Raw genomic sequence first — 114,739 nt, forward strand, 5'->3', positions numbered from 1 at the left:
CCGCCCTGTGCTGGTCGCGTCCTGCCTGCCGCATCACCTCGGCCTGCACGGCGGCGTCCCCGTTGGCGGACACCGTCAGCACCCCGTGCCCGCCGGTCAGCTCCGGCAGCAGGCGTCCGGCCGTACGCGCGGCCCGCGCCTCCTCACCCCGCAGCCGTACCAGGACCAGCGCGCTCCGCCCGTCCGCGGAACGCAGCTCCCGCCGGCGGTCCGGCCAGTACGACACCACCCTCCGCACCGAGGGGTCCCGGGCCGCCGAGCGTGCCAGACGGTTCCCCGCCGCGACGGCCCGGGGGTCGTCGACCGAACCCTCCGCGACCCGGGCGACCAGCACCACGTTCGCCCCGGCGCCGCCGAACTCCTCGTCCAGCGCCTTCTCCGCCCGTACCGCCTCCGCGGCCGCCGGTACCTGGCCGGATGCCGACAGGCGCTCGTGGACGGGATACCCGAACCAGCCGGCGCCGACCGCGGCCACCGCGGCGGCCACCAGGACCGCGACCCGCCACCGCGTCACGGCGGCGGCGAGGCGCGCCGACCACAGGGCGCCGGCCTCGGGCCCCCGCTTCCCGCCGCACCCGGCACCGCCCCCGCCTGCTTCCGAGTTCCGGCGCACCGTGTCTCCTCCTCCTTCGCGACGAGTGATGTGCGGCGACCACGGCCCGCCGGGAGAGTCCGGTCACGGCATCAGACCCGCGCGGCGCCACCAGTGGCGCTGCCCCGGACCGATCAGGCCGACCTCGGTGAGGAAGGCGACGGCCTTGCGCCCCGATCTCTGGAGAAGCGCACGGTGGTGGGGGTTGGCCAGCGCCTGCCGCCGGGCGGTCGCGGGGTCGAGTCCGACGGCGCGGTACACGGCCGCGGGCATGCGGTGGGCCATGAACGCGCAGGCGGTCATCCCGACGAGTTCCCGCTGGATCCGGACGTTCGCCGGGGACGCGGTCCGCACGGCGTGCGCCAGCTCGGTACGGGCGAAACCGACGTGCCGGGCCTCCTCCACGACGTGCACCCGGCAGACCTGGCGCACCAGAGGGTGCACGCGCTCGTCGTTCATGCCTTCCCGCTGGACGAGGTCGTTGACCTCCTCGGACAGCAACGTCACGGCGAAGGTCCCGACCTGCCCGTACACCACGCTCGTCAGCGAGAAGAGGTGGTTGACACGGCGGGGAGGGGGATAGGCCCGGCAGCCCATGGCGGAGATCAGCCGCGCGAACATCAGGGAATGGCGGGCCTCCTCACCCACCTCGGTCAGCGCGTAGCGGGTGCGGGAGTCGGTCAGGTCCCGGCCGGCCATGTACCGGCCGAGCATCTGCATCAGGCACAGCTCGGTCCAGATGCCCCCACTGGCCAGCGCCGCCATCTCATGACGCGACAGTTCGACACGGGACGCTTCGTCCATGCCCCGCCACAGGGGGGTGCCATACAGTGACACCCACTCGGGCGGCATGAACCAGGCCCCCTCCTCGAAGGGGGTCTCCCAGTCGATGTGCGCGTCGGCGTCGGGGTGTTCGGCGGAGGTCTTGAGCAGCCGTTCGGCTACAACCTGGGGATCGTGCACGGGACAGTCCTTCGCGGGGGGCGTCGCCGTCACGCCGTGCCGGCCGGGACGGGTCCGTCCAGCCCCTGGCCGCATGCGTGACGGCGACGCGGCAACGGTGCGGCGCGCCGCGGTGAACGTGCGCGAAGGAGCACGGGAATGCGGACCCGGTGGCTTCCTTCCGACGAGCCGAGGGAGGTGATCATCGAGCAACCTAGCAACAGAGGCGCGTCCCGCGGCTGTGCCGCGCCGTCCGCACCCGGCCGAGCCTCCGACGGGTGACGGGGAGGCCTCGCGGACGCGAACCACGGCGGAGTCGCCGGGGCCGGGCCGTCGGTGGTCGGACCGGCGCTCTTCGGTGAGGATCTCCTCGGTGGAGCGGATGAGGGTCTGGGCGATGCCCGGGAGCGGCCCCGGGCACACGTCGTCGTCGACGCGCCGCGGCGGGCCCCGGCGCGCACCTAACCGCAGTCGTCGGCGACCTTCAGGAGGCGGGCCGCCTCGTCGAGGGCCTCGCGCAGCAGCACCGGGTCGGTGACCGGGTCGGTCTCGGCCGGCGGGAGGAGCCAGCCGCTGCCGGGCACGGGCGGCTCCGGCGCCGCGTCCCGCGGGGCGTCCGGGCCGGCCGGCAGGCGCAGGCCGCACCCGTCCGTCCGCGTGCAGGCGCTGCCCGGTACGTCCCAGGCGGCGGCCGTGCCCGGCGGGACGAGGAAGCCGAGCGTGTCGCTGGCGCCGTCGTGGAGGACCGGGCCGACGGCCGGGGCGCCGCGGCGCAGGATGTCGACCGCCTCCAGGCCCTGCCGGGCGGGGACCGTCACCAGGTCGCACGCCTGCTCCGCGGGCCGTTCCCGGGCCCGGGCGCCGTCGCGGGCCCCGCCCGCCGGGGGGCGGGCGCTCTCGTCCCGCGTGGGCGCGTGCCGCAGGGTGGTCTGCGGTTCGCCGCCGTCGCGCGGGCCGGCCTCCGTATCGACCTCCAACAAGGGATCCCCTCCTCGCTCGAGTCCCGAGTGGAGACACGTTCCGTCTCTCCGCCCGGTTCAACGGCGGGGGGCGTCAACAGCTACGGCGATATCCCGCCGCAAAGGATGGCAGTTCATGGCGGATGGGGTATGAGATATCCCGTTTGTAGCCAAACCATGGGTATGTGCCCTGTCACAGCCGGTACGTTCTTGCTCCGCCGGAGCATCGGCAGCACGTAGGAGAGGGCTCACCATGGCCTCGTCACGGGCAGTTCCGAATCTCGCCTTCCGCCGCCTGCGGGGGCGGCGCTCCCCCGCGGAGTTCGCCGCCGCCGTGCGCCGGGCCGCGCGGGAGATCGGGGAACAGGTGGCGTGCGACGCCCGCTACATCGGCCGTGTGGAGTCGGGTGAGATCCGCTGCCCCAACTACGCGTACGAACGGGTGTTCCTGCACATGTTTCCCGGTCTGTCGCTGACCGACCTGGGTTTCCTCGCGCGGGAACGCGTACGGGGCCGGGCGGCGCGTACGGCGGCCGGTGCGCCGGCGCCCCCCACACCTTTCCGGAACGATGAGGAGAGCGACGTGCTGCGTCGCGCATTCATGACGGGCGGCACCGCCACCGTGGCGGCCGCCTCCCTCGGCCTCGGCCCCGCCGCCAGGGCCGCGGAGCCGGGCGGCGGCCAGGACGCGCTCGGTGCGATCCCGGCGCCCCGCGCCGGCGGCCGGTTCGGCGAGACCGAGGTGGCGGCGGTCGAGGAGGCCGTACGGCGCATCCGGCTGCTCGACGACCGGCACGGCGCCGACGGGCTCTACGCGCGGGCCGCTGGGCCGTTGCGCTCGGCGTACGCGCTGCTCGACACGGGGAGGGCGACCCGGCAGTCGGCGGCGGACCGGCTCCACTCGGGCGCCGGCGAGCTGGCCCTGTCGGTGGGCTGGCTGGCCCACGACTCCGGCCGGCTGGAGGACGCCCGCTCGCACTACGCGGAGGCGCTGGCCACCGCGCGCGTGGGCGGCGATCCGGGGCTGGAGGCGCACGCGTTCTCCAACACGTCGTTCCTGGCCAGGGACGACGGCCGGTTCCGGGAGGCGGTGCGGGCGGCGCAGGCCGGACAGCGCGCGGCCGAACACCTGGCGTCGGCGCGCCTGCTGGCGCTGCTGGCGCTGCGGGAGGCGGGCGGCTGGGCCGGGCTCGGCGACCGGGCGGCGTGCGAGGAGGCGCTGGGGCGGGCGCACGCCCTGTTCGAGCGGGGCCCCTCGGACGCGGACCCGGAGTGGATGTCGTTCTTCGGGGAGCCGGAGCTGGAGTTCCTGGAGGCCCAGTGCTGGTCGCTGCTGGGCGAACCGGACCGCGCGGTGCGCCACGCCCGCCGGGCGGCGGCGCTGGACGACCCGCACTTCGCCAGGAACCTCGCCCTGTACCGCGCCCAGCTCGCCTCCGACCTCGCCCGGGGCGGCGCCCCGGAGGAGGCGGCGGCCGTCGGCGAGCAGGTGCTGGACCTGCTGGGCGACGTCCGGTCGGCGCGCATCGAGTCGATGCTGGCCGAAACCGCCCGCGTCCTGCACCCCCACCGCGCCGCCCCGCGGGTCGCCGCGTTCCTCAGTCGCCGCCGGCCCCTGATCCCCCGTCAGGGCAGGGCGTAGGGCGGGCGCCCGCTCCGGGGATCCGCTCCGGCCACCCGCCCCGGGGTCCGCTCCGGCCGCCCGTACGGGGGTGCGGCGGCCCGGCCGCCGCGGGGCCCCGGTCGGGCGGGCCGGGTCACCGCTCCAGGTGACCCGTGTCGTTCCAGCGTTCGATCGCGGGCATGCCGTACGCCCAGCCGAGGGCCGACAGGCTGGTCGGGTCGAGGCGGACGCGGGCCGCGAACGCGATGTCCTCGCCCAGCCAGCGCGCGGCGATCGACCGCAGGATGTGGCCGTGCGCGAAGACCAGCACGTCGCGGTCGGCGGAACGGGCCCACTCCACGACCTCGTCGGCGCGGGCCGTCAGCCGCTCCAGGGTCTCGCCCTCCGGGACGCCGTCGCGCCAGATCAGCCAACCGGGCCGGGACGCCCGGATCTCGGCGGGGGTCAGGCCCTCGTACGCGCCGTAGTCCCACTCCATGAGCGTGTCCCACTCCTCGGCGCGGGCGCCGAAGCCGGCCAGCTCGCAGGTCTCCCGCGCGCGGACGAGCGGGCTCGTGCGGATCTCGTACCCCTCCAGGCCCGCCCAGCGGGCGCGGTGCAGCCGCTCCCCCAGCAGCTTGGCGCCCTGCCGGCCCTCCTCGGTGAGGGGGATGTCCGTCCGGCCGGTGTGCTTGCCGAGCAGCGACCATGCGGTCTGGCCGTGCCGGGCGAGCAGGATGCGCGGTGCCATGGGGCGTACTCCTGGGGGTTCACGCGAGAAGGTGCACACGACGGCGGGTGCAACGACGTACCCGTCCATCATCGCGTACGCGCGCGGAGCGGTCGAAAGCGGGCGAGCGGCGCCGCCCGGCCCCGTTTGTCGGTGGCGGATGCGAGACTGCCGCGGTGAGCGATTCCCTGGGCAGCGGACCGCGTTCGACTCCGCAGACCCCGCACGTCCCGCAGGCCGCGCAGATCCCGCCGGGGCCGGAGGTCCCGCGGCGGGCGGCCCTGCGGCGGCGCCTGGCCGAACTGCGCGGCCCCGCCGCGGCGCCGCACCCGCTGGACGCCCGCGCGCTGGCCGCCCTCGCCGCCAACCCCGGCTGCCGCCGCCGCGCCCTGCTGGACGGCGCCGGGGTCGACAAGACCGCGCTCGCGTCGGCGCTGGGCGCGCCGTCCGGGTTCGGGCAGTCGCAGTTCGCCTTCATGCGGGGCCACGCCTTCGAGGCGAAGGTCAAGGCGGACGGGGGCGCCGAACTGCTGCGGCTGCTCGGGGCGGACGCGCCGGACGGGGTGTTCGCGCCCGACCTGGCCGCGGCCGGCCCCGAGGGGCGGGCGGCGCGGACGGCGCTGGCGCTGCGGGAGGCCACGGCGGCGGGCGGCTGGGCGCTGCTCGACCACCCGATGCTGGCGCTGGAGGTGGCCGGTTCGCCGGCGTACCTGGAGCCGGACGCGGTGGTGGTGCGGCCGGGCGGCCGGTGGACCGTCGTGGAGATCAAGTCGTTCCCGATGATCGACGGCTCGGCGGACGCGGCGAAGGTCGGGGCGGCGGCGCGGCAGGCGGCGGTGTACGCGCTGGCGCTGGAGCGGGTCGCCGCGGTCACGGACGGGGCGGAGGTGGACCACACGGTGCTGCTGGTCTGCCCGAAGGACTTCTCGAACCAGCCGACCGGCTCGCTCGTCGACGTCCGCAGGCAGCTCGCGGTCACACGGCGTCAGCTGGCGCGGCTGACGCGGCTGGAGGACATCGCGGCGGCGGTGCCGGAGGGCGTGACGTTCGACGTGGCGGCGTGTTCGGCGGAGCAGCTCACGGCGGCCGTGGACGCCGTGCCGCACGCGTACGCGCCGGAGTGCCTGGCGGCGTGCGAGCTGGCGTTCCACTGCCGCGGCCGGGCCCGCGCGGCGGGCGCGGTGGAGGCCCTGGGCCGTTCCGTACGGGGCGAGCTGGGCGGCCTGACGACGGTCGGCGCCGTGCTGTCGGCGGCCCGCGGCGAGGCGGGCGACCCCGCGGACCCGGCGGTCGCGGCCCTGCGGCGCGCGGCGGCCCTGCGCGCGGAGGCGGTCGCCCAGGCCGCCGAGGAGAGGGCGGCGGCCGGGCGGCCGGACCCGCCGGCCGGCGCGGGGGTGCCCGGGCAGGCCCCGGCGGGGGCGGTCGCGCGGACCGGGGCGGGGGCGGCGGCGTGTCGCTGATCTGCACCCTCGCGCGGCTGGAGGCCGTCGAGTCCGGCCGGGCCCGGGAGCTGGCCACCGTGCGGCACCGGCACGTGTCGGACCGGCCGCTCGTGTTCGTCCCGCTGACCACGGCCGGCGAGGCCGGTGCGCCGCTGGGCGCCCTGGTCGGCACGGACCGGGAGCAACCGCGGCTCCTCGCCGTGCCGCAGCCCCGCGACCGGGACCTGCGGTTCGCGTTCCTCGCCGACCTGGCGGAGGCCGTGCTGCCGTACGTCGACGCGTACGCGGACGCCGTCGAGCCGGTCGAGCGGTCCGAGACCGACCCGGAGACCGGCCGGAGGACGAGGGTCGAGGTCGAGCTGTGCCTGGACGCGCCGCAGCTGGTCGTGCCGAGCCGGGCGGGCGTCGAGTACGTACGGCTGCTGGGGCGGTCCACGCGGTTCCGGCGGACGGCCGAGCAGGACCCGGAGACGCCGTTCCCCGCCCCGCCGCGCGTACCGCTGCTGGGCCGGTGGCTGACCCACTACGGGGACCGGGCGCGGGTGCCCGGCTCGTCGCTGCTGGTCGCGGCGACGGACCTGCTGAACCGGCACTGGGCGACCGGCCAGTCCTCCCTGGAGGACCAGCACCTGGGCGCGCTGCTGGCGTGGATCGACCCCCCGGCCGGGGAGTCCGGCGCGGCGGCGGCCCTGCGCGCGGAGCTGGGCCGGGACCGGGACGGGCAGTTGCTGTGCCCGCCGGCGGGCCCGGCGACCGACCCCGCGTTCGACAACCGGCTGCTGGCGCCCGCCGTCGAGCGGTACGACCGGGCCCGGCAGGCGCTGGGCGCGGCGGAGGACGGCGAGGCGGCCGACGAGCTGCTGGGCGCGCTGCACCGGGCGGAGCGGGAGGTCAGGCGGCTGGTGCTGACGCAGTTGCGGCCGACGTGGGACGCGGTGTGGCGGGCGCTGGACCTGGTGCGGGAGCTGCCGCCGGGGCGGCACGTCGCGGACCGCTGGACGCGGGACCGCTGGTCGTTCACCGGGCACCGGGACCGGGTGCGGGCCGGTGAGCCGCCGCAGCCGCGCCGGGACGACGCGGTGACGGCGGCGCGGAAGCTGGCCGCGCGGGAGAGCGCGCAGGCGCAACTGGAGGCGCAGGAGGCGCTGGACGACCCGCTGGTGATGGCGGGGCGGCGGCTCGCGGGCGAGGCGTTCGCCGGGGAGGTGGTAGACGTGACGATGACGTGGACGGAGTCGAAGCGCCCGTCGCCGCGCCCGCTGGTGACCGTGCGGACCGACGACGCGCCGCACCTGGACGCGGGCGTGAAGGCGTACCGGTCGCTGGACGGACGGCCGCAGGCGGCGGAGTTCGTCGGGTACGCGGAGGACGGCGGGGACGCGGACGCGGCGGGCGGCCGGGCGGTGGTGCTGCGCGTGCTGGACCGGATGGGCAGGTCGAAGGAGCCGGCGGCGGGCTCCGTACCGGAGAAGGGCGACCGGATCGTGTGGACGCTGTTCGAGCACGACCAGCGGGTCGGCCCGAAACTGCCCGACCCGGAGGAGACGCCGTGGACGCACGGCGGCCCGCCCCGCCAGGACGCGGCGGAGGCCCCGGACCCCGTGACCCCGGAGGACGTGCTGTGAACCACGAGGTGCTCGACCCGTCGACGGCGGCGGCCGAGGCGACCCGCGGGATCCTGGAGGACACTCTCCACGGGGAGGCGCGGGGCGTCGTCGTGGACTCGCCGCCCGGCGCGGGCAAGTCGACGCTGGTGGTGCGCGCCGCCCTGGAGCTGGCGGCGGCGGGCCGCCCCCTGATGGTGGTCGCGCAGACGAACGCGCAGGTCGACGACTTGGTGCTGCGGCTCGCCGAGAAGGAGCCCGAGCTGCCGGTGGGGCGGCTGCACGCGAGTGACGCGGACGCGTACGACAAGGCGCTGGACGCGCTGGACGGTGTCGTGACGTCGACGAAGGCGACGGACCTGGCCGGGCTGCCGGTGGTCGTCTCCACTGCGGCGAAGTGGGCGCACGTGAAGGGCGTCGAACCGTGGCGGCACGCCATCGTCGACGAGGCGTACCAGATGCGGTCGGACGCGCTGCTGGCCGTGGCGGGGCTGTTCGAGCGGGCGCTGTTCGTGGGGGACCCGGGGCAGCTGGACCCGTTCTCGGTGGTGGGCGCCGAGCAGTGGGCGGGGTTGTCGTACGACCCGTCGGCGAGCGCCGTGTCGACGCTGCTGGCGCACAATCCGGACCTGCCGCAGCACCGGCTGCCGGTGTCGTGGCGGCTGCCCGCGTCCGCGGCGCCGCTGGTGTCGGACGCGTTCTACCCGTACACGCCGTTTCGCGCGGGCACGGGCCCCGGCGACCGCCGGCTGGCGTTCGGCACGGCGTCGGACGGCTCGGCGGCGGACCGGGTGCTGGACGAGGCGGCGGAGTCCGGCTGGGGCCTGCTGGAGCTGCCGGCCCGGCACACGCCGCGTACGGACCCGGAGGCCGTCCGGGCGTGCGCGCTGGTCGTACGGCGCCTCCTGGACCGGGGCGCGGCGGCCGTCAGCGAACGCGCCGGGCACCCCGTGCCCGTCACCGCGGACCGCGTCGCGGTCGGCACCGCCCACCGCGACCAGGCGGCGGCCGTCCGCGCGGCCCTCGCCGACCTGGGCGTCCTCGGTGTGACGGTCGACACGGCGAACCGGCTCCAGGGCCGCGAGTACGACGTGACGGTCGTGCTGCACCCCCTGTCGGGCCGCCCCGACGCGACGGCGTTCCACCTGGAGACGGGCCGCCTGTGCGTCCTGGTGTCCCGCCACCGCCACGCGTGCGTGGTGGTGTGCCGCGAGGGCGTCGCGGACCTCCTGGACGAGCACCCCTCGACGGAGCCGGTCCAGCTGGGCGTGACGGTCAAGTTCCCGGACGGCTGGGAGGCGAACCACGCGGTGCTCTCCCACCTGGCGGAGCACCGCGTCCGCCGGCGCCCCTGACCCGGCACGTCCGCCGGCGCCCCGGGCCGGCGGCCTACCGGGCGCGGGCGGGCCTCCCCGGGCGGGCGGGCCTCCCCGGGCGGGCGGCGGCGCCCGCGGGTGCCCGTCGGCCTTTTCGGGCGAGCGGCACACCGCCGTCGGGCGGGGGCGCCCCAGGGCGAGCGGCGGCAGCCACGGGTGTCCGGCGGCCTCCCCGGCAGGCGACATCCCCGGGCCGGCGGCGGCGCCCATGGACGTCCGGCGCCCGCAGGCGGGCGGCCTCCTCGGGAGGGCGGCACACCGCCGTGCGGAAGGCGGGACAATGGTCGGTGGCCGCCGGACCGGACGGACGGCGGCACGGCGAGCGGAGGGGAGTCCTCGATGGCGGAGACGGAGCGGAACGAGCAACAGCGGCGGCTCAGGCCGGCGCCCCTGCTCTTCGAACCCGCGCAGGCCGCCGCCGACCCGGAGCACTTCTTCGACCTGGAGTCGCTCGACGACCCCCGCGAGCTGCTCGCCCGGTCCACCGAGCTGACGCTCGCCTTCCGCGCGGCCGCCGACCGGGCCGCCGAGTACCAGGCGATCGCCGCCGCACAGCTCGCGGATCCGCGCCGCTTCGACCGGCTGACCACCGCCGACATCGCGCGGCGCGCGGAGTGGACCGAGGACTACGCGAAGAAGATGGTCGAGTTCGGCCGGGACCTGCTGCGCGACGGCGCCCGCAACGACGACGACTGAGCCGCCCGCCCAGACCCGGCGGGCACGCAGGCGGCATATGCCGAGGGCGAAAGATACCCCTCCCGTTCCCTCCCTGTCCCCATTTCTGAAAACTCAACGAAACCAACCCGTCACAGCCGGTAGATGTGTGCCTATGAGTACCTGGCTGCGAGACGAGACCCCTCTGAGCCCCGCCCACGCCGACGCCGACGAGCGCCGCGCCGACCTCTTCCGGCGGTCGCGGGACTGCGGCCCGCACCACACCTCGCAGGTCACCGCGGACGGCGCCGAGTGGCTCGTGTCCGCCTCCGCGTACCCGACCTCCACGCTCGCCCTGTGGGAGACCCGCCCCACCGCCCCCGCCGTCCTGCCCTGCGGCACGGTCTTCGACGTGGTGAACGTCCCGGCGATCTTCGGGCGTCGCCTCCTGGACCGGCTGTGGGAGGAGGGTCCCGGCTCCGGGCCGGTCGCCGCGCACCTCGGGCGGATGCTGCTGTTCGCCGCCCCCGGCACGAGCCAGCGGCTGCCCGCGCTGCTCGGCTGGGAGGAGTGGGGCGCCGCGGTCCCGCCGATGCTGTGCCACGGCCTCGGGGACGCGGTCACCGTCCCGCCGCTGGCGCCCGGCGCCGCGGAGGGCCCGCGCTGGCTCGTGGCGCCCGACACGCGCTCCCCCTGGCTGCCGGGGCCGGAGGTGGTGCTGTGGGCCTGCGTACGGGTGGCGCGCGCCACATCCGCCGGTGACGTGCGGGTATCGATTTCTCCCGACGCCGACCGGGGTGCTAATGTCTACGACGTCAGCAGGCGCCGCTAGCTCAGTTGGTTAGAGCAGCTGACTCTTAATCAGCGGGTCCGGGGTTCGAGTCCCTGGCGGCGCACAGACGGAAGGAGCCCCTCGCGGAAGCGGGGGGCTTCTTCGCGTGTCCGGCGCGGGACGGCACCGCATCGGGCCGCACGGCACGGGGCCACCAGATCACGGGGTCACCAGGCCACCGGGCCACGCGGCCACCAGATCACGGGGTCACCGGGTCACGGGATCACCGGGCCACCGGGCCACCGGGTCACGGGGTGATCCTCACCGTCCAGGCGCCCGCCGCCGTCCGGCGCAGGACCTCCACCCGGGTCCCCTCCTCCCGCACGGTGAGCGCCTCGCCCTCCGCCAGCGGCGCGTCCGCGAGGGGCGGGTACACGGAACGGTCCCGGCACGCCTCCGTCAGCGGGTGCGCGTCCACGACCTCCACGGGCCCCGCGCCCGACTCCGTCTCGCTGCGCACCCGGTAGACCAGCACGCCCTCCGTGCAGGTGCCCCGGTCGTTGCCGGCCGCCCCGCGCGCCTCGAACGCGAGGGCGCTGTCCGGGCCCGTGCGGACCACCGCCAGGCGGGTGCCCGGCGCGGCGGGGCCGCCCGCCTCCGCCGCCAGCGGCTGGAGCGTCACCACCTGCGGGTCCCGTACGCAGCGCACCTGGTGGCCGCCGATCCAGCCCAGCTTCCACTTGTGCCAGCCGAAGGGCTCCGGGGCCAGGGCGAACTGGCTGCCCATGACGTCCCAGTCGCCGACGTGGGTGTCCCAGTCGCCCTTGCCGTCCGAGGGCCGGTTGTACAGGTCGGGCAGGTCGAAGACGTGGCCCGTCTCGTGGGCCAGGACGTTGCGGTCCGGCGGGTGCCGCTCGAACAGCGTCACCAGCCGGTCGATGTCGGTGCCGTCCGCCCGCAGCGGCGTCCGCAGGTTCACGACCTTCGTCGCGTCCGAGTCGACGCCCGGCGCGTCCGGGTCCGCGACCAGGTAGACGATGTCGTACCGCGAGAAGTCGACGAACGGGTCCGCCACGGCCAGCGCGTCCCGCAGGTAGGCGGCCCGCCGGTCCGCCGTCCAGTCCCGCTGCACGGCGTACTCCGTGGAGGGGCGCGGCATCCGGAGCCAGCCGTGCCGGGGCCGGGCGCGCAGCGAGAACCGGCCGTAGGAGGCCCGCTCGAAGAACTCGGCGGTGTCCGGGAAGTAGTCGGCGGCGATCGCGCGCGTCGTGTGCGCGGGCACCGCGTCCGGGAACGACAGGAAGATCATGACCGCGTCGAGCGTCCGCTCGGGTTTCGGGTACGCCGTGTTCCAAGTGTCCAGCCCGAGGGAGTGGTGCGCCCCGGTGCGGGGCAGGGCGCACGGCCCCGCGGGCGGGCCGGCCGCCGCGGGCCCCGTGGCGAGGCCCGTCGCGGCGATCGCGACGAGGGAGAACACCCCCGCGGCCGCGGAGCGCAGACCCGGCCGACGCACTCCCCCGGGTGGCTGCGCGAGCGACTGCTGACCCTCCACGTCGGCCTCCGGGTGCGAGATACGGGACGTTTCTCCACCCTGTGGGGCTTTGCCCCCATACGTCCTGTTCCAGTGCACCACTCGGGTGAGCAGCGACACTCCCGGGCCTCATGCGTCACTTAACTGACAGTCACACCCGATCAGACCTCGACCGAGTGCCGCCACACCCGTGCAGAAACGATCGGCCGTGTCCGATGGGCGGTCCAGCCGTTGTCCACAGGCCGGAGGGGTCGCTGGAACGGCCCCACGGCAGCCTCTATGATCGGCACACTTTCCATGGCTGACCTCGCCCGACCACATCTGTACGTCACAACTGCCCTGCGGGAGCGAGCGGTGAGCGGAACCCCAGAAGGACCGGGACACGCGGCAGTCGCCCAGCCCTGCACCGCACTCCACACGAACACGGAGGGTGATGGCGCGGCGGCGGCCGACCGTGCCCCCGACGGACACGCGGCGTGCTGCGAGCCACCGCACCCCGGCTGCGCGTCCGTCGCCGAGCTGCGCGACGTCCACGCCGCGTTCAACGCCGCGCTGCTCCCCATGGCCGTCGTCGACACCGACGGCCTGGTGGTCAGCGCGAACGACGGGCTGGCCGCCCTCCTGGGCGCGGATCCCTCGTCCCTGCGCCGCCGGGCCGCCGCGGACCTCGTCGACCTGACCGCCGACAGCCGCACCTGGAACGCGTACCACGAGGTGCTGCGCGGCCACCGCTCCCGCCTGCGCTGCACGCGCCGCCTCAAGCACCCCGACGGGCGGTCCCTGTGGACGGAGGTCACCGTCGCGCCCGTCCCCCGCAGCCAACACATGCTGCTGTCCGTCGCCGACGTCAGCGACCGCCGCGAGCTCCAGGCCCGGCTGCGGCACCTCCAGATGCACGACCCGGTGACCCGGCTGCCCAACAGGACCCTGTTCTTCGAACGCCTCACCTCCGTGCTGGAGAACTCGTCGTCGTACGACTCCTACGACGAGTACGGCGACGGCGGCGGTGGCGACGGCGGGACGGGCCGGATCGGCCTGTGCTACCTGGACCTGGACGGCTTCAAGGCCATCAACGACACGCTCGGCCACCGCGTCGGGGACCAGTTGCTCGCCGCCGTCGCCGCCCGGCTCACCGAATGCGCCGAGAGCGACGCGCACGCGCGCGGGGGCGGCCACCTCGTGGCGCGGCTCGGCGGTGACGAGTTCGCGATCCTCGTCGAGGGGTCGACCGGTACGGAACAGCTCGCGGACCTCGCCCGGACCGTGCTCGCCGCCGTGCAGCGGCCGTTCGACCTGGCCGGGCAGCGGCTGTCGCTGTCCGCGTCCATCGGCGTCGTCGAGCGGTTCGCGGCGGGCACCACGGTCAACGGCCTGATGCAGGCCGCCGAGACGACCCAGTACTGGGCGAAGGCGGACGGGAAGGCCCGCTGGACGCTGTTCGACCCGGAGCGCAACGCCCACCGCATGACCCGGCAGGAGCTCAGCTCCACGCTCCGCCCCGCCGTCGACCGGGGCGAGTTCGCGCTGGAGTACCAGCCGCTGGTGGGCATGGCGGACGGGGCGGTGCGCGGCGTCGAGGCGCTGGTCCGCTGGAACCACCCGCGGTTCGGCTCGCTGGCGCCGAATCGGTTCATCGGAATTGCTGAAGAAGACGGCTCCATCGTGCAGTTGGGCCGGTGGGTCCTGCGGACCGCGTGCCGTCAGGCCCGCCGCTGGCAGACCGACCACCCGGGCGCGCGGCCCCTGTTCGTCAGCGTCAACGTCGCCGTGCGCCAGGTGTGGGACTCCGACCTGGTCGCGGACGTCGCGGAGATCCTCGACGAGACGGGGCTCGCGCCGGGGCTGCTCCAACTGGAGCTCACCGAGTCGGCGGTGATGGGCTCGGCCGGGCGCCCCCTCCAGGCGCTCCAGGCGCTCAGCGACATGGGCGTCCAGATCGCCATCGACGACTTCGGCACCGGGTACTCGAACCTCGCGTACCTGAGCCGGCTCCCCGTGTCGGTGTTGAAGCTCGACGGGTCCTTCGTCCGGGGCTTCCAGGACGAGGCGCATCCGAACCCGGCCGACGAGGTGATCGTCGAGGCGATGGTGGACCTGGCGCACCGACTGGGGCTGACCGTGACGGCGGAGTGCGTGGAGACCGCCGGGCAGGCGGACCGCCTGCGGAGGATCGGCTGCGACACCGGCCAGGGCTGGTGGTACTCGCGGGCGGTCGCCCCGGAGCGCGTCGCCGAGATGATCCGCGGCGGCACGCGGGACGCCTGAACCGCAGGGCGACCGCACCACAGGGCGCCTGAACCGCAGGTCGCCCGAGCCGCGGGACGCTTGAGCCGGAGGACGCCTGAGCCGCAGGGCGGGGCGGCCCATGGGGACCGCCCCTGTCCGGGAGGCCGGGGCTCTCCGGACAGGGGCGGCGGTGTGGGGGGTGGTTCAGAAGGTCAGCAGGCGCCGAGGTCCTGCCAGACGCCCCACTCACCGGTGGTACCGGGCTCCTCGCCGCGCGTCCACCACTTCGCCTTCCACGTACGGCCCTTGTGGGAAACCTGCGCGCCGCCCGAGTAGGACGCCGTCGCGCCCCACGCCGGGGCCGCGCACGCCGCCGGGCCCGTGGGCGTCGGGGTCGGGGTCGGGGTGGGCGTCGGGGTCGGGGTCGGGTTGGTCGGAGTGGGGGTGGGGTTCGGGGTCTGCGGGGTGCCGCCGACCGCCGCGGCGATCTCGTTCAGCAGCGTGGCCCTCTCGTCCAGGCCGAGCAGCGAGTACATCATCGCGCCCCCCAGGCCGCGGCTGTGCGCGTACGCGGCGCGCGCCTGGATGGCCCGCTTGTCCAGGCCGGTGAAGAACTCGCCGTCCTTGTAGAAGTACGCTGCCTTCGCCTGGTCGTCCCAGAAGGTGGTCGCCGGGTTGTCGACGATGCCGCCCAGCTCCTTGTAGTGGGCGATGCCGGCCTGCTGGCTGACCGGGCGGGCCGCCGAAGCGCCCGTCGCGGGCTGCGCCAGGCCGTTCTTCGCGCCGGCGGGGACGCCCTTCCAGCCGCGGTAGTAGAACTCGTAGCCGAGGGTCAGCTTGTTCGCGGGGAAGCCGCCGGCGATGCCGTAGGCGGGCTCGCCGTCGATCCAGGCGTCGATGGCGTCGTCGATCGAGTACTTCTCGGTGCCCGGCGCGATCGGGTCGGTCGGGTCGTCCGCGCCGGAGTACAGCGGCGACTGGTGGTACGTCGGCCCGTCGCCGTCCCAGGCGCCGTGCATGTCGTACGTCATGATGTTCGCGTAGTCGAGGTACGCGCCGATCTTGTCCGTCTCGATGTGCCGGATCTTGTCCTGGCCGGCCGGGAGCGCGGCGGTCAGCAGGTACTTCTTGCCGCCGTGCGCGGTGCCGTACGCGTCGAGCTGCTTGCGGAACTCGGCGAGCAGCAGCGTGAAGTTCCGCTTGTCCTCGGGGCCGTAGTGGTTGCCGAGGTGGCCGCCGTCCGAGCCGGGGTACTCCCAGTCGATGTCGATGCCGTCGAAGACGCCCGCGGCGGTGCCGGGGCCGCCGTAGCCGCCCTCGACGGGCAGGTCGCCCTGGATGTACTGCTTGATGCAGGACGAGACGAGCTTCTTGCGGCTCTCGTCGGTCTTCGCCGCGTCGTGGAAGTACTTGGAGTACGTCCAGCCGCCCAGCGAGATGTTGATCTTCAGGTGGGGGTACTTCGCCTTCAGCTCCTTGAACTGGTTGAAGACGCCCACGATCGGCTGGTCCCACTTGTCGGCGACCCCGTCGACGCTGTCGGCGGCCGAGAAGGAGCGCTGGTAGTCCGCGTACGAGTCGCCCGCGCCGTCACCGGCGTTGGGGTTGTTGTCGTCGCCCGCCGCCTTGTTGGCCATGAAGCAGGTGTGCTCGGTGGGGTGGATGTTGCCGAACGAGTAGTTGATGACGTCCAGCTTGGCCGCGATGCCCCTCGTGTCGAGGTGCTTCGGGTAGAAGGCGTTGCCGTAGACGCTCCACTGGTCGTAGTAGGCGATCTTCACACCGCCGGTGGAGGCCGCGGAGGACGTGGTCTCCGCCGCGCGGGCGGTGTCGGGGCCGGCCACGGCGGCCAGGGTGCCGGTGGCGGCGATGGCCAGGCCGGTGAGCGCGGCGAGCAACGGTTTGCGGGCGTGCACGAGCAGCCTCCGAGAGGGTGTAGCACGGAACGTGGTGCGGAAGTTGACGAATTGATAACCGCCGCGAGAACACCGCGTCAATGGTCTGCACCAGACGAGGATTAGACCATTCCGCAGGGAAAACCCCTCATCAGAAGCGTGCGGACACAAAAGAAACCGCTCGCCATCCACGATGACGAGCGGTTTAAGGCTGCCTTAGGAACCTTGTGCGCCGCTTCCCGAGGAGGAACCAGCGCCTCCCATTCCGTACGCGTCCGCGATCAGCTCGTACGAGCGCAGCCGCGCCTCGCCGCCGTGCACGCTGGCCGTGATCATCAGCTCGTCGGCGCCGGTCCGCTTCTGGAGGTCGTCCAGCCCGGCCCGCACCTCGTCGGGCGTGCCGTGGACCACGTCCGCCAGCCAGCCGTCGACGAAGTCCCGCTCGACGGGGCTGTACGGGTACGCCTCCGCCTCCTCCGGCGTCGGCACGAGGCCCGGCCGCCCGGTGCGCAGCCGCACCATCGACAGCGCGCCGCTCAGCGCCTGGCGCCGCGCCTCGCGCGGGTCGTCGGCGGCCAGCGCGGAGACGCCGATCAGCGCGTACGGGGCGTCGAGCACGGCGGACGGGCGGAACGACGCCCGGTACAGGTCCAGCGCCGGGATCGTGTTGCGGGCCGAGAAGTGGTGGGCGAACGCGAACGGCAGGCCGAGCGCCCCGGCGAGCCGCGCGCTGAAGCCGGACGAGCCGAGCAGCCACACCGGCGGCCGCCCCACCGGGCCCTGCACCGGCCCGGGGACGGCGTGGACGCGGGTGTACGGGTGGCCGTCCGGGAAGTCGTCGTCCAGGAACCGGATCAGCTCCCCGAGCTGCTGCGGGAACTCGTCGGCCCCCTCGTCCAGCCGGTCCGTGCGGCGCAGCGCGGCGGCGGTGGCGCCGTCCGTGCCGGGCGCGCGGCCGAGTCCGAGGTCCACCCGGCCCGGGGCCAGCGCCTCCAGGATGCCGAACTGCTCGGCGACCACGAGGGGCGCGTGGTTGGGCAGCATGACGCCGCCCGAGCCGAGCCGGATGCGGCTCGTGTGGGCGGCGAGGTGCGCGAGGATCACGGCCGGGGAGGACGAGGCGACGCCGGGCATCGAGTGGTGCTCGGCGACCCAGTGGCGGTGGTAGCCGCGCCGCTCGGCCAGCCGGGCGATCTCCACGCTGGTGGCGAGGGCGTGCGAGGCGGTGGAACCGCTGCCCACGGTGACCAGGTCCAGGACGGAGAGGGGGACGGGCGCGGTGCCGGGGGCCGTCCCGCGGATCGGGTCGCCGGGCGCCGTCCCGTGGTTCGGGTTGCCGGGCGCCGCGCCACCGGCCGCCGCCGCCCCGCCGTCCGCGGACCCCGGGCCGGACCGCGCGGCCGTCCCGTCCGTCGCGGTCTCTCGCATCGCCTCGTCGTCGCTCACCTGGGGACCTCCCGCACCTGACGTCTCTACGCCACCACGTAACAGGAGGGGTCGTCCGCTTATTCCCCGGTCACTCCCCGGGCTCCCACACCTCCCGCGGCCCCCGCCGGACGAACAGCGCGCCCAGCTCGTCCGCCCACGCCCCGTGCCGCTCCGCGAGCCGCAGCCCCTCCCAGACCGTGACGAGCGTCCCGGTCAGCACCGGCTTCCCGACCGCCGCCTCCGCCTCCGGCACCTCCGCGACGGTCGGCACGGCCGTGTCCGGGACGAGCACCGCCTGCGCGCGCGGGTCGTCGGCGGCCCGCACCAGCTCGGGCAGCGGCACCTCGCCGTCCACGCGCCACTCCCCCACCACCTCCACCCCGGCCGCCGCCAGGAACCGGACCACCGCCCCCGCGACCTCCCCGGGGAGCGCGCCGGCCACCACGACCCGGGTCGCGCCCACCGCCCGTACCGCGTGCGCGAAGCCGATCGCCGTACTGGACGCCGGGATGCCCGTCGCCAGCGCGAGCGACCGGGCCCGTTCGCGCGCCGCCTCCCAGCCCTGGGCGAACGACGCGCTCGACGACGCCCACACGACCGCGTCGGCGGCGGCCAGCCGCAGCCGCTCCGCCCCGGCGGTCAGTTGCTCCGGGTCCGCGCCGGGACCCTCGTACCTGACGGAGTCGACGCGGATGTCGCTGCCCAGCAGCGTCTCGATGCGGCGGTAGTCGTCCTCCGGGTGGCCCTCCGGGCGGAGAAGTCCGACGGTGGTCATGCAGCCTCCTGTCCTGAGCACGCCGACCGGGCACGTCCCGACCGGTTCGGGTGGCCGCGCTCCCGTGGCCCGTCCGGTCCGCAGCCACCGGCTTCGGCTCTCCCGTGCCGGGCCCCGGCGTCCGGCGGTTCGACGCCGTGCCCGTCGGCGCGCCCCGCGGGGGGCGCCGCGGGCAGGTCCTCGCCTCCGGTCCCGAGCGCCACCGGCGGGCCCGCCCCACCACCGGCGCCGGACACGCGCGGGGCCCGTGCGGTGACCGCCGGGTACCCCGCGGAGGGCCCCGTCATGCTCCAGGGCCGGGCGGCCGGTCCGGACACCGCCACGCCGTGCGCCACCCAGGAGAGGAATCCCGCCACGGACATCTCGGACGAGGCGCTCGTGTTCGATTCTGAACGTGTGATCGAATTCGAGCCCCTGGGGAGACCCCCCTCCCGGACCGGATCACGAACACGTGTACGACCCCCTTACCGCGACGCTCTGACCTCGCCTTCCTCGACCCCGCCGTGCCTCCGGCATGTGCCGCGGGGACACGCTCCAGCGCGGGCGGCGGGACGGGCCGCCTCTCTTGTCAACGGATGACCCGGAAACGGGCCTTGGCGGTTATCGTGGTACGGAAGCTTGCGGTCACAACCTGGTAGGGGGAAACCGTGGCGCTGAAGCCCGAGCCGACCGCGCCGTTCCATTCGGTGCAGTACGCCCTGCGCGTCCTCGAAACGGTTGTCCCGGCACGGCGGCGGGGTCACCGACGCGCAGATCGCGCGCGAGACCGGGCTGCCCCCGGCACACCTGACGCCGCTCCTGCGGATGCTGCGCCGGGAGGGGTACGTGGAGCAGGTCGCCGACGGCGCGTACATCGTGGGCGACTCGCTGGTCCTCCTCGGCTCGGGCGCGACCCGGCGCGAGGCCCTGGAGGCGAAGCTCCAGGAGACGCTCACGGAGCTGCGCGACTCGGTCGGCGCGGCCGTGTACATCAGCCGGTACATCGACGGCGAGGTCAAGATCACGCAGATGGCGGACGGGCCGCACACGCCGAAGGTCAACGAGTGGGTGGACTTCCGCTCGGCGGCGCACGCCAGCGCGGTCGGCAAGTGCCTGCTGACCCAGCTCGACCAGAACGGGCGGCGGGACCACCTGGCCCGGCACAAGATCGCCCGGCTGACGTCGCGGACGATCACGAGCGAGCGGGTCCTCTTCTCGAAGCTGGACAGCCAGCCGCCGACCGTTCCCGTCCTGGACCTCCAGGAGTACGCGGTGGGCACGGTGTGCGCGGCGGTGCCGCTGACGGCCGGATCGTCGGTCGGCTGCCTCGCACTGTCCCTGCCGATCGAGCACGCCCACCGGCTGCGCTCGGCGGCGGACACGCTGAACCGCAAGGCGGCCCCGGTGGTGCTGTCGCTGGCGCTGTGAGGCGGCGGGTGCCGACCCGGTGGGGGCGGGTGGCGCCCGTGGGGGCGTGTGATGCCCATGGTGCTCGGTGGCGCCCGTGGGGACGGTGGTGCGGGCGGTGGTCCGGACCACCCCCGGGGACCAGGTAGTATTAACTCTGTCAGCGGGCGCCGCTAGCTCAGTTGGTTAGAGCAGCTGACTCTTAATCAGCGGGTCCGGGGTTCGAGTCCCTGGCGGCGCACAGACAGGGAAAGCCCCTCGCGGAAGCGGGGGGCTTTCCTCATGCCCGGGGTCAGACCGCCCGGGGTCTGGTCGCCCGGGGTCTGGTCGCCCGGGTCAGGCGCCCCTCTCCGCGCCGGCCGGCAGGGCGTGTCCCGTGTAGAACGCCACGGCCAGGTCCTTCACGAGGTCCTTGCGTTCGTAGTCGTCCAGGTCGACCAGGCCCCGCTCGGTGAGCCGGCGCACCATGTCCTCCACGGCGTCCACGACCGAGCCGAGGACCGCGTCGCGGTGCTGGGCGTCGATCGCCGCGATCCGGCGGCGGCGCATCGCGGCCGCGATCTCCGGGGCGTACTCGATGCGGGTCGGCTGCGCCGAGAAGACCTCGATGCCGACCGGGGCGCACTCGGCGGCCACCATCCGCGTCATCGCCTCCCCGACCGCGTCGGTGTCCCGCAGCGTCGGGGAGGCGCCGTGGAACGCGTCGGCGGGCAGCCGGGACAGTACGCGGGCGAGGGCCGCCTCGACCTGTTCGCGCAGGTACCGCTCGTGGTCGGCGACGGCGAGCGCCGCGCGGACCGTGTCGCGGACCCGCCACACCACCAGCACGACGACGCGCAGGGCCGTGCCGTTCGCGTCGACGGCGGGGAGCGGTTCGCTGCGCCAGTGGCGGAGGCGCACGTCGAGGCGGTGGCGCAGCAGCAGGGGGCTCACCCACAGCAGGCCGGTGCGGCGCACCGTGCCCCGGTAGTCGCCGAACAGGGTGAGGACGGAGGCGTACCCGACCTTGCCGCGCACCAGCCCGCCGAACGCGAACAGCGCCAGCAGCCCACCGGCCGCCAGCAGCGCGCCGGTGCCGAGGGCGAGTCCCCGGTGCGGCCGGTACGGGAGACCCAGCAGCCGGCCCGCGTCCTCGGGCAGGGCCCCCGACCACCAGGCGACGACCCCGCACCCGACGAGGGCCAGGGCCCCGGCGGCCAGCCCCACCCACCCGGGCAGGGCGACCCCGTCCCGTTCGACGAGCCCCCCGTCGGCCTGGGCCGACCCCCGCCGCACCCCGGCGTGCCGCCCCCGCCGGGGCCCCTTCGTCCGCGTACCGGCCTCCGGGACCCGCGCATCGGCGGCACCGCCGACCGGCGTGCTCCCCGGCCGGGCGGCGAGAACCCCGCCACGGGCGCGGCGGGAACCGGCGGAGGCACCGCCGACCGCCGCCCCGGCCGCGGACCGCGCGGCGGGGCGGGCCGGCGCCCCGACCCCACCCGTACGGCCCCCGCCGGCACCCGCCGGACGGACGGCCCCGACGTGAGCGGTCCGCGGCACCACTCCCACGGAGGGCGCCGACCCTGCGGAGGACACCGCTTCTGCGGGGGGTGCCGTCCCTGCGGAGGACGCCATCCCTACGGAGGACGCCGACCCTGCGAGGGGTGCCGATCCGGCCGCGCCCGCCTCGCCGGGGCCGCCCGTCCGGACGGCGGCGGGTCCGTCGGCACGCGGGGCGGGGGGGCCGAAGGTGCCACCCGACCCGGCGGGGACGGTCGGGTCGCCCGTGCCGGGGACGGCCCCGCCCGGGCGCACCTCCTCGGCGAGGACCGGTCCGTCCCCTGCGGCAGGCGTGCCACCGGGGGCGGCCCCGGCCGTCCCGGTGGCCGACGTACGGAAGGACGCGGAACCGGCGGGGTCCGGCCCGTCGTGGCCATCGGCGGCGGTGCCGTCCGGGGGCACCGGCCGGTCGACGCCCGGCCCGGCCGGGCCCGTCACCCGTCCACCGGAAGCCGGGCCCCCGGAGGCGACAACCCCGTCCAGGCCCACGGACCCCGCGGGAACCGACCCGACGGGGCGCGCCGCCTCGGTGGCGGCCACCCCGTCCGAACCCACCGGCCCGGCTGCCCGGGGTGCTCCGGCCGGGCCCGGCCCGGCGGGGCGCGCAGCCTCGGCGGGGCCGCCCGGAGCCGCCGCGCCGCCGCCCACCGGTTCGCCCGTGCGCACCGCCCCGGAGGCCCCGGGGCCTCCGGGGCACCCGGCCTCCGCGACAGCGGCGGTGGCGGTGGCGCGGTGCTCGGCGCCCGCGGGAGCCGCACCGGTCACCGAAGCCGTACCGGAGCCGTCCGCATGCGCGGGACTCGCCGGAACCGTACCGGTCGCCGGAGCCGCACCGGAACCGCCCGTACGCGCGGGGCCCGCCGGGGCGGTGGTGGCGGTGGCGCGGTGCTCGGCGCCCGCCGGACCCGTACCGGTCACCGGAGCCGCACCGGTCGCCGGAACCGTGCCGGTCGCCGGAGCCGTGCCGGAACCGCCCGTACGCGCAGAGCCCACCGGAGCCGCACCGGTCACCAGAGCCGCTCCGGAACCGCCCGTACGCGCGGGGTCCGCCGGGGTGGCGGGGGCACGGCCGTCTCCGCCCGCCCCCTCGCCCGCCGTCGAGCCGGGCCGGGCCACGGGAGCGGGGTGGTCGGTGGTGGGCGGTCGCCGGTCGGGGGGCGCGGCAGTGCCGTTCATCGGTGACTGCGGCGCGGACCCACCCGGCGCGGATGCCGAAGCCGGGCCGTGCGGGGCGGGGGCCGGGCCGGGTCGGGCGGGGGCCGGTGTTCCGGACTCCGGTTCCGTCCTCGGGGGTGCCGCCGCGGCCGGTCCGGCGGCCTGCCCGGAGCGCGGCGCCTCCGGGTGCGGGGCGGGGGCCGGATGCCCCGGTGCGGGGGCCGTTCCCTGCCGGCGCCGTTCCACCGGCGGCCGGGGCGGAGATTCCGCGCGGGGGCCCTCGATGACGACGGACGGGGTCGGCTGGAGCAGGTTGGGGACCTCCACCGGAGGTGGGGACGTCCTGCGGGTGTGGTGCTCGGTCATCGGAAGAGCCGCCTCCATGTCTCCGGGCCCGGGTAACCGTTGGCCGCGCCGCCGCGCCAGCCCTGGGCGCGCTGGAAGTCCTGGACGTTGCGCCGGTCCGCCTCGCTCCACAGGGGGTCCGGCCCGGTGCGGTAGTGCTTGCCGTAGCCGCGCCTCACCAGCTGCCGGCCCAGCGTCTCGACGTGCTTGTTCGACTGGCCGGGCCGGAAGTGGGCCCGCCCCGGGTACGGGGGCGGCTCCTGGCCCGCGGCCGGCGGGATGTCCCGGCCCCTGCCGGTGGTGAGCAGGCGCCACGTGTGCGGCCCCGGCAGTCCGTCCGCCTCGGTGTGGCGCCAGCCCTGCGCCCGCTGGAACGCCGCCGTCGCCCTGCGGTCCGCCTCCGACCACCGGGGGCCCGGCCCCCGCTCGTAGAACCGGGCGCCGCCGCGCTCGGCGAGCATCCGGCCCAGGCGGGTGACGTACGCGTTGACCGCGCCCGGACCGAAGTACCGGGCGCCCGGGAAGGCCGTCGACGGCGGGGCGCCGTCCGTGGTCGTGCCGTTCGCGGTGACGCCGAGGTAGCGGTACGCCACGTACTTGTCGGAGTTCGTCCAGTACGCCAGCGGTGTCGCCTGCCGGCGGGTGTGCGGCTTCGTCTGCTCGTAGGCGACGTAGTGGGTGCGCCGGGGGTCCGTCCAGCCGCCGAAGATCGTGACGTGGGAGCCCTTGGTGGGGTCGGCGGGGTTGTGGAACAGCAGGATGTCGCCCGGCTGGAGGTCCGCCCGGGCGATCTTCACGCCGTAGCGGTGCAGGCTGCCGGTCCATTCGTTGGCGGGCAGCTTCCACGCCATGGAGACGTAGCCGGAACAGTCCTGGCGGTAGCCGTCCGTCCAGTACTTCTCCATCGAGTACGGGACCTTCGCGGTGACCCAGCGCTTGGCCCGGTTGATGATCTCGGTGCGGGTGATCGCGGGCAGCGGCACCGCGAGGGAGCCGGCCGCCGGGCCGGCCAGGGGACGGCCGTGCAGTCCGGTCGTCCCGCCCTGGGGGGTGTCCGTGCCGGGCCCGCCCGTGGCGCGCCCGGCCGGGCCGGGGGGGTGGAGCGGTCCCGCCGGGTGGGCGGCACCGCCCGCGGCGGGTGCGCCGCCCAGCACGACGCCCGCCGCGGTGAACAGGACGAGGGCGCGCCGGGCGCCGTGTGCGGCGGGGTGCCCGCCCTCCCGCACGGCCCGGCGGAGCGCGAGCTCCCGCCGTCGCCGGGCACAGCCGGGGCAGGGACAGTCGGCGGCCGGCTCGTACTCCTCGAAGACCGGAACGGGCATGCGGTTCCCCTCGACGTTCGACGAGATCTCTCCGTGCATACCGCATTTTGACCGTCAAAAGCGGAAAAATGACCATCCGACAGGCGCAGCGGGGCGGGAAATTCTCGGCCGGGGCGGTCGACCGGGTGGTCGGGTGGTCGGGAGCACCCTCCGGCGTCGGGTAGAGTTATCCAGGTCAGCAGGCGCCGCTAGCTCAGTTGGTTAGAGCAGCTGACTCTTAATCAGCGGGTCCGGGGTTCGAGTCCCTGGCGGCGCACGCGCAATCGAGGCCCCCTCACTCAGGTGAGGGGGCCTCGGTCGTTCCCGGGGTCCGGCGGCAGGGGCGCCCCGGCTCGGCGGACGGCCGTCAGGTCGGGCCTGGGCATCCGGCCGGCGCCGGACAGGGCGAGGCAGGGCGGGACAAGGCGAGGTAGGGCGGGGCGGGGTCCGGTCAGTCCGCGTCCGGTCCGCGGCGGCGGCGACGCGCGGAGCGCACCGCGACGGCGACGGCGGCGGCCGTGGCGAGGACCAGGCCGATCACGGTGTGCCGGGTGCCCGGCCCCTGCTCGGCGACGCTCGGCGCGTCCGCGATCGGCGCGGCGGTGCTCCCCCCGCCGGCCCCGGTGGGGGCGTGCGGGCCGGGCTGCGGCGCCGGATCGACGCGGACACGGCCGGCGTCGCGGTGGTCGCGGCCGTCGCAGACGACGCTCAGCGGGTACGTGCCGGCCGCCGTGCCCGAGCGGACGGTCGTGCCGCCGCGCAGGGCGCCGCCCGCGCCGCCGGTGCGCCCGGACAGCTCCGCGTCGGCGACGAACACCTCGGACCGGACCGTCCCGTCCGGCCCCGCGCAGCCCTCGACGCGGACCTCCACGTCACCGCCGGGCGCCGCGACCGTCGGGACGACCACGGCGGTGACCCGCGCCCCCGGCGGGTCGCCCACCGGGGCGGGGCCGGCCGCCGGGACGAGCACGAGGACGACCGCCACCGCCGCGGCACGTACGGCAACCACACCTGGACGCATCGTGAACCTCCTCGTAGAGGAAGATTCACCCGGGCCGACGCTCCCCGCATCCGCAGCGGCCGCCCCCACCGGCCCCTACCGGGCGGTAGACGGCCCGCGACCTCGGCTCTCGGCCGGTCAGATCCGATCGACCAGATCAGCGATGGAGTCGACCACCGACGACGGGCGGAACGGGTAGCGGTCCACGTCCGCCGGCGTGGTGAGCCCGGTGAGGACGAGGAACGTCTCCATCCCGGCCTCCAGGCCGGCCAGCACGTCCGTGTCCATCCGGTCACCGATCATGGCGCTGGTCTCGGAGTGGGCGCCGATCGCGTTGAGCCCGGTCCGCATCATCAGCGGGTTCGGCTTGCCCGCGAAGTACGGGTCGCGGCCGGTCGCCTTGGTGATCAGCGCGGCGACCGAGCCGGTCGCCGGGAGCGGGCCCTCGGTGGACGGGCCGGTCTCGTCCGGGTTGGTGCAGATGAAGCGGGCACCGGCGTTGATCAGACGGATCGCCTTGGTGAGGGCCTCGAAGCTGTACGTGCGGGTCTCGCCGAGGACCACGTAGTCCGGGTCGTGGTCGGTGAGGACGTACCCGATGTCGTGCAGCGCCGTCGTCAGCCCCGCCTCGCCGATGACGTACGCGGTGCCGCCGGGCCGCTGGTCGTCGAGGAACCGGGCCGTGGCGAGCGCCGACGTCCAGATGTTCTCCACCGGCACGTCCAGGCCCATGCGGTACAGCCGGGCGTGCAGGTCGCGGGCCGTGTAGATGGAGTTGTTGGTGAGGACGAGGAAGGGCCTCTCGTTGTCCCGCAGCTTCCTGATGAAAGCGTCGGCGCCGGGGATCGGTACGCCCTCGTGGATGAGGACGCCGTCCATGTCGGTCAGCCAGGATTCGATCGGCTTGCGCTCTGCCATGGGGCGGGACTCCTGCCGTACAGATACCGCGTGGTGCGTGCTGGGGGCGCCGCGACAGCGCTGTGGCGGCGCCCCCAGGGTAATCACGATGTGCGGATCTTGACCCCGTCGACCACCCAGTACCAGTTGTTCGAGCCGGTGTAGTGGAAGCGGAAGTGGACCGTGGAGGCCCCGGCGGGCACGTCCACGGTCAGCGACTGCGGCTGGGCGACCACGTCGGAGGCGTAGGCGCGGACGACGGCCGGGGTGCCGCCGTTGAACGAGGCGAGGACCTGCGCGGTCTGGCCGGTCTCCTGCCGGTAGTGCGTGGTGAAGTCCAGCGTCACCCTCGTCTTCCCGGCGACGCCGTACGCGGGGGTGACCAGCGTCGACTCGAAGCGGCCCGAGCCGGCCGCGTCGGCCCACTCGTCGGAGTCGGCGACGGCGAAGACGCCGCGGGCGCGGACGTTCAGCTCGCGCCACTGGTCGCGCTGGGTGCGGGACCAGAAGTCGTCCGTGGAGAACGACCAGCCGCGCCACTCGGTGATCCCGCCCGTTCCCATGGCGTTGTTGACGACGGACCAGCCGGTGGGCGGGGTGTGGGTGAAGCCGAGTACGCCCTGGGGGACGCCGGTCTCGTCGACGCGGCCGGAGAGCGTGCCGTACAGGGAGTCGAACGGGTCGGTGGACCGCTCCTGGATCGGCCGGCCGTCCAGGCCCCACGCCGGGTCGGGGACGATGCCGAGCTGGTGGAAGACGGTCGCGGCGACGTCGACGAGGCGCGTGTCGTGCGGGCGGGCCCCGGCGGCGATGCCCGGGCCGGTGGCGAGGACGAACGTGGACCGCTCGGCGATCGAACTGCCGCCGTGGCCGCCGGCGTCGACGTGGCCGTGGTCGGTGCAGACGAGGACCGTCCACCGCTCGGCGGCGCGGGTGGGGCGGGCCTCGATCGCGGCGAGCATCCGCCCCAACTGGGCGTCCTGCACGGCGATGGCGTCGAGGTAGCGCCGGCCCGTGCCGGACGCGTGGGCGACGACGTCGGTGTTGCCCAGGTAGACGAAGAGCACGTCCGGGTCCTGGTCGCGCAGGACGGAGACGGTGGTGGCGGTGATGGTCTCGTCGTGGGCGACGTAGCCGTCGCGGTCGCCGTCCAGGACCAGTTTGGCGTCGGCGCCCGCGGTGACCGTGCCGTACGTGTCGAGCGGCTTCCAGTCGACGGCGGCGAACAGGGACAGCTCGGGCCGCACCTGGTGGAGGCGGGCGAGGAAGCCGGGGTAGCGGGCGTAGTCGCGGCCCGTGAACGTGTTGTCCCTGACTCCGTGCTTGTCGGGCCAGACGCCCGTGGAGACCGTCGACCAGCCGGGGCCGGAGGACGTGGCGGCCATGGGGGCGGCGTACAGCAGGGACGTGCCGAAAGTGCCGGCCGCGCGCATCGCCTTCAGGTGGGGGGCGTTCGCCGCGTCGATGAGGTCGTGGCGCAGACCGTCCATGCCGACGACGAGCACCTTGTCCCGGCTGGCGCCGGGCGGGAGCACGGGTGCGGCGGCGGTGGCGGCGTGGGCGGCGGCGGTTCCGGTGGCGGCGAGGGCCGCGGTGGTCGCGGTGGCGGCGAGCACGGTGCGGCGGGGTATGCCGGCGGTCGGCATGTGCGGGTCCTCCGTGGGTCCGGGCGGTGGTGCGGGCGAGTGCGGGGTGGTGGTGCGGGGCGGTGCGCGGGCGTGGGTCGGTGGTGGTGGCGGCGCGGGGCGCGGGTGGGCGGTGATGCGACGAGCGGGCGCGGGTGGCGGCGGTGCGTGCGCGGGTCGGCGGCGGTGCGGCGCGCGGGTGGGCGCGGGTCTTGGTGGGACGGTGCGGGCGGGGCGGCGCGGGTGGCGCGGTGGTGCGGGTCGTGGTGGCGGTGGACGGCGTGGCCTGGGCGTTGTGCGGCGTACGGGCGTGCGCGGGTCGTGCGGCGTACGGGCGGGCGCGGGGCGTCGTACGGGCGGGGTGGTGGTGTGGCGCGGGGCCGGGTCCGTACGGTGGACCGCCGGTGGGCCTCAGCTTCCGGTGGCCGTCTTCCGCGCCCCGATGTGCGACGCGGGGCTCTTCCCGGTGTCCGCCCGCTCCGGCTCGAAGACCTCCGTGCCCTTCGTGGGCCGGTCGAGCGCGACGGCATGGGCGTCGTGGGCGTCATAGGCGGCGGCGAGGAATTCGGCCTCGTCCGCCCGGGGCTTGTTCAGGCGCTCCCTGGTCGGACCCTGCCCGCCGCCGAAGTCGCGCACCGCCCCGATGGCGGCCCTCTCGGTTCCCGTGGCTCTCACGCCGGAAACGGTCGTGCCGACGGATGTCCCGACCGGGTCGGCGGGGCGACGGGCCGGTGAACGAGCGACCAAAACTGGTCTGGACCAGTTGTCTCCTCCCGATATGACCGGGCGTCAGCCGGGGTGGGGCCGCCCGAGGCGGGGGGGGGCGAGGCCGGAGCGGTCCCCGCGGCAGAGGCTCCGGACGCGTTCGGGGACCGGGCCGCGGCGCCACGGGACGACCGGGGCGGCAGGGGCGGCGCGGGCGGGGGCCGACGAGCGGCGTCCCGGCCTCCCCCGGTCCCCGGCCCCTCGGCGAGCAGCGCGACCCGCGCCCCGGCCGCGTAGCACTTCGGCACCCGCCCGTGCTCGGTCCCTCGGAGCGGACGGGGGCACCGGGTGCTGGGGGGGCACCGGACGACTCGGACGGTCCGTACGGCGGCGCCCCGGGCTCGGGCGGGCTTCCCTGGCCCGGGGCGGGCACCCCCGCCCGGGTGGGCGCCGGACCGCGGCGGTGCCACGGCCGTTCCGGGTGCGTCAGCGGCGGCGGGACCGGGGGCGGATGCGGGTGCGGGACAGGTGGACGGCCGCCGCACCGAGGACGAGGCACGCGGCGGCCGTCGCGGCCAGCGGGAGGAGGTGGGAGGTGGCGCGGCGGCCCGTACCGGCCAGCTCCCCCGGAGGGGCGGTCCGGGACGGTTCGGGTCCGGTGAGGGCGAAGCGGTACGGCGGGGACGTGCCGACCCAGTCGCCGTCGTCGCCCCGGCGCTGCACCACCGCCGCGGTGGCCGTCACCTCGTCCGGATGGGCGCCGGCCGCGAAGGCGAGGTGCACCGGGACGCGGACCGTGCCGGACGGCGGGACCGTGAACCCGGCGAAGGCGCGGTCGGTGTCGTCGTCGAGGACGCCGACGATCTCGCGGTGGTCGGTGTGCTCGACGCGCACCGGGCGCGGGCCGCCACCGGCCGCGGTGGAGAACGCCATGCGGACCCCCGCCGGGGTGAGCCGGCCCGACGCGTCGGTGAGGACGATCACCGGATGGATGTTGTGGCACGGCCGCCGGGTGGTGTTCGTCAGCTCGACGTACCAGGTGCGGGGCGCCGCGCCCGGCTCGTACGCCGCGGGGCCGCCGGTGATGCGGGTGCGGAGCGGGAAGACCGCGGCCTTGGGGTCACCGCAGTTCGGCTCGCGGCCGGCGACCGCCACGTCGGCCCGCGGACCGGCGTGGGCGGCCGGGGCCGGGAACGGGGCGGGCGCCGGGATCGCGAGGACGGCCAGCGCCGCCGAGGCGGCCAGGGCGGTACGCACGCGCATGGGGACTGCCTTCGCTGCTCACCGGACGGTCGTCCCCGGAGGTCTTCCACCGACGGGGCGCCCTCCCCCGCCGGTACGGCGGAATGCGCCCGATCGGCCCAGACCCCACCGGCCCGGCACCCGGCCGGGTCAGCGCCCCGCCGGGTCGCACCCTCCGCCGGCCGGCACCTGATCGGCCCGGCGCCAGGCCGGCTCAACACCCCACCGCCCCGAGTCCCCACCGACCCGGCGTCCGACCGGCCCAGGACCCCACCGCCCCACCGCCCCGGCGCCCCGGCGGGTCAGACGCCCCGCCGGGTCAGACGCCGAAGACCGGGGCCAGGACCAGTTGGGCCGCGCCCTCGGCGATCAGGTGCGGGGTGCCGGGGGCCAGGGCGGCGGGGACCGCGGGCCCGCCCGTGCGGCGGGCGCGTTCCGCGAGCGCGGCGGCCACGCCCCGTACGAACGGCTCCGGCGCCGCCGCCACGACCCGGCCGCCCAGCAGGACCCGGTCGATGTCCAGCAGCCCCGCCAGGTTCGCGGCGCCGACGCCCAGGACGCGGGCCGCCTCGTCCAGGTCGCCGCGGGCGGCGGCGGCCAGGCACAGGGCCTCCAGGCAGCCCCGGCCGCCGCACCCGCACACGGCGCCGTCCAGCCGCACCGTCTGGTGCCCGAACTCGCCCGCGCCCGTCCGCGCACCCCGGTGCAGCGCGCCGCCCAGGACGAGGCCGGCGCCCAGCCCCGTACCGACGTGGACGTACGCGAACGACCCCGCACCCGGCTCCCGCAGCGCCAAGGCCAGCGCCGCCGCGTTGGTGTCCTTGTCGAGCGCCACGGGCAGCGCCGCTCCCAGCCGCCGGGCCAGGACGTCGCGCAGGGCGTCGCGCAGCGGGAAGCCGTCCCACGCGGGGAAGCCCGTCACCCGGTGCGGCACCCCGGCGGTGTGGTCGAGCGGCCCCGGCATGGCCACGCCGACACCCATGAGCGTGCCCTCGCCGCGCAGCGCGGCCACCTCGCCGGCCGCCGCCGCCAGGACGTCCCCGGGCCCGGCGCCCAGGTCGAGGGCGCCGGTGCGCGCCGCGACGGTCACGCCCGCCAGGTCGACCAGGACGGCGGTCAGCCGGTCCCGGTCCAGGTGTAGGCCCACCGCGTGGGCGGCGTCCGGGACGAGGCGCAGCAGCGTGCGGGGCTTGCCGCCCGTCGACGGGCCGCGCCCGGCCTCGGCGGCGAGGCCCTCCTCCCGCAGCCGGGCGGTGATCTTGCTGACGGCCTGCGGGGTGAGTCCGGTCCGCTCGGCGACCTCCAGCCGGCTCACCCCCTCCCCGCCGGCCGCGCGGAGCAGGCCGAGGACGCGGGCGGTGTTGTGGCTGCGCAGGCCGGAGAGGTTCACGCCCGCATTGTGGGGGCCCGGCTTGCGGTAACGCAACAGCGTTGCTTAAGTAGCGGTATGAGCACTCCTCCTCCCCTGCGCGTCGGCCTCGTCGGTTACGGCCTGGCCGGTTCCGTCTTCCACGCCCCTCTGATCGCCGCGACCGGGGGCATGGTGCTCGACACGGTCGTCACCGCGAACGAGGAGCGCCGCCGACAGGCCCGCGCCGAGTTCCCGGACGTGCGCCTGGCCGCGTCGCCGGACGAGCTGTGGGCGCGGGCGGACGAGCTGGACCTGGTCGTCGTCGCGTCCCCGAACAAGACCCACGTGCCGTTCGCGACGGCCGCGCTGGAGGCCGGCCTGCCGGTCGTCGTCGACAAGCCCGTCGCCGGTACGGCGGCCGAGGCGCGGGCCCTGGGAGCGCTGGCGGCGGAGAAGGGCCTGCTGCTCTCCGTCTTCCAGAACCGCCGCTGGGACAGCGACTTCCTCACCCTGCGCGCCGTCCTGGAGAGCGGCGAGCTGGGCGGCGTGCGGCGCTTCGAGTCCCGGTTCGAGAGGTGGCGACCGCTGCCGAAGGGCGGCTGGCGGGAGTCGGGCGCCCCGGAGGAGATCGGAGGGCTGCTGTACGACCTGGGCAGCCACGTCGTGGACCAGGCGCTGGTGCTGTTCGGCCCGGCGGTGCGGGTGTACGCCGAGGTGGACGTGCGGCGGCCCGGCGCCGAGGCGGACGACGACACGTTCCTCGCGGTCACCCACGCGGGCGGGGTGCGTTCGCACCTGTACGTCAGCGCGACGGCGGCCCAGCTCGGCCCGCGCTTCCGGGTGCTGGGCGAGCGGGGCGGTTTCGTGAAGTACGGGCTCGACCCGCAGGAGGCGGCGCTGCGCGAGGGCGCCCGGCCGGCCGCCGGGGAGCCGTGGGGCGTGGAGCCGGAGGCCCTGTGGGGGCGGATCGGCGCGGGCGAGTCGCCGGTGACGGGCGGCGGACGGCCGGTGCCGTCGCTGCCGGGCGACTACCCGGCGTACTACGCGGCGGTCGCGTCCGCCCTGCGCGAGGGCACGGCCCCGCCGGTCACCGCCGAGCAGGCCGCGGCGGCGCTCGACGTGCTGGAGGCGGCGCGGCGCTCGGCGCGCGAGGGCGTGACGGTCGAGCTGGCGTGACGGTCGCGCCGAGGTGACGGCGGGCGGCCCTGGGCGGCGGGCCCGATGCGCCCGCCGTCCACGCCCAGCCGGGAAGGACCGGCGGGCCGGGCGGACCGGACCGGCGAACCGAGCGGACCCGACATGCGTGCCCGACGGACCGACCAGGTCGCCCGGACCGGTCGGACCGGACGGACCCGCCAGGTCGGCCGGACCGCCCGGACCGATCGGTGGACCGGGCGGGCGCCCCGCAAGGGCCGCCCGGTCCCGCCCGTCAGGCGTCCTTCAGCTCCTGCCGCTGACGGCCCAGGCCGTCGATCTCCAGCTCCACCACGTCCCCCGCCCGCAGGTACGGCTTCGGTTCCGGCCGGCCCATGGCGACGCCGGCGGGCGTACCGGTGTTGATGACGTCGCCCGGGTGGAGCGTCATGAACTGGCTGACGTACCGGACGACCTCCCCGACCGGGAAGATCTGGTCGGCCGTGCTGCCGTCCTGCTTCAGCTCGCCGTTGACCCACAGGCGCAGCCGCAGGTCCTGCGGGTCGGGCACCTCGTCGGCGGTGACGAGCCAGGGGCCGAGGGGGTTGAACGTCTCGCAGTTCTTGCCCTTGTCCCAGGTGCCGCCGCGCTCGATCTGGAACTCCCGCTCCGACACGTCGTGCGCGACCGCGTACCCGGCGACGTGGGCCAGGGCCTCCTCCGCGGAGTCCAGGTAGCGGGCCGTACGTCCGATGACCACGGCCAGCTCGACCTCCCAGTCCGTCTTGCGGCTGCCGCGCGGGACGAGCACCGTGTCGTACGGCCCGACGACCGTGTCGGCCGCCTTCAGGAAGACGACCGGCTCGGCGGGCGGTTCGGCGCCCGTCTCGCGCGCGTGGTCGTGGTAGTTCAGCCCGATGCACACGACCTTGCCGACCCGGGCGACCGGCGGGCCGATCCGCAGCCCCGTCGCGTCCAGCGGGGGCAGGACGCCGGCCCCGGCCGCCGCCCGGAGGCGGTCCAGCGCGGCCCCGTCGGAGAGCAGGGCCGCGTCGACGTCCTCGACGAGGGCCGACAGGTCGCGCAGGATGCCGTCCTGGTCGAGCAGGGCGGGGCGCTCGGCGCCCGCCGGTCCGACGCGCAACAGCTTCATGGTCTCTCTCTCCCTGGTGGTCGAGGTGGCCCCGGCCGATGGGGTGCGGCCATCGTCAGGATTGGTCGATCCTCCAAGACATCGGATCACCCCGCAAGCCCGTGTTCACGTACTGGACCGCCGCCCGGCCCCGCGACCGGCCCCGCCCGGGGCCCCGCCACCGGCGTCCCCGCGGTCCGGCCTGTGCAGTACGGCCCGCTCGCCCGCGCTCCAGGTGGTGCTGGTCACCACGTACAGCGCTGCCGCCAGCGGGACGACGGCGACGGTCACGAGCGTCGCGAACGACAGCAGCGGCACGAACCGGAGCACCTGCCCCATCCCTGGCATGGCCGGGTCCGCCGGCACCGCGCCCATCTGTGCCCGGGTGGCGCGGTACGTGTACGTGGCGACGGCGGCCACCAGCGCGAACAGCGCCAGGTACACCAGCCCGGGCCGTCCCAGGACGCCGCCCTGCGCCAGGGCGTCCGCCCACCGGCCGCCCAGGGGCGCGCCCAGCAGGGAGTGGCCGGACAGCTCGTCGCGGGAGAAGAGGTGGTACAGCAGGAAGAAGACCGGCACCTGGAGGAGGCCCGGCAGGCACCCGGCGAGCGGCGACACCCGCTCGCGCGCGTGGAGGTCGAGCACGGCCCGTTGGAGGCGGTCCGGGTCCTTGGCGTACTTCTTCCGCAACGCCGCGACCTGCGGCGCGAGCCGGGTGCGGGCCCGTTGGCCGCGCGCGGCGGCGACGGCGAGCGGGAGGAGCGCGGTGCGGACGAGGAGGGTGAGCAGGACGATCGCGGCGGGGGCCGGGACGATCCCGGAGAGCCACGTGAAGAAAGCCACGAATGCAGACAGGGCAGACAAGGGGAACCCCTGAGTCGTCGTGCCGTCGTACCGACGGCCAGGCCGGAGTGAGGAACGCACGGCGTGGCGGCGGAGCGGGCGGGACGGGACGCACGGGGGGACCTCGCCCGTGGGCCAGGAGGCCCTGTGGACCAGGAGATCCCCTGGATCAGGAAACCCCGTGGACCGGGAGACCCTGTAGACCAGGAGACCTCGTGGACCGGGAGATCCCGTGGATCAGGAGACCGCGACCGCGACCGCCGCCGGGAGGCGGCGGCCGGGCGCCCTCGGGCGCCGGCGCCCCGAGGCGTCGGGGTCGCGCTGCGGCAGGAACGCGGTGCGCCGGTCCCGGTCGCGCAGGGCGGTGCGCACCCGCGTGGGCGGCACGGACGGGACGCTGAGGGCGCTGACGACGGCGCAGGCGACGAGCGCGGCGGCGGCGAGGGCCACGGCGGAGAGGGAGGGGCCGTCCGCCAGGAGGACGACGGCGAGGAGGAGCGGCAGCAGCAGGCGCAGGAACGTCCCGTACACGCCGCCTCCCTCCCCGTACACACGGCTGTTCTGCCCGCCACCGTACAGGAGTTCACCCAATGGGCGTCCGGCGCCCCCGCGCATCCGACAGGTCGCCCCCAACCCCGCCGGAGGCGGGGCGCACAGCAGTACGGTGGTGACCATGCGCCTCGACACGCCTGCTGACCACACCAACGAAGCCGAGCGCCTGCTGCGCACCGCGGAGCAGTACCCGGGGGACCGGGAGCCGCTGTTCCTGCGGGCCGCCGCGCACCTGGAGCTGGCCGGCGACCGCGCCCGGGCGACGACGCTGTACGACACGCTGTTGTCCACGCCCCCCGAGCCGGAGAACCCGCACCTGGTGCGGGCGCTGAAGGCGGCGAACCTGTGGGAGTACGGTCACGAGGCGGAGGCCCGCGCCATCATCGACGGCCTGCGGGCGACGACGCCGACGGACGCGGCGGCGTGGGAGATCGCCGGGGAGGCGCTGGAGGCCCACGACGAGCTGGAGGCGGCGGAGGAGACCCTGACGGCGGCGGCGCGGGCGCTGGTGCCGCTGCCGCACGAGCAGGAGGTGCCGTACGCGGCGCAGTCGCTGCTCACCTCGCGCCACCGGGTGCGGCGCCTGTTGGCGCGGGAGCACGACGACTGGGACGTCCTGGCGGACCGGCTGCACACGGGCACGGTCCCGCTGGACGAGCTGCACGACCCGAAGCGGACGTGGGCGCTGGGTTCGTCGGACCCGGCGGAGCTCCAGGCGGAGATCACCCGCCTGCGCAGCGAGCTCGGCTCGTACCGCACGGCCCTGTCCCGCCCGTTCCCGGTCGCCGTCCTGCTGTGGCCGCGCGAGGAGCTGGCCGAGCTGCTGGCGGCCTATCCGGAGCTGGAGGCCGAGTACCCGACGCACGAGGCGCACCTCACCGACCTGGAGGCGTCCCTGCGCGAGTTGGCCGCGGCGGGCACCCCGAACCTGGGCGTCGTGCAGGGCACGGTCCCGTCGTACGAGGCGTTCGCCGCCTCCGAGGGCGCGTCCCCGTCCCAGGCGGCGCTCCTCCCCCAGTACGCCACGACCCTCGCCGCCCGGGGCCGTGCCCTCCCCTGGCCCCCGCCCCGCACCGCCCCCTGCTGGTGCGGCTCGGGCACCCCGTACGCGGACTGCCACGGCGGGGCGCGGTTGTAGGCGGGCGCGGTGCGCGGTGCGCGGGCATTTCACGGACAAGAGGTCGGTCGTTCACCTTTCCCCCACCCTTCCCGTGCAGTAGTTTCACCCTGAACCACCGTCGGCTGGCTCAACCGTCCCCCCACGCATCCCAGTCCGTGTGCGCGAGGAAGACGTGTGCCCATGAGCAACCCGTACCAGCAGCCCCCCATGCCCTTTCCGGCGCCCGCGGCGCAGCGTCCGCTGTACCGCATGAAGCGCGTGTGGGGCGGTGGACTGCTCCTGCTGCTGATCGGCACCGGCTGCGGGGCGATGGGTGACTCGGGCGGCGGCGAGCCGGCGGCGAAGGCGGCACCGGCCGCCACGGTGACCACCACGGCCACCGTCACCGCCTCCCCCTCCTCCTCTCCCCCCGCCGACCCCGCCCCGGCGGTCACCGTCACCACCACCGCGACGGCGACCGTGACGGCCACGGCCACGGTCACCCGGCAGGCCGCCGGCGGCGACACGGCGGACGACGAGGGCGACGGGTCGAGCGGCGGTACGTCCGGTGGCGGCGCGTCCGGCGGGGGCGCGTCCGGCGGCGGGAGCATCTTCTACGACAACTGCTCCGCGGCCCGCGCGGCCGGCGCCGCCCCGGTCCACCGCGGCGACCCGGGCTATGGCCGCCACCTCGACCGCGACGGCGACGGCGTCGGCTGCGAGGGCTGACCCCCGCGCCCGGGTGCCGGCGGGGCGCCGCCGTCCACCGGCCGGGAGGGCGTCCGGGTGGTGGGGGCGGGGCGGGTTAGCCTCGGGGGTGTCGTTGATGTGGCAGGAGGGTTTTCGTATGGCCAGGGTTCCGGCTGCGGTCGTCGCCGCGAGTGGGCTCGTCGGGGGATACGGCGTCGCCCGGTGGACGAAGAAGCGACCGCTCGGAGGGGTGGCGCTGGCCGCCGCCGGGGCGGTGGCCGCGCGGGAGTGGCAGCGGAGCAGCGGCGGTGCCGCGGCGGCAGGGCTGAGCGCCGCGTACGTCGCCGCGTTCGCCGGGTCGCACCCGCTGGCGAAGAAGGTCGGCCCCTGGCCGGCGGTGTTCTCCGTCGCGGGCGGCATGGCCCTGGTCTCCTGGGCGGTCACCCGCCGGAGCCGCTGAGCCCCGCCCCGGGATCACCGAGCCCGGTCCCGGCACCGCCCGGGCCCGGTCTCGAAACCGCCTGGGCCCCGGCCCCAGGGGCCACTGGTCCCGGCCCGTTCCCGGGGCCACTGGGCTTGTCCCCCAGGACCCGTCCGGGGGGCCTCCTTCCCCGGGGCTGCCGGTCCCGGTTCCAGGGCCCGCCCGGGCCCCGCCCCGGGGCTTCCGGCCCCGGATCCGCCCGGGGCGGCTGGGCCGGGCCCTCCGGGGGCCGCGCGCCCGTGTGCGTACGCGCGGGGCGGGCGCCCCCGGCTGCCGGGCGGGGTCGGTCATCCGCCCAGGGAGTGGGAGACCGTGTAGATCAGCAGGCCCGCCAGTGCGCCCACCACCGTGCCGTTGATGCGGATGAACTGCAGGTCGCGGCCGATGTGGGCCTCGATCTTGCGGGACGTCTGGTCCGCGTCCCAGCTCGCCACCGTGTCGGTGATCAGCGAGGTGATCTCCGTCCGGTACGTCGTCACCACGTACGCCGCCGCGTCCTCCAGCCAGCCCTCGACCTTCCGCTGGAGCTGCGCGTCCGACGACAGCCGGGCGCCCAGGGAGAGCAGGGACGCCCGCGCCCGCAGCCGCAGCTCGCTCTGCTCGTCCTCCGCCGCCGACATGATCATCGCGCGTACGGACCCCCACGCCGACGCGATGATGTCCTGCACCTCCGGCCGCGCCACCAGGTCCGACTTCAGGCGCTCCACGCGCGTCCGCGTCTCCGTGTCCGCCTGGAGGTCCGTCGCGAAGTCCCCGAGGAACCGGTCGATCGCGCCGCGCGCCGGGTGCCCCGGCATGTCGCGCATCTCGGTGACGAACCGCAGCAGCTCCTTGTAGACCCGCTCCCCCACCTTCCGGTCCACGAACCGCGGCGTCCACCCCGGGGCGCCGCCCTGCACGGCGTCCATCACCGAGTCGCCGTGCGTGACCAGCCAGTCGTGGGCGCGGACGCAGACCAGGTCGACCGCCCGGTGGTGCGCCCCGTCGGCGACGATCCGGTCGAGGGTCTTGCCGATGCCGGGCGCGATCTCCGCCGCCTCCGCCCGCCGGGTGATCGCCTCGCCGACGACGGCCTGGACGTCGGCGTCCCGCAGGACGGTCAGGGCACCGCGCAGCGCCGTGGACAGTTCCGCCGTGACCCGGTCGGCGTGCGCGGGCTCGGCCAGCCAGGCGCCGAGGCGGCCCGCGACGTCCAGGGCGTGCAGCCGGGTCCGCACGACGTCCGCCGAGAGGAAGTTCTCCCCGACGAACGTGCCCAGCGACTCGCCCAACTGGTCCTTCTTCGTCGGGATGATCGCCGTGTGCGGAATGGGCAGGCCCATGGGGCGGCGGAACAGCGCCGTGACCGCGAACCAGTCGGCCAGCGCGCCCACCATGCCCGCCTCGGCCGCCGCCGCCACGTAGCCGGGCCAGCCGGTCACGCCGGAGGACTCCGCCCAGGTCGCGAGCGCGTAGACCACCGCCACCAGGAGCAGCAGCGCCGTCGCCGCGGCCTTCATCCGGCGCACCCCGCGGCGCTTCTCCTCGTCCTCCGCCGTGTACGAGAAGCCGCCGGCGCCCGCCGTCCGCGTCGCCTCCGTGCCCTTTCCGGTCATGCGCTCCGCCCTCTGTGGCCGGGCCCGCTCCCCTTCCGGGGCGCTGTGGGCCGGCACCGCCGCTTGTCCTATTCCAGGTACTCCCGAAGGGGGCCGCTAGTTCCTGGAACGGTTGTTTTTCCCGGTGCCCGGGGGGTTTCTCACCCTTTCGGAGCTTCCGGACGCGTCGTGTGCCCGGCCCGGTCCGGCCGCCGTTCGGCGTACATCCTCGCGATGACCGCCTCGATGTCCGGTTCCCGCACGGACAGGTCGACCAGCGGGTACGCCCCGGCGACCTGCGCGACCAGCGGCGCCGCCGACGCGGACGCGGGGAACGCCAGCCACTGCCGGGCCCCCTCGACCCGTACCACGCGGGCGCCGGCCACCTCGATCGGCGGCACCTCCCGCTCCAGGTCGACGACGAGCGTCCGCGTCCCCGCGCCCGCCTCGCGCAGCCCGCCCAGCGTGCCGTCGTACACGAGCCGCCCGTGGTCGATGACCATCACGCGCTTGCAGAGCTGCTCGATGTCGGTGAGGTCGTGCGTGGTGAGCAGGACCGTCGTGCCCCGCTCGGCGTTGAGGTCCCGCAGGAACGCGCGGACCTTCGTCTTCGACACGACGTCGAGGCCGATCGTGGGCTCGTCGAGGTACAGCACGTCCGGGTCGTGGAGCAGCGCCGCCGCGATGTCGCCGCGCATCCGCTGGCCGAGGGAGAGCTGGCGGACGGGCACCTCCAGCAGGGCGGCCAGGTCGAGGAGTTCGACGCACCGGTCGAGGTTCTCCCGGAAGCGCGCGTCGGGGACGCGGTACATGCGGTGCACCAGCCGGTACGAGTCGCGCAGCGGCAGGTCCCACCAGAGCGTCGTCCGCTGGCCGAAGACGACGCCGATGCGGCGGGCCAGGCGGGTCCGCTCCCGCGCGGGGTCGATGCCAGCGACGCGCAGCCGGCCGCCGCTCGGGGTGAGGATGCCGGTGAGCATCTTGACGGTGGTGGACTTGCCGGCGCCGTTCGGGCCGATGTAGCCGACCATCTCGCCGCGCGCCACGCGGAAGCTCAGCCCGTCCACGGCCCGCACCTGGCGCCTCTCCCGGCGCAGCAGCCCCACCCTGCGGCGCACGTCGAAGACCTTCTCGACGCCGTCGAGGTCGATGAAGTCCGGCTCTGCGGTCATGCGTCAGCTCCCCGTGCTCCGGTACGAACGGATCCCCGCGCGCCACGCCAGCCCCGCCAGCGCCACGCACCCCGCGGCGACCAGCGGGGAGGCGAAGGCCGCCCACGGCGGCAGCCCGGCCGGCGCCCCGCGGCCCAGCACGTACAGCGCGGGCACCCAGTTGACGAACGCCAGCGGCACGACGTACACGACGCCGCGCACCAGCTCCCCCGCGAAGACGGTCGGCGGGTACTGGAGGAGGGTGTTCCCGCCGTACGTGAAGGAGTTGGTGACCTCCGCGCCGTCCTGCGCCCAGAACTGGAACGCCGCCCCGGCCGTCATCAGCGACCCGAAGATCAGGGCGCCCGTCACGACCATCAGCGGCACCATCGCCGCCTTCGGCACCGTCCACTCGACCCCCTCCAGCACCGCCAGCGACCACACCAGCACCAGCAGCCCCTGCGTCAGCCGGCCGAGTCGCCGCAGCGCGAACCGGTCGGCGGCCACCTGCGCCAGGACGGGCGCCGGGCGCACCAGGAACGTGTCGAGCGTGCCGTCCCGCACCCGCCGCCCCACCTTCCCCACCTGACCCATCGCCAGGTCGGCCAGCCCGAAGGCGGTGCTCGTCGTCCCGTACAGGAACGCCACCTCGCCGAAGGCGAACCCGCCGAGCCCCCGCACGTGGCCGAACATCAGCAGGATCACCACGAAGTCGAAGAAGTTCACCAGCAGGTTGGTCAGCAGCGTCATCGCGAAGGAGAAGCGGTACGCCATCGTGGAGCGGATCCACATGACGGCGATCAGCCCGTACGCGCGCAGCCCCTCCGCGGCCACCGCCGCCCGCCCGCCGGAATCCGCCCTCCAGGCCGTCCCGGCTCCGGGGCGCGGCGGCCGTCCCGCGGCGCCGGGACGGTCCGGGCGACGGGTCTCAGCCACCCTGCACCACCACCCGGCGGGTCGCGACCGCCTGGAGCGCGCGGCCCGCGGCCAGCAGCGCCAGGGCCCAGCCCGCCTGGAAGCCGTACGCCTCCAGCAGCGCCCGGCCGGTCCGCTTCTCCAGGAACACGTCGGCCGGGACCTGGAGCATCGACGCCCAGGGCAGCGCCCGGGCGACCTCCCCGAGCGCGCCGGGGAAGAGGGTCAGCGGCAGCAGCATCCCGGAGAAGAACACCCCGGTCAGCCACGCCACCTGCACCACCCCCGCCCCGTCGAGCAGCCAGAACACGGAGAGCGCGACCAGGTACCAGACCGCGAAGCTCACCACGACGCCCAGCAGCACCGACACGAGGAAGGCGAGCCAGGTCAGCGGGTGTTCGGGCAGGGCCAGGTCGAAGGCGAGCGCGCCGACCGCCATCGGGACGGCCCCCCGGCCGACCAGTTGGAAGGCGGCGCGCCCCAGGTTGGCCGAGAACCACCACAGCTGGAGGTCGGCGGGCCGGTAGAGGTCGACGACGATGTCGCCGGTCCTGATGCGCTGGATCAGCTCGTCCTCGAAGCCGCCGCCCATCAGGGAGGAGGCGGCGAGCAGGGCCTGCCCGAGCCAGACGTACGCCAGGGCCTCGGACATGTCGTAGCCGCCGAGGCGGGGACGTTCGTCCCACAGGGCCACGTAGGTGAACGCCAGGACGAAGCCGAAGACGGTGTTGGTGAACACCCCGGCGGCGGTGGCCACCCGGTAGGTGGCGTAGCGGCGGAAGCTGCCGGTCAGGACGGTCCAGTACAGCCCCACGGCACCGCCTTCCCTCCGGCCGGCTCCGGTGTCGTCCGACACTCCGTCAAAGCGGGTGAGCCTAGCCACCCGCGCGCCGGGCACGCGACTGGTTTTCGCGCCGGGGGGCGGGTGGCCCGGGACGGGACACGCGGGTCGACGCTCGGCGCGGTGCACTATATGAAGAGTGATAAAGCGTCACAATTCGGACAGTGATCACGTACATCACCGCGACCGTGCCGGAGACCCAGTGAGCGACGCCCCGCCGCAGCCCCCAGCAGGGGGCTGGGAGCCCCGTGACCCCACCGTCCAGACCCGGGGCGACACCGACGCCCCACCCTCCCCCCGCACCCCGGCCCCCGGCCGGCCCCCCGCCCGGAACCGGCCCCGGCGCACCGGGTGGCGCCGGGCCGTCCCCACCTGGCGGACGGTCCTCGGCGGCCTGCTCCTCCTCGTCCTCGTCCTCGGCGGCGGCTTCCTCGCCGGGTACCTCCTGATCGAGATCCCGCCCGCCAACGCCGCCGCGACCGCGCAGGCCAACGTCTACCTCTACGCGGACGGCAGCCCGCTCGCCCAGGGCGGCCGGGTCAACCGGGAGAGCGTCCCCCTCGCCCGCGTCCCCCGCCCCCTGCGGCAGGCCGTGCTCGCCGCCGAGGACCGCGACTTCTACACCGAGCCGGGAATCGACCCCGGGGCGATGCTCCGCGCCTCCTGGAACACCGTCACCGGCAAGGGCACCCAGGGCGGTTCGACCATCACCCAGCAGTACGTGAAGAACTACTACCTCGGCCAGGAACGCACCGTGACCCGCAAGGTCAAGGAGTTCTTCATCGCGATCAAACTGGACCGCGCCCGGTCCAAGGACGCGATCCTGGAGGGGTACCTGAACACCAGCTACTACGGCCGCAACGCCTACGGCGCGCAGGCCGCCGCCCAGGCGTACTACGGCAAGGACGTCCAGGACCTCGACACCGCCGAGAGCGCGTACCTGGCGTCGCTCCTCAACGCCCCCAGCGCCTACGACGTGGGCACCCGCCCCTCCAACCGCGCCCGCGCCCTGGCCCGGTGGAACTACGTGCTGGACGCCATGGTCCAGGAGCGGTGGCTGACGGCGGCCCAGCGGTCCGCCCTCCGGTTCCCCGAGGTGCTCCCGGCCCGACCCACCGCCGGGCTGGCCGGCCAGCGCGGCTACGCCGTGCAGGCCGTGAACGCCTTCCTCGCCCGCCACGGCATCCTCTCCGAGAGGGCGCTCGCGGCGGGCGGCTACCGCATCACGACCACGTTGCGGCAGGACCGGATGGACGCCTTCAGCGCGGCGGTGCGGGAGCAGGTCCTCGACCGGCTCGACCCGGAGACGAACCCCGCCGACCGGTACGTCCGGGTGGGCGGCGCGTCCATCGAGCCCGCCACCGGCAAGGTCGTCGCCCTGTACGGCGGCGTCGACTACACACGGCAGTACGTGAACAACGCGACCCGCCGCGACTACCAGGTCGGCTCCACCTTCAAACCGTTCGTGCTGGCCTCCGCCGTCGCCCACGGCGCCACCACCCAGCACGGCGAGCCGATCACCCCGAACACCGTCTACGACGGCACCAACAAGCGCCCCGTGGAGGGCTGGACCGGCAAGGCGTACGCCCCCGCCAACGAGGACGACGTGTCCTACGGCGGCATCCCCCTCCACACCGCCACCGACCGGTCGGTGAACGCGGTGTACGCACAGCTCGCGGTGGACGTCGGCCCGAAGAAGGTCAGGCGGACGGCGATCGCGCTCGGCCTGCCGGCCGACACCCCGGACCTGACCGCGTCCCCGTCGATCGCCCTCGGCCCGGCCACCGCGAGCGTCCTCGACATGGCGGAGGCGTACGCGACGCTCGCCAACCACGGCAGGCGCGGCCTGTACAGCCTCGTCGAGAAGATCGAACGGATCGACCCGGCCGGCGACCGCCCCCTGCCGCTGCCCGCCGCCGGGTCCGACGCCCACCAGGCCGTGAGCCGCGAGGCCGCCGACACGACGACGGCCGTCCTGCGCGGCGTCGTCGAGGGCGGCACGGGCACCGCGGCACGGGCCGTGGGCCGCCCGGCCGCCGGGAAGACCGGCACGGCGGAGGACGACAAGGCCGCCTGGTTCGCGGGGTACACCCCGGACCTGGCGACCGTGGTCGCGCTGATGGGCCAGGACCCGAAGACCGGCGCGCAGAAACCGCTGTACGGCGCGATGGGCCTGGACCGGGTCAACGGCGGCGGCGCCCCCGCGGAGATCTGGGCCCACTACACGGGCACGGCCCTGGAGGGCACCCCCTCCCGGGACTTCGACCTGAAGCTCCCCGAGGGCGCGGAGATCGAGGAGGAACGGGAACCGGAGGACCTCACCGAGGAGGCGGACACCGAGGACGTCACCGACCGGGCGGCGGACGACCGGCCCCGGCAGCCCTCCCCGGACACCGCGCCGCCCCCCGGCCCGGAGGCGGCCCCCACCAGAACGGCGACGGCACCCGCCGACGAACCGGAGGACGCCCCGCCCGGCACCGTCACCACGGCCCGGGACAGGACCCCCGCGACGAGATGACGCCGCCGCCCCCACCCCCGTCCGGACCGGTGCCGGCCAGGACGGGGGCGGGGCCACGCCGGGACGGCGGCGGGCCGGGGGCGGGACGGCGGCGAACCGGGACCGGGACGGAACCGGAGTCGGACCTGGGCTGCGGCCGGAACCGGGGCGGAGGCAGACCACGGCCGGAGCCGGGGCGGAACCGAGCCGGGGCCGGACCCGCTCCGGGCCGGAGGCGGGACCGAGCCGGGACGGCGGGCCGGGACCGGGACCGGGGGCCGGACCAGGGCCGGGGCCGGGGGCTCCCTAGTGGCCCGACGTGGCCTTCAGTCCCACCACGGCGACCAGCAGCAGGCAGACGAAGAAGATCCGGGCGGCGGTGACGGGCTCACCGAGGACGAGCATCCCCACCACCGCCGCCCCGGCCGCACCGATGCCGACCCACACGCCGTACGCCGTACCGATCGGCAGCGTCCTGGTGGCCTGGGCCAGCAGGACCATGCTGGCGACGATGCCGCAGCAGGTCAGGACGCTCGGCCAGAGACGGGTGAACCCGTCGGTGTACTTCATGCCGACCGACCAGCCCACCTCCAGCAGACCGGCGACGACGAGCAGAACCCAGGCCATGACGACACACACCCTTCGGGAAGAGACGTTTCCGGTGTGCGTCGTCTTTGCCTTGTGACCCGGTACGGCGCGTCTCGTCGGGTGTACCGACCACGGTAACAAGCGGTCAGGGATCCGGGGACCTCAGAGGTAGAGCCCCGTGGAGTCCTCGGAACCCTCGAAACGGTCGGCGGCGACCGCGTGGAGGTCGCGTTCGCGCATCAGGACGTACGCCACGCCGCGCACCTCCACCTCGGCACGGTCCTCGGGGTCGTACAGGACCCGGTCGCCGGGCTCCACGGTACGGACGTTCTGGCCGACCGCGACCACCTCGGCCCAGGCCAGCCTGCGGCCTACCGCGGCGGTCGCCGGGATGAGGATGCCGCCTCCCGAGCGCCGCTCGCCCTCGGGAACGTCGGACCGGACCAGCACCCGGTCGTGCAGCATCCGGATGGGCAACTTGTCGTGGGTGTTCTCGCTCACCCCACGAACTTACCCGGCCGGCCCCCGCCCCGGCCCAAGGACCCCCTCAGTGCCCGCGCCTGCGGGACGACGACGCGACGACCAGCCCGATCACGCCGACGGCGAGGAGCGCCACCGGAACCACCCGCTCCAGACGCGGCGCGCCGCTCTCGTCCACGAAACGGGCCTTGACGTCGGTCACCATCCGGTTGACGGCGACGAAGGCCCGCCCGGCCGTCTCGTCGACCGTCGACGCCACCTTCGCCTTCGCGTCACCGATGATCGTCTTCGGGTGCATCCGTACGCCGATCTCGTCGAGCGTGACGGCGAGCTGCTCGCGCCGGCGGACGATGTCCGCCTCGATCTGCGCGGGGGTCCTGGCGTCCGACACCGAGCTGCCTCCGTTGGTGGTCGTGATCTCCGGTCGCTTCGTCATGCACAGTCTGTCAGCTCGACCGGCCCGGAGCTGTCCCAGACCCCCATTAGGCTCGGTCGCGTACCCGCCCGCACCCGTTGAGGAGAGCCACAGCCATGAGCGAGCGACTGCAGCCCGGCGACACCGCCCCCGCCTTCACCCTGCCCGACGCGGACGGCAACGAGGTCTCGCTCGCGGACCACAAGGGCCGCAAGGTCATCGTCTACTTCTACCCCGCGGCGCTCACGCCCGGCTGCACCAAGCAGGCGTGCGACTTCACGGACAACCTGGAGCTGCTCGCGGACGCCGGCTACGACGTGATCGGCGTGTCCCCGGACAAGCCGGAGAAGCTGGCGAAGTTCCGGGAGAAGGAGGATCTGAAGGTCACGCTGGTCGGCGACCCGGAGAAGAAGGTGCTGGAGGCGTACGGCGCGTACGGCGAGAAGAAGCTCTACGGCAAGACGGTGACGGGCGTCATCCGCTCGACGGTCGTCGTCGACGAGGACGGCAAGGTCGAGCGCGCGCTGTACAACGTGAAGGCGACCGGCCACGTAGCGAAGATCATCAAGGACCTGGGCATCTGATCCCCGGCACCCGAACGGCCCGCACCGCCCCACCGGCGGTACGGGCCGTTCCGCTTGTCGGGCGCAACCGTCCGACAGCCGGTTCGTTACTCCGTACGAGGCCACGAACAGACGGCCGTGCGAGGAGGGGTCGATGCCGGTCAGCCCGTACACGAAGGAGCGCCTGGAGGAGGCCGCCGGAGGAGCGCGCTCGCTGTCGGAGGCGCTGGAGCGGCTCGGGGTGGACCCGGCGGGTCCGACCCGGCGCTACGTACGTGAGCGGATGAGGAGGCTGGAGGTGGACACCTCGCACTTCGAACGGGAGACGAAGTGGACCAGGGACGTCCTCCGGTCCGCGGTCGCGGCGTCCACGAACATGTGCGACGTCCTGCGCCACCTCGGCCTCGGGGTCGTCGGCGGACACCACACCCACATCAGCCGCCGCATCAGGGCGTACGGCATCGACACCTCGCACTTCCGGGCGCCGGAGCGCCGCGGAGTGCCCCGGCGCCCCGGGACGCCCGAGCACGTGCTCGTCCGGCAGCCCGCCGACCGGGCCAGACGCGTCCCGAGCGACCGGCTCAAGTCCGCCATGGCGGCGCTGGGAGTTCCGGAGCGGTGCGCCCTGTGCGGCACGGGACCGGTCTGGCGAGGCAGCCCCCTGCCCCTGGAAGTCGACCACGTCGACGGCGACTGGCGTGACAACCGGATCGAGAACCTGCGCTACCTCTGCCCGAACTGCCACGCGACGACGGACGGCTACCGGGGCCGTGCCAAGCGGCGTGCCGCGGAGGGGACCGCGTGAGCGGCGGCGTGAGGTACACCCGCGAGCGGCTGGTGCAGGCGGCCGAGCAGTGCTCGGACCTGGACGAGGTGATCGCCTTCTTCGGCACGCGGCCGTACGGCAAGCTCCGCAGGTACCTCGTCGGACGGTTCGCACGGTTCGGCATCGACATCTCGCACTTCGGTCCCCGCGACGGCTCGGCCCGGCCCGAGCCCGGCGAACTGCGTGAGGCGGTCGCGGAGTCGATCTCCCTCGCCGAGGCGCTGCGCCGGCTGGGCCGGCCGGACAACGGCACCCAGCGGAGGAAGTTCCGTGAGTGGGTGGCCCGGGACGGCCTCTCGACCGCGCACTTCCTGGGTCAGGCGCACCAACGCGGCAAGCCGGGCGCGACGCCGGTCAGGCGCGCCGAGGAGATCCTGGTCAAGCACGGCGGAGAGCGCCGCACCAGAACCCCCCTCCTGCGCCGCGCGCTCCGCGAGGTCGGCGTACCCGAGGCATGCGCCGAGTGCGGGGTGGGGCCCGAGTGGCTGGGGAAACCCATGACGCTGGAGATCGACCACATCAACGGCGACTGGAGCGACGACCGGCGGGAGAACCTGCGGCTGCTGTGCCCCAACTGCCATGCCGTCACCGGCACCTGGTGCCGCGGGGGCCGACCGCGAGGGGTGTCCGGTGTCTCCCTCCCGGCCGGGGAGCGGGGCCAGTAGAGTAGAGCGCGGCCGGGCGCCCGTACGCCAAGGGCTGAGCGGCGATCTTTAGGTGGTCGTGTTTGTCGGTTCGAATCCGACCGGGCGCACAGGGCGAAAGGCCCCGCACCTTCCATTCGTAGGTGCGGGGCCTTTCGGGTGGGGTCAGCCGAGCAGTTCCCGGACGGCCGGGACGAGGGCGCGGAACGCCTTGCCGCGGTGGCTGATGGCGTTCTTCTCGTCGGGGCTCAGCTCCGCGCACGTGCGGGTCTCCCCGTCGGGCTGGAGGATCGGGTCGTAGCCGAAGCCGCCGCTGCCCGCGGGCGTGCGGCGCAGCGTGCCGTCGAGGCGGCCCTCGACGACGCGTTCGGTGCCGTCGGGCAGGGCGAGCGCGGCGGCGCACGTGAAGTGGGCAGCGCGGTGCGGGTCGTCGATGTCGGACAGTTGGGCGAGGAGCAGGTCGAGGTTGGCCTTGTCGTCGCCGTGGCGGCCGGACCAGCGGGCCGAGAAGATGCCGGGTGCGCCGCCGAGGACGTCGACGCAGAGTCCGGAGTCGTCGGCGACGGCCGGGTGGCCGGTGGCCCGTGCGAGGGCGCGGGCCTTGAGGAGCGCGTTCTCCGCGAAGGTGACGCCGGTCTCCTTGACGTCGGGGACGTCGGGGTAGGCGTCCGCGCCGACGAGTTCGTGGGCGAGTCCGGCGCCGGCGAGGATGGCGCGGAGTTCGGTGATCTTCCCGGCGTTGCGGGTGGCGAGGATCAGGCGGGTCATGGCGTCCAGTATCGGGGGCGGTTCGCGGCGGGTTACGGGGTGCAGACCTTGCCGATCTCGGCGGCCGCGTCGGTGACGGGCTTGAGGTCGGGGGTGGTGTCGCCGTTCTTGACGGAGGTGCGGACCTGTTCGACGCCGTTCGACAGGTCGTCGACCGCCTTGGTCAGGTCGGCGTTGTCGGTCTTGTCCTTGAGGGTGGCCAGTTCCTTGTCGATGGCGTTGAGGGATTCCTCGATCTGGGTCGGGTCGCCGGCGTTGGAGACGGCCCGGCCGAGGCGGTCGACGCTGGTGGCGATGGCGTCGGCGGTCTGGACGCAGTCGAGTGCCTTGTCCAGGGCGCCGCAGCCGGTGAGGGTGAGGGCGGCGGCGAGGGCGGCGCCGGAGACGAGGGCGGCGGTGCGGTGACGGCGCATGAGCGGGTGTCCTCCCCTGGCTGGTTACGGGCGTACGGTACCTTCCGCACGCCCGTGTCCGGTGAGACGCCGCCGGGTGGCGGCGCGGTTGCTCAGAGCGTCGTTTCGAGGGCTTCGCGCTGGAGTGCGGCCAGGTCGGCGCAGCCGCCGGTGGCGAGGTCGAGGAGCGCGTTGAGTTCCTTGCGGTCGAAGGGTTCGGCTTCGGCGGTGCCCTGGACCTCGACGAAGCGGCCGTCGCCGGTGCAGACGACGTTCATGTCGGTTTCGGCGCGTACGTCCTCCTCGTAGCAGAGGTCGAGGAGGGGGGTGCCGTCGACGATGCCGACGGAGACGGCGGCGACGGTGCCGGTGAGCGGCTTGCGGCCGGCCTTGACGAGTTTCTGCCGCTGGGCCCAGGCGACGGCGTCGGCGAGGGCGACGTACGCGCCGGTGATCGCGGTGGTGCGGGTGCCGCCGTCGGCCTGGAGGACGTCGCAGTCGAGGACGATGGTGTTCTCGCCGAGCGCCTTGTAGTCGATGACGGCGCGCAGGGAGCGGCCGATGAGGCGGGAGATCTCGTGTGTACGTCCGCCGATCTTGCCCCGGACGGACTCGCGGTCGCCGCGGGTGTTGGTGGAGCGGGGCAGCATGGAGTACTCGGCGGTGACCCAGCCTTCGCCGCTGCCCTTGCGCCAGCGGGGGACGCCCTCGGTGACGGAGGCGGTGCAGAAGACTCTGGTGTCGCCGCAGGAGATGAGGACGGAGCCCTCGGCGTGCTTGCTCCAGCCGCGCTGGATGGTGACCGGGCGGAGCTGTTCGGGCGTGCGGCCGTCGATACGGGTCATGGGGAGAGCCTAGGCCGTCCCGTGCCCGTCTCGTGCCGCCCGTCAGGGGCGGGAGGGGGCGGCCGGCCGGGGGCGGGGCACACCACCCGTAAGGGGGGCGTACGGCCGGTCAGGGGAGGAGGCGCGCCCCCCGTAAGGGGCGGGGGGCGTGGTGCCCGTCAGGGGCAGGGGCGCGTGGCCGGCCAGAAATGGAGGCGCAGTGCCGGCCAGGGGCGGGAGGTACACCGCCCGTAAGGGGCGGGGCGCACGGCCGTTCAGGGGCGGGGCGTGGTGCCCGTCAGGGGCGGGGGCGGGGTGGCCGTCAGGGGCGGGAGCGCGCGGCTCGGGCGAGCCAGGGGGTGAGGGTGGGCAGCGGTATGAGTTCGCGGTGGGTCTCGCCGCCGGGCAGGGGGACGACGAGCCACTGGCCGGGTGGGAAGAACCGTCCGGTGACGCGGGCGCGGCCGTCGAGGACCGCCCGCAGGAAGTCGGGGGCGGAGTCGCGGGGCACGTCGGGGAAGTCCACGCCCTCCACGGTGATGAGCGTGTCGCCCTCGGGGAAGAGCCGCAGGGTCGTCCGGGGAGGTCCGGCGATCTCGACGTACGCCTCGTGCGGGAGGGATCCGTCGGGGTCGGTGGCGGTGAACGCGGGCGCGGCGGTGCGGCGGGAGGTGCGGTCGGCGCCGATGTCGTCGGTGACGGTGGTCTCCAGCCCGTACGCGCCGGCGATCTCGACCAGGGCGGTGACGGCGGCCTGGGTGCTGGGCAGGTGCGGGGGGATCGTGGTCTCCTTCGCGCTCGTTCCCTCGTTCGGTGGAGGGTGTGACGAGGCCCGCCCCCGGTGCCGGTCGGGGGCGGGGGCGGGCCTCGTCGTGCGGCTAGCAGCCGGTCACATCATGTCTTCGATCTCGGCGGCGATGGGGTCCGCGTCGGTGCCGATGACGACCTGGATGGCGGTGCCCATCTTGACGACGCCGTGGGCGCCCGCGGCCTTCAGGGCGGCCTCGTCGACCAGGCCCGGGTCGCTCACCTCGGTGCGCAGCCGGGTGATGCAGCCCTCGATCTCTTCGATGTTGTCGATCCCACCGAGCCCGGCGACGATCTTCTCAGCCTTGCTGGCCATGTGTTTCTCCCTGGTGTTCACGGGGTGCGGTCTCGACGCCCCGTACGTCCGCGTTCGTCACGGTAACTCACGGTTGGCCCATCTACGCAGGCGAGCCACCGCCCCGTCCCCGATCATGATGATCACCGGCACTCTGCCCGTGAGCGGGCTCCAGCCGAGCCTATCGCAACTGGTCTACACCAGTCCTGTTCCCGGGAGGACGCGGATGAGCAACGACCGTACGGCGAGCGCGGCCGCTCCGCGCAGGTCCCGGTGGAACGGCCTGTTCCAGGGCCTGCAGAAGGTCGGCCGGAGCCTCCAGCTTCCGGTGGCGGTGCTGCCGGCCGCCGGTCTGCTGGTGAGTCTGGGCAACCTCTTCTCCGCGTACCTGCACGGGAGCTTCTGGGAGAAGGTGTCGAACGTCCTGCTGAAGGGCGGTACGGCGATCCTCGACGGGGCGTTCGGACTGCCGCTGCTGTTCTGCATCGGCGTGGCGATCGGGTTCGCGAAGAAGGCGGACGGCTCGACGGCGCTCGCGGCCGTGGTGGGCTTCCTCGTGTACTTCAACGTCCTGAAGGCGTTCCCGCGCGAGGGGACGGTCACCGCGGACGTGCCGGAGGGCGTGCCGCAGAACCCGGGCGTCCTCGGCGGCATCCTGATCGGGCTGCTGACGGCCGTGGTGTGGCAGCGGTTCCACCGGACGAAGCTCGTCGACTGGCTCGGGTTCTTCAACGGGCGGCGGCTGGTTCCGATCCAGATGGCGTTCCTGTGCGTGCTGCTGGGCGTGGTGTTCGGGCTGCTGTGGGAGCCGGTCGGGGACGCGCTGGAGTGGTTCGCGCGGCACCTGATCGGGCTGGGCGCGTGGGGCGCGGGCATCTTCGGCCTGGCGAACCGGCTGCTGATCCCGGTGGGCATGCACCAGTTCCTCAACACGTTCTTCTGGTTCCAGGCGGGTGAGTACACCAAGCCGGACGGGACCGTGGTGCGGGGCGACCTGACGCGGTTCTTCGCGGAGGACCCGACGGCGGGGCAGTTCATGTCGGGCTTCTTCCCGATCATGATGTTCGGTCTGCCCGCCGCCGCGCTGGCCATCGCGCACACGGCGCGGCCGGAGCGGCGGCCCGAGGTGGCGGGCCTGATGGTGTCCGTGGCGCTGACCTCGTTCGTGACGGGGGTGACCGAGCCGCTGGAGTTCTCGTTCATGTTCGCCGCGCCGCTGCTGTACGGGCTGCACGCACTGCTCACCGGCGCCTCCATGGCGATCACCTGGGGGCTGGGGGTGCACACGGGCTTCAGCTTCTCGGCGGGCCTGATCGACTACGTCGTCAACTGGCACCTGGGCACCAAACCGTGGCTGATCATCCCGATCGGGCTCGGCTTCGCGGTGGTGTACTACGTCGTCTTCCGCTTCGCGATCACGGTCTTCAAGCTCCCGACCCCGGGGCGGGAGCCCGAGGAGGTGGAGGAGGAGATGGCGCGGCAGACCACCAAGCCGTAGCCGTAGCCGTAGCCGTAGGGGACGCGCCCCTGCGTGGGCCGGTGCGGGTCGGCGCCGGACGGCGTCGAGGAGGACGGCGCCTTTCGGCCGGCCACGCGCCCCCGCGTGCGGGCCGGCACGACCGGCCGGGGCGGCCGGTACGGCGGAGTGGCCGATACGACCGGCCGGGGCGGCCGGTACGACCGGAGTGGCCCGGGTGATCGGTACGACCGGAGTGGACGGTACGGCGGAGTGGTCGGTACGGCGGGTGCGGCCCGGGTGGCCGGTACGGCCGTCCGGGGTCGCGTCCGCTTCCCGGTGCCGGGCGGTCGGGTCGTCCACCTGGTCGTCCGGCGGGCGCTGAGCATTCGTACTCATGTCCCGCCGCCCGCGCGCGGGCAGGCCGGCCGCCATGCACGGGGCGGACACGACGGAGGGCGACGCCGGCCGGTAGACGACCCCGGTCACCAAGCAGCCCCGGCCCCACGGGCGGCCCCGGGCCCACGGGTGTGCAGCAGGGCGATGTGGTCCGGGTGAGCCCGGACCCATGGACGGGCCCGGTCGCGCCAAGCGCCCCGGTCGCACCGAGCGGCCCCGGTGGCACGGGCGGCCTCGGCGGCACGGGCACCCCCGGTCGCGCCAGGCGTTCCCCGCCCCACGGGCGACCCCGGCCGCGCGGGCAGTTCCGGGTCGCACCGGGTCGGGAGGGGCGGGTCGGGAGGGGCGGCCTCTCGGAGTGCGGCTCGGGGGGCGGCTCGGGGCGGCCTCTCCAGCCGGGTCCGTGTTCGGCGCGGCGGTGGCCGGTTTCCTCCCGCAGGGGCCCGACCGTCCGGGTTTCCGCTGGTCGGCACGTGAAGCCCTGTTGTGACGTATTCGCAGGTTCCTTATCTATCCCCGACCGTGCTACAACAGGTCTACACCAGTAATGGTGTAGACCACGCGGCCTTTCCCCGTGCCGCGTCCCCCCGAGACGCCGCCGTCCCCTTCTTCCTGAGCGGCGCCTTGCCCACTGGAGGAAGTTGATGAGTACGGCCACCGCCACGGCGGCGCCCGCAAAGAAGCGGGGCTCCGGCCTGTTCCAGGGCCTGCAGAAGGTCGGTCGCAGCCTGCAGCTGCCGATCGCCGTGCTGCCCGCGGCGGGCATCCTGCTGCGCCTGGGACAGGACGACGCCTTCGGCAAGGACGGCCTGGGCTGGAACAAGGTCGCGTCGGTGTTCGCCACTGCCGGCGACGCCGTCTTCGCCAACCTGCCGCTGCTGTTCTGCGTCGGCATCGCCATCGGTTTCGCCAAGAAGGCCGACGGCTCGACCGCCCTCGCCGCCCTCGTCGGCTTCCTGGTCTACAAGAACGTCCTCACCGCGTTCCCCATCACCGAGGCGAAGGTCCAGGACGGCGCCGACATCGCCGCCACGTACAACGACCCCAAGGTCCTCGGCGGCATCGTGATGGGCCTGATAGCCGCCGTCACCTGGCAGCGCTTCCACCGCACCAAGCTGCCCGACTGGCTCGGCTTCTTCAACGGCCGCCGTCTCGTCCCGATCCTGATGGCCTTCATCGGCACCGCCGTCGGCGTCTTCTTCGGCCTCGTGTGGGAGCCCATCGGTGAGGTCATCACCGCCTTCGGCGAGTGGATGACCGGCCTGGGTGCCGCCGGCGCCGGTGTCTTCGGCGCGATCAACCGCGGTCTGCTGCCGGTCGGCATGCACCAGTTCGTGAACACCGTCGCCTGGCAGGAGATCGGTTCCTTCACGGACCCCTCGGGCGCCGTCTGGCACGGTGACCTGCCGCGCTTCTTCCACGGCGACCCGACCGCCGGCCAGTTCATGACCGGCTTCTTCCCGATCATGATGTTCGCCCTGCCGGCCGCCGCCCTGGCGATCACCCACTGCGCCCGCCCCGAGCGCCGCAAGGTCGTCGGCGGCATGATGATGTCGCTCGCGCTGACCTCGTTCGTCACCGGCATCACCGAGCCGATCGAGTTCGCGTTCATGTTCATCGCCCCGGTGCTGTACGCGATCCACGCGGTGCTGACCGCCATCTCGATGGCCCTGACCTGGGCGCTGGGCGTGCACCACGGCTTCAGCTTCTCCGCGGGCGCCATCGACTACTTCCTGAACTGGGGCCTGGCCACCAAGCCGTGGATGATCATCCCGATCGGCCTGGTGTTCGCCGCGGTCTACTACGTGGTCTTCCGCTTCGCGATCACCAAGTTCGACCTGCCGACCCCGGGCCGCGAGCCCGAGGAGGAGGTCGAGGACCTCACCAAGGCGTGAGCCCCTCCGTCCGGCACCGGCCGGACGCCGTACGACACGGGGAAGGCCCCGGGACCGCTCAGGTCCCGGGGCCTTCCCCGTGGGTTCCGGGGCCTTCCCCGTGCGCGGCCTTCCCGCCGCGCGCGTCCCGCGCCGCCGGGCTACAGCTCGTACACCGCTCCCGACCGGGCCAGCTCCGCCGGGCCGTCGTAGACCTCCCGCGCGTCGGCCAGGTTGCGCTCGCCGTCCGTCCACGGCGGGATGTGCGTCAGGACGAGCCGCTTCGCGCGGGCCCTGGCCGCGTGGACACCCGCCTCACGGCCGTTCAGGTGCAGCTCGGGGACGTCCTCCTTGCCGTGGGTGAAGGACGCCTCGCACAGGAACAGGTCCGTGTCGGCCGCCAGCTCGTCGAGCGCGTCGCACACGCCCGTGTCGCCGGAGTACGTGACGGCCCTGCCGGCGTGCTCGATCCGGATGCCGAACGCCTCCACCGGGTGGCACACCCGCTCCACCCGCACCCGGAACGGGCCCAGTTCGAACGAGCCGGGCTTCAGCGTGCGGAAGTCGAAGACCTCGCTCATGGCCGTGGCGGACGGCAGGTCCGCGTACGCCGTGGCGAGCCGCTGCTCGGCGCCGTCGGGCGCGTACACCGGGAGGGCGTCGCACGTGCCGTCGTGCCGGTAGAACCGCGCCACGAAGTACGCGCACATGTCGATGCAGTGGTCGGCGTGGAGGTGGGAGAGGAAGATCGCGTCGAGGTCGTAGAGACCGCAGTGGCGCTGCAGCTCGCCCAGGGCGCCGTTGCCCATGTCGAGGAGCAGCCGGAAGCCGTCGGCCTCTACGAGGTAGCTCGAACAGGCCGAATCCGCGGACGGGAACGACCCGGAACAGCCGACGACGGTGAGCTTCATGGAGCGTGAACCTCCGTGGACGGGAGCGGGGAAGCGCTGGCGGGGGGAGGTCGTGCGGTGCGACGAGCGTACGGCCCGGGGCGGCGGGGCGCGCCTTCGCAGCGGCCCGTTGTGGGGGAACTCACCCGTGCTGTCACCGGTTCGGATGGACCCGGTGGGGGTGGCGGCGCGGCGCCGCGGCGCGGGTGGGCGGGCGGCCGGGCGGGGGGCGGCGCGGGCCGGTAACGTCCGGGGGTATGGACACGTCCTGGTGGCCGGCGCTCGTCGCCGTCGTGGTGGTCGCGCTCGTCGCTGCGGTGGCCGACGGGCGGGGGCGCGGCGGGCGCCGTCCCGGTGGCCGGGGGCCTGCCGGGCGGGGGCCCGGCGGGCGGACGCGGCCTCCCGGCCGGCCGCCGGTGCGGCGGCCCGCCGGGCCGCGGGCCGCGCCCGCGCGGCGGCCGGAACCGGGCGACATCTGGTGGGCCGGCGTGCCGTTCGAGGACGGGCCGGGGTCGAAGGACCGGCCGTGCCTGGTGCTGGCGGTACGGGGCGACTCGGCGCTCGTCGCGAAGATCACCAGCAAGTACCGGGAGGAGCGGGCCGGGGTGATCGCGCTGCCACCGGGGTCCGTGGGCGACGCGCGGGGGCGGGCGAGCTTCCTGGAGACCGGGGAGCTGCGGGAGGTGGCGCTGTGGGAGTTCAGGCGGCGGGTGGGCGCGGTCGACCCGCTGGTCTGGGACCGGGTGCGGCACCTGGCGACCGAATGACCGCCCGGGGGCGAGTGGCCAGTGACCCAGCGATTCTCCGGAGGCCGAGTAGCCAGTGGCCGAGCGACCACCCCGGAGGGGGGCGAGCGACCACCCAAGGGGCGAGTTACTACCCGGAGGCCGGGCGCCCGTCCGGTGGGCGAGTGGCCACCCGAGGGGCGGATGCCCGCCCAGTGGACGAGTAGCCGGTGACCGAGCGACCGCCCAAAGGGCGAGCGATCGCCGGGTGGTCGACCACCCGAAGACCAAGCGCCCCGCCCGGCGGACGAGCAGCCGATGACCGAGCGACCACCCAGAGGGCGAGCGACCGCCCGATGGTCGAGTGACCGCCCGGTGGTCAAGCGCCTGGAGGACGGGTGCCCCCTCCGGGCGACCGCCCGGGGGCCGGGTGCCCGGAAGGGCGCCCGGCCGGGTCGGCGGTCAGGCCCAGAGCTGGCCCTGGAGGGTCTCGATCGCCGCTTCGGTGGTGGGCGCCGTGTAGACGCCCGTCGACAGGTACTTCCAGCCGCCGTCGGCGACGACGAAGACGATGTCCGCGGACTCGCCCGCCTTCACGGCCTTCCGGCCGACGCCGATCGCGGCGTGCAGGGCCGCTCCCGTCGACACGCCCGCGAAGATGCCCTCCTGCTGGAGGAGTTCTCGCGTACGGGTCACCGCGTCGGCCGAGCCGACCGAGAAGCGGGTCGTGAGGACGGACGCGTCGTACAGCTCGGGGACGAAGCCCTCGTCGAGGTTGCGCAACCCGTACACCAGGTCGTCGTAGCGCGGCTCCGCGGCGACGATCCTCACGTCGGGCTTGTGCTCGCGCAGGTAGCGGCCGACGCCCATGAGGGTGCCGGTCGTGCCGAGTCCGGCGACGAAGTGGGTGATCGACGGGAGGTCGGCGAGGATCTCCGGGCCGGTCGTCTCGTAGTGCGCGGCGGCGTTGTCCGGGTTGCCGTACTGGTAGAGCATCACCCAGTCCGGGTTCTGCTCGGACAGTTCCTTGGCGACGCGCACCGCGGTGTTGGAGCCGCCCGCCGCGGGCGACGAGACGATCTCGGCGCCCCACATGGCGAGCAGGTCGCGCCGCTCCTGGGAGGTGTTCTCGGGCATCACGCAGACGATGCGGTAGCCCTTGAGGCGGGCCGCCATCGCGAGCGAGATGCCCGTGTTGCCGCTGGTGGGCTCCAGGATGGTGCAGCCCGGCGCGAGACGGCCGCTCTTCTCCGCCTGCTCGATCATGTGCAGGGCGGGGCGGTCCTTGACGGACCCGGTGGGGTTGCGGTCCTCCAGCTTGGCCCAGATGCGCACGTCCTCCGAGGGGGACAGCCGCGGCAGCCGGACGAGCGGGGTGTTCCCGACCGCGGCGAGGGGGTTGTCGTAGCGCATCAGCGCATTCCGCCGGCGACCGCGGGGAGGATCGTGACGTTGTCGCCGTCCGACAGCTTGGTGGAGATGCCGTCGAGGAAGCGCACGTCCTCGTCGTTCAGGTACACGTTGACGAAGCGCCTGAGCTCGCCGCCGTCCACGATGCGGTCCTGGATGCCCGCGTGGCGGGTCTCGAGGTCGGCGAACAGCTCGGCGAGGGTCGCCCCGCTGCCCTCGACGGCCTTGGCGCCGTCGGTGTAGGTGCGGAGGATGGTCGGGATGCGGACCTCGATGGCCATGATGTGGACTCCTGTGAAGGCTGAAGGCTGAGGGCTTGAAGGCTGCTGGAGACTGACGCTGAGGCTGCGGAGACGGGGCAGGACGTACCGGGCGCCCGGGACGGGGCGGGACGGTCGCGGGACGCGGCGCGCGCGGAGGCGGGTCGTGTGCGGGAGCCGCCGCTTCAGGCGGCGGCGCCGCGGGGACACATGGCGCTGGCGAGGCGGCACAGGTCGACGTGCAGCCGCGCGACGAGCAGGACGGGGCCCGGCGTCTGTTCGCTCACGTCGATGGAAACCATGCGGTCATCGTATCGATTCCCGGTCGCCCGACCAGAGTGTGATCTCGCATGACGGACGGGATCCGCTCAGCATGCGGATCCCGTCCCGGTGAGCCGCAGGTCGGCGCGGTTCTGTGCGCTTCAGTAGGCCTCGACGACCTGGACCTCTTCCTCGGTGATCTCGCCGTCCAGGATGCGGAAGGACCGGAACTGGAAGGGCCCGGCGCCGTCGGTGTCGGCCGTGGAGACCAGGACGTAGTGCGCCTGGGGCTCGTTGGCGTACGAGACGTCGGTGCGGGACGGGTACGCCTCGGTGGCCGTGTGCGAGTGGTAGATGACGACCGGCTCCTCGTCGCGGTCGTCCATCTCGCGGTACAGCTTCAGCAGGTCGCCGGAGTCGAACTCGTAGAACGTGGGCGAGCGGGCGGCGTTGAGCATCGGGACGAAGCGCTCGGGGCGTCCGGAGCCGGCCGGTCCCGCGACCACGCCGCAGGCCTCGTCCGGGTGGTCGGCGCGGGCGTGCGCGACGATCTGGTCGTACAGGGCCCGTGTGATGGTCAGCATGGGCATCAGGATAAGCAGACGGGCCCGCCCGTACCGAGGGATGGTACGGACGGGCCCACATGCCGGACAACCGGCCGGAAGTCACCGCTTGAACGCGGCGTTCTCCGGGTCGCGCGCCTTCAGCACCAGGTACGAGACGCCCAGGATCAGCGCCCACAGCGGGGCGCAGTACAGGGAGACCCGCGCCTCGGGGTCGACGCCCATCATCACGATCACGCCGAAGATGAACAGCAGGGCGAACCAACTGGTGAAGGGGGCTCCGGGGGCCTTGAACGACGACTGCGGCAGCTCGCCGCGGTCCGCCTTGGCACGGTAGCGGATCTGGGAGACCAGGATCATAATCCAGGCCCACATGCCGGAGATGGTCGCGAAGGAGACGACCTTGTCGAACGCCTCGCCGGGCCACTGGTAGTTGATCCAGACGCCGACGAGCATCAGGCAGGCCGAGAAGGTGGTGCCGACCAGCGGCGTGCCGGTCTTCGTCAGCCGGGTGAACAGGCGCGGGCCCTGCCCGTTGAGGGCGAGGTCGCGCAGCATGCGGCCGGTGGAGTACATGCCGGAGTTGCAGGACGACAGGGCGGCGGTCAGCACCACGAAGTTCACGATCGCGGCGCCGACGCCCAGGCCCATCTGCTCGAAGGCGGCGACGAACGGCGAGACGCCCGGCTTGAAGTGCGTCCACGGCACGACCGACAGGATCATGACCAGCGCGCCGACGTAGAAGACGGCGATGCGCCACGGGACGGTGTTGATGGCCTTCGGCAGGGTCTTCTCGGGGTCCTTGGACTCGCCGGCGGTGACGCCGACGAGCTCGACCGCCAGGAAGGCGAACATCACGATCTGCAGGGTCGCCACCGTGCCGCCGATGCCCTGGGGGAAGAAGCCGCCGTCGGCCCACAGGTGACTGACGGACGCGGTGTCCCCGGCGTCGGAGAAGCCGATCGTGAGGATGCCGGCGCAGATCAGGATCATGCCGACGATGGCGGTGACCTTGACCATCGAGAACCAGAACTCCAGCTCGCCGAAGAGCTTCACGGAGATCAGGTTCGCGCCGTACAGCACGACGGTGAAGACGAGCGCCGAGATCCACTGCGGGATGTCCCACCAGTACGTCATGTACGTGGCGGCCGCGGTGACCTCGGTGATGCCGGTGACCACCCAGAACAGCCAGTACGTCCAGCCGGTGACGAAACCGGCGAACGGGCCGACGAACTCGCGGGCGTACTCCGAGAAGGAGCCGGACACCGGGCGGTACATGAGCAGCTCGCCCAGGGCCCGCATGATGAAGAAGATGACGAGGCCGGCGATCGCGTACGCCAGGACCAGGCTCGGGCCGGCCTTGGAGATGGCCTTGCCCGCGCCGAGGAACAGGCCGGTGCCGATGGCACCGCCGATGGCGATCATCTGGATCTGCCGGGCGCCGAGGCCCCGCTGGTAGCCCTCGCCGACGGCCCTGTCGCCGCTGTGGTCGTTCTCGACCTTCAGAGAGGTCATGGTTTTCGGTGCGCCTTTCTCCACGCTGATCCCCCCGGACATGGCTGGAGTGCCGCCGGCGGTCGGCCGGCCGTGGCGCCCCCGGGAGCATGGGTGGCGCTCCCGGCGGTCGTGCAGATGTATCACAGTCGTACACATAGGGGACGAAGCGTCCTGTGACCTGCATCACCCGGAAAGCACAACAAATCAGCCATCGCTTGGCAAAAAGCGCACCTTATTCTTAGCGGATCGTTATACGGAATTGAGCGTCCGCTGAGCGAACGCGCCCCCCGCACCGGGGTCCGGTGCGGGGGGCGCGTCGGTCGTGCGGGCGGGCGGTCACCCGCCGAGGGGAGCGGTCAGGGGGATTCGACCGGCTCCTTCTCTCGCTGCTCCGGCTCGGCGCCGGCGTCGCGGCGGCGGACGAACTCCAGGAAGGAGTTCAGCTCGCGCTTGACGACGGGGGCGAGGAGGTACAGGCCGATGATGTTGATGACGGCGACCGTGAACAGCACCACGTCGGCCAGGTCGATCAGGGTCTGCAGCGTCAGCAGCGCACCGGAGACGGTGAACAGCGTGTAGACGATCTTGCAGAGGATCTCGCTGGTCCGGCTGCGGCCGAAGAGGTACGTCCACGCCTTGAGGCTGTAGTAGCCCCAGGTGAGCACGGTGGAGAGGGCGAACAGCATCACCGCGACGGTGAGGATGTACGGGAACCAGGGCATGGCGGTCGCGAAGGCGTCGGAGGTGATCGTGACGCCGCCGATGGACTCGCCCTGGCGGGCCTCGTTCCAACTGGCCGGGTTGGCGATGACGATGGTCAGCGCGGTCATGGTGCAGATGACGACCGTGTCGATGAACGGCTCCAGCAGGGCGACCAGGCCCTCGCTGGCGGGGTAGTTGGTCTTCACCGCGGAGTGGGCGATCGGGGCGGAGCCCATGCCGGCCTCGTTGGAGAACGCGGCCCGCTTGAAACCGATGATCAGCGCGCCGAGGACGCCACCGGCGACCCCCTCGGGGTCGAAGGCGCCGTCGATGATCTGCGAGACGGCGGCCGGCACGTGCGTGATGTTGGTCAGGATGACGACGAGGCAGGCGGCGATGTAGATGCCGGCCATGGCCGGGACGAGCCTGCTGGTGACGTTGGCGATGGAGCGGATGCCACCGATCAGCACGATGCCGACGAGCGCGGCGACGAGGGCGCCGAAGAACAGCGCGCCGGCGGAGGAGCCCATCAGGCCGTCCTCGCCGCCGGTGACGGAGACGAGCTGGGCGTAGGACTGGTTGACCTGGAAGAGGTTGCCGCCGAAGAAGCTGAAGAAGAGGACCATGGCGGAGGCCAGGACCGCGAGGACCTTGCCGAGCCTCTTGCCGCCGGCGCCGAAGCGGTCGGCCAGGCCCTTGGGCAGGTAGTGCATCGGGCCGCCGGAGACGGTGCCGTCGGCGTGCACCTCGCGGTACTTCACGCCGAGGGTGACCTCGACGAACTTGGTGGCCATGCCCAGCAGGCCGCACAGGATCATCCAGAAGGTGGCGCCGGGCCCGCCGATGGAGACGGCGACGGCCACACCGGCGATGTTGCCCAGTCCCACCGTGCCGGAGACGGCGGCGGTCAGCGCCTGGAAGTGGTTGACCTCACCGGCCGACCCCTCCTCGTCGTACTTGCCGCGCACCACGTCGATGGCCAGCTTGAACTTGCGTAACTGGACGAGCCCGAACCAGACGGTGAAGACCAGGCCGGCCACGACGAGCCAGGCGACGATGAGCGGAAGCTCAGTCCCCGCGACGGGGAGGGTGTAGAAGACGATTTCGCCCAGCCGGGTGGCTATGGGCTCGAAGAAGCCGCTGACGGCTTCGTCGATCGATGTGGTGATGGAGTCCAGGGACATCTGACTACCTCAAGGCGCAGGAGGGTCTGCTGGGCGGCATGGCACAGCAGCAGAGGTGCACGGGTTCGAGCGAACGCCGTTGTACCGGTCCGGCGGCGTGCACCCCGTCGGCCGCGGACTCGGACGACGTGGGTCACACATGTCGTACGTGAGTGGCTGGATCGGTCCACAACCCCCGCGGGCGACGGTGTGGATCACCGCAGGGGTGGCGAAGTTCTACCACGTGCTTAACCGTCTGTTGCGTGAGCTGGCTCACACACTGGCGGTCCGAACCGGCCAGGGGAAGAGAAGCGCAGGACCGTTGACGCGATCGTTACGTGGAATCCGATGTTCGAACACCGGACGGCCGCCTCGGCCGAAAAACAGCAGGGGGAGACGGCTCCGGCCTGCGGTCGTCACCGCGCGTCAGCGCGGCCCGGGGCCGGATCACCACCGTGCCGGTGCCTACGACATCAGCGTCTCGACGAGCGTCTCCTGGAGGGCGCCCAGCCACAGGTAGGCCATCACCATCGGCTTGCGCGGATCGGAGTCCGGGAGCCGGTACAGGTCCTCGTTCTCGTCCTCATCGGCGACCTCCAGCCGCGTCCCGATGGTGAGGCGGAGGTCGTTGAGCGCGCCGAGCCAGCGGCGGCACTCCTCGGGCGAGAGCTCCAGACGGCCGCCGCCGGACCCGTCGCCGGCGGAGACCAGCGCGTCGAGGCTGCGGACGACGGCGAGGGCGTCCTCGCGCTTGCGGGTGCGCAGGTCGTTCTCGGTGAACCGGCGGAACTCGGAGGACGCGGCGCGCAGCTGCTCGTCGCCGTCCCCGTACGCGTCGGGGAAGAGGCGGGCCAGTGCCGGGTCGGACGGCTTCTCGCTGGGGCCCTCCTGGAAGAGCGCGGCGAGCGGGTCCTCGCCCTGGGCGGGCTCGTCGCCGGGGCCGATCAGCTCCAGCATCTGGACGGCGAGCGAGCGCAGGATGGAGACCTCGACCGCGTCCAGCGGCACGGTCGCGCCGCCGCCGGGCAGCGCCTCGAAGTGACCGCTCATCAGCCGCGGTCCTGGGAGAGGGTGGCCCACAGCCCGTACCCGTGCATCGCCTGCACGTCGCGCTCCATCTCCTCGCGGGTGCCGCTGGAGACCACGGCCCGGCCCTTGTGGTGCACGTCGAGCATCAGCTTGTGCGCCTTGTCCTTGGAGTAACCGAAGTACGTCTGGAAGACGTACGTCACATAGCTCATGAGGTTGACCGGGTCGTTGTGGACGATCGTCACCCACGGCACGTCGGGTTCGACGACGGCCTGCCCCTCTTCCGCCGGGGCCGTGCGTTCGATCTCTACGGGAGCAACACTCACTCACCCAATGCTGCCACTGCCCGTGTGCCACCGCACAAACGGACCCGCGGACTCCGTGCCGGCGCCCGTCCGACCGCCCCCACCGGGGCCCCGAAATGCCCCGGACGAGAAATCGTCACTCTGACGAGTATTCGGGGTACGATCCTGGCATGAACGCTGCGGACCTAGGACTTCCGGTGGCTGTGCCGTCCACCGCGCTCTTCACCGACCAGTACGAGCTGACCATGCTCCAGGCAGCCCTGCGGGGCGGCACCGCCGACCGGCGCTCGGTCTTCGAGGTCTTCACCCGGCGCCTCCCCGAGGGCCGCCGGTACGGCGTCGTGGCCGGCACCGGCCGCGTCCTGGACGCCGTGGAGAACTTCCGCTTCGACGACGCCATGCTGGCCTTCCTGCGCGAGCGGGGCATCGTCGACGAGCCGACGCTCGCCTGGCTGGCGGCGTACCGCTTCGGCGGGGACATCTGGGGCTACCCCGAGGGCGAGGTGTACTTCCCCGGCTCGCCGATCCTCCGCGTCGAGGGCTCCTTCGCCGAGTGCGTGCTGCTGGAGACCGTGATCCTCTCCATCCTCAACCACGACTCCGCCATCGCCGCCGCCGCGTCCCGGATGTCGGCGGCGGCCGGCGGGCGCGGACTGATCGAGATGGGCGCCCGGCGCACCCACGAGCTGGCCGCGGTCGCCGCGTCGCGCGCCGCGTACGTGGGCGGCTTCGACTCCACCTCCGACCTGGCCGCCGGGTTCCGGTACGGCATCCCGACCGTCGGCACGTCCGCGCACGCCTTCACGCTGCTGCACGACACCGAGCGCGACGCGTTCCGGGTGCAGGTGGAGGCGCTGGGGCGGGGCACGACGCTGCTGGTCGACACGTACGACGTCGGCGAGGCCGTGCGGACCGCCGTGGAGGTGGCCGGGCCGGGGCTCGGCGCCGTGCGCATCGACTCCGGGGACCTGCTGCTGGTGGCGCACCGGGTGCGGCAGCAGTTGGACGAGCTGGGCGCCCGCGACACGCGGATCGTCGTCACGTCGGACCTCGACGAGTACGCCATCGCCTCGCTGGCCGCCGCGCCCGTGGACGCGTACGGCGTCGGCACGCAGCTCGTGACGGGCAGCGGGCACCCGACGGGCTCGATGGTCTACAAGCTGGTCGCCCGCGCCGACTCGGCGGACCCCACCGCCCCGCTGCGGCCCGTCGCGAAGCGGTCCCTGGGCGGCAAGATGTCGGTGGGCGGCCGCAAGTGGGCGGCCCGGCGGCTGGACGCCGAGGGCGTCGCCGAGGCGGAGGTGGTCGGCACCGGCGCCGTACCGGAGGAGCTGGCCGGGCGGCTGCTGCAGCGGCAGCTGGTCAAGGCCGGGGAGGTCGTCGCCCGGGAGCCGCTGGAGGCGGCGCGGGAACGGCACATCGCCGCCCGTGCGGGGCTGCCCCTGTCGGCCGTCCAGCTCTCGCGCGGCGAGCCCGTGCTCCCCACCGAGTACGTGACGCCGTAGCCCCTCCTCCGGGGACGCAGCCCGGCTCCGGAGGCGCGGCCCGGCTCCGGGGCGCCGGGGTCCGGCTCCGGGGACGCGGTCCGGCTCCGGGGTGCCGGGGTCCGCGCCGCCGGGGTCCGCTCCGCCGGGCGCGGGCGTGTTCCGTGCCCGGCGGTGAGCGGCCCCGCCCCCTCCCGCCGGGAGGAGGAAGTCTCTACGCTCGAAAACATCCCCTCCCACCACCACCGACCACCGACCACCCCCCACCGTGAGGACAACCGCCATGCACCGCGCATTGATCGTCGTCGACGTTCAGAACGACTTCTGCGAGGGCGGCAGCCTCGCGGTGGCGGGGGGCGCGGACGTCGCCGCCGCCATCACGGACCTGGTCGGCGAGACCGCGGGGGTCGGCTACCGGCACGTCGTCGCGACGCGCGACCACCACGTCGACCCGGGTGACCACTTCGCCGAGCGCCCCGACTTCGTCCGCTCCTGGCCGCCGCACTGCGTGGCGGGCACCGAGGGCGTCGGGTTCCACCCGAACTTCGCGCCCGCCGTCGCCTCCGGCGCCGTCGAGGCCGTGTTCGACAAGGGCGCCTACACGGCCGCGTACAGCGGCTTCGAGGGGTCCGACGAGAACGGCGTCCTCCTCGCGGACTGGCTGCGGGCCCGCGACGTGACGGAGGTCGACGTCGTGGGCATCGCGACCGACCACTGCGTGCGGGCCACCGCCCTCGACGCGGTCGCGGAGGGCTTTCGCACGCACGTGCTGCTCGACCTCACGGCGGGCGTCTCCGAGGAGACCACCGACAAGGCCCTGGAGGAGCTCCGCGCGGCCGGGGTGGAGCTGACCGGCAAGCCGGTCGTCTGAGCGGTGAGCCGGTCGCCTGACCGGCCCGCGCGGGCTGTGGGGTCACAGGGGCCCGTGGGACTTCCGGCGGGAGCCGTGGGCTTCCGGGGCCTGTGGGACTTCTGGCGGGCGCCGTGGCCTACAGGGGCCGTAGGGCTTCCGGCGGGGCTCGTGTGGGGCCACAGGGGCCCGTGGGGCTTCTGGTGGGGCTCGTGTGGCCTCAGAGGCCCGCGTGGCTCAGCAGTGCCCGTATCGGGCGCCACAGCTCCTGCTCGCGGCTCGGCGTCGTCCGCCACAGCAGCCCGTCCGGGTGGTGCAGCACGGCCGTGATCTCGTCGGGCGACGGCGGGTGGGTGTTGCCCCGCAGGTAGACGCGCAGGCCGAGGTTGCGCAGCCGGGTCAGCGCGCGGGGCCGGTTCACCGCGTGGACCAGGATGCGGACCTCGCCCTCGCCGCCCGGGTTGGGCAGGCCCAGTGCGACGACCATGCTGCCGCCTGGCAACTTGCAGAAACCACCACCGGGCATGTCGAAAGTTCCCCCGTCGAAAGGTATGTCAATAGGAACGCGGTCAGCTGCACCTAAACACGATCGGCCGCCACCCGCTAGAGGGCGACGGCCGATCATGCTGTGACCTGCGGGTTCCTAGATCACCTGGTCGACGGACCCACCTGGACGGTGATCGTCCGGCCGTTGCGCGGCTGCTGGGTGATCGCGATCCGGGTGTTGGTGTCAGTTACCTTGACGCCGGCCCGCGGGTTGCTCTCGAACCAGTAGACGCCCTTGCGGTCGTCGAAGACCGGGTTGCCGGGCAGGCCGCCGATCCGCTGCGGGACGTCCGCGTTGTGCAGCGTGACGCGGTCGGTGCGGAAGCGGCTGAACGGCGCGTCGTGGGACTGGATGCGGTTGCGCATCAGCGTGCCGTCGGCCCAGGTCAGCGGCTTGGCGTGGGCGTCGATGGGGAGGACGAGGCCCTCACCGGGGTGGACGGCCGTGTTGTTGTCCGCCTGGGAGGTGTCCCACTTCCAGATCAGCAGGCCGGTCTGGTACGGGTAGTGCTCCACCCAGCTCGCCTTGTCGCCCCCGAAACCGAAGTTGTACGGGCCGACCTCCAGGGTCGCGTCGTAGGAGACGTACTGGCGGTTCTCCGCGATGTAGTACTGCGGGTACTCGTCGGTGATCGCCTCGCCGATGCGGGAGAAGCCCTTCGACGTCCAGCCGGCGACCGCGGTCTCGGCGTCGTCCGCGAAGAGCGGGGCGCCGTCGGCCGTCACGACGATGTTGTCCGCCGCGAAGCCCTTCTGGGCCACGCCGCCGTCCGTCTGGTAGCGGAAGCGGATGTCGATCTTCTTGCCGGCGTACGCGTCGAGCGGGTACACGAGCTTCTTGAACGACTCGGAGACACCGGTCAGGGCCGTGGCGCCGCTGGCGTCCTTGGTGATCGGGGCGCCGTCCGCGGTGCCGTCGAGGGCGGTCCACTGCGCGCCGCCGTCCGTGGAGACCTCGGCGTACAGGTAGTCGTACTCGGCCTCGATGTCCCACCAGCCGTCGAGCGACAGCTGGGCCTTGGCCTTGCCCGTCAGGTCGACGGAGCGGGTGAGGGTGTTCTTGAGGTCGTCACCCATGTTGCTCCACCACTGGGTGGCGCCCTGGACCGGCTTGACGACCGGGGTGGTGACCTTCTTCTTCGGCAGTTCGACGATGAGCGCCTGCGGGTTCTTCGTGTTGTACTCCGCGACGCCCAGCGTGTGCCTGGACTTGGTGGCGGCCTTGGCCTTCTCGTAGTTCAGCCAGCCCAACTGCAGCTTGTCCCAGGCGGTCATGTCGCCCGGCATGTCGCCGATCGAGTCCTTGCCGGTGCCCAGCCAGGAGCCGGAGGACATCAGCGACCAGAAGCCCGTGGAGTTCTCGGCGCCCGCGCGGCCGGAGGTGTCGTACAGGTCCGGCAGGCCGAGGTCGTGGCCGTACTCGTGGGCGAAGACGCCGAGGCCGCCGTTCTCCGGCTGCATCGTGTAGTCGCCGACCCAGATGCCGGTGTTGCCGATCTGCGCGCCGCCGGCCTTGTTGTTCGCCGGGCCGGTCTTGCCGGCGTCGGTGCCGTACGCGTACCAGCGGTGCGCCCACAGGGCGTTGGTGCCCTCCGCGCCGCCGCCGGCCGACTCGTCCTCGCCCGCGTGGACGATCTGGAAGTGGTCGATGTAGCCGTCGGCCTCGTTGAAGTTGCCGTCGCCGTCGAAGTCGTAGCGGTCCCACTGGTCGTACTCGGCCAGCATCGCCTTGATCTCGGCGTCGGACTTGCCCTTGGCCTTCTGGTCGGCGGACCACGCGGTCACGCCGTCGCGGACGGCGTCCCAGACGTTGGAGCAGTTGGTCTGGCCGCAGTAGTTGGAGCCGTAACGGGCCTCGTTGTACTCGACCTTGACCCAGTCCGAGACGGTGCCGTCGACCGAGTAGCGGCCGGACGAGGTGCGCTCGTAGTAGGTCTTCAGCGAGTGCTTCTGGTTGCCCCGCTCGTCCTTGCCGGTGCCGAAGTACAGGTCCTGGAAGTGCTCCCGGTCGTAGTCGGCCTGCCAGGCGGTGGAGTTGTCCTTCGACCGGTCCGGCTTCGCTATCTGGTTGTGCAGCGGGCCGGGCGTGCCGCCGTACTTGGGCTTCAGCTCGTCGGTGTCGTCGTCCTTGCGGTCGACGAGCGTCTCGTTGTCGACCTTGTCGCCGAACTCGACGAGGATGGTGAAGATCTTGTCGGTCTTCTCCCGGCCGAGCTCGACGTACTTCTTGTCGTCGAGCTTGACGACCTGGGAGGCGCCGCGGCGCTCCACCTTGGACTCGCCGGCGAGGACCTGCTCCAGCGCCGCCTCGCGCTGCTTCTGCTGCTGCTCGGTGAAGGGGCCTTCGAGGTCGTGGTCGACCCCTGCGGCCTTGTCGTGGGCGTGGGCGTGGCCGTGGTCCCCGCCCGGCGCCGGGTCGTGGCGCTCGATGCCCGTCTCCGGGCGGTTGTCGGCGTGGGCCGTGGTGAGGGCTCCGGCGGTGGCGGCGGTCGCGGCCAGGGCCACGAACACCGCGGACGTGCGGAACGCCCGTCGTCTGCTGGTCACTTGTTTGTTTCCTCCCCTGCGAACCGCCAACGCGGATGGGAGGTCACGTGATTATCCGCGTGCGGTGTCGCGCCACAAGTGACGACATTCGACCGGACTTACGCGAGAAAAGACAGTCTTGACTTGCACAGGCCAAGTGCCCTATGTGGACACTCCGATCCGTATACCGGACAGGGGAAACGATCCCCTCGCGGCGCGCGTGATCCCGTGCGCCCTTGACGCATCGGCACGGTGCGTGAGAGATCGTTCACGCCCGGTTCTCAGCAAGTGTTCGGCGTCGTAGGGTCGTCGGTCAGTGCGACCGCGCCGCGAGAGACCCCCACCCCACCACGAGGACGGAACCCGTCATGCCGCGTCCGACCGCCGCACAGCCCGCCCCCGGCCCGGCCGCCGCCCACCCGGCCACCGTCCGCCCGGCCACCGTCCGCCCGGTTGTCACCCCGCCCCCACCGTCGGGCACGGGCGCCGACGCCAAAGCCGCCCCGGCCCACCCGGCCCGTCCGGTCCTCCCGGCGCCGGGCACGGGTGCGGCACCCGCCGCGCCGCCGCGCGCCCACCGGGGCGGGGGCGCCCGGGCCGCGGGGGCCCCGGCGCCCGCCGCCGCCCCGGACCAGCGGCCGTCACCGCGCCGCTGACACCACGACGGTTCTCGCCGCCTTGTCGTGGAGACCTTGCTTGTACGGCTTGTCCACCAGGATCAACACGAGCAGCAGCAGCGGCCACAGGCAGGCGCAGCAGATCAGCGCGGGCAGCCACAGCACGAGCGCCCGCATCAGCGCGGCGCTCGTCGGCGGGACGCTGCCGTCGTTGAGCATCGCGACCCGGATTCCGGTCATCCGCTTGCCGAGGGTCTGACCGTTCCACTTCGCCGTCATGAGGGTGTCGTAGGCGACGTACGCCAGCATCGACAGGAGCTGGAACGTCCACTGACCGCCGCCGCTGCCCGACGCCCACACGTCGCCGAGGTTCGCGGACTCGTCGCTCACCCGGGAGTAGACGCCGAAGGGGATGCCGATGAGCGCCAGCGGCACGGCGATGACGAGCCAGTCGACGATGCGCGCGAGGACCCGCTTGGCGGTGTCGGCGAGCGGCGGCATCCCGCCGAGCGGGTCGGTGCCGCCGTAGCCGTAGGGGCCACCGCCGTAGGGGCCACCCCCGTAAGGGTCTCCGCCGTACGGGCCTCCGCCGTAGGGGCCGCCCCCGCCGGGGGGTTCACCGCCGTACGGGCCGCCCGGGTACGGGCCCGCGCCACCGGGCGGCGGAGGCGGCGGGGCGCCGCCGCCCTCCGAGGAACCCGGGGACCCGGGGGACCCCGGCGCCCCCGGGGGCTCCTGCGGGCGTTTGCGGAACGGATCGTCCTCGGGGGGCGGGCCGGGCGCCGGCGGTTCGTTGCTCATGGGGGCAGTGCATCCCGCGCCGCCGACGCCCGCATCCGGTCATGTGCCGTTCGGGGGACGGGGTCAGCGCCCCGCCACGAACGTGCCGGCCGCCTTGTCGTGCCAGCACTGCCGCCACGGCCGGTCGAACAGGCACCACACCACGTTGAGCACGCCGATCCCGACCAGTCCGAGCACCCCGTACACCAGCCAGCGGCGCAGCGCCGCCCCGAACGACGGCGGTTCGTGCGACTCGATGCCCCGCACCTCGGTCCCGCACAGCTTCTTGCCGAGCGTCCGCCCCCACTTGGCGGTCGGCAGCGCCTCGTACACCACGCCGAGCACCAGCAGGATGCCGAGCGCGATCCCGAACTGGACGGAGGTGGTGCCGTCCACCAGCCACACCGTGACCGTCTCGCCGGACCGTTCCGCCTGCTCGATCTTGCCGAGGATGTGGTCGACGGCGTTCAGCACGAACGGCGCGCCCGCCGCCCCGGCGAGCGCGCCGAGCACGATCGTGTCGACGAGCCGGGCGGCGAACCTCCTGCCGAGCCCGGCCGGGCGCGCGGCGGCCCGCTCCTGGGCGGCGCGCAGGAACGGGTCGCTGACCGGCGGCTTCCACGGGACCACGGGCTGGTCGGCGTCCGCACCCAGAAGGGTGGGACCGGGCTGCGCCTGCGGCGGTACGGGGCCGGGCTGCGGCTGGGCCAGTTGGTGGACCTGCTGCGCCCAGGAGGCGGCGGCGCCGGGACCGGCGGTGACCGGGGCGGCGGGCGGGGCGGGGGCCGCGGGCGCCGGGGCGGGGACGTGCGCCTGTGGCGGGACCTGGTGCGCGGGGGACGGCTGCGGCCGGCCGGGCTCGTGGGGCTGCGACCGGGCGGCCGGGGCCGGGACGTGCGCCTGGTGCTGGGACTGCGGGCCCTGGGACTGGACCTGCGGACCTTGGGGCTGGGACTGCGGACCGTGAGGCTGGGACTGCGGGCCCTGGTGCTGGGACTGAGGGCTGTGGGACTGCGGGCCGTGGGCCTGCGGGCCCCGGGGCTGGACCTGTGGCCCCTGGGGCTGGGCCTGCGGGCCGTGCGGGGCCGGGACGTCCGGCGTGCGGGGCGCCGCCGGTCGGGGTGCCCGCATGGTCATCGTGCCCTCGGGACCGGTCCGCGCCTGCGGCTCGGGCTCCCCCCGCCGTACGCCGGGCAGCGCGCCGTCCGGCGGGTCGGCGGCGGCCGGCACCCGGGGGTCCGACCGGCCGACCGTGCCCCACGCGACGTCCCGCCCGCCGTCGAGACCGCGCTGGCGGGAGATGTCGGCCTGCCACGCGGACGCCGGCTCGGGCCCCGCGCCGCCTTCCGCTTCCCGTTCCGGTTCGGCGCCGGGGCCGGACTCGGACGCCATGCCGGGGTCTTCGTCCAGGAAGACGGGTCCGGTCTCCTCGACGGCCGGGACCGGCGCGGGGGCCTGGGCCGGGACCCGGGAGGGCGCGGCGGAGGCCGGCGGCACCGGCGCGGCCTCGCCCTCCCCGGGCGCGGGGCGGCTCGTACCGGGCACCCAGGCGGCACCGTTCCAGTACCGGATGTAGCCAGGAATGGAGGGGTCTGGGTAGTACCCGGCTTCGGGGCTGCCGTCGCCGGTTGCCGGGGTTGGGGCGCTCATCACCGTGGTCCCGTATCTCCTCGAGGGCCTCAATTCAGGGCACCACATCTATCAGACCGCCGGACGCCCCCGGGCCGCTCCGCGACAGAGGACCCCCATACGGTCACTAATGCGTCACGCAAAGTAACAGAAATTCGTTGGTGGAAGTCGCGTAATGACGACGCGGGAACCCGCTCCCTCCTTCCGGGCGGGTCCGCGGCGGACCCGCGCGAACCGGCGAGAGGGAGGAAGGAACCATGGAGCGGACCACGGTGGAGCGGGAGCTGGAGATGAGACTGGTGCTGTCCGCGGACCACAGCGTGCCCGTACCGGCCCGGCTGACGTACCGGACGGACGACCCGTACGCCGTCCACGTCGTCTTCCACATCGGCTCCGAGAACCCGGTGTACTGGACGTTCGCCCGCGAGCTGCTGGTGGAGGGCGTGTTCCGGCCGTGCGGCCGCGGGGACGTGCGGATCTGGCCGTCGCAGGCGGACGGGCGCGAGGTCGTGCTGATGGCGCTGTCGTCCCCGGACGGCGACGCGCTGCTGGAGGCACCGTCGCCGCAGGTGTCGGCGTGGCTGGAGCGGACGCTGCGGGCCGTGGCGCCGGGGACCGAGCCGGAGCGGCTCGGCATCGACGACGGGCTGGCCGCGCTGCTCTCGGCGGAGGCGTGAGGGACGCGGGCGTGAGGGACGGGGCGTACCGGCGGGGCGGTCCGACCCGGTGGGCGGTCAGAAGAGCTTGCCGGGGTTGAGGATGTTCAGGGGGTCGAAGGTCCGTTTGATGCCGCGCTGGAGTTCGAGCCCCACGGGGCCGAGTTCACGGGCGAGCCACTCTTTCTTGAGCACGCCGACGCCGTGCTCGCCGGTGATGGTGCCGCCCAACTCCAGGCCGAGGGCCATGATGGCGTCGAACGACGCGCGGGCGCGCCGCGACTCGTCCGGGTCGGTGTGGTCGAAGCACACGACGGGGTGGGTGTTGCCGTCGCCCGCGTGGGCGCAGACGCCGATGGTCAGGCCGTACGCGTCGGCGATGGCGGCCGTGCCGTCGAGCATCTCGGCGAGGCGGGAGCGGGGCACGCACACGTCGTCGATCATCGTGGCGGTGGAGACGGTCTCCAGGGCGGGCAGGGACATCCTGCGCGCCTGGAGGAGCAGCTCGGACTCGGCGGGGTCGTCGGCGGGGACGACCTGGGTGGCCCCGGCGGCGGTGCACAGCTCCCCCACGGCGGCCAGGTCGGCTGTGGGGTCCGGGGTGTCGAACGCGGCCAGCAGCAGCGCGGCGGTCGTGTCGGGCAGCCCCATGTGGCCGAGGCGGTTGACCGCCTGGACGGTGGTGCGGTCCATCAGTTCGAGCAACGAGGGCGTGTGGCCGCGTTCCATGATCGAGCAGACGGCGGCGCACGCGTCCGCGGTGGACGCGAACTCGGCGGCCAGGGCGAGCTGGACGGGCGGCTTCGGCCTGAGGGCGAGCACGGCGCGCACGACGACGCCGAGGCTCCCCTCGGAGCCGACGAACAGCCGGGTCAGGTCGTACCCGGCGACGCCCTTGGCGGTGCGGCGGCCGGTGGACAGCAGCCGCCCGTCGGCGAGGACGACGTCCAGGCCGAGGACGTACTCGGCCGTGACGCCGTACTTGACGCAGCACAGGCCGCCGGACGCGGTCCCGATGTTGCCGCCGATGGTGCACGTCTCCCAGCTGGACGGGTCGGGCGGGTAGTACAGGCCGTACTCGGCGACGGCCCGGGACAGCACGGCGTTGACGACGCCCGGCTCGACGACGGCGGTCCGGTCGACCGGGCTGATGTCCAGGATCCGGTCCATCTTGACCAGGGAGAGCACGATGCAGCCGTCGGTGGCGTTGGCCGCCCCCGACAGGCCGGTGCGGGCGCCCTGCGGGACGACGGGCACGCGCAGCTCGGTGGCCGTGCGCATCACGTGCTGGACCTGCTCCACGGTCCGGGGCAGCACGACGACGGCCGGGGTGCCGGCGGGGCAGAAGCCCGCCATGTCGCGGGCGTAGGAGGGGGTCACGTCCGGGTCGGTGATCAGGGCCTCGGCGGGGAGGCCGGCGCGCAGCCGGCGCAGCAGATCGTCCATGATCCCAGCGTGGCACCCGGGGCCATCGGTGTGAACCGGGCGTGTGCCGACCGTGGACGACCCGGGACGGCCCGGTGGCCGCGCGCACAGTGAGCGGCATGAGGACGGAACGGGTCCCCCGGGTGGTGCTGCTCGCCTGGGCGGGTGTGGTGGCGGCGGGGGCGCTCGCGCTGTTCGCGGCCGAAGGTCTGACGGGTCCCGGCGGCGCACGGGGCGGCGGGGCGCGGCCCGCGCCGGGTCCGGTGGCGCGGGCCGCGGCGGCGGTGGAGGCGGGGGCCTCGGCGACGGTGCCGGAGCTGGCGGCGCTGATCGGCGACCGGGAGGCGTGGCTGCGCCGGCACCCGGGCGACGACGCGTCGTGGGCGGTGCTGGGCGCGGCGTACGCGGAGCGCGGTGCGCGGACCGGTGACCCGGCGGCGTACCGGAAGGCGGAGCGGGCGCTGCGGCGCTCCCTGGACGTCCGCCCGGCCGCGCGGGGCAACACGGACGCGGCGATCGGCATGGGCGCCCTGGCGCGGGCGCGGGGCGACTTCGCGGCGGCGCGGCGCTGGGCGGAGGAGACCCTCCGGCGGCAGCCGCGGACGTGGCGGGCGGAGGCCCTGCTGGTCGACGCGTACCGGGGCCTCGGCGACGACGCGGCGGCCGGGAAGGCACTGGAGCGGCTGCGGAAGCTGCGCCCGGCGGGCCCGGCGGCACTGACCCGGGCTGCGGAGCTGTACCGGGACCGGGGCTGGCGGGAGGACGCGGCGGCCCTGGCGCACGACGCGGTGGCGCGGGCCGGGACGCCCGCCGAGCGGGCGGCGTGCCTGCGGCTGCTGGGCGACCTGGCGTGGGAGCGGGGCCGTCCGCGCGAGGCGCTCGCCCCGTACGGGGCCGCGCTGCGCCTGGCGCCCGGCGACGCGCCGTCGCTGGCGGGCCGGGCGCGGGCACTGGCGGCGCTGGGGCGCACGGACGAGGCGGTACGGGCGTACGGGGCGGCGCTGGCGGCGCGCCCGCTGCCGGAGTACGCGCTGGAGGCCGGTGACCTGTACGCCGCGCTGGGCCGGGACGCGGAGGCGCACGAGCGGTACGGGGAGGCGCTGGCGCGGGCGGCGGAGGCGGCCGGGCACGGCGTGGACCAGGCCCTCGTCCGCGCCCGGTACGAGGCGGACCACGGCGATCCGGAACGGGCGGTGGCGCGGCTGCGCGCGAAGTGGCGGCTCGGGCACCGGTCCGCCGACGTGGCGGACGCCCTGGGCTGGGCGCTGCTGAAGGCGGACAGGGCCGGGGAGGCGCTGCCGTACGCGCGGGCGGCGACCGAAAGGGGGGTGCGCAGCGCGCTGTTCGCGTACCACCGGGGCGAGGTGGAGCGGGCGCTGGGCAGGACCGGGGCGGCGCGGCGGCACCTGGAGGAGGCGCTGCGGATCCACCCGGGCTTCTCGCCGCTGTACGCGCCCGAGGCGCGGCGGGCGCTGGCGGAGCTGGGCGAGCCGTCGGGCCCCCCGCCGGAGCGGTAGGCGGGCGGTCGGGGCGCGGCCGGGGCGGCGGGCGGCCGGGGCGGTGGACGGCCGGGGAGCGGCCGAGGTGGCGGACGGCCGGAGAGCAGCCGGGGCGGCGGGCGGCCGGGACGCCGGACATGACGGGGCGGCGGGCGGCCGGGGCGCGGCCGGGCGGCCCCGCGGGTCAGGGTCCGCGGGGCCGCGTACCGGGGCGGCGTTACAGGTTGCCGCGCTTGGCCTGCTCGCGCTCGATGGCCTCGAACAGGGCCTTGAAGTTGCCCTTGCCGAAGCCCATTGAGCCGTGCCGCTCGATGAGTTCGAAGAAGACCGTCGGGCGGTCCTGGACGGGCTTGGTGAAGATCTGGAGCAGGTAGCCGTCCTCGTCGCGGTCGGCGAGGATCTTCAGCTCGCGCAGCGTCTCGATCGGGACGCGCGTGTCGCCGACCCACTCGCCGAGCGTGTCGTAGTACGAGTCGGGGGTGTCGAGGAACTGCACACCGGCCGCGCGCATGGTGCGCACGGTGCTGACGATGTCGTTCGTGGCGAGCGCGATGTGCTGGACGCCGGCGCCGCCGTAGAACTCCAGGTACTCGTCGATCTGCGACTTCTTCTTCGCGATCGCCGGCTCGTTGATCGGGAACTTCACCTTGAGGGTGCCGTCCGCGACGACCTTCGACATGAGGGCGGAGTACTCGGTGGCGATGTCGTCGCCGACGAACTCCTTCATGTTGGTGAAGCCCATGACCTTGTTGTAGAAGGCCACCCACTCGTTCATCTTGCCGAGTTCGACGTTGCCGACGCAGTGGTCGATGGCCTGGAAGGTGCGCTTGGCCGGCGGCTCGACGATCGGGGAGGCGGCGACGAAGCCGGGCAGGTACGGGCCGGTGTAGCCGGAGCGGTCGACCAGGGTGTGGCGGGTCTTGCCGTACGTGGCGATGGCGGCGAGGACGACGGTGCCGTGCTCGTCCTTGACCTCGTACGGCTCCTCGACGCCGGTGGCGCCGTGCTCGACCGCGTACGCGTACGCCTTGCGGGCGTCGGGGACCTCGATGGCGAGGTCGATGACGCCGTCGCCGTGCTCCGCGACGTGGTCGGCGAGGAAGCGGCCCCGGTCGGTGGACGGCTTGATGACGGAGGTCAGCACGAAGCGGGCGGCGCCGTTCGTCAGCACGTAACTGGCGGTCTCGCGGCTGCCGTTCTCCGGTCCGGAGTACGCGACGAGCTTCATGCCGAAGGCCGTGGAGTAGTAGTGCGCGGCCTGCTTGGCGTTGCCGACGGCGAAGACGACCGCGTCCATGCCCTTCACCGGGAAGGGGTCGGCCTGCCGGGCGGTGTCGGGGGTGTCATGCAGGGTCTCAGTCATGGCGGCAGGTTCCCTCCGTTCCACAAGCTGCGCAATACTTTGCGTTTCCTCTGGTCAATGTGTACAGCGGGGCTCCAGGATGAGGGGGCGTTCTGTACAGGATGACCACCGGGAGGCAGCCGTGGCGATCGATCATCTGGACGGCAGGCTCATCGCCCTGCTCGCGCGGGAGCCGAGGATCGGAGTGCTGGAGGCGTCGCGGCGGCTGGGGGTGGCGCGCGGCACGGTCCAGGCGCGCCTGGACCGGCTGCAGGCGCACGGCGTGATCCGGGGCTTCGGACCGGAAGTGGACCCGGCGGCGCTGGGGTACCCGGTGACGGCGTTCGCGACGCTGGAGATCAAGCAGGGGCAGGGCACGGACGTCCGGGAGCACCTGGCGGGCGTGCCGGAAGTGCTGGAGCTGCACACGACGACGGGCCACGGCGACATGCTGTGCCGCCTGGTGGCCCGCTCGAACGCGGACCTCCAGCGGGTGATCGACCGGGTGGTGGGCTTCGACGGGATCGTCCGCGCGTCGACGGCGATCGTGATGGAGAACCCGGTACCGCTGCGGATCATCCCGCTGGTCGAGCAGGCGGCAACGGACACGGACCTGCCACCGGCCCGGCGCGCCTGACCGGGCGGGGGACGGCGTGACGGTCGGGGCGTAGGGGGTTGGGGGGTGGGGGTGACGGTCGGGGCGCGGCGGGATGGGGGGACGGCAGGGCAAAGGGGACGGCGGGACGGGGGGTGACGGTCGGGCGCGACGGACCGGGGCCGAGTGGGGCGGAGTGGGGCGGGGCCGAGTGGGGCGGGCGCGACAGGCCGGAGTCGGGCAGGCCGGAGTGGGGCAGGCCGGAGTGGGGCAGGCCGGGTCGGACGGAGTGGGGCGCGACGGGCCGCGGCGGAGCAGGGCGTGGCGGGCGGGCCGGGACCGGCACGCGCCGCGCCCTGGCGGGGGGAGGCTCCCGGGGCTCCGGGTCAGCAGGAGGGGACGCGGGCGCCGTCGCCGAGGGCCTTCAGGGACGCGACGGCGTCCTTCAGCGTCCCCACCGGGATCAGCCGCAGCCCGCCCGGCCGGGTCGCCAGGGCGTCGTCGCACTCGGCCTTCGGTACGAGGAACACCGTCGCCCCGTCCCGCGCGGCGGCCTGCGTCTTGAGCGACACGCCGCCGACCGCGCCGACCGTCCCGTCGGGGGCGATCGTCCCCGTACCCGCGACGACCCGACCGCCGGTGAGGTCACCGCCCTCGCCGTCGCCGGCCAGTTTGTCGACGATGCCGAGGGAGAACAGCAGCCCGGCGCTGGGCCCGCCGACGTCGGCGAGGTGCAGCTTCACCTCGACGTCCTTCTCGCTCCTGCCGAGGTGGTTCAGCGCGGCGGCGACCGCGCTGTCCTGGGACGACCGCATCTGGCCGAGGTTGCGCTTCTCGATCTCCCGGTCCGTCTTGCCCGCCGGGTAGACCGAGTCGTGCGGCAGGACCGCCCGGTCGCGGCGGAACCAGGCGCTGACGACGTCCCCGAGGCCGATGTCGGAGCGCGGCGCGGTGGCCACGATCGTGGTCATCCGCAGTTGCCCGCTGGTCTTCCGCACGGGCGCCCCGGAGACGGTGATCACGGGCCGCCCCTTGTCCGCCCCGAGCACGTCCGCCGTCGACCCGGGCAGGGCGATCGTGAACGGCAGCGGCGCGAACGCGGCCACCGCGAGCAGTGCGAGCACGGGCAGGGCGCACAGGAGCAGGGCACGGGGGCGCGAGAGACGGGAGAGCACGAACCCAATCTATCGGCCCGCCCCCGCCCACCCCTTCCGGGCGGCACGACGGAGCCCGCCCGGACGGCACGACGGGCCCGCGGGACGGCACGACGGGCCCCGGCCCGGCCGATCACCCCGCGGGGCGGGGACGTCAGCACAGAGCGTCCGCCGGCTCGGGGATCCGTCAGCGCAGGGCGACCACCGGCTCGGGGAACCGCCGGCGCAGGCCCGCCAACGTAGAGCGGCCCCCTACCCCGCAGGCCCGCCAGCGCAGGGCGGCCGCCTCTCACCAACCCGCCGACGCAGGGCGTCCCCCACCCCGCAGGCCCGTCAGCGCAGGGCGTCCGCCACCTCGCGGGCCGCGTCGACCACACGGGGCCCGACCCGCTCCGGCACGGCGTCCGTCAACATGACCACTCCCACGCTGCCCTCGATGCCCGTCACGCCCAGCAGCGGGGCCGCCGCGCCGCTCGCGCCCGCCTCCAACTCGCCGTGCGTGAGGGTGTAGCCGGGCTCGGACGGGCCGCCGGCCTGGCGGGCGTGGAGGATCGCGCGCCCGGCGGCACCCCGATCGAGCGGGTGGCGGAACCCGGCCCGGTACGCCACGTGGTAGTCCGTCCAGGTCGGCTCGACGACGGCGACGGCCAGTGCCTCGGCACCGTCGACGAGGGTGAGGTGCGCGGTCGCCCCGATGTCCTCGGCGAGCGAGCGCAGCGCGGGCAGCGCGGCCTCGCGTACGAGCGGGTGGACCTGGCGGCTCAGCCGCAGCACGCCGAGCCCGACACGGGCCCGGCCACCGAGGTCGCGGCGTACGAGCGCGTGCTGTTCGAGCGTGGCGAGCAGACGGTAGACGACGGTCCGGTTGACACCGAGCCGGTGGGACAGCTCGGTGACGGTCAACCCGTGGTCGGTGTCGGCGAGCAGCTTGAGGACACGCAGTCCCCGGTCGAGCGTCTGGGAGGTTTCCGCGGTCACGACGCCCCCTCCTTCGGAGTGAGTGACGGCGGACACTCTCAACGCGGAAGCGATACCCGTCCCTTGAGCATCGCACCGAGAGGCCGCCGGCAGGCCATGGCACACCGGCTGCGCTCCGCGGCGGCGCTGCCACGGGGCGTTTGCATGTGTCCGGACAGTAACGAGCGGATCCGCTGAGCGGAAGACCTCGTCCAGAATCCGGGCGCCGATGGGGATTTGATCCCGGGATGCTCCTTTCCTCGCGACGGCGCCCCGAAGCCGTACCCGAAACCGGGCCGCCCGGGGCGCGCGTCGGAGGGCGGGGTCAGCGCATCCGCGTGGCCCACTCCTGGACCTTCTTGATCCGCTCCCGGATCTGCCCGGCCGTCGCCTCGGCGCTCGGCGGGCCGCCGCACACCCGGCGCAGCTCGGTGTGGATGACGCCGTGCGGCTTGCCGCTCTGGTGGACGTACGCGCTGACCAGCGTGTTCAGCTGCTTGCGCAGCTCCATCAGCTCCTTGTGGGAGACCACGGGCCGCCGCTCGGCGGGCAGTTCGAGGAGGTCGGCCTCCTCGGCGGGCTTCTGCCGGCTGTGCGCGATCTGCCGGGCCTGCCGCTTCTGCAGCAGCAGCCGCACCTGGTCGGGCTCCAGCAGGCCGGGGATGCCGAGGTAGTCCTGCTCCTCCTGGCTGCCGGGGTGGGCCTGCATGCCGAACTCGGCGCCGTTGTACATCACCCGGTCGAAGACGGCGTCGGACTCCAGCGCCTCGAAGGGCAGCATGTCCTGTTCGCCGGTGTCCTCGTCCTGCTGCTTGTTCGCCTCGTCCAGCTCCTTCTCGGACTCGGCGTACGGGTCCTCCTCGCCCGCCTTCTTCGGCCGGTCGAGGACGTGGTCGCGCTCGACCTCCATCTCGTTGGCGAAGCCGAGGAGCATCGGGACGGTCGGCAGGAACACGGACGCGGTCTCGCCGCGCCGCCGGGACCGGACGAAACGCCCCACGGCCTGCGCGAAGAACAGCGGCGTGGAGATCGTCGTGGCGTACACGCCGACCGCGAGGCGCGGCACGTCGACGCCTTCGGACACCATCCGGACGGCGACCATCCACCGGTCGTCGCTCTCGCTGAACTCGTCGATCCGCTTCGAGGCGCCCGCGTCGTCGGAGAGGACGAGGGTCGCCCCGTGCCCCGTGATCTCCCGGATGAGCTTGGCGTACGCGCGCGCCGACTCCTGGTCGGAGGCGATGACGAGGGCGCCGGCGTCGGGGACGGCCTTGCGGACCTCGGTGAGCCGCTGGTCGGCGGCGCGCAGCACGTTCGGCATCCAGTCGCCGCGCGGGTCGAGGGCGGTGCGCCACGCCTGCGAGACCGCGTCCTTGGTCATCGGCTCGCCCAGCCGGGCGGCGACCTCGTCACCGGCCTTGGTGCGCCAGCGCATGTTGCCGCTGTAGCTGAGGAAGATCACGGGGCGGACGACGCCGTCGGCGAGGGCGTTGCCGTAGCCGTACGTGTAGTCGGCGGAGGACCGCCTGATCCCGTCGTTCCCCTCCTCGTACGTGACGAAGGGGATGGGGTTCGTGTCGGACCGGAACGGCGTACCGGTCAGCGCCAGTCGCCGCGTCGCCGGCTCGAACGCCTCCAGGCACGCCTCGCCCCAGGACTTGGAGTCGCCGGCGTGGTGGATCTCGTCGAGGATCACGAGGGTCTTGCGCTGCTCGGAGCGGTTGCGGTGCAGCATCGGCCGCACGCCGACACCGGCGTACGTGACGGCGACGCCGTGGTACTCCTTGCTGAGCGGGCCCGCGCTGTACTCCGGGTCCAGCCTGATCCCTATCCGCGCCGCGGCGGCCGCCCACTGCTTCTTCAGGTGCTCGGTCGGGGCGACCACGGTCACCTGCTGCACGACGTGGTGGTGCAGCAGCCAGGACGCGAGGGTCAGCGCGAAGGTCGTCTTGCCGGCGCCGGGCGTGGCGACGGCGAGGAAGTCCCGGGGCTGCTCCTGGATGTACTTGTCCATCGCGGCCTGCTGCCAGGCACGCAGCTTGTTGGCCGTGCCCCAGGGGGCGCGGCCGGGGAAGGCGGGAGAGAGGTGATGGGAGGCGGTAGTAGTCACGGTCTCCGATTCGGTGCTCTCGGACGCATGGGGGGTGCGCACGGCTTACGTACGACAACCGGGCCACCCTACCGGTGCCCCGCCCCGCCCCCGGCCGGGACGGGGCCGTGACCTCGCGGAGTGCGAGCGGCGTCACACGCCGGGCGCGCCGGACCGCCCGACGCCCCCGGCACCACCCGGGCGGACACCCCACCCGGGCGACCCGCCCACGTCACCGCACCCGCGCGCCCCGCGCCCGCCCGCGCTCCGGGCCCGCCCGCGTCACCGCGCCCACGCGCACTCCGCTCCGCCCCCGTACTTCGAACCCGTCCGCGTCACCACACCTCCGCGCCCCGCGCCCGCCCGCACTCCGGGCCCGCCCACGTCACCGCGTCCGCTCGCCGTCCCGCAACCGGGTCGCCACCCACGCGCCCACCAGCGCCACCGCCGCCATCGGCAGGAACACCGCCGCGAAGGCCGCCGGGTGCGACCCGACCGCCCCGGCACCGGCGACGGCGTGGCCGGCCGTCGACCCGCCGCCGAGCGCGGCGAACGCCGCGCCGCCCGCCGCGAGCAGCAGGACGTTCGCCAGGCCGTCCGAGATCTGGAGCGCCGCCGAGTTCGCCCCGGCCTCCTCCGGCGCGGACAGCTTCAGCAGCATCACGCTCGTCGAGGCGATGACCATGCCCATGCCGAAGCAGCCGAAGCCCCAGGCGACCCCGACGATCCACACCGGCACGGCGGGGACCAGCACCGACGGCACGGCCGCGATCGCCGCCGTGACGAGCAGCATCCCCAGCACCATCAGCCGCTCCCGGTACGGCTCCATCCGCGGCCGCGACTGGACGAACGACCCCAGCGCCCACGTCGCCCCGCCCACGGCCAGCGACAGCCCCGCGAGCGTCGGGCTCAGCCCCCGCTCGGTGACCAGCATCAAGGGGACGAACGACTCCGCGGAGATGAACGCGCCCGCCGAGATCCCGCGCAGCAGCACCACGGACGGCAGCCCGCGCGCCGCCCGGTACGTGCCGCGCGGCAGCAGCCCGAGTACGGCCGGTACGAGCAGCGCGGCACCGACCGCGGCGGGCACCACGGACAGCCAGCGCAGCTCCTGCCCCGCGTACTGGAGGAGGCCGGCACCCACGGAGATCGCCAGCGCCAGCCGCAACCGCCGCGCGTCGAACGCCGGGACCGGCGCCTCCGGGTCGGCGGGCCCGGCGGCCCGGTGCCGTATCGCCGGCAGGGCGAGCACCAGCGGGAGCACCACGAGCGCCGGGATCCCGAGGAAGACCCACCGCCACCCGAGCCGCTCCGTCAGGGTGCCGGCCGCCAGGGGGCCCACGACCGACGGGATCACCCAGCTCGCCGCGAACGCCGCCATGATCGCGGGCCGCAACCTCTCCTCGTACGCCCTGCCGACCACCACGTACAACGCGACGATCACCAGTCCGCCGCCGAGGCCCTGCACGGCCCGTCCGAGGATGAACAGCCACATCGCCCCGGCCGTCCCGGACACGACCAGGCCCGCCCCGAAGGCGCCGATCCCGGTCGCGAGCGCGCCCAGCGGCCCGCTCCGGTCGGCCCACTGGCCGGCCAGCACCATGCCGAAGAGGCTGGTCGTGAAGTACGCCGAGAACGCGAACGCGTACAGCGGCACGCCGTCCAGCTCCCGCGCCGCGACGGGCATCGCCGTCCCGACGGCGGTCGCCTCGAAGGCGATCAGCAGGACGACGGAGACGATGCCCACGCTGAGCGCCCGGTGCTCCCGGTCGAGCACACTGCCGCCGCCCCGCTCCGGCGGGGAGGGGGCGGCGGTGTCGGTGGTGGTTTTGTCGGTGACGGTGTCGGCGACGGTCGGGTCAGGGGCACTCATGCCCTCAAGAGTAAGGGGCTTCGGTGCAGGTGACACCTGTCGCGAGTCGGGGAACCGCTCGGGCTCGGGCCCTACGACCTCCGGCCCGCCGCGACGGCCTCGCCCCGGCCCTCACCCCTGGTAGGCGTCCCGCAGACCCTGAATGTCGATCTTCTTCATGCCCATCATGGCCTTGGTGACGCGCTTGGCCTTCTCGGGGTCCGGATCGGTGATCATCTCGTCCAGGACGCGCGGGGTGACCTGCCACGACAGCCCGTACTTGTCCTTGAGCCACCCGCAGGGCCCCTCCTCGCCGCCCGCGCCGAGCCGGGACCAGAAGTAGTCGACCTCCTCCTGGTCCTCACACGCCACGGAGAGCGAGACGGCCTCGTTGAACTTGAACTCGGGCCCGCCGTTCATCGCCACGTAGCGCTGCCCCGCGAGCTCGAACTCGACGGTCATGACCGTGCCCGCCGGCATCGGCGTCCCCTCGGGATAGCGGTCGACCTTCACGATCCGCGAGTCATCGAAGATCGCGGTGTAGTGGTTGGCCGCCTCCTCCGCCTCGGTGTCGAACCAGAGGAACGGCGTGATCTTCTGCTGCATGGTGGGCTCCCTTCCCTGTCCATGGGTAGACCGGGAAGGGCCCCGCAACTCATCGTTCACCCGGGAGAACGCGTCCCGCCTCCCGGATCAGCCCTCGACGGACCGCACCACGGGCTCGCCCCGGAGGGGCTTGTTCTCACACCCGAGGGCGTCGGTGACCCGGCGGGCCATGACGTAGAGGAAGGCGATCTGCTGCTTCTGCGCTTCGGCGTCCTTGCGACCGACGTTCAGAGTGTTCGCCAGCGTGGCCCGCAGCAGGGCGTTCTTCGAAACGGCTCCGAGATCACCGGGCAGCCTGCACGCCACACGGAACCTGGCAATGATGTCCGTCGCTTCGGCCGGAACACCACTGACCGTGTAGTGCCTGTAGTCCTCCGGCGGAACGCCACCGTGGTCCGACGCGCCAGGTGAAGTCCAGGAGATCTCGATCGCCACGCGGTCCGATCCGTGCTTGGGCTCGGGAATGTAGTCGCACACACCCATCGAAACGGTGGAGCTGCGCGGCTTCATTTTTCGCAGATCCTCTTCGAGCCGTTGAACGAGCTTCTCCGTCGTCTTGAACCATTCGTCCTTGAACCGCTCCGCTCGGAGCGTCGCCTGCAACAGTTCCTCGTCACGGGATCCCTCCGCGATGAGGCAAGGATGGTCTACGGAGGGGGCCGACGCGGAGTCGGCCTCACACGATGCCGTCAGCACGGCAAGCGCGAGGAGTCCTACGAAATGGACGCGACGCATACGGCGATCAGCCCCTCGGCGGGCGGAGGTGAGCCGCAGCCGCGTCGCGGCCAGCGGTGAAACCGCTTTTGGCATCGTTCTGCGCTGCTCGAAAGGCTGCCGACGCCTCGACGTGCTCACGTTCGCCTGCCACGCCGGCGACACGGGCGGGGCTTCCCTCACCCGCCACACGAGGAAGGCCCCGTCCGGAAGGGGCACAGACGTTCACAGATAGTCCGAAGAAGCATCGCGTCCCGGCATGCATCCGTCGTTCGCACTGTTCTCCGTCCCCTTCGAAGGCACATGCATCCTGCTTGTCATGAGAGCGGCTCGGGAAGGGAGTCAGCCGGCAGACCGGCATCGTTCTCGCACTGCAGGGACTTCGCCAACGCCCGCGTCGCGGCGGCCAAAAGTCTCAGGTTGGCCTGACGTGCTTCCTGCTCGGGGAGCGGGGGAGCGAGGTACCGGCTCAGCTCGCCGCGGATCACAGCGGGCCGGCTGGCACTGTCGACAAGCCGGGGACTCGTGCACTGGACATAAAGGAACGCGACCTTGGAGTCGGCATGTGCCTTGCGTCCCAACCCGTACGGGACGAGAGATGGATTCGACGTCTTGAGAGCCTTCTCCTGGACCAGGTCGAAGTTGATCTCGATGGCCGACGTGTCACTCCGCGGCCTGTAGACACGACACAGGTCCGCCTTCAGCCACTCGTCGACGAGGTGGGCGTCATGCAAGGACGCGATCGCCTCGGCTGTCCCCCGCACCCCCTCCGCCGCGCGGTGCTGCCGGAACTCCTTGCCGCCTGTTGATCGTTCCAACACGCGTGCCACCGAGCCGGAGAAAATCCCCTCACACACCTCGTCGGCACTCACCACCGTCTCCTCCTCATCGGGGTCAGTGCCGCCGCACGCCACCAGCCCCAGCATGAGCGCGAGTACGACAACCGTGCCCCACGATGAACTTCTGTCCCGCACCACACTCACCCCGCTAATTCCCGAGCTGCGGCGTGCTGCCCGTCGTCGACTCGCCGCCACGTCCCCACAGATGCCCTAGCTTCATGGATTGCTCAAGCGCCTGCCCGATCGCGCTGTCCCGCTCCGCGGACACCGGTACGCTCCCAAACCGTAGATCTCATCGTTCCCCCAGGCGTCACTGCCCTGCTCACCCCTTGCCAGGCTTCACCTCGGGTACGCCGTGGAGGGGTTTGTTCTGGCACCCAAGGGCATCAGTAGCCCGGCGGGCCATGACGTAGAGGAAGGCGCCCTGCTGCTTCTGCGCTTCGGCGCCCCTGCGGCCAATGTTCAGGGTGCTCGCCAGCACGGCCCGTAGCAGCGCATACTCCGTGGGGCCTTCGAGATCGCCGGGCAGCCTACATGCCACGCGGGACTTGACAATGATGTCCGTCGCCTCGACCGGAACACCGTTGATGTTGTAATGCGCGTAGTGCTCCGATGGGATGCCACGACCCGATGCGTCAGGTGACGTCCAGGAGAGCTCGATCGTCAAGCGGTCCGACCCGGGAGGGGGCTCGGGAATGTAGTGACGCAGGTGCCTCCCGACCGTGGAGGTTCCCGGTTTCATCTGCCGGATATCCTTCTCAAGCCGCTGGACGAGCTTCTCTGTCGTCGAGAACCATTGCTCCTGGAACTGCTCCGACCGGAGCGTTCGCTGCAACAGCTTCTCTTCACTGGCCCCCTTCGCAATGAGACAGGGGTGGGCTGCGGAGGGAGCCGACGCGGGCTCGGTCTCACAAGACGCCGTGAGCATCACGAGTGCGTCAAGCACCACAATCCGCACCATGGTTCCTGACGGAGGCGACACCAGTCGCATCACGTACTTGCTCATGCGCCAGCCGAAACCAGGCTGCGCCGAAGAACTTGGCGCGATTCAAGAAATGCGCCTGAGAACGGGCGCCTCCGGCATATCGGCATCGTTCTCACACTGCAGGAACCTCGCAAGCGCTCGCGTCGCGGCGGCCAGCAGTCGCAAATTGGCTTCACGGGTCTCTTCTGCAGGTGTCGGTGACCTGAAATCACGGGACAGTTGACCGCGCAGCAGAGCCGGGTGTTCGCTGCTTCCTCCGAGTTTCGGGCTTACACACTCGCTGTAGAGGAGAGCCTTCTCAGTTCCGGCTAGCGCATGGCGCCCCAACTCGTACCTGACGAGATCCAATCCATCACTCGAAAATTCCTTCTCTTCGCTCAGAGAAAAACCGATCTCAATGTCGGGAGTCGTACTATTCGGGCGATACACGAGGCACAAGTTCACTTTTTCAGATCTACCGGGCGCACCCCCCGGCGCGTACGCCAGCTTGATAGATTCAGCGGTCTCCGCAATGCCGGAACGCCACTCGAAGGGAAAGAACTCGTGCGTCGCAGTGGTCTTTTCCAACACCCGCGCCACATCTCCCGAAAAAATTCCCTCACAGATCTCACTGGAGGTGACCAGTCGCTTCTCCGACTCATCGGAGCCAGAATCGACACAGGCGCCCAGCACCAAACCGAGAGAAACCACTACACCCCCCCACCTGGAGCACTTCCGCAGATTCGCCACCCTCTTCACCTCGCTATTCACTGACCTGCGGTGTACTACCTTGACTCGCCTCACCGTTGATGCCCCAGAGATAACCAGTCTTCATGGCTCCCTCAAGGCCGGACCCAAAGGCGCCTTCAAACTCCATACCATGTCGCTCCAAAAACACCTCGTAAGCGACTTTTGCATTATCCTTTCCCGCAGCGTAGATAGAAGCTTTCTGCGTCTGTATGTCTTCGCTGCTATCTTTCTGCTTGGTCTCATAGTGCTCACCGATCGCCTGGTTGATCATCTGCCCCACAAGGCCCGTACCGGCTTCCTGAGAAACGGGGATGAGCGTCGCGGCCATTCCTACAGCGGCCACAGGCGGCAGGAAGGCCGCACCTGCCGCCACGACGACGCCAGTACCGAACTGGACCCATGCCGCTCGTTTCTGCAGCGCCTTGTTGTACTCCGCGTCGGCGTGGCGCCCCTCAGCCTCCACTTGACTGGCGCGGGCATTGTCGATGCGGCCGTGAACCTCGCTCCCCGTCCGTACGATGTCCTCCGCATAGGCCTGGTTGAGCCTGCCGCCCGAACCGACCTGAGCTTCGAGCATGCTGACGGTGTAAACCTTCTCCGCGTTGGAGATGTCCGCGTAGGCGTCCGGATACTTCCCCACCGCGCTGAGGAAGTCGGTCACTCCTTGAGCACCGAACTCGGCGCGCCCCTCCGCAGGGACGGAACTACCGACCTGGTCAGGCGAGAAGACGCTGGACGGCCTGTTGTCGTTCAACGCCCAGTTGATGTCGTCCACGTAGCCCGCGCCCATGCGCCCCAGGCTGTCCGCCAGGCCTTCCTGGTGCTTGAGGAGGCCCGGGTCCGTGCCGTAACGCATGACGACCTCCTCCATGATCTGAGCCGCTCTCGCGTCCCTGACCAGTTCGGGTGTGGCGTCGTCATACGCGTGTCCCAGGGTCGCGGACTCCAGAGCGTGCCCGAATGCGTCGGCCACGTACGAACGAGAGGCCTTCGCCTCATCCGGATGGTGGCCGACGATGTCCGGGAACGACGTGTAGTCCTTCGTGGCGAAGTAGTCGAGATAGCTGGTGATCTGGTTGCCCTTCCCGTCCAAGGGCGTGCCACCGACGAGTGTGCCGTCCTTGGCATACGCCTCGGGGGGCTCTGTGAAGAACTCCTTCGCCGCCTCCGGGCTGTGGCCGAGCGCCTCCAGCATGCTGATGACCGGGTCGTAGCCGGCGCCGTTCCGGCCCGATGGATTGAACGGATGCTTGTCGGGTCCCGCGATTCCCTTGCTGTCCGAGAACATGTACGGGTCCTTGGCGTGCAACTGGACCACGTGCTGTGCGATCGGATTGAGGAACTTCGGGTCGTAGTTGCCGTACCGCATGATGCCGCCGAGCAGTTGGTAGCCGTACGGGCCGTTGTAGTCGTACTTGCTCAGGAGAATGCGCTCCGTTCCGAGCCTGCGCATCTCCTCGGACCACTTCTGCGTCCAGGGGTCGTCGGCGGTGGCCGGTCTCGTCGCGGTCGCCAGGTTCAGGCCGAGGTTCTGCTGGAGCTGCTGCACGTCCTTGAGGCGCTGCGGGTCCTGCTTCGCGTAGTCGTACGTGTCGGTGGAGAGCTGTCCGAAGAACTCCAGGGCCCGCTTGGGGCCGAGCTCTCCGTAGAAGGCACGGGCGAACTCCTTGGACGCATGGTTGTCCCTGAGCAGTTCGTTCAGCTGTACCAGTTGCTCGTGGCTCAGTTCACGTCCCTTCGCCGCGAGAGTGAGCGCACGGTGCGCTTCCTCGGCGTCGAGACTCCGGTACTTGGGGGTGCTGAAGTTGTGCTTGTCCGCCGTGACGTTGGCCTTCAGCGCGTTCGATGTCGCAGTGTCGGCGTCGTCGCAGGTCTCCACCACTCTGTCGAGGCGCTTCTGCAGCGCCGCGACCTTGGCTCGCTGCTCGCCGAGCAGCAGTTCGTAGTCAGGGTCGTGTCGTGCGCCCTGGTCCTCCTCCAGCGGATGCGAGGCGACGACCTTGCCGTGCGAGGTCACCACCAGCCCCTGAGCCGGAGCGTCCACTTCGACGATCCTCCGGAGTTCCGCCTGCGCGTTTTTGAACGCGTTGTAGCCGTCACGAAGGACCGTCTCGATGCCCTTCGCGGCTTGGGCGGCGTCGTCGAACTCCTTGCCGGTCTTGGTGATGAACGCCTTGGTGACCTGGGCATTGATCCCGCGCCAGTACTCGTCCTTCGCCTTGACGACCATGGTGGAGTGGGCCGAATCGGCGAGCCTTTCCAACCGTTTCGCCATCTCCGTCCAGTCGTCGACGGACGCTTTCAGTGTGCCCAGCGGGGCGTGGTACACGTCGTTGAACGTGAGCAAAACAGACTCCCGCTACTGGAAGTACTCGCTGATCTTGGACACGGAAAGTGATGCCTTGACCTCTTCGTCGTCCTTGGCGTGGGTCGCGGCGCTGTAGTCGAGGTGGTTCGAGATGTGGGCGCAGGCGTCGATCAGTGTTCGCAGCTGGGAGTCCCACGTGTCGTGCACCGTCCGCAGGGCGGCTCCGGTTTGGAAGTTGTTGGTAGTCATCATGGTCGCCGCTTCGGACGTACTGGCCTTCGCGTGGTTGCCGTCCGTCTGGAGGCGGCGGTGCAGGTCGTACGCGGCGCCGCCGATCTCACCCAGCTTGTCCTGCCTGACCCTCAGGTCGGCGCCGCTTCCCCCGGGACCCGCCGGAGCCCCGTTCACACGCATACCGATCCGCGCCCGCGCATCCGCGTGTGCAGCGGCCCACTCTTCCTCGAACGACATCCGCCCCCCTTGATCAGCCGGAGTCCTCCACCCTAGGTGGCCCCGGAGGCGCGGCCCTCGGGGTTTCCCGCCCGTCGGCGTGGTGTCGCGGCGGGGATGACCGGAACCGCTCGGTCACCGGCCGGATCCGTGTGGCTACCCGCTGCGTCCGTGCGCGGACCGGGGCCGGCGCGTGGTCGCCCGGGCGGGGCCGGGCGCACACCGGGCGGTCACGCCGTGGTGGGGGCGACCGCGGACTGGGGGCGGATGGGGAGGCGGTTGACCGGGCGGCCCGTCGCGGCGCGGACCGCCGAGGCGATCGCCGCCGGGGACGTGACCACCGGGACCGCGCTCGCCGCCTTCGCGCCGAACGGGGCCACCACGTCCCGCTCCTCGACCAGTTTGACGATGCGGATGTCCGGCGTGTCCAGCGCCGTCGGCAGGGCGTAGCCCGTCAGGTCCGGGTGGCGGACCAGGCCGCGCGGGGTGCGGAGGTTCTCCGTGAGCGCCGCGCCCAGGCCCTGGGTGACGCCGGCCTCGATGCGGGTGGCCAACTGGGCCGGGTTCAGGACGCGGCCCACGTCCTGCGCGACGGCCAGTTCGACGACCCGCACGGAGCCCAGTTCCACGTCCACGTCCACGACCGCGCGGATCGCGCAGAACGCCAGGCCCACGAACGCGTCGCCCTGCCCCGCCTCGTCCAGCGGCTCCGTCGGGTGGGGACGGCACTGCGCCGTCGCCCACAGTTCCTTGCCGTCCAGCGCCTCCGCCACCGTGGTGGACAGGACCCCGTCGTACGACGTGATCTTGCCGTCCGTGATCTGGAGCAGTTCCGTCGACATGCCGAACTTGTGCGCCAGCGGCTGGAGCAGTTGCGTGCGCACCATCTTCGCCGCGCGTTCCACCGCCCCGCCCGACACCCAGGTGTGGCGGCCGTGCGCCGCCGGGCCCGCCGACGGCTGGTCCGTGTCCACGGGCGCCACCTGCACGTCCTCCACGCCCAGGACCTCCTGGACGATCTGGCGGGCCAGCGTCGAGAAGCCCTGGCCGGTCTCCACTGCGGCGCACAGCACCGTCGCCACGCCGCCCTGGACCCTCACCGTCGCCGTCGACACCTCGTCCGTGCCCTCGGCGCCCAGCATGTGCACCATGCCCAGCGCGTAGCCGACGCCCCGCCGCACCGCGCTCGGCTCCCCCGCGCCCTCCGGTCCGCCCGGCAGCAGCCAGTCCTCCTCCGCGGCGTCCACCGGCAGCGGCGGCAGCGGGTACTCCCGTACGGCCTCCAGCAGTTCGGCGACCGGTGCCGGGCACGTCACCGTCTGGCCCGTCGGCAGCAGGTCGCCGGTGGCGAGGACGTTGCGCATGCGCAGCTCGGCCGGGTCCAGGCCCAGCTTCGCCGCCAGCTTGTCCATCTGGCCCTCGTACGCCGCGCACACCTGCATCGCGCCCTCGCCGCGCACGTGCCCGGAGGGCGGATTGTTCGTACGGACGACCCAGCCCTCGACGAAGGCGTGCGGGACGACGTACGGGCCGCAGGCGAAGGAGACGGCCGCCGCGAGGGAGTCGGAGGAGGCGTCCGCGTACGCGCCGCCGTCGAGGAGGATCTGCGCCTCCACCTTCACCAGGCGGCCCTCCGCGTCCGCGTGGTGGCGGTAGCGCAGGAGCGTCGGGTGGCGGTGGGCGTGCCCGAGGAACGACTCCTCGCGGGTCGCGGCGAGCTTCACCGGCGCGCCCGTGCGCAGGGCCAGCAGGCCGAGCGGGATCTGGAAGCCGGGGTCCTCCCGGTCGCCCGTCGCGCCGGGCACGCCCGTCACGACGATCTTCACCTGTTCCGGCGGCAGGCCGAAGCAGGCGGCGGCCAGGTCGCGGTCGGTGTGCGGGTCGGTGGACGCCGTGTAGATCTCGACGCCGCCGTCCGGGCGGGGCACCGCGAGGCCGGCCTCCGCGCCGATGGGCGCCGGGTCCTGGCGGCCGATGCGGTACAGGCCCTCGACGATCACCTCGCCGGTGACGCCCGGATCGCCGAAGCGGAGCGGGATGTGGCGGATCAGGTTGCCGTCCGGGTGCAGCGGCGGGGCGGAGAACGCCTGCTCCGGGTCGGTGACCGGCTCCAGCAGCTCGTAGTCGACGATGATGGCCGCCGCCGCGAGCCGGGCCGTGTCGGGGTGGTCCGCGGCCACGGCCGCGATGGCCTCGCCATGGTGGCGGACCACATCGGCGGCGAAGACGGGACGGTCGGCGACGGTCCGGCCGTACGAGGTGTCCCCCGGCACGTCCGCGTGGGTCACCACGGCCCGTACGCCCGGCATCGCGGCCGCCGCGGACGTGTCGACGGAACGGATGCGGGCGTGCGCGTGCGGGGAGCGGAGGATCGCCGCCCACAGGAGGCCCTCGGCCCACAGGTCGGCGGCGTACGGGAACGTCCCCTCCGCCTTGGCGCGGGCGTCGGCCGACGGCAGCGACGCGCCGAGCCCGCGGACGGGCTGCTCCTGCTCCTGCTCCTGCTCCTGCGGGGGGGCGTCGACCGCCGGGATGGCGGTGGCCGCGTCGTTGCTCACGCCGTGCCTCCGTCGTGCGGGTGGGGGACCTGGTGCGGGATGCGGACCTCGGAGTTCTGCCCGTCGGCCGCGCCGCCGCCGGCCGCTCCCCGCTTTCCTGCGGTGCGTTCCGCGACGACCTCCCGTACGGCTCTGAGGGCGCCTTGGTAGCCGGTGCAGCGGCACAGGTTGCCGGACAGGGCCTGGCGGGCCTCCACGTCGCTGGGCGCGTGGTTGCCCTCCAGCAGGTCGTGCACGGTCATCGCCATGCCGGGGATGCAGAAGCCGCACTGGACGGCTCCGCAGCGGGTGAGGGCGCGCTGTACGTCGGACGGCTCGCCGTTGACGGCCAGGCCCTCGACGGTGCGGACCTCGCTGCCCGCGGCGGTCGCGGCGGGCACCAGGCAGGAGGCGACGAGGCGCCCGTCGACCTGGACGTTGCACGCGCCGCACTCGCCCTGCGAGCAGCCGTCCTTCGCGCCGGCCAGGCCGAGGCGCTCGCGCAGCACGTACAGCAGGGACTCGCCGATCCACGCGTCGGTGACGGGGCGGTCGGCGCCGTTGACGCGCAGGACGTACGAGATGTGCGGGTGCTCGTCGCTCCCCGTCCCCTCGGCGGCGGGCGGGGCCGCCGCGGCCGTGTCGTCGGCGGCCTGGTGGGTGGCTGCGTGGTCGGCTGCTTGGTGGTCGGTGGCCTGGTGGGTGGCCGTGTGGTCAGCGGCCTGGTCGGCGGCTGCCCGGTGGGGGTCCGTGTCGTCGGCGGCCTGGTGGGCGGCCGTGTGGCCGACTGCTTGGTGGGGGGTCGGATGGTCGGCGGCCTGGTGAGTGGCCTGGCCGGCAGCCGTGGGGGCGGTGGCCTGGTGGTCGGCTGCCTGCTCGGCCGCTGTCTGGCCGGGGACCGCCTGGTCCGCCGCCGTCCGGCCGGGTTCCGTTCCGGCGGTGTCGGCGGGCACCACCGGGACGGCGGGCGGGGTGTGGCCGTCCGGGGCCGGGGAGGCGTCCGGCGCGGAGGCCGACGCGGTGGCGGAGGTGCCGGTGGCGGAGGTGGCGGGAGTGCCGGTGGCGGGGGTGCCGGTGGTGTCGGCGGGTACGTCGTCCGCCGCGGTGCCGTTCGCGAGGCCGTCCTCGGTGTCGTCGCCGGCTTCACCGGCCGGGGCGGGGGCCGCCTCGGCGGGGACGTCGGCCCGCCGGCCGTCGTTCCGGGCTTCCGGCACGGCGGAGGGCTCGTACGGCGCCTGGGCCTCGGGGCCGGCCTGCGGCTGCGGTTGCGGGGCGACCGCCCAGGGCGCCGGGGCGCCGCCCGGCAGCGTCGCGGGGGCGCTGCCGTCCGCCCAGGCGGGCACGCCGGCGGTGTGCCCCGGCGCGGGTGCGGTGGTCCCGGGGGTCGGTGCGTGGGCCGGGGCCGACACGGCCGCCTCGTGTACGGGCGCGGGCGCGTGGCCTGACGCGGGCGCGTGCCCCGGCCCATGGGCGGGCACGCCGGGCGCGGGCGTCTCGTGGACCGGCGTGCCGTGAACCGGGGTACCGTGCGCGGGCGTCTCGTGGACCGGGGTCCCGTGTGCAGGCGTCCCGTGCGCGGGTACCTCGTGGACCGGCGTGCCGTGAACCGGGGTGCCGTGTGCAGGCGTCCCCTGGACCGGTGATTCGTGAACCGGAGTGCCGTGCGCGGGCATCTCGTGAACCGGCGACCCGTGCACAGGCGTCCCATGCGCAGGCGTCCCGTGCGCGGGCATCTCGTGAACCGGCGACCCGTGGACCGGCGACCCGTGCGTGGGCGTCCGCTCCGGTGCGTACCCCTGCTCCGGTCCGCCGCCGTACTCCGGCGCGTACCCCGGCGCGGTGCCGAACTGCCGGGCACCCACCTGGTATTCACCCGACTCCTCGGGCAGGTCCCCCTGCGCGACCGGGATCGTCCACTGGCCCGTCAGGTCGGCGGGGCCCGGGGCGGGCGGGTGTTCGGCGTCCGGCGCGGGCGGGAAGTTCCACTGGGCGGTGGCGTGCGGGTCCGCGATGTGCGGCGGCACGTAGCCGTGGCCCGGCGCCTCCAGCGGGATGCCGTCCAGACCCATGTCGGGCGGGAGGTGGACGAACGCCGTGGCGTCGCCGTCGTACTCCCCCTGCGGCGTCGGCTGCCAACCGCCGCTGCGCGCCCGCTCCTCGTTGCCGTTCTCGTCGGTGGTCACGACAGCGCCCTCCCCAGTGCTCGTCGGGCCAGCACGGACACCGTGCGGCGCAGTTGCAGTACGGCGGGCGGCAGCGGGGGCGGCGCCTCGCCCTCGGCGGCCGGCGGCTGGTCCGGGACGCAGGCCGCCGCGACGTACTCGCCGAACGCCGCGAGGGCCTCCGGCGCCAGCCCCCGCTCGCCGTCCCAGTCGACGAGCGAGGCGATCCAGTGCTCGGCCTCCAGCGGGCGCAGCGGCATCGGCGCGATCGCCCCGACCGCGCAGCGCACCGCGCGCCGCGCCGGGTCCAGTACGACGGCGACGGAGACGAGGGCGCGGCCCGGTCCGGTCCGGCCGGTGGCCTTGAGGAACACCTGCGGGGCGTGCAACAGCGGCACCCGGACGAAGGCGACCAGCTCGCCCGGTTCGAGCATCGCGCGGCCGGCGAGCAGGTGCGAGACGGGGACCTCGCGGCTGCCGGCCGGGCCGGCGACGACGAGGTCGGCCTCCAGGGCGGCCAGGACGGGCAGGGAGTCGCCGGTCGGCGCGGCGGTGACGATGTTGCCGCCGAGGGTGCCCGCGTTGCGGATCTGCGGCGGTCCCGCGGCGCGGGCGGCCGCGGCCAGGGCGGGGATGAGGGCGGCGAAGTCGGGGCGGCCCATGCGGGCGTGGGTGAGCCCGGCGCCGAGGAGGGCGTGGCCGTCCTGGTACTGCCAGCCGCGCAGTTCGTTGATGCGGCCGAGGCTGACGAGGCCGGCGGGGCGCAACTGGCCCTTGTTGACGGCGGCCATCAGGTCCGTACCGCCGGCGACGGGCACGGCGGCGGGCATGGCGGTGAGTGCCGCCACGGCCTCGTCGAGCGAGGCCGGCAACGTGACGGAGTGCGCCGTCCTCGGTGCGTGCGTGGTCAACCCAGCTGCCCCTTCCCGGTGTCCCGGCTGTCCCGGCTGTCCCGCCTGTGTTGCCGTACCGTACGTGCTCACAGCCCGGACGTGGAAACTGTGGCACATCTTCGGGGACGGCCGGCGCGAGGGTCCGCGAAGGACGGATCCGCCCGCGACCTCCCGTGACCTCCCAGGAGTGGGCGGATGGTCCGCTTTGCGAACCTTTGCCGGTACGGACGCGTCGACGCGCGCCGGGCCGCCCGGCGCGGTGGCGTCACACGTTCGGGGGCGGGCCCTCCAGCGGGCGCCCGACGATCCCGGGGCGCCGCTGCCACGGCAAGGGGCCCGTGGGCGGCCGGTAGTCGACCCCGAGTGCGTCAAGGCGCCGGTAGTGCGCGCCCATTCGCCGTGTGAAGTCGTCGAAGTCGCGCGCCGCGGGCGCGGGGAGGGTGGCGGACCAGGCGACTTCGGCGAAGGCGGCGAGGCGCGGGAAGGTCTGGTAGTCGACGCGGGAGCGATTGTCGAGGACCTCGGTCCAGACGTTGGCCTGGGCACCGATGACGTGCGCGGCCGCCTCCGCGGAGAGGCCGGGCGGCACGGGCTCGAAGCGGTACACGTCCTCCAGGGTGCGGACGTATCCGAGGGGCACGGGCTCGTCGGGGCCGCCGTCCTGGCGGTGGTCCAGGTACACGTGCTGCTCGGGGCACATGACGACGTCGTGGCCGGCCTCCGCGGCGGTGACCCCGCCGGCGTACCCGCGCCAGGAGGAGACGGCCGCGCCGGGGGCGAGGCCGCCCTCCAGGATCTCGTCCCAGCCGATGAGGCGGCGGCCGCGGTCGGCGAGCCAGCGGTCGAAGTGCCGTACGAACCACGCCTGGAGGCCGTCCTCGTCGCCGACTCCCAGCTCCCGGATGCGGGCCTGGGCGGTGGCGGACGCGCGCCACTGGTCCTTGGGGCACTCGTCGCCGCCGATGTGGACGAACGGCGAGGTGGCGGCCGGGAACAGGTCGAGGACCTCGTCGAGGACGCCTTCGTAGAAGCGGAGGACGGCCTCGGTGGGGGCGAGGACGTTCGGGTTGACGCCCCAGGTGTCCCAGACGCCGAGGGCCGCCGTGTCGACGACGTCGGTGTTGCCGAGCTCCGGGTACGCGGCGATGGCGGCCTGCGAGTGACCGGGGATGTCGATCTCGGGGACGATCCGGATGTGCCGCTCGGCGGCGTACGCGACGATCTCGCGGACGTCGTCCCGCGTGTAGTGGCCGCCGTGCGGGGTGTCGTCCCACAGCGGGGAGGCGCGGTGGCCGCGTTTGGTGCGGGGCCGCCAGGCGCCGACCTCGGTGAGGCGCGGGTAGCGGCGGATCTCCAGGCGCCAGCCCTGGTCGTCGGTGAGGTGCAGGTGGAGGACGTTCAGCTTGTGCGCGGCGAGCAGGTCGAGCTGGCGCAGCACGTCGTCCTTGGGCAGGAAGTGCCGCGCCACGTCCAGGAGCAGCCCGCGCCAGGCGAACCGGGGGCGGTCCTCGATCCGCTGGGCGGCGAGGGCGAGGGGGGCGCCGGGGCGGACGGGGGCGCGGCGGTACGCGTCGGGGCCGAGGAGCTGACGGAGGGTCTGGGCGCCCCAGAAGGCCCCGGCCGGGTCGCCGCCCGCGATGTCGACGGCCCCGTCGGCGACGGTGAGCCGGTACGCCTCCGGGCCGAGCGCGCCGTCGAGGCGGAGGCGTACGGCGGTACCGCGCGCGGGCGGCGCGTCGGCGGGCGGCGCGTCGGCGGGCGGCGCCGGGCGGAGGGGCAGGGCGAAGGCGGACCCGAGCGCGGTGCGCAGCCAACGCTCGGTGGTCTCCGTGCCGGGCGCGGCGGAGAGGACCGTACGGGTGTCGAGGACGGCACCGGGGCGGCCGGGGACCGGGGCGTGGGACGCGGGCGCCGGAACGAGGTCCCTCACGTCAGCACCCCCGGTCGTTGCGCCCTGTGCAACGGGCGTTTCGCATATGGCAACCGATAGGAGACTAGGGGCTCTCCGGCACCCCGGACAAGGGCCGCGTCCCGGCCACGGGCCACCTCCCGGCCACGGGAGCAGAGCGCGCGCGGGTACGGAAGCGCGTCCCGGCCGTGGAAGCGGGGCATGCGGGTGCGGAAGCGGGTCCCGACCACGGACCACTCCCGGCAACGGAAGCGAAGCGCGCCGGTACGGAAGCGGACCCCGGGAACGGGGCGCGGCCACGGGTGTGGGGCGGGGGCACGGCGAAGGCCCCCGGCGCGGCGGGCGCGTCCGCGCGGCCCGCGTGCGCACGGCACGACAGGCGCGCGGCGCGCTCGGCAGCCGCGCCGGGGGCCTTCCGGCGGTGGGTCCCCGAGCCCCGGGGCCCTACTTCTTGTCCTTGCCGCCCTTGTCCTTGTCGCCGCCCGCACCCATGGAGTCGTAGATCTCCTTGCACATCGGGCAGACCGGGTACTTCTTGGGGTCGCGGCCAGGGACCCAGACCTTGCCGCACAGGGCGACGACGGGAGTGCCGTCGAGGGCACTCGCCATGATCTTGTCCTTCTGGACGTAGTGGGCGTAGCGCTCGTGGTCGCCGTCGCCGTGCGACACCTGCGGCGTCGGCTCTACGAGGGTCCCCGTACCTGCCCCGCGCTCGGGCTCGAGAGTGCTCATAACTGCCAAGGGTACTCACCCGGCGCGGCTTCAGTTCAGGCTCGGGTCGTCCGGGTACGTCGCGATCATGGCGAGTTCGCTGCGCTGCCGCCTCAGGACGGCCCGCCACAGCTTCTCGGGGCGCGGGGACGACACGTCGCCGGGCTCGGACTCGACGACGAACCAGGCGCCCTCGCCCAGCTCGTCCTCCAGTTGGCCGGGGCCCCAGCCCGCGTACCCGGCGAAGATCCGCAGCGAGCCGAGGGCGGGGCCGAGCAGCTCAGGCGGGGCCTCCAGGTCGACGAGGCCGATCGCGCCGTGCACCCGGCGCCAGCCGAGGGGGCCCTCGTCGCCGGGGATCACTGCGAGGCCGAGCGCGGCGTCGAGGGAGACGGGTCCGCCCTGGAAGACCACGCCGGGCTCGCCGGCGAGCGGCGCCCAGGGCTCCAGGATGTCGCCCACGTCGACCGGGGTGGGCCGGTTGAGGACCACGCCGAGGGACCCCTCGTCGTCGTGGTCGAGCAGCAGCACCACCGCGCGGTCGAAGTTCGGGTCGGCCAGCGCGGGGGTGGCGACGAGCAGCCGGCCTGCGAGCGAGGGCACCTCCGTCATGGACACATGATCCCGCATCTTCGGTCCGCGCGGAGGATGTGCGGACCGGTCCGGCCGATCCCCCGGCGCGCGGCGCGTCCCGTACGCTCCGAGTACACCCGTGCGCGCCCCGGGGCGGAAACGGACGGTGACCCTCCGCAAGGAGGGCGGTACGGAGGGTGTTGTACCGAATTCATGACAGTCCCGCCGCTCGGCCGCCTTACGGGGCAGGGGCGGACGCCCTTTACGCTTTCCCCTGGCCCCTGCCCGACCACATCCGGAACGCGAGATACATGACCGGCACAGACGATGTACTGCTTGTCCACGGCGGCACCCCGCTGGAGGGCGAGATCCGCGTCCGCGGCGCGAAGAACCTCGTGCCCAAGGCGATGGTCGCCGCACTGCTCGGCAGTGAGCCCAGCCGGCTGCGCAACGTGCCGGACATCCGTGACGTGCGGGTGGTCCGCGGACTGCTCCAGCTGCACGGCGTGACCGTCCGTCCCGGCGACGAGCCGGGCGAGCTGGTCATGGACCCGACGCACGTCGAGTCCGCGAACGTCGCCGACATCGACGCCCACGCGGGTTCCTCGCGCATCCCGATCCTGTTCTGCGGCCCGCTGCTGCACCGGCTCGGGCACGCGTTCATCCCCGGCCTGGGCGGCTGCGACATCGGCGGACGACCGATCGACTTCCACTTCGAGGTGCTGCGGCAGTTCGGCGCGAAGATCGAGAAGCGCGCCGACGGCCAGTACCTGGAGGCGCCGCGGCGGCTGCGCGGCACGAAGATCCGGCTGCCGTACCCGTCGGTGGGCGCGACCGAGCAGGTGCTGCTGACGGCCGTGCTGGCGGAGGGTGTGACGGAACTCTCCAACGCGGCCGTCGAGCCCGAGATCGAGGACCTCATCTGCGTCCTGCAGAAGATGGGCGCCATCATCGCGATGGACACCGACCGGACGATCCGGATCACCGGTGTCGACAAGCTGGGCGGCTACGCCCACCGCGCCCTCCCAGACCGCCTGGAGGCGGCGTCCTGGGCGTCGGCGGCGCTGGCGACCGAGGGCAACATCTACGTGCGCGGCGCGCAGCAGCGCTCGATGATGACCTTCCTCAACACGTACCGGAAGGTGGGTGGCGCCTTCGAGATCGACGACGAGGGCATCCGCTTCTGGCACCCGGGTGGTTCGCTGAACGCGATAGCCCTGGAGACGGACGTGCACCCGGGCTTCCAGACGGACTGGCAGCAGCCGCTGGTGGTCGCCCTGACGCAGGCCTCGGGCCTGTCGATCGTCCACGAGACGGTGTACGAGTCGCGGCTCGGCTTCACGTCGGCGCTGAACCAGATGGGCGCGCACATCCAGCTGTACCGCGAGTGCCTGGGCGGCTCCGACTGCCGCTTCGGCCAGCGGAACTTCCTGCACTCCGCGGTCGTGTCGGGCCCGACGCGGCTCCAGGGCGCCGACCTGGTCATCCCGGACCTGCGCGGCGGCTTCTCGTACCTGATCGCCGCCCTGGCCGCGCAGGGCACCTCGCGCGTCCACGGCATCGACCTGATCAACCGCGGCTACGAGAACTTCATGCAGAAGCTGGTGGAGCTGGGCGCGAAGGTGGAACTGCCGAACGCCAGGACCGTCTGAGACCGCCACCCCCAGCAGCCCCGGCCGGGGGTCCGGGGGTCGCCCCCCGGGACAGCACCGCATGCAGAAGCCGGTGGAGCCGGGCGCGAAGGTGGAACTGCCGAACGCCAGGACCGTCTGAGACCGCCACCCCCAGCAGCCCCGGCCGGGGGTCCGGGGGTCGCCCCCCGGGCAAGCACCGCATGCAGAAGCCGGTGGAGCCGGGCGCGAAGGTGGAACTGCCGAACGCCAGGACCGTCCGACCGCCACGCCTCCGGGCGTGACGGGTTCCTGACGGTCCGTCACCTTGCGTTCGTAACGACGACGGCCCCCCGTGGTGAACGGGGGGCCGTCGCCGTACGCGGACCGCGCGGAGGCCCTGGAGCGGGCCGTACGCGGGCGGCGAGGAGGTCGGTCACCCGCGACCGGGGTGACCGCCCTCCTCACGCGTCTGTGGGGGCTTACTTGCCCTTGGCGGCTTCCTTGAGCTTCGAGCCCGCGGAGACCTTCACGCTGTAACCGGCCGGGATGTTGATCGGCTCGCCGGTCTGCGGGTTACGAGCGGTGCGAGCGGCACGGTGGGTGCGCTCGAAGGTCAGGAAGCCGGGGATGGTGACCTTCTCGTCGCCCTTGGCGACGACCTCACCGATGGTCTCGGCGAGCGCGGCCAGCACGGCGTCGGCGTCCTTGCGGGTCACCTCGGCGCGGTCGGCCAGGGCGGCCACCAGCTCACTGCGGTTCATGTTGTTACTCCCGTGTTCTTCTTGCCTGTGAGGCGTGAGATCGAAGCCGATGCTGCCAGGGCCCTAGGACAGTGCTCGGACCCGGGTCTGCTGTCAGACCCTCGCGCCCGAATACGCATCCTGCCCCCACCAGCGGCGGGAAAGCCAATCCGGCACCCTCCGGAGTCACACGAAAAGCGCCACAGCCCCGTCCTGGTGACGTCCGGTCGACTGCGCACCGGCCGCGCGGAGACGTCCCGGAGTCGGACCGCAACCCTACGGGCGGACGCGGAGGCGCACGGTCCGCGACGCGCCGGGCGCCGCGTGACCGTGCGTGGTGTCACACCCCGCGGGGGGCGTCAGAGCGGCTTCGCGTCCGTCGAGGCGGCCTTCGCTGCGTTGCGTACGGCACCGGCCACGGCGCCTGCGACCTTGTCGTTGAAGACCGACGGGATGATGTAGTTCGGGTTCAGTTCCTCGTCGGTGACGACGTCCGCCAGGGCGGTCGCCGCCGCGAGCATCATGTCGGTGTTGACCGTACGCGACTGGGCGTCCAGCAGACCGCGGAACACGCCGGGGAACACCAGGACGTTGTTGATCTGGTTCGGGAAGTCCGACCGGCCGGTGGCCACGACGGCGGCGGTCTGGCGGGCGACGGCCGGGTCGACCTCGGGGTCGGGGTTCGCGAGCGCGAACACGATGGCGTCGTCGGCCATGGCCGCCACGTCGTCGCCGTCCAGCACGTTCGGGGCGGAGACGCCGATGAAGACGTCGGCGCCGCGCACGGCCTCCTTCAGCGTGCCGGTGACGCCCTCGGGGTTGGTGTTGTCGGCGATCCAGCGCAGCGGGGACTCCGGCGCGGCGTCCACCAGGTCCTCGCGGCCGGCGTGGACGACGCCGTGGATGTCGGCGACGACCGCGTGCTTGACCCCGGCCGCGATGAGCAGCTTCAGGATGGCCGTCCCGGCGGCGCCGGCGCCGGACATGACGACGCGGACGTCCCCGACGGCCTTGCCGACGACGCGCAGGGCGTTGGTGAGGGCGGCGAGGACGACGATCGCGGTGCCGTGCTGGTCGTCGTGGAAGACCGGGATGTCGAGGGCCTCCCGCAGCCGCGCCTCGATCTCGAAGCAGCGGGGCGCGGAGATGTCCTCCAGGTTGATGCCGGCGAAGCCGGGCGCGATGGCCTTGACGATCTCGACGATGGCGTCGGAGTCCTGCGTGTCGAGGCAGATCGGCCAGGCGTCGATCCCGGCGAACCGCTTGAACAGCGCCGCCTTGCCCTCCATGACCGGCAGCGCGGCCTTCGGGCCGATGTTGCCGAGGCCGAGCACGGCGGAGCCGTCCGTGACGACGGCGACGGAGTTGCGCTTGATGGTGAGGCGGCGGGCGTCCTCGGGGTTCTCGGCGATGGCCATGCACACGCGGGCGACACCCGGCGTGTAGATCATGGACAGGTCGTCGCGGTTGCGGATGGGGTGCTTCGACGCCATCTCGATCTTGCCGCCGAGGTGCATCAGGAACGTACGGTCCGAGACCTTGCCGAGGACGACGCCCTCGATCCCGCGCAGCTTGCCGACGATCTCGTCGGCGTGCGCGGTCGAGGTGGCCGCGATGGTCACGTCGATCCGCAGCTTCTCGTGGCCGGACGCGGTCACGTCGAGGCCGGTGACGGAGCCGCCGGAGGACTCCACGGCCGTGGTGAGCTGGGAGACCGCCGTTCCGCTCGCGGGCACCTCCAGCCGGACCGTCATCGAGTACGAGACGCTGGGCGCCGTTGCCATGGCGAGTTCCTCTGCTTTCCCTAGCTTCAGCTTCGTTGCCGTCCCCGCGCGGCACGGCCGTGCGGGGCCTTCCGATGGTCGCACCTACCTGCGGGTAGCAGGTAATACGGTCGTTTTGTTTTCGGAAACTGTTTTCCACCATACGAGAGATGGACGCCAAAAAGGAAGCGGGTCCGCGTCATCACCTCGGATGACGCGGACCCGCTTCCCACGTTCAGGACACCGGCCCGCCATGCTCGCCTCGCGGCAAGTGGTCGCTCGCGGCGACTAAGGTTGGGCCCGGGGGCTTGGATCGAGCCGGTGCCACCACCAGGCTAACAAACCCTCCGGGGTTCAGTCGCGCAGCAGATCCGGGACCCCCGCCGCGTCCGGTTCGTCGCGCCGCCCGGCGACGACCGTCAGCTGCTGCGTGGCACGGGTCAGCGCCACGTACAGCACCCGCAGGCCCGCCGGGGACTCGTCGGCGATCTCGGCCGGCGAGACGACCACGGTCGCGTCGTACTCCAGGCCCTTCGCCTCCAGGCTGCCCAGCGCCACGACCCGGTCGCCCAGGTCCGCCAGCCACCCCGCCGCCTGCTCCCGCCGGTTCATGGCGACCACGACGCCCACGGTGCCGTCCACGCGGTCCAGGAGGCGGCGCGCCTCGTCCCGTACGACCTCCACCGGGTCCCGGTCCCCCACGGCCGTGAAACGGGGCTCCAGGCCCGTGGAGCGCACCGCGCGCGGCGACTGGGCGCCGGGCATGGCCAGGGCCAGGACCTTCGCGGCGAGCTCGGCGATCTCGGCGGGGTTGCGGTAGTTCACCGTGAGGGTGAAGCGGCGGCGCGGGCGGGTGCCCAGCGCCTCGTCGCGCGCCTCCGCGGCCTCGTCCGGGGCCGACCAGGACGACTGCGCCGGGTCCCCGACCACCGTCCACGTGGCGTGCCGGCCGCGGCGGCCGACCATGCGCCACTGCATGGGCGTGAGGTCCTGCGCCTCGTCGACGATGACGTGCGCGTACTCGGTGCGCTCCTGCGCCAGCCGCTCGGCCCGCTCGCGCTGCGACTCCTCCCGTATGGGCATCAGCTCCTCCAGGCCGGTGAGCTGGTCCAGCGGGTCCAGCTCCCGCTTGCGGCGCGGCCGGGCGGGGGCGCCGAGCAGGGTCTGGAGCTCGTCCAGGAGGGCCACGTCGTGCACGGAGTACGTGTCGCGGCGCAGCGAGCGGGCCAGGCGGCGCACCTCGCCGGGGTTGAGGACGCGGCGCGACCAGCGGCCCAGGCGTCTCTCGTCGGCCATCGCGGCCAGCACCCCGCGCGGGGTCAGCTCGGGCCACCAGGCGTCCAGGAACGCGGTGAAGGAGTCCTCCGAGGTGACGTCCTCGTCGAAGGAGGAGCGCAGCTCGGCGGCGAGCTCCGGGTCGGTCTGGCGGGCGGCGGCGCCCGTCTTCGCGTACAGGGCGTCGAGGACCAGGCGGCGGGCGCGCGGGCGGAGCAGGTTGACGGGCGCGGTCCCGCCGAGGGCCGCGTGGCGGATGCGCCGCAGCTCCTCGGCCTCCAGCTCGACGCGCCGGCCGAAGGCGACGACGCGCAGCCGGTCGGGGGCCTCGCCCAGCTCCAGGGCGCCGCGGGCGGCCTTGCGCAGCACCTTCAGCATCCGGGAGGAGCCCTTGACGCGGGCGACGGCGGGCTCGTCGTACGCGGTGGCCTCGACGCCGTCGACGAGGCTGCCGACGGCGCGGATGGCGACCTGGCCCTCCTCGCCGAGCGAGGGCAGGACGCCCTCGGTGTAGGCGACGAGCAGCGGCGTCGGCGAGACGATGAGGATGCCCCCGGCGTACCGGCGGCGGTCCTGGTACAGCAGGTACGCGGCGCGGTGCAGGGCGACGGCGGTCTTGCCGGTGCCGGGTCCGCCCTCGACGTACGTGACGGACGCGGCGGGCGCGCGGATGACGAGGTCCTGCTCGGCCTGGATGGACGACACGATGTCGCGCATCGTGTGGCTGCGGGCCCGGCCCAGCGCGGCCATCAGGGCGCCGTCGCCGATGACGGGCAGCTCGGCGCCGTCGAGCGTCGCGGTCAGCTCGGGGCGCATCAGGTCGTCCTCGACGCCGAGGACGCGGCGGCCCTTGGAGCGGATGACGCGGCGGCGGACGACGCGGCCCGGGTCGACGGGCGTGGCCCGGTAGAACGGCGCGGCGGCGGGGGCGCGCCAGTCGATGACGAGCGGGCTGTAGTCGGCGTCGAGGACGCCGAGGCGGCCGATGTGGAGGGTCTCGGCGATCTCGGCGGTGTTGTCGGGCCGCACGGCGTCGTCGGCGGGCTCGACGGAGGTGTACGCGCCGTCGGGGCCCTTCTTGCCGTCCTTGCCCCGCAGGAGGTCGACGCGGCCGAAGAGGAAGTCCTCGAACTCGCTGTTCAGGCGGTTGAGGTGCACACCGGCGCGGAACACCTGCGCGTCCCGCTCGGCGAGCGCGCCGGGCGTCCCGACCTGGCCGCGCTGGGCGGCGTCGTGCATGAGGAACTCCGCCTCGTGGATCTTCTCCTCCAAGCGGCGGTACACCTGGTCCAGGTGGTCCTGCTCCACCGCGACCTCACGGTCCCGGATCGTGTCGATCACACGATCGGCTTCCTGCGCGGCCACCGTGGCCTCCTTCTGACGTGCACTGGGCAGCCGTCGAGGGTACGCCACGTTCCCGCTCCCTGTCAGTCGGGCCGTCCGACGGCCCCGTGCGCGGCGCCCCGCGCGCCCCGGGGCGGCGGCCGGGGCGCCGCCGGGAGGCCCCGGGGTCGCGGTCGCGCGGCGGCTTCCGCCGTCCTGGGCGGGACCGGAGGGCCGGCCCCGGTGACCCACTCGTGAGGGGGACCCTCAGCGCGGCGCGGGGCCCTTTCCGGGGACCTCCCGGGCACGTCCCGTACGGGCGCGGTGGCGGGCGACGCGTTCGCGGTTGCCGCACGCCTCGCTGGAGCACCAGCGGCGGCGCGCGCCACGGGAGGCGTCGAGGTAGATGCGGCGGCAGTGGTCGCCCTCGCACTCGCGCAGCCGCTCCCGCGCGCCGGGGTCGGTGAGCAGGTCGACGGCGTCGCGGGCGAGGGCGGCCAGCAGGGCGCCGCAGCCGGGCGGGGCGTCGAGGGCCCGTACGAGCCGCCCGTCGGCACCGGGCACCGCCCGCGGGGCGGGGGGCGCGGCGGCGGCCGCGAGGGCGTTGAGCCGCTCCAGGGCGGCGGGCGCGGCGGGGACGCGGCCGGCGAGCTCGGCGCGGACGAGGACGTCGAGGTGGCCGCGCAGCTCGGCGAAACGTTCCACCCATGTGTCGTCCACGGCGGGCAGCGGCGTCCCCTCCGGCACGAGCCCGCATCCGGCGAGCCACCGCGCGAGCCCCTCGGGGCCGGGGGCCGGCTCGTCCAGCAGCTCCAGGCACCGCCGCCCGGCGTCGAACCTCCGCCCGCCCGCCACGCCCGGTCACCCCCCTGGGGCCGCCCTTCGCCCCTCCGCCCCCCAGCGTGCCCCGAGGCCCCCCTCCCCGGAACCCCGGCGGCAGGGGATGCCGGACGGTACGCGCCGCGTGCGCCGCGGGGGCGGGTGCGGCTGGCGGCGTCGCGGGACTCATCGGTGGTACGCGCCGCGTGCGCTGCGGGGGCGGGCGGCGCACGCGGCGGAGCGCCGCCCTCACCCGGCGGACGCCGGTGGACGCGGCGCACCCCGGTGGGGCGCGGTACGCCCCGGTGGGCGCGGTACGTCCCAGTGGTCGCGACGCATCCCAGTGGACGCGGTACGCCCCGGTGGGCGCGGCGCGTCCTACGCGTCGCCCTCCAGGCCCGAGTCGGCGGTGGGGTCCAGGGCCAGGCGGTAGCCGCGCTTGACGACCGTCTGGATCAGCTTCGGGGCGCCCAGGGCCGCGCGGAGGCGTGCCATGGCGGTCTCCACGGCGTGCTCGTCGCGGCCCGCGCCGGGCAGGGCCCGCAGGAGCTCGGCGCGGGAGACGACCCAGCCGGGGCGGTGCGCCAGGGCCTGGAGCAGGGACATGCCGGCCGGCGGTACGGGCCGCAGCTCCCCGTCGACCAGGACCGCGTGCCCGCGGATCTCGATGCGGCGGCCCGCGACCGGCAGGGTCCGGGACCTGGCCGGCAGCTCCTGGCAGAGGAGTTGGACCAGCGGGCCGAGCCGGAAGCGGGCCGGCTGGACGGTGTCCACGGCGTGGCTCTGCAGCGGTACGGCGGTGACCGGGCCGACGCAGGCGGGAAGGACGTCGTGGCGCAGGGCGTCCAGCAGTTCGGCGAGGAGCCCGCGGCGTTCGGCGCGGGCCAGGAGGGACGCGGCGGCGGGGGCGCTGGTGAACGTCACCGCGTCGAGGGTGCGGGCGACGGCCGCGTCGAGGAGCCGGTCCAGCGGGCCCAGGTCCTCCGGCGGCATCCACCGGTAGACGGGGACGACGACGACCTCCGCGCCCGCGTCCCGCAGCGCCTCCACGAATCCGGGCAGCGGCTCGCCGTGGAGCTGGAGGGCGACGCGGCGGCCGGAGACGCCCTGTTCGAGGAGGCGGTCGAGGACCTCGGCCATCGAGTCCATGGCGGGCGACCACTCCTCGGTCAGCCCGGCCGCCCGTACGGCGCCCTTCACCTTGGGGCCCCGGGCGAGGACCTGCGCCCGCCGCAGGCAGGCGAGCAGCTCCTCCCCGTACCCCCAGCCGTCGGCGGCCTCCAGCCAGCCGCGGAAGCCGATCGCCGTCGTGGCGACGACGACGTCCGGGGCGTCGCCCACGAGTCGCTTGGTGGCTTCGAGGAGTTCCGCGTCGTCGGCGAGCTGCACGATCCGCAGCGCCGGGGCGTGCAGGACCGCCGCGCCCCGGCGCTGAAGCAGCGCGCTCAACTCGTCCGCGCGGCGGGCCGCGGTGACGCCGACCGTGAAGCCCGCGAGGGGGCCGTTCTCCTGCTCCTGGTGCTCCTGCATGACGTCCGAGCCTGGCAAGGGTGCGTGACAGGATCGGTTCGCCCACGTTTCCCCGCCGTTACGGACCATGCGTGATCACACCTCGGAGTAGCTGAGCTGCCGCTGTGCCGGTGCTTCCGCGGTGGTCGCGGCCGACTTGCGAAGGTATACCGCCCACGTCACGGTGATGCACGCCGCGTAGAAGACGAGGAAGGCGACGAAGGCGGACGTACCGGATCCCGCGGTCTGGAAGGACTGGCGGAAGGCGAGGTTGATGCCGAGGCCGCCGACCGCGCCGACCGCGCCGATCAGGCCCATGGCGGCGCCGGAGAGGCGGCGGCCGTACGCGTCGGCCTCCTCGCCGCCGAGGCCGGAGGCGTACGCCTTCGCCTTGAAGATCGCCGGGATCATCTTGAACGTGGAGCCGTTGCCGAGGCCGCTGAGGACGAACAGGGCGGTGAACCCGACGAGGAAGACCGCCAGCGACTCGACGAGCGCGGCGTAGATGACGACGCCGGTCGCGACGGCCATCGCGGCGAAGGCGCCGAGCGTGATGCGGGCGCCGCCGTACCGGTCGGCGAGGGAGCCGCCGACCGGGCGGATCAGCGAGCCGAGGAGCGGGCCGAGGAAGGTGAGCGACGCGGCCTGGAGCGGGGTCCGCCCGAACTGGGTCTGCAGGACGAGCCCGAAGGCGAAGCTGTACCCGATGAACGACCCGAAGGTGCCGATGTACAGGAACGCCATGATCCACGTGTGGGTGTCGCGCACGGCCTCCTTGACGGCGCCGGTGTCGTTCTTCACGGGCGCGAGGTTGTCCATGAACAGGGCGGAGCACACGGCGGCGACGACGATCAGCGGGATGTAGACGCCGAGGACGATCCGGGGGTGGGCGGCGCCGGCCGTGCCGATGACGGCGAGGCCCACCAGTTGGACGACGGGCACGCCGATGTTGCCGCCGCCCGCGTTGAGGCCGAGCGCCCAGCCCTTGCGGTGGAGGGGGAAGAAGGCGTTGATGTTCGTCATCGACGAGGCGAAGTTGCCGCCGCCGACGCCGGTGAGCGCGGCGACGAGCACGAACGTCGTGTACGACGTGCCGGGCTCCATCACCGCGAAGGCGGCGCCGGTCGGCAGCAGGAGCATCAGGGCGCTGAAGACGGTCCAGTTGCGGCCGCCGAAGCGGGCCACGGCGAAGGTGTACGGCACGCGGATGATGGCGCCGACGAGCGTGGCGACCGCGATCAGGAAGAACTTCCCGGCCGGGTCGATGCCGTACTCGGGGCCCATGAACAGCACCATCACGGACCACAGCGTCCAGATGGAGAAACCGATGTGCTCGGAGATCACGGAGAAGAGGAGGTTGCGGTTGGCCACGCGCTCGCCCTTCTCCTTCCAGAAGGTCTCGTCCTCGGGATCCCATTCCTGGATCCAACGTCCGCCCATCGCGCACCTCCGCCGTGTCGCTCCCTGAACCCGTCGGGACCGACGCTAGGAAGGTCGCGTTTCAGTCCGGTCATCTGAGGTGACCGGTCTGAAACCTTGCTCTCACCCGGCGGCCGGACGCGGTGTGAGCGCCCCGGCGCGGGAGCGGGGCGCGCAGGCGCAGCGGGCGGGGACGCCCCCACCGGCCGGACGCCGGTCAGGCACGGTCGGAGGCCGGCCGGACACCAGTCAGGTGCGGCCGGATACCGGTCGGACGCGGTCATACGTGGGTCGGACGCCGGTCAGGCGCGACCAGGGACCGGCCGGGCGCGGCCAGGAACCCGTCGGGTACGGCAGGGCACGGCCAGGGGTCAGCCGGGCGCCGGTCAGGCGCGGTCAGGCACCGCGCATCAGGGCGGCGTCGAGCTCCGGCAGCCACGCCCCGTCCGGTACGGCCAGCCAGCCCTCCTCCGCGGCGAGCCGGGCGGCGGCGGTGCGCAGCGCGTCGAGCCCCGGGTGCTTCAGTCCCTTGCGCCACACCAGCGCCACGGGCGACAGGGGTACGGGGCCGGTGAGCGGGCGCAGCACCGTCTCGGGCATGGGCGGGAAGTCGACGACGGCGAGGACCGGGGTGCGGCCCTTGGCCATGACGCGGCGGAACTCCTCGACGCCGACCGCCAGCGGCGCGGGCGGGGCGACGCGGATGCCGTGCTCGGCGAAGAGGAGCGCGGCGAGGTCGGTCCACTCGCGGGTGCGGGGGTTGCCCGCCCCGGCGTACAGGGCCTGCCCGGCGAGCGCGGACAGCTCGACCTCGTCGCGGTCGGCGAGCGGGTGGTCTTCGGGCAGGATCACGGCCATCGGCTCGTACCGCACGGGCTGCCAGGCGAGCCGGGCGCGGACCGCCGGGTCGAGGCCGGCGACCCGGCCGAAGGACACGTCGAGGCGGCCGGCGAGGATCTCTGCGGCGGCGCCGGTCAGGCCGCTCTCGAAGCGGGCCATCAGCTCGCAGTCGGGCGCCAGCGCGCGGGCCCGGTCGAGGACGCGTCCGCTGCTCATGTCGGGCGAGTTGAGGTCGACGAGGAGGGGGCGGGGTCCGGCGCCGGAGAAGGCGGTGGCCAGGTCGTCGTACGCGGCGAGGACCGTCTGCGCGTACGGGCGGAGCCGCTCGCCGTCCGCGGTGAGGGCGACCTGCCGGGTCGTGCGGACGAACAGCTCGGTGCCGAGCCGCCGCTCCAGGCGCCGGATGTCGCGGCTGAGGGCCTGCTGGGCGACGTACAGGCGGGCGGCGGCGCGGGTGAAGTGCAGTTCGTCGGCGACGGCGGCGAAGGCGCGCAGGAGCCGGGGTTCGATGTCGGGGACCACGACCGGAACTTACAACACAGGTGCGTCAATCCGTGCCGAACAGGTGTTGGACCGGCGGTGGGCGGGGCGGTGAGGGTGGGGCCATGCCCCCGCATCCGACGAAGCCGGCGACCGAGCCGGCCGCTACCCCCGGCCCCCTGTCCCCGATCCCGACCCCGACCCCGTCTTCCTCCGCCTCGCCCCCGACTCCGTCCCCGATTCCGACCTCCTCCACTCCGGCCTCCGCCCCGTCCCGGGCCCCGGCCCCGTCCCCGCCTTCGTCCTCCTCCGCCCCGGCCTCCGCTCCCGCGTCCGCCTCCCCGCCCGAGCCGCCCCGCTCCGGCACCCCCGGCGGGCCGCCCCGCCGCCCCCGCAACCCGTACGTCCGCCTCTTCGCCGTGCCCGGTGCGCGCGCGTTCACCGCCGGCAACCTCATCGCGCGCGTGCCGATGGGGATGTTCACCGTCAGCGCGGTCATCATGATCGCCGGCTCGCGCGGCTCGTACGCCCTCGCCGGCGCCGTCACCGCGACCGGTCTCGCCGCGACGGCGGTCGTGGCGCCGTTCACCGCGCGGCTGATCGACCGGTACGGGCAGGCGCGGGTCGCCGTCCCGGCCACGGTGCTCGCCGTGCTCGGGTCGCTGGCCCTGCTGCTGTGCGTCCGCTACGGCGCGCCGGACTGGACCCTGTTCGCCGCGTACGCCGCGACCGCGACGACCCCGAACATCGGCGGCATGTCCCGCGCCCGCTGGGCGCACCTGTACCGCGACGACCCGCGCGCGGCGCACACCGCGAACGCCTTCGAGCAGGCCGTGGACGAGCTGTGCTTCATGACCGGCCCGGTGCTCGCCGCGTTCCTGTGCGCGGCGCTGTTCCCGGAGGCGGGCACCCTGATCGGCGCGGTCCTGCTGCTCGCCGGGATGTTGCTGTTCACCGCGCAGCGTGCGACGGAGCCGCCGGTCGCGCCGCGCGCGGCGGGGCGGCGGGCGCGCTCCCCGCTCCGCACGCCGGGGATGCCCGCGCTGCTGGCGGTGTTCCTGGCGACGGGCGCGATCTTCGGGTCGATGGAGATCGTGACGCTGGCGTTCGTGGACGGCCCGGAGGCCGGGCCGGTCATGGCGCTACAGGCGTTCGGCTCGTTCCTGGCGGGCCTCGCGTACGGCTCGGCGCGTCCCGCCCCGGACGTGCGGCGGCGGCTGCTGGTGTGCCTGGCGGCGATGACGGCCCTGATGTCGCTGCCGCTGCTGGCGTCCGGCACGGGCTCGCTGCTCGTCCTGGCGGGAGCGCTGCTGCTGGCGGGGATGGCGACGGCGCCCACGATGGTGACCGGCATGTCGCTGGTGCAGCGGCTGACCCCGCCGGGGCAGTTGAACGAGGGCATGACGCTGGCGGTGACGGCCCTGCTGGGCGGGATCTCGGCGGGCGCGGCGACGGGCGGCTGGCTCGTGGAGCGGGCGGGCGCGGGCACCGCGTACGCCCTGCCGGTCGCGGCGGGGGCGCTGGCGCTGGGCCTGGCCGCGGCGGGCGTCCGGCCGCGGGGCCTGCCGCATGCCCCGCGGCACGCCGACGGCGGGACGGCCCCGGACTGACCGCGCGGGCGCGCGGCCCCGAAGACCGCATCGTTGCTCCGAGGGACGCACCGCCGCTGCCAGAGCCGCACCGTCACCCCGAAGACCGCACCGCCGCTCCGAGGGGCGCACCGGGGCGTGATCGCCGGGGCACGACGAAGGCCCGGCCGCCTTGGGGGCTGCCGGGCCTTCGCCTACATGGGAAAGTGGAGATGGCGGGAATCGAACCCGCGTCCAACGGTGCGGAACCAGGGCTTCTCCGTGTGCAGTCCGCTTCGCTTTTCTCGGCCCCGGAGATCACGCGGACAAGTCTCCGACGGGCTCAGTCACTGTGTGGTTTCCCTCTACGCCCCGTGACCGGGCCTAGAGGTTTAGTTCCCTAGCTGATGCCAGGATCCGGGTCGGGAACAGCCCCGGGCTGACACTTCGCGAGTCGCTACTTAGGCAGCGAGGGCGAAGGAATCGCGCTTGGTGTTGGCGATTATTGGTTTCGGCCTGTGGTTTACGAGATCATGGCCGCTTCCTCGACACGCTTCCCCTGCTTCGACAGCCGCTGTCGAAACCGATCATCCCCATGTTGATTTTTCAAGCCCCCTGGGGGGCGCGCCCCCGCCATGGGGGGGCAGATGCCATCGTACGGGATCAACGCGGGACGATGCCAGCGTATTTCCCCGTACGCGTGACCCGCGTCACCCCGCCTACGCGCGCTGGCGGCGGCGGACCGCCGACATGGCGCGCTCGGCCTCGCGGCGGTCCTGCTTCTCGCGCAGGGTCTGCCGCTTGTCGTACTCCTTCTTGCCCCGGGCGAGCGCGACCTCGACCTTGGCCCGGCCGTCCTTGAAGTACAGCGAGAGCGGCACGATCGTGTGCCCCGTCTCCTGCGACTTCGACTCCAGCTTGTCGATCTCGGCACGGTGCAGGAGGAGCTTCCGCTTGCGCCGCGCGCTGTGGTTGGTCCAGGTGCCCTGGCTGTACTCCGGTACGTGGACGTTGTGCAGCCACGCCTCGTGCCCGTCGATCTGTACGAAGCCGTCCACCAGCGAGGCCCGCCCCTGGCGCAGCGACTTCACCTCGGTGCCGGTCAGGACCAGACCGCACTCGTAGGTGTCCAGGATGTGGTAGTCGTGCCGCGCCTTCTTGTTCTGCGCGATCAGCTTGCGCCCTGTTTCCTTAGCCATAGTGCGGCCATTTTCGCACTACGTGCCCGCCCCGAGGCCACTCAATACCGTGCGGGCCCGCTCCTCGGCGCGGGTGGGCGCCGGTACGTCCGGGGTGATGCCGCGCCCGTCGACCCGCGAGCCCGCCGGGGTGCGGTAGTGGCCGACGGTCAGCTCGGCGACCGAGCCGTCGGGAAGGCTGCTGGGCATCTGGACGGAGCCCTTGCCGAAGGTGCGCTCCCCCACCGTCACGGCCCGCCCGCGGTCCTTGAGCGCCCCGGTCAGCAGCTCGGCGGCGCTCATGGTGCCGCCGTCGATCAGCGCGACGACGGGCCTGCCCGTGTCGCCGCCCGGCTCGGCGTACAGGGCCTTCTCCTCCCCGTGCACGTCGTACGTGGCGACGAGCCCGCCGTCGAGGAACGCGGACGCGGCGGTGACCGCCTCGGCGACCAGGCCGCCGCCGTTGCCCCGCAGGTCCAGCAGCACCCCGGCACCCGCGGGGGCCCGGTCCACGGCCCTGCGCACCAGGGCGCCGCTGCCCCGCGTGAACGCGCTGACCCGGATCAGCACCGCGTCGCCGACCCGCCGCACGGTGACCGCCTCGACGGCGAGCCGGGCGCGGCGCAGCGTCAGCGTCCACGCGCGCGTGCCCCGCTGGACGCGGAGGGCGACCGCGGAGCCGGCCTTCGCGCGCGTACCGCCCCCGTCCGCGCGATCGCCGCGCAGCAGGGCGACCACCTCGGCGGCGGTGCGCCCGCGCACGGAGCGGCCGTCGACCGCGCGGAGCCGGTCGCCGGGCCGGAGCCCCGCCCGCTGCGCGGGGCCGCCGCGCTGCACGCGGGCCACCTCGACGTGCCCGTCGGCGGTACGGCGCGCCCACAGGCCGACCCCCGTGTACGACCCGTCGAGGGCGCGCTGGAAGTCCTCGTACTCGCTCCTGTCGTAGACGGCGCCCCACCGATCGCCGCTGCGGCTGACGACCTCCTCGGCGGCCTGCGCGACGGACTTGCCGTCCTCGGCGGCCTCGGCGGCGGCGCGGACCACCTCGTCCCGCACCGCGTCCTCGTCCGTCCGGGGGGCGGGGCGGGCGGGGCCGGCGGAGGGGCCGTTTCGGGCCGCCGTCGACGGGTCGCCGTCGCCGTGCGGCAGGGAGCCGGTGGCGGCGGCCGTCGCCAGGACGGTCGCGAAGATCACGGTCAGGACGGCCCCGCGCCCGATGTGGCGGGGCCGGAGCGAGGACTCGGGACCCGGCATCGACATGCCGCTCACTCTAGGACAAGCGGAAGGCGCCGTACGGGCGTTGCCCGCACGGCACCAGGGGCGCTTGTCACACCTTCAGATACTTGCGCAGCGCGACGGCCGCCGCCAACGACGGCATCAGCAGGCCGATCACGAGGACCAGCGGCAGGACCGAGAACACCGCGTCCCAACCGATGAACTGGACCAGCGGCATCTGCTCCGCCAGCGACAGACCCGCGTCGATCAGGAAGTACCGCCCCACCAGCAGCAGTCCACAGGCGACCAGGCCGCCCAGCAGTCCGGCGAACGCGGCCTCCATGATGAACGGCATCTGGATGTAGAAGCTGGACGCGCCGACGAGCCGCATGATGCCGGTCTCGCGGCGGCGGCTGAACGCCGACACGCGCACCGTGTTGACGATCAGCATCAGCGCGAT

General features: G+C 73.8%; 98 protein-coding genes, 4 tRNA genes, 1 other RNA gene, 1 pseudogene and 1 riboswitch (2 of these 105 running past the window's edge). Of the genes and pseudogenes, 30 read left to right on the forward strand and 74 right to left on the reverse strand.

What is annotated here, in order from left to right:
* The 3 genes from RND61_RS03850 to RND61_RS03860 all read right to left on the reverse strand — a co-directional run.
* Positions 1-613: the 5' portion of an MMPL family transporter gene (locus tag RND61_RS03850; protein ID WP_315876221.1), read on the reverse strand. The gene continues 1,730 nt to the left of window position 1, outside the view; 613 of the gene's 2,343 nt are visible here — the first part of the coding sequence; the start codon lies at positions 611-613; the stop codon falls past the left edge of the window.
* Positions 614-676: 63 nt separating this feature from the next.
* Complete coding sequence (locus RND61_RS03855) at positions 677-1,555, reverse strand: AurF N-oxygenase family protein (RefSeq protein WP_315876222.1); 879 nt, start codon at positions 1,553-1,555, stop codon at positions 677-679.
* Between the two features lie 440 nt (positions 1,556-1,995).
* Entirely contained in the window at positions 1,996-2,514 is a 519-nt protein-coding gene (locus RND61_RS03860; protein WP_315876223.1) for a hypothetical protein, read from the reverse strand.
* Between the two features lie 232 nt (positions 2,515-2,746).
* On the opposite strand from RND61_RS03860, the gene RND61_RS03865 reads away from it, so the two are divergent.
* On the forward strand, positions 2,747-4,135 hold the full coding sequence (locus tag RND61_RS03865) for a tetratricopeptide repeat protein (protein WP_315876224.1): 1,389 nt from the start codon (positions 2,747-2,749) through the stop codon (positions 4,133-4,135).
* 115 nt (positions 4,136-4,250) lie between these two features.
* Here the strand turns inward: RND61_RS03865 and RND61_RS03870 are convergent, their stop codons facing one another.
* Complete coding sequence (locus tag RND61_RS03870) at positions 4,251-4,847, reverse strand: histidine phosphatase family protein (RefSeq protein ID WP_315876226.1); 597 nt, start codon at positions 4,845-4,847, stop codon at positions 4,251-4,253.
* A 155-nt stretch (positions 4,848-5,002) separates the two neighbouring features.
* Between RND61_RS03870 and RND61_RS03875 the strand changes: the two genes are divergently transcribed.
* The 6 genes from RND61_RS03875 (at position 5,003) to RND61_RS03900 (ending at position 10,798) form a co-directional block, all read left to right on the forward strand.
* Entirely contained in the window at positions 5,003-6,286 is a 1,284-nt protein-coding gene (locus RND61_RS03875; RefSeq protein WP_391652797.1) for a hypothetical protein, read from the forward strand.
* Positions 6,277-7,893 carry a hypothetical protein gene (locus tag RND61_RS03880; protein WP_315876227.1) on the forward strand — a complete coding sequence of 539 codons (1,617 nt, stop codon included), beginning with the start codon at positions 6,277-6,279 and terminating at the stop codon, positions 7,891-7,893. The genes RND61_RS03875 and RND61_RS03880 overlap by 10 nt, the downstream gene beginning before the upstream one ends.
* Positions 7,890-9,227, forward strand: coding sequence for an AAA domain-containing protein (locus RND61_RS03885; RefSeq protein ID WP_315876228.1), 1,338 nt, complete (start codon positions 7,890-7,892; stop codon positions 9,225-9,227). Before RND61_RS03880 ends, RND61_RS03885 begins: the two co-directional genes overlap by 4 nt.
* A gap of 360 nt (positions 9,228-9,587) precedes the next feature.
* Positions 9,588-9,944 (forward strand): hypothetical protein, encoded by a 357-nt coding sequence (locus RND61_RS03890; RefSeq protein WP_315876229.1) that lies wholly within the window; start codon positions 9,588-9,590, stop codon positions 9,942-9,944.
* A gap of 133 nt (positions 9,945-10,077) precedes the next feature.
* Positions 10,078-10,734 (forward strand): bifunctional DNA primase/polymerase, encoded by a 657-nt coding sequence (locus RND61_RS03895; RefSeq protein ID WP_315876230.1) that lies wholly within the window; start codon positions 10,078-10,080, stop codon positions 10,732-10,734.
* A tRNA-Lys gene (locus RND61_RS03900) sits at positions 10,725-10,798 on the forward strand. The genes RND61_RS03895 and RND61_RS03900 overlap by 10 nt, the downstream gene beginning before the upstream one ends.
* A gap of 183 nt (positions 10,799-10,981) precedes the next feature.
* Here the strand turns inward: RND61_RS03900 and RND61_RS03905 are convergent.
* Positions 10,982-12,226, reverse strand: coding sequence for a M6 family metalloprotease domain-containing protein (locus RND61_RS03905; protein ID WP_315876231.1), 1,245 nt, complete (start codon positions 12,224-12,226; stop codon positions 10,982-10,984).
* A 333-nt stretch (positions 12,227-12,559) separates the two neighbouring features.
* On the opposite strand from RND61_RS03905, the gene RND61_RS03910 reads away from it, so the two are divergent.
* Complete coding sequence (locus RND61_RS03910; RefSeq protein WP_391652840.1) at positions 12,560-14,470, forward strand: putative bifunctional diguanylate cyclase/phosphodiesterase; 1,911 nt, start codon at positions 12,560-12,562, stop codon at positions 14,468-14,470.
* A 173-nt stretch (positions 14,471-14,643) separates the two neighbouring features.
* Here RND61_RS03910 and RND61_RS03915 read toward each other — a convergent pair whose 3' ends face one another.
* The 3 genes from RND61_RS03915 to RND61_RS03925 form a co-directional block, all read right to left on the reverse strand.
* On the reverse strand, positions 14,644-16,347 hold the full coding sequence (locus tag RND61_RS03915) for a glycosyl hydrolase family 18 protein (protein WP_315876233.1): 1,704 nt from the start codon (positions 16,345-16,347) through the stop codon (positions 14,644-14,646).
* A gap of 195 nt (positions 16,348-16,542) precedes the next feature.
* Positions 16,543-17,772 carry an LLM class flavin-dependent oxidoreductase gene (locus RND61_RS03920; RefSeq protein WP_315876234.1) on the reverse strand — a complete coding sequence of 410 codons (1,230 nt, stop codon included), beginning with the start codon at positions 17,770-17,772 and terminating at the stop codon, positions 16,543-16,545.
* A 70-nt stretch (positions 17,773-17,842) separates the two neighbouring features.
* The gene (locus tag RND61_RS03925; RefSeq protein WP_315876235.1) at positions 17,843-18,529 is read right to left on the reverse strand and encodes an aspartate racemase/maleate isomerase family protein; all 687 of its coding nucleotides are present in this window, start codon (positions 18,527-18,529) and stop codon (positions 17,843-17,845) included.
* Positions 18,530-19,176: 647 nt separating this feature from the next.
* Between RND61_RS03925 and RND61_RS03930 the strand changes: the two are divergent.
* Together RND61_RS03930 and RND61_RS03935 are read left to right on the forward strand one after the other, a co-directional pair.
* Positions 19,177-19,936: pseudogene (locus tag RND61_RS03930) on the forward strand (IclR family transcriptional regulator).
* A gap of 146 nt (positions 19,937-20,082) precedes the next feature.
* Positions 20,083-20,156, forward strand: a tRNA-Lys gene (locus RND61_RS03935).
* Between the two features lie 95 nt (positions 20,157-20,251).
* On the opposite strand, the gene RND61_RS03940 is transcribed toward RND61_RS03935, so the two are convergent.
* Together RND61_RS03940 and RND61_RS03945 are read right to left on the reverse strand one after the other, a co-directional pair.
* Positions 20,252-21,190, reverse strand: a complete 939-nt coding sequence (locus RND61_RS03940; RefSeq protein ID WP_315876236.1) for an SPFH domain-containing protein — start codon at positions 21,188-21,190, stop codon at positions 20,252-20,254.
* 1,781 nt (positions 21,191-22,971) lie between these two features.
* Positions 22,972-24,276, reverse strand: a complete 1,305-nt coding sequence (locus tag RND61_RS03945; RefSeq protein WP_315876337.1) for a peptidoglycan-binding protein — start codon at positions 24,274-24,276, stop codon at positions 22,972-22,974.
* Between the two features lie 182 nt (positions 24,277-24,458).
* Here RND61_RS03945 and RND61_RS03950 point away from each other — a divergent pair.
* A tRNA-Lys gene (locus RND61_RS03950) sits at positions 24,459-24,532 on the forward strand.
* Between the two features lie 174 nt (positions 24,533-24,706).
* Here RND61_RS03950 and RND61_RS03955 read toward each other — a convergent pair.
* From RND61_RS03955 to RND61_RS03980, 6 genes are all read right to left on the reverse strand, one after another.
* The gene (locus tag RND61_RS03955; RefSeq protein WP_315876237.1) at positions 24,707-25,276 is read right to left on the reverse strand and encodes a hypothetical protein; all 570 of its coding nucleotides are present in this window, start codon (positions 25,274-25,276) and stop codon (positions 24,707-24,709) included.
* A gap of 117 nt (positions 25,277-25,393) precedes the next feature.
* The gene (locus tag RND61_RS03960; RefSeq protein ID WP_315876238.1) at positions 25,394-26,173 is read right to left on the reverse strand and encodes an HAD-IIA family hydrolase; all 780 of its coding nucleotides are present in this window, start codon (positions 26,171-26,173) and stop codon (positions 25,394-25,396) included.
* A gap of 83 nt (positions 26,174-26,256) precedes the next feature.
* Positions 26,257-27,798, reverse strand: a complete 1,542-nt coding sequence (locus RND61_RS03965) for an alkaline phosphatase family protein (protein WP_315876239.1) — start codon at positions 27,796-27,798, stop codon at positions 26,257-26,259.
* Positions 27,799-28,188: 390 nt separating this feature from the next.
* A complete protein-coding gene (locus tag RND61_RS03970) occupies positions 28,189-28,452 on the reverse strand; it encodes a hypothetical protein (RefSeq protein WP_315876240.1) in 264 nt (87 codons plus the stop codon).
* Positions 28,453-28,968: 516 nt separating this feature from the next.
* Complete coding sequence (locus tag RND61_RS03975) at positions 28,969-29,745, reverse strand: hypothetical protein (protein WP_315876241.1); 777 nt, start codon at positions 29,743-29,745, stop codon at positions 28,969-28,971.
* Positions 29,746-30,043: 298 nt separating this feature from the next.
* The gene (locus RND61_RS03980) at positions 30,044-31,114 is read right to left on the reverse strand and encodes an ROK family transcriptional regulator (protein ID WP_315876242.1); all 1,071 of its coding nucleotides are present in this window, start codon (positions 31,112-31,114) and stop codon (positions 30,044-30,046) included.
* 57 nt (positions 31,115-31,171) lie between these two features.
* On the opposite strand from RND61_RS03980, the gene RND61_RS03985 reads away from it, so the two are divergent.
* Positions 31,172-32,251, forward strand: coding sequence for a Gfo/Idh/MocA family oxidoreductase (locus RND61_RS03985; RefSeq protein ID WP_315876243.1), 1,080 nt, complete (start codon positions 31,172-31,174; stop codon positions 32,249-32,251).
* A 253-nt stretch (positions 32,252-32,504) separates the two neighbouring features.
* Here the strand turns inward: RND61_RS03985 and RND61_RS03990 are convergent, their stop codons facing one another.
* The 3 genes from RND61_RS03990 to RND61_RS04000 form a co-directional block, all read right to left on the reverse strand.
* The gene (locus RND61_RS03990) at positions 32,505-33,362 is read right to left on the reverse strand and encodes a fumarylacetoacetate hydrolase family protein (protein WP_315876245.1); all 858 of its coding nucleotides are present in this window, start codon (positions 33,360-33,362) and stop codon (positions 32,505-32,507) included.
* Between the two features lie 105 nt (positions 33,363-33,467).
* Positions 33,468-34,196, reverse strand: coding sequence for a YidC/Oxa1 family membrane protein insertase (locus RND61_RS03995; protein WP_391652842.1), 729 nt, complete (start codon positions 34,194-34,196; stop codon positions 33,468-33,470).
* A 225-nt stretch (positions 34,197-34,421) separates the two neighbouring features.
* Positions 34,422-34,715: a DUF6412 domain-containing protein gene (locus tag RND61_RS04000; RefSeq protein WP_315876247.1), complete on the reverse strand. Its 294-nt coding sequence runs from the start codon at positions 34,713-34,715 to the stop codon at positions 34,422-34,424.
* A gap of 142 nt (positions 34,716-34,857) precedes the next feature.
* Here RND61_RS04000 and RND61_RS04005 point away from each other — a divergent pair, with 142 nt between their 5' ends.
* The 3 genes from RND61_RS04005 (at position 34,858) to RND61_RS04015 (ending at position 36,985) form a co-directional block, all read left to right on the forward strand.
* Positions 34,858-35,874 (forward strand): SEC-C domain-containing protein, encoded by a 1,017-nt coding sequence (locus tag RND61_RS04005; RefSeq protein WP_315876248.1) that lies wholly within the window; start codon positions 34,858-34,860, stop codon positions 35,872-35,874.
* Positions 35,875-36,036: 162 nt separating this feature from the next.
* Positions 36,037-36,564, forward strand: a complete 528-nt coding sequence (locus tag RND61_RS04010; protein ID WP_315876249.1) for an excalibur calcium-binding domain-containing protein — start codon at positions 36,037-36,039, stop codon at positions 36,562-36,564.
* 118 nt (positions 36,565-36,682) lie between these two features.
* Positions 36,683-36,985 carry a hypothetical protein gene (locus tag RND61_RS04015; protein WP_315876250.1) on the forward strand — a complete coding sequence of 101 codons (303 nt, stop codon included), beginning with the start codon at positions 36,683-36,685 and terminating at the stop codon, positions 36,983-36,985.
* Positions 36,986-37,293: 308 nt separating this feature from the next.
* Here RND61_RS04015 and RND61_RS04020 read toward each other — a convergent pair whose 3' ends face one another.
* The 4 genes from RND61_RS04020 to RND61_RS04035 form a co-directional block, all read right to left on the reverse strand.
* Positions 37,294-38,601 (reverse strand): DUF445 domain-containing protein, encoded by a 1,308-nt coding sequence (locus tag RND61_RS04020; RefSeq protein WP_315876251.1) that lies wholly within the window; start codon positions 38,599-38,601, stop codon positions 37,294-37,296.
* Positions 38,602-38,741: 140 nt separating this feature from the next.
* Positions 38,742-39,752, reverse strand: coding sequence for an ABC transporter ATP-binding protein (locus RND61_RS04025; RefSeq protein ID WP_315876252.1), 1,011 nt, complete (start codon positions 39,750-39,752; stop codon positions 38,742-38,744).
* 3 nt (positions 39,753-39,755) lie between these two features.
* Positions 39,756-40,667 (reverse strand): ABC transporter permease, encoded by a 912-nt coding sequence (locus RND61_RS04030; protein ID WP_391652805.1) that lies wholly within the window; start codon positions 40,665-40,667, stop codon positions 39,756-39,758.
* On the reverse strand, positions 40,660-41,460 hold the full coding sequence (locus tag RND61_RS04035) for an ABC transporter permease (RefSeq protein ID WP_315876253.1): 801 nt from the start codon (positions 41,458-41,460) through the stop codon (positions 40,660-40,662). Before RND61_RS04035 ends, RND61_RS04030 begins: the two co-directional genes overlap by 8 nt.
* A 229-nt stretch (positions 41,461-41,689) precedes the next feature.
* Here RND61_RS04035 and RND61_RS04040 point away from each other — a divergent pair, with 229 nt between their 5' ends.
* Positions 41,690-44,005, forward strand: a complete 2,316-nt coding sequence (locus RND61_RS04040; RefSeq protein ID WP_315876254.1) for a transglycosylase domain-containing protein — start codon at positions 41,690-41,692, stop codon at positions 44,003-44,005.
* A gap of 285 nt (positions 44,006-44,290) precedes the next feature.
* Here the strand turns inward: RND61_RS04040 and RND61_RS04045 are convergent, their stop codons facing one another.
* The 3 genes from RND61_RS04045 to RND61_RS04055 form a co-directional block, all read right to left on the reverse strand.
* The gene (locus RND61_RS04045) at positions 44,291-44,611 is read right to left on the reverse strand and encodes a DMT family transporter (protein ID WP_315876255.1); all 321 of its coding nucleotides are present in this window, start codon (positions 44,609-44,611) and stop codon (positions 44,291-44,293) included.
* A 35-nt stretch (positions 44,612-44,646) separates the two neighbouring features.
* A riboswitch (guanidine-III (ykkC-III) riboswitch) is annotated at positions 44,647-44,714 on the reverse strand.
* Positions 44,715-44,734: 20 nt separating this feature from the next.
* Positions 44,735-45,073, reverse strand: coding sequence for a GroES family chaperonin (locus RND61_RS04050; protein ID WP_010474424.1), 339 nt, complete (start codon positions 45,071-45,073; stop codon positions 44,735-44,737).
* Between the two features lie 46 nt (positions 45,074-45,119).
* Positions 45,120-45,443 carry a DUF3618 domain-containing protein gene (locus RND61_RS04055; RefSeq protein WP_315876339.1) on the reverse strand — a complete coding sequence of 108 codons (324 nt, stop codon included), beginning with the start codon at positions 45,441-45,443 and terminating at the stop codon, positions 45,120-45,122.
* A gap of 140 nt (positions 45,444-45,583) precedes the next feature.
* On the opposite strand from RND61_RS04055, the gene bcp reads away from it, so the two are divergent.
* From bcp to RND61_RS04075, 4 genes are all read left to right on the forward strand, one after another.
* Positions 45,584-46,051: a thioredoxin-dependent thiol peroxidase gene (gene bcp, locus RND61_RS04060; RefSeq protein ID WP_315876256.1), complete on the forward strand. Its 468-nt coding sequence runs from the start codon at positions 45,584-45,586 to the stop codon at positions 46,049-46,051.
* A 133-nt stretch (positions 46,052-46,184) separates the two neighbouring features.
* A complete protein-coding gene (locus RND61_RS04065) occupies positions 46,185-46,835 on the forward strand; it encodes an HNH endonuclease signature motif containing protein (protein WP_315876257.1) in 651 nt (216 codons plus the stop codon).
* Positions 46,832-47,521, forward strand: coding sequence for an HNH endonuclease signature motif containing protein (locus RND61_RS04070; RefSeq protein WP_315876258.1), 690 nt, complete (start codon positions 46,832-46,834; stop codon positions 47,519-47,521). Before RND61_RS04065 ends, RND61_RS04070 begins: the two co-directional genes overlap by 4 nt.
* 16 nt (positions 47,522-47,537) lie before the next feature.
* Positions 47,538-47,610 (forward strand) — tRNA-Leu (locus RND61_RS04075).
* A gap of 55 nt (positions 47,611-47,665) precedes the next feature.
* On the opposite strand, the gene rdgB is transcribed toward RND61_RS04075, so the two are convergent.
* The 5 genes from rdgB to RND61_RS04100 all read right to left on the reverse strand — a co-directional run bounded on the left by rdgB (position 47,666) and on the right by RND61_RS04100 (position 50,628).
* Positions 47,666-48,268: an RdgB/HAM1 family non-canonical purine NTP pyrophosphatase gene (rdgB, locus tag RND61_RS04080; RefSeq protein WP_315876259.1), complete on the reverse strand. Its 603-nt coding sequence runs from the start codon at positions 48,266-48,268 to the stop codon at positions 47,666-47,668.
* 32 nt (positions 48,269-48,300) lie between these two features.
* Positions 48,301-48,681: a hypothetical protein gene (locus RND61_RS04085; protein ID WP_315876260.1), complete on the reverse strand. Its 381-nt coding sequence runs from the start codon at positions 48,679-48,681 to the stop codon at positions 48,301-48,303.
* Between the two features lie 92 nt (positions 48,682-48,773).
* Positions 48,774-49,505: a ribonuclease PH gene (gene rph, locus RND61_RS04090; RefSeq protein ID WP_315876261.1), complete on the reverse strand. Its 732-nt coding sequence runs from the start codon at positions 49,503-49,505 to the stop codon at positions 48,774-48,776.
* 301 nt (positions 49,506-49,806) lie between these two features.
* Positions 49,807-50,265, reverse strand: coding sequence for a hypothetical protein (locus RND61_RS04095; protein WP_315876340.1), 459 nt, complete (start codon positions 50,263-50,265; stop codon positions 49,807-49,809).
* Positions 50,266-50,373: 108 nt separating this feature from the next.
* Positions 50,374-50,628: a PTS glucose/sucrose transporter subunit IIB gene (locus tag RND61_RS04100; RefSeq protein WP_315876262.1), complete on the reverse strand. Its 255-nt coding sequence runs from the start codon at positions 50,626-50,628 to the stop codon at positions 50,374-50,376.
* Between the two features lie 184 nt (positions 50,629-50,812).
* Between RND61_RS04100 and RND61_RS04105 the strand changes: the two genes are divergently transcribed.
* The gene (locus RND61_RS04105) at positions 50,813-52,084 is read left to right on the forward strand and encodes a PTS transporter subunit EIIC (RefSeq protein WP_315876263.1); all 1,272 of its coding nucleotides are present in this window, start codon (positions 50,813-50,815) and stop codon (positions 52,082-52,084) included.
* A gap of 1,001 nt (positions 52,085-53,085) precedes the next feature.
* The gene (locus tag RND61_RS04110) at positions 53,086-54,336 is read left to right on the forward strand and encodes a PTS transporter subunit EIIC (RefSeq protein WP_315876264.1); all 1,251 of its coding nucleotides are present in this window, start codon (positions 53,086-53,088) and stop codon (positions 54,334-54,336) included.
* Between the two features lie 140 nt (positions 54,337-54,476).
* Here the strand turns inward: RND61_RS04110 and RND61_RS04115 are convergent, their stop codons facing one another.
* Complete coding sequence (locus tag RND61_RS04115; RefSeq protein ID WP_315876265.1) at positions 54,477-55,226, reverse strand: MBL fold metallo-hydrolase; 750 nt, start codon at positions 55,224-55,226, stop codon at positions 54,477-54,479.
* A 236-nt stretch (positions 55,227-55,462) separates the two neighbouring features.
* On the opposite strand from RND61_RS04115, the gene RND61_RS04120 reads away from it, so the two are divergent.
* Entirely contained in the window at positions 55,463-55,972 is a 510-nt protein-coding gene (locus RND61_RS04120) for a type II toxin-antitoxin system PemK/MazF family toxin (RefSeq protein WP_315876266.1), read from the forward strand.
* A 420-nt stretch (positions 55,973-56,392) separates the two neighbouring features.
* Here the strand turns inward: RND61_RS04120 and RND61_RS04125 are convergent, their stop codons facing one another.
* The 8 genes from RND61_RS04125 to clpS form a co-directional block, all read right to left on the reverse strand.
* On the reverse strand, positions 56,393-57,343 hold the full coding sequence (locus RND61_RS04125; protein WP_315876267.1) for a PLP-dependent cysteine synthase family protein: 951 nt from the start codon (positions 57,341-57,343) through the stop codon (positions 56,393-56,395).
* Positions 57,343-57,621 carry a MoaD/ThiS family protein gene (locus RND61_RS04130; RefSeq protein WP_315876268.1) on the reverse strand — a complete coding sequence of 93 codons (279 nt, stop codon included), beginning with the start codon at positions 57,619-57,621 and terminating at the stop codon, positions 57,343-57,345. The genes RND61_RS04125 and RND61_RS04130 overlap by 1 nt, the downstream gene beginning before the upstream one ends.
* Positions 57,622-57,785: 164 nt before the next feature.
* Complete coding sequence (locus RND61_RS04135) at positions 57,786-57,902, reverse strand: putative leader peptide (RefSeq protein WP_315876269.1); 117 nt, start codon at positions 57,900-57,902, stop codon at positions 57,786-57,788.
* A gap of 120 nt (positions 57,903-58,022) precedes the next feature.
* Positions 58,023-58,445: a M67 family metallopeptidase gene (locus tag RND61_RS04140; RefSeq protein ID WP_315876270.1), complete on the reverse strand. Its 423-nt coding sequence runs from the start codon at positions 58,443-58,445 to the stop codon at positions 58,023-58,025.
* Positions 58,446-58,526: 81 nt separating this feature from the next.
* Positions 58,527-59,939: an amino acid permease gene (locus tag RND61_RS04145; protein ID WP_315876271.1), complete on the reverse strand. Its 1,413-nt coding sequence runs from the start codon at positions 59,937-59,939 to the stop codon at positions 58,527-58,529.
* Between the two features lie 338 nt (positions 59,940-60,277).
* Positions 60,278-61,807, reverse strand: a complete 1,530-nt coding sequence (locus tag RND61_RS04150; RefSeq protein WP_315876272.1) for an alanine/glycine:cation symporter family protein — start codon at positions 61,805-61,807, stop codon at positions 60,278-60,280.
* 444 nt (positions 61,808-62,251) lie between these two features.
* The gene (locus RND61_RS04155) at positions 62,252-62,836 is read right to left on the reverse strand and encodes a DUF2017 domain-containing protein (RefSeq protein WP_315876273.1); all 585 of its coding nucleotides are present in this window, start codon (positions 62,834-62,836) and stop codon (positions 62,252-62,254) included.
* A complete protein-coding gene (gene clpS / locus RND61_RS04160; protein WP_315876274.1) occupies positions 62,836-63,141 on the reverse strand; it encodes an ATP-dependent Clp protease adapter ClpS in 306 nt (101 codons plus the stop codon). Before clpS ends, RND61_RS04155 begins: the two co-directional genes overlap by 1 nt.
* 149 nt (positions 63,142-63,290) lie before the next feature.
* On the opposite strand from clpS, the gene RND61_RS04165 reads away from it, so the two are divergent.
* Together RND61_RS04165 and RND61_RS04170 are read left to right on the forward strand one after the other, a co-directional pair.
* Positions 63,291-64,625, forward strand: coding sequence for a nicotinate phosphoribosyltransferase (locus RND61_RS04165; protein ID WP_315876275.1), 1,335 nt, complete (start codon positions 63,291-63,293; stop codon positions 64,623-64,625).
* A 262-nt stretch (positions 64,626-64,887) separates the two neighbouring features.
* Positions 64,888-65,475 carry an isochorismatase family protein gene (locus tag RND61_RS04170; protein ID WP_315876276.1) on the forward strand — a complete coding sequence of 196 codons (588 nt, stop codon included), beginning with the start codon at positions 64,888-64,890 and terminating at the stop codon, positions 65,473-65,475.
* Between the two features lie 199 nt (positions 65,476-65,674).
* Here RND61_RS04170 and RND61_RS04175 read toward each other — a convergent pair whose 3' ends face one another.
* The 4 genes from RND61_RS04175 to RND61_RS04190 all read right to left on the reverse strand — a co-directional run bounded on the left by RND61_RS04175 (position 65,675) and on the right by RND61_RS04190 (position 71,573).
* Positions 65,675-65,980 carry a hypothetical protein gene (locus tag RND61_RS04175; protein WP_315876277.1) on the reverse strand — a complete coding sequence of 102 codons (306 nt, stop codon included), beginning with the start codon at positions 65,978-65,980 and terminating at the stop codon, positions 65,675-65,677.
* 122 nt (positions 65,981-66,102) lie between these two features.
* On the reverse strand, positions 66,103-68,547 hold the full coding sequence (locus tag RND61_RS04180) for an immune inhibitor A domain-containing protein (protein ID WP_315876278.1): 2,445 nt from the start codon (positions 68,545-68,547) through the stop codon (positions 66,103-66,105).
* A 620-nt stretch (positions 68,548-69,167) separates the two neighbouring features.
* Positions 69,168-69,944: an RDD family protein gene (locus RND61_RS04185; protein WP_315876279.1), complete on the reverse strand. Its 777-nt coding sequence runs from the start codon at positions 69,942-69,944 to the stop codon at positions 69,168-69,170.
* Positions 69,945-70,007: 63 nt separating this feature from the next.
* On the reverse strand, positions 70,008-71,573 hold the full coding sequence (locus tag RND61_RS04190) for an RDD family protein (RefSeq protein WP_315876280.1): 1,566 nt from the start codon (positions 71,571-71,573) through the stop codon (positions 70,008-70,010).
* 236 nt (positions 71,574-71,809) lie between these two features.
* Here RND61_RS04190 and RND61_RS04195 point away from each other — a divergent pair, with 236 nt between their 5' ends.
* Positions 71,810-72,229: an SsgA family sporulation/cell division regulator gene (locus RND61_RS04195; protein WP_315876281.1), complete on the forward strand. Its 420-nt coding sequence runs from the start codon at positions 71,810-71,812 to the stop codon at positions 72,227-72,229.
* A gap of 57 nt (positions 72,230-72,286) precedes the next feature.
* On the opposite strand, the gene RND61_RS04200 is transcribed toward RND61_RS04195, so the two are convergent.
* Positions 72,287-73,654, reverse strand: a complete 1,368-nt coding sequence (locus RND61_RS04200) for an FAD-binding oxidoreductase (RefSeq protein WP_315876282.1) — start codon at positions 73,652-73,654, stop codon at positions 72,287-72,289.
* A 98-nt stretch (positions 73,655-73,752) separates the two neighbouring features.
* Between RND61_RS04200 and RND61_RS04205 the strand changes: the two genes are divergently transcribed.
* Positions 73,753-75,150 (forward strand): tetratricopeptide repeat protein, encoded by a 1,398-nt coding sequence (locus tag RND61_RS04205; RefSeq protein ID WP_315876283.1) that lies wholly within the window; start codon positions 73,753-73,755, stop codon positions 75,148-75,150.
* A 199-nt stretch (positions 75,151-75,349) separates the two neighbouring features.
* Here RND61_RS04205 and hppD read toward each other — a convergent pair whose 3' ends face one another.
* Positions 75,350-76,495 (reverse strand): 4-hydroxyphenylpyruvate dioxygenase, encoded by a 1,146-nt coding sequence (gene hppD / locus RND61_RS04210; protein ID WP_315876284.1) that lies wholly within the window; start codon positions 76,493-76,495, stop codon positions 75,350-75,352.
* A gap of 121 nt (positions 76,496-76,616) precedes the next feature.
* Between hppD and RND61_RS04215 the strand changes: the two genes are divergently transcribed.
* Entirely contained in the window at positions 76,617-77,111 is a 495-nt protein-coding gene (locus RND61_RS04215; RefSeq protein ID WP_315876285.1) for an Lrp/AsnC family transcriptional regulator, read from the forward strand.
* A gap of 344 nt (positions 77,112-77,455) precedes the next feature.
* Here the strand turns inward: RND61_RS04215 and RND61_RS04220 are convergent, their stop codons facing one another.
* From RND61_RS04220 to RND61_RS04300, 17 genes are all read right to left on the reverse strand, one after another.
* Positions 77,456-78,244: a S16 family serine protease gene (locus RND61_RS04220; protein WP_315876286.1), complete on the reverse strand. Its 789-nt coding sequence runs from the start codon at positions 78,242-78,244 to the stop codon at positions 77,456-77,458.
* Between the two features lie 312 nt (positions 78,245-78,556).
* Positions 78,557-79,201, reverse strand: a complete 645-nt coding sequence (locus RND61_RS04225; protein ID WP_315876287.1) for an IclR family transcriptional regulator — start codon at positions 79,199-79,201, stop codon at positions 78,557-78,559.
* A 304-nt stretch (positions 79,202-79,505) separates the two neighbouring features.
* Positions 79,506-81,290, reverse strand: coding sequence for a DEAD/DEAH box helicase (locus tag RND61_RS04230; protein WP_315876288.1), 1,785 nt, complete (start codon positions 81,288-81,290; stop codon positions 79,506-79,508).
* Between the two features lie 364 nt (positions 81,291-81,654).
* Positions 81,655-83,142, reverse strand: coding sequence for an MFS transporter (locus RND61_RS04235; protein WP_315876289.1), 1,488 nt, complete (start codon positions 83,140-83,142; stop codon positions 81,655-81,657).
* Positions 83,143-83,253: 111 nt separating this feature from the next.
* Positions 83,254-83,727 carry a VOC family protein gene (locus tag RND61_RS04240; protein WP_315876290.1) on the reverse strand — a complete coding sequence of 158 codons (474 nt, stop codon included), beginning with the start codon at positions 83,725-83,727 and terminating at the stop codon, positions 83,254-83,256.
* An 87-nt stretch (positions 83,728-83,814) separates the two neighbouring features.
* Entirely contained in the window at positions 83,815-84,582 is a 768-nt protein-coding gene (locus RND61_RS04245; RefSeq protein WP_315876291.1) for a hypothetical protein, read from the reverse strand.
* A gap of 176 nt (positions 84,583-84,758) precedes the next feature.
* The gene (locus tag RND61_RS04250) at positions 84,759-85,367 is read right to left on the reverse strand and encodes a hypothetical protein (protein ID WP_315876292.1); all 609 of its coding nucleotides are present in this window, start codon (positions 85,365-85,367) and stop codon (positions 84,759-84,761) included.
* A gap of 235 nt (positions 85,368-85,602) precedes the next feature.
* Positions 85,603-86,286 carry a hypothetical protein gene (locus tag RND61_RS04255; RefSeq protein ID WP_315876293.1) on the reverse strand — a complete coding sequence of 228 codons (684 nt, stop codon included), beginning with the start codon at positions 86,284-86,286 and terminating at the stop codon, positions 85,603-85,605.
* A gap of 42 nt (positions 86,287-86,328) precedes the next feature.
* Positions 86,329-86,955 (reverse strand): hypothetical protein, encoded by a 627-nt coding sequence (locus tag RND61_RS04260; protein ID WP_315876294.1) that lies wholly within the window; start codon positions 86,953-86,955, stop codon positions 86,329-86,331.
* A gap of 52 nt (positions 86,956-87,007) precedes the next feature.
* Complete coding sequence (locus RND61_RS04265; protein WP_315876295.1) at positions 87,008-89,341, reverse strand: DUF6571 family protein; 2,334 nt, start codon at positions 89,339-89,341, stop codon at positions 87,008-87,010.
* A 12-nt stretch (positions 89,342-89,353) separates the two neighbouring features.
* Positions 89,354-89,716: a hypothetical protein gene (locus RND61_RS04270; protein ID WP_315876296.1), complete on the reverse strand. Its 363-nt coding sequence runs from the start codon at positions 89,714-89,716 to the stop codon at positions 89,354-89,356.
* A 266-nt stretch (positions 89,717-89,982) separates the two neighbouring features.
* Positions 89,983-92,310: a xanthine dehydrogenase family protein molybdopterin-binding subunit gene (locus RND61_RS04275; protein ID WP_315876297.1), complete on the reverse strand. Its 2,328-nt coding sequence runs from the start codon at positions 92,308-92,310 to the stop codon at positions 89,983-89,985.
* Positions 92,307-94,472 carry a 2Fe-2S iron-sulfur cluster-binding protein gene (locus tag RND61_RS04280; RefSeq protein WP_315876298.1) on the reverse strand — a complete coding sequence of 722 codons (2,166 nt, stop codon included), beginning with the start codon at positions 94,470-94,472 and terminating at the stop codon, positions 92,307-92,309. Before RND61_RS04280 ends, RND61_RS04275 begins: the two co-directional genes overlap by 4 nt.
* Complete coding sequence (locus RND61_RS04285) at positions 94,469-95,362, reverse strand: FAD binding domain-containing protein (protein ID WP_315876299.1); 894 nt, start codon at positions 95,360-95,362, stop codon at positions 94,469-94,471. The genes RND61_RS04280 and RND61_RS04285 overlap by 4 nt, the downstream gene beginning before the upstream one ends.
* 247 nt (positions 95,363-95,609) lie before the next feature.
* Positions 95,610-97,274 (reverse strand): beta-N-acetylhexosaminidase, encoded by a 1,665-nt coding sequence (locus tag RND61_RS04290; protein ID WP_315876300.1) that lies wholly within the window; start codon positions 97,272-97,274, stop codon positions 95,610-95,612.
* Between the two features lie 423 nt (positions 97,275-97,697).
* The gene (locus tag RND61_RS04295) at positions 97,698-97,985 is read right to left on the reverse strand and encodes a DUF3039 domain-containing protein (protein WP_010470163.1); all 288 of its coding nucleotides are present in this window, start codon (positions 97,983-97,985) and stop codon (positions 97,698-97,700) included.
* A 30-nt stretch (positions 97,986-98,015) separates the two neighbouring features.
* Entirely contained in the window at positions 98,016-98,576 is a 561-nt protein-coding gene (locus RND61_RS04300) for a YqgE/AlgH family protein (RefSeq protein WP_315876302.1), read from the reverse strand.
* A 272-nt stretch (positions 98,577-98,848) separates the two neighbouring features.
* On the opposite strand from RND61_RS04300, the gene murA reads away from it, so the two are divergent.
* The gene (murA, locus tag RND61_RS04305; protein WP_315876303.1) at positions 98,849-100,189 is read left to right on the forward strand and encodes a UDP-N-acetylglucosamine 1-carboxyvinyltransferase; all 1,341 of its coding nucleotides are present in this window, start codon (positions 98,849-98,851) and stop codon (positions 100,187-100,189) included.
* 440 nt (positions 100,190-100,629) lie between these two features.
* Here murA and RND61_RS04310 read toward each other — a convergent pair whose 3' ends face one another.
* The 7 genes from RND61_RS04310 to RND61_RS04340 form a co-directional block, all read right to left on the reverse strand.
* Positions 100,630-100,911, reverse strand: coding sequence for an HU family DNA-binding protein (locus RND61_RS04310; RefSeq protein ID WP_023588435.1), 282 nt, complete (start codon positions 100,909-100,911; stop codon positions 100,630-100,632).
* A gap of 338 nt (positions 100,912-101,249) precedes the next feature.
* Positions 101,250-102,674 carry an NAD-dependent malic enzyme gene (locus tag RND61_RS04315; protein ID WP_315876306.1) on the reverse strand — a complete coding sequence of 475 codons (1,425 nt, stop codon included), beginning with the start codon at positions 102,672-102,674 and terminating at the stop codon, positions 101,250-101,252.
* 333 nt (positions 102,675-103,007) lie between these two features.
* Positions 103,008-105,293 (reverse strand): HelD family protein, encoded by a 2,286-nt coding sequence (locus RND61_RS04320; protein ID WP_315876307.1) that lies wholly within the window; start codon positions 105,291-105,293, stop codon positions 103,008-103,010.
* Positions 105,294-105,518: 225 nt separating this feature from the next.
* On the reverse strand, positions 105,519-106,106 hold the full coding sequence (locus RND61_RS04325; RefSeq protein ID WP_315876308.1) for a CGNR zinc finger domain-containing protein: 588 nt from the start codon (positions 106,104-106,106) through the stop codon (positions 105,519-105,521).
* A gap of 342 nt (positions 106,107-106,448) precedes the next feature.
* Entirely contained in the window at positions 106,449-107,600 is a 1,152-nt protein-coding gene (locus RND61_RS04330; RefSeq protein WP_315876309.1) for a uroporphyrinogen-III synthase, read from the reverse strand.
* A gap of 75 nt (positions 107,601-107,675) precedes the next feature.
* Positions 107,676-109,019, reverse strand: coding sequence for a nitrate/nitrite transporter (locus RND61_RS04335; protein ID WP_315876310.1), 1,344 nt, complete (start codon positions 109,017-109,019; stop codon positions 107,676-107,678).
* 375 nt (positions 109,020-109,394) lie between these two features.
* The gene (locus RND61_RS04340) at positions 109,395-110,360 is read right to left on the reverse strand and encodes a LysR family transcriptional regulator (protein ID WP_315876311.1); all 966 of its coding nucleotides are present in this window, start codon (positions 110,358-110,360) and stop codon (positions 109,395-109,397) included.
* A gap of 83 nt (positions 110,361-110,443) precedes the next feature.
* Here RND61_RS04340 and RND61_RS04345 point away from each other — a divergent pair, with 83 nt between their 5' ends.
* Positions 110,444-111,928 (forward strand): MFS transporter, encoded by a 1,485-nt coding sequence (locus RND61_RS04345; protein WP_391652824.1) that lies wholly within the window; start codon positions 110,444-110,446, stop codon positions 111,926-111,928.
* Between the two features lie 183 nt (positions 111,929-112,111).
* Here RND61_RS04345 and ssrA read toward each other — a convergent pair.
* The 4 genes from ssrA to ftsX all read right to left on the reverse strand — a co-directional run.
* Positions 112,112-112,481, reverse strand: a transfer-messenger RNA (tmRNA) gene (gene ssrA / locus RND61_RS04350).
* Between the two features lie 124 nt (positions 112,482-112,605).
* Positions 112,606-113,085, reverse strand: a complete 480-nt coding sequence (gene smpB / locus RND61_RS04355) for an SsrA-binding protein SmpB (RefSeq protein WP_315876312.1) — start codon at positions 113,083-113,085, stop codon at positions 112,606-112,608.
* 18 nt (positions 113,086-113,103) lie between these two features.
* Complete coding sequence (locus RND61_RS04360) at positions 113,104-114,318, reverse strand: S41 family peptidase (protein ID WP_315876342.1); 1,215 nt, start codon at positions 114,316-114,318, stop codon at positions 113,104-113,106.
* Between the two features lie 73 nt (positions 114,319-114,391).
* On the reverse strand, positions 114,392-114,739 hold the 3' portion of the coding sequence (gene ftsX / locus RND61_RS04365; RefSeq protein WP_315876313.1) for a permease-like cell division protein FtsX. It continues 570 nt past the right edge of the window; 348 of the gene's 918 nt are visible here — the last part of the coding sequence; its start codon lies off the right edge, out of view; the stop codon is at positions 114,392-114,394.

Source organism: Streptomyces tamarix (assembly GCF_032423885.1).
In the GTDB taxonomy this organism is placed as follows: Bacteria; Actinomycetota; Actinomycetes; order Streptomycetales; family Streptomycetaceae; genus Streptomyces; species Streptomyces tamarix.

What these genes read in the sequence shown, in the direction of transcription:
- RND61_RS04295 (WP_010470163.1), bottom strand. Translation starts at nt 97,985, where the DNA reads ATGAGCACTCTCGAGCCCGAGCGCGGGGCAGGTACGGGGACCCTCGTA.
- RND61_RS04015 (WP_315876250.1), top strand. Translation starts at nt 36,683, where the DNA reads ATGGCCAGGGTTCCGGCTGCGGTCGTCGCCGCGAGTGGGCTCGTCGGG.
- RND61_RS04235 (WP_315876289.1), bottom strand. Translation starts at nt 83,142, where the DNA reads ATGAGTGCCCCTGACCCGACCGTCGCCGACACCGTCACCGACAAAACC.
- RND61_RS04065 (WP_315876257.1), top strand. Translation starts at nt 46,185, where the DNA reads ATGCCGGTCAGCCCGTACACGAAGGAGCGCCTGGAGGAGGCCGCCGGA.
- RND61_RS04270 (WP_315876296.1), bottom strand. Translation starts at nt 89,716, where the DNA reads ATGCGTGTGAACGGGGCTCCGGCGGGTCCCGGGGGAAGCGGCGCCGAC.
- RND61_RS04190 (WP_315876280.1), bottom strand. Translation starts at nt 71,573, where the DNA reads ATGAGCGCCCCAACCCCGGCAACCGGCGACGGCAGCCCCGAAGCCGGG.
- RND61_RS03955 (WP_315876237.1), bottom strand. Translation starts at nt 25,276, where the DNA reads ATGCGTCCAGGTGTGGTTGCCGTACGTGCCGCGGCGGTGGCGGTCGTC.
- RND61_RS04110 (WP_315876264.1), top strand. Translation starts at nt 53,086, where the DNA reads ATGAGTACGGCCACCGCCACGGCGGCGCCCGCAAAGAAGCGGGGCTCC.
- RND61_RS04105 (WP_315876263.1), top strand. Translation starts at nt 50,813, where the DNA reads ATGAGCAACGACCGTACGGCGAGCGCGGCCGCTCCGCGCAGGTCCCGG.
- RND61_RS04300 (WP_315876302.1), bottom strand. Translation starts at nt 98,576, where the DNA reads ATGACGGAGGTGCCCTCGCTCGCAGGCCGGCTGCTCGTCGCCACCCCC.
- RND61_RS04200 (WP_315876282.1), bottom strand. Translation starts at nt 73,654, where the DNA reads ATGGACGATCTGCTGCGCCGGCTGCGCGCCGGCCTCCCCGCCGAGGCC.
- RND61_RS04345 (WP_391652824.1), top strand. Translation starts at nt 110,444, where the DNA reads ATGCCCCCGCATCCGACGAAGCCGGCGACCGAGCCGGCCGCTACCCCC.
- RND61_RS04085 (WP_315876260.1), bottom strand. Translation starts at nt 48,681, where the DNA reads ATGCGCCGTCACCGCACCGCCGCCCTCGTCTCCGGCGCCGCCCTCGCC.
- bcp (WP_315876256.1), top strand. Translation starts at nt 45,584, where the DNA reads ATGAGCGAGCGACTGCAGCCCGGCGACACCGCCCCCGCCTTCACCCTG.
- rph (WP_315876261.1), bottom strand. Translation starts at nt 49,505, where the DNA reads ATGACCCGTATCGACGGCCGCACGCCCGAACAGCTCCGCCCGGTCACC.
- RND61_RS04335 (WP_315876310.1), bottom strand. Translation starts at nt 109,019, where the DNA reads ATGGGCGGACGTTGGATCCAGGAATGGGATCCCGAGGACGAGACCTTC.
- RND61_RS04145 (WP_315876271.1), bottom strand. Translation starts at nt 59,939, where the DNA reads ATGACCTCTCTGAAGGTCGAGAACGACCACAGCGGCGACAGGGCCGTC.
- RND61_RS04025 (WP_315876252.1), bottom strand. Translation starts at nt 39,752, where the DNA reads ATGACCGCAGAGCCGGACTTCATCGACCTCGACGGCGTCGAGAAGGTC.
- RND61_RS03985 (WP_315876243.1), top strand. Translation starts at nt 31,172, where the DNA reads ATGAGCACTCCTCCTCCCCTGCGCGTCGGCCTCGTCGGTTACGGCCTG.
- RND61_RS04315 (WP_315876306.1), bottom strand. Translation starts at nt 102,674, where the DNA reads ATGGCAACGGCGCCCAGCGTCTCGTACTCGATGACGGTCCGGCTGGAG.
- RND61_RS04185 (WP_315876279.1), bottom strand. Translation starts at nt 69,944, where the DNA reads ATGAGCAACGAACCGCCGGCGCCCGGCCCGCCCCCCGAGGACGATCCG.
- RND61_RS03965 (WP_315876239.1), bottom strand. Translation starts at nt 27,798, where the DNA reads ATGCCGACCGCCGGCATACCCCGCCGCACCGTGCTCGCCGCCACCGCG.
- smpB (WP_315876312.1), bottom strand. Translation starts at nt 113,085, where the DNA reads ATGGCTAAGGAAACAGGGCGCAAGCTGATCGCGCAGAACAAGAAGGCG.
- RND61_RS04125 (WP_315876267.1), bottom strand. Translation starts at nt 57,343, where the DNA reads ATGCGCTACGACAACCCCCTCGCCGCGGTCGGGAACACCCCGCTCGTC.
- RND61_RS04240 (WP_315876290.1), bottom strand. Translation starts at nt 83,727, where the DNA reads ATGCAGCAGAAGATCACGCCGTTCCTCTGGTTCGACACCGAGGCGGAG.
- RND61_RS04045 (WP_315876255.1), bottom strand. Translation starts at nt 44,611, where the DNA reads ATGGCCTGGGTTCTGCTCGTCGTCGCCGGTCTGCTGGAGGTGGGCTGG.
- RND61_RS04250 (WP_315876292.1), bottom strand. Translation starts at nt 85,367, where the DNA reads ATGCTGGGGCTGGTGGCGTGCGGCGGCACTGACCCCGATGAGGAGGAG.
- RND61_RS04010 (WP_315876249.1), top strand. Translation starts at nt 36,037, where the DNA reads ATGAGCAACCCGTACCAGCAGCCCCCCATGCCCTTTCCGGCGCCCGCG.
- RND61_RS04020 (WP_315876251.1), bottom strand. Translation starts at nt 38,601, where the DNA reads ATGACCGGAAAGGGCACGGAGGCGACGCGGACGGCGGGCGCCGGCGGC.
- RND61_RS04140 (WP_315876270.1), bottom strand. Translation starts at nt 58,445, where the DNA reads ATGCTGACCATCACACGGGCCCTGTACGACCAGATCGTCGCGCACGCC.
- hppD (WP_315876284.1), bottom strand. Translation starts at nt 76,495, where the DNA reads ATGACTGAGACCCTGCATGACACCCCCGACACCGCCCGGCAGGCCGAC.
- RND61_RS04120 (WP_315876266.1), top strand. Translation starts at nt 55,463, where the DNA reads ATGGACACGTCCTGGTGGCCGGCGCTCGTCGCCGTCGTGGTGGTCGCG.
- RND61_RS04150 (WP_315876272.1), bottom strand. Translation starts at nt 61,807, where the DNA reads ATGTCCCTGGACTCCATCACCACATCGATCGACGAAGCCGTCAGCGGC.
- RND61_RS04130 (WP_315876268.1), bottom strand. Translation starts at nt 57,621, where the DNA reads ATGGCCATCGAGGTCCGCATCCCGACCATCCTCCGCACCTACACCGAC.
- RND61_RS03960 (WP_315876238.1), bottom strand. Translation starts at nt 26,173, where the DNA reads ATGGCAGAGCGCAAGCCGATCGAATCCTGGCTGACCGACATGGACGGC.
- RND61_RS03945 (WP_315876337.1), bottom strand. Translation starts at nt 24,276, where the DNA reads ATGCCCGTTCCGGTCTTCGAGGAGTACGAGCCGGCCGCCGACTGTCCC.
- RND61_RS03925 (WP_315876235.1), bottom strand. Translation starts at nt 18,529, where the DNA reads ATGACCACCGTCGGACTTCTCCGCCCGGAGGGCCACCCGGAGGACGAC.
- RND61_RS04195 (WP_315876281.1), top strand. Translation starts at nt 71,810, where the DNA reads ATGGAGCGGACCACGGTGGAGCGGGAGCTGGAGATGAGACTGGTGCTG.
- RND61_RS04205 (WP_315876283.1), top strand. Translation starts at nt 73,753, where the DNA reads ATGAGGACGGAACGGGTCCCCCGGGTGGTGCTGCTCGCCTGGGCGGGT.
- RND61_RS03895 (WP_315876230.1), top strand. Translation starts at nt 10,078, where the DNA reads ATGAGTACCTGGCTGCGAGACGAGACCCCTCTGAGCCCCGCCCACGCC.
- RND61_RS03870 (WP_315876226.1), bottom strand. Translation starts at nt 4,847, where the DNA reads ATGGCACCGCGCATCCTGCTCGCCCGGCACGGCCAGACCGCATGGTCG.
- RND61_RS04115 (WP_315876265.1), bottom strand. Translation starts at nt 55,226, where the DNA reads ATGAAGCTCACCGTCGTCGGCTGTTCCGGGTCGTTCCCGTCCGCGGAT.
- RND61_RS03890 (WP_315876229.1), top strand. Translation starts at nt 9,588, where the DNA reads ATGGCGGAGACGGAGCGGAACGAGCAACAGCGGCGGCTCAGGCCGGCG.
- RND61_RS04310 (WP_023588435.1), bottom strand. Translation starts at nt 100,911, where the DNA reads ATGAACCGCAGTGAGCTGGTGGCCGCCCTGGCCGACCGCGCCGAGGTG.
- RND61_RS04165 (WP_315876275.1), top strand. Translation starts at nt 63,291, where the DNA reads ATGAACGCTGCGGACCTAGGACTTCCGGTGGCTGTGCCGTCCACCGCG.
- RND61_RS04135 (WP_315876269.1), bottom strand. Translation starts at nt 57,902, where the DNA reads ATGGTTTCCATCGACGTGAGCGAACAGACGCCGGGCCCCGTCCTGCTC.
- murA (WP_315876303.1), top strand. Translation starts at nt 98,849, where the DNA reads ATGACCGGCACAGACGATGTACTGCTTGTCCACGGCGGCACCCCGCTG.
- RND61_RS04330 (WP_315876309.1), bottom strand. Translation starts at nt 107,600, where the DNA reads ATGCAGGAGCACCAGGAGCAGGAGAACGGCCCCCTCGCGGGCTTCACG.
- RND61_RS04170 (WP_315876276.1), top strand. Translation starts at nt 64,888, where the DNA reads ATGCACCGCGCATTGATCGTCGTCGACGTTCAGAACGACTTCTGCGAG.
- RND61_RS03865 (WP_315876224.1), top strand. Translation starts at nt 2,747, where the DNA reads ATGGCCTCGTCACGGGCAGTTCCGAATCTCGCCTTCCGCCGCCTGCGG.
- RND61_RS03975 (WP_315876241.1), bottom strand. Translation starts at nt 29,745, where the DNA reads ATGCGCGTGCGTACCGCCCTGGCCGCCTCGGCGGCGCTGGCCGTCCTC.
- RND61_RS04175 (WP_315876277.1), bottom strand. Translation starts at nt 65,980, where the DNA reads ATGCCCGGTGGTGGTTTCTGCAAGTTGCCAGGCGGCAGCATGGTCGTC.
- RND61_RS04005 (WP_315876248.1), top strand. Translation starts at nt 34,858, where the DNA reads ATGCGCCTCGACACGCCTGCTGACCACACCAACGAAGCCGAGCGCCTG.
- RND61_RS03990 (WP_315876245.1), bottom strand. Translation starts at nt 33,362, where the DNA reads ATGAAGCTGTTGCGCGTCGGACCGGCGGGCGCCGAGCGCCCCGCCCTG.
- rdgB (WP_315876259.1), bottom strand. Translation starts at nt 48,268, where the DNA reads ATGACCCGCCTGATCCTCGCCACCCGCAACGCCGGGAAGATCACCGAA.
- RND61_RS04360 (WP_315876342.1), bottom strand. Translation starts at nt 114,318, where the DNA reads ATGCCGGGTCCCGAGTCCTCGCTCCGGCCCCGCCACATCGGGCGCGGG.
- RND61_RS04155 (WP_315876273.1), bottom strand. Translation starts at nt 62,836, where the DNA reads ATGAGCGGTCACTTCGAGGCGCTGCCCGGCGGCGGCGCGACCGTGCCG.
- RND61_RS04255 (WP_315876293.1), bottom strand. Translation starts at nt 86,286, where the DNA reads ATGAGCAAGTACGTGATGCGACTGGTGTCGCCTCCGTCAGGAACCATG.